This is a genomic window from Neobacillus sp. SuZ13, from assembly GCF_030123365.1.
In the GTDB taxonomy this organism is placed as follows: domain Bacteria; phylum Bacillota; class Bacilli; order Bacillales; family Cytobacillaceae; genus Neobacillus.
Window position 1 is genome coordinate 3,068,061 of record NZ_CP126107.1, and the last position, 115,343, is coordinate 3,183,403.

The 115,343-nt window shown below is 37.4% G+C and carries 118 protein-coding genes, 2 pseudogenes and 2 riboswitches (2 of these 122 cut by a window edge); of the genes and pseudogenes, 95 read left to right on the forward strand and 25 right to left on the reverse strand.

The annotated features are described in order from the left end of the window. The 4 genes from QNH17_RS15080 to QNH17_RS15095 all read left to right on the forward strand — a co-directional run. A protein-coding gene (locus QNH17_RS15080) for an MFS transporter (RefSeq protein WP_283873220.1) crosses the window boundary here: on the forward strand, positions 1-240 show its 3' portion. The gene continues 954 nt to the left of window position 1, outside the view; 240 of the gene's 1,194 nt are visible here — the last part of the coding sequence; its start codon lies off the left edge, out of view; it ends in the stop codon at positions 238-240. A 22-nt stretch (positions 241-262) separates the two neighbouring features. Then, a complete protein-coding gene (locus QNH17_RS15085) occupies positions 263-745 on the forward strand; it encodes a heme-degrading domain-containing protein (protein ID WP_283873221.1) in 483 nt (160 codons plus the stop codon). Positions 746-879: 134 nt separating this feature from the next. Continuing rightward, positions 880-1,722 (forward strand): aldo/keto reductase, encoded by an 843-nt coding sequence (locus QNH17_RS15090; RefSeq protein ID WP_283873222.1) that lies wholly within the window; start codon positions 880-882, stop codon positions 1,720-1,722. Between the two features lie 127 nt (positions 1,723-1,849). Next, complete coding sequence (locus tag QNH17_RS15095) at positions 1,850-2,887, forward strand: NADH:flavin oxidoreductase/NADH oxidase (RefSeq protein WP_283873223.1); 1,038 nt, start codon at positions 1,850-1,852, stop codon at positions 2,885-2,887. 476 nt (positions 2,888-3,363) lie between these two features. Here QNH17_RS15095 and QNH17_RS15100 read toward each other — a convergent pair. Then, a pseudogene (locus tag QNH17_RS15100) lies at positions 3,364-4,597 on the reverse strand (IS110 family RNA-guided transposase). A 248-nt stretch (positions 4,598-4,845) separates the two neighbouring features. Between QNH17_RS15100 and QNH17_RS15105 the strand changes: the two are divergent. Next, a complete protein-coding gene (locus QNH17_RS15105) occupies positions 4,846-5,376 on the forward strand; it encodes a WGR domain-containing protein (protein ID WP_283873224.1) in 531 nt (176 codons plus the stop codon). 224 nt (positions 5,377-5,600) lie between these two features. On the opposite strand, the gene QNH17_RS15110 is transcribed toward QNH17_RS15105, so the two are convergent. Continuing rightward, positions 5,601-5,804: an alpha/beta-type small acid-soluble spore protein gene (locus QNH17_RS15110; RefSeq protein ID WP_283873226.1), complete on the reverse strand. Its 204-nt coding sequence runs from the start codon at positions 5,802-5,804 to the stop codon at positions 5,601-5,603. A gap of 252 nt (positions 5,805-6,056) precedes the next feature. On the opposite strand from QNH17_RS15110, the gene QNH17_RS15115 reads away from it, so the two are divergent. The 4 genes from QNH17_RS15115 to QNH17_RS15130 all read left to right on the forward strand — a co-directional run bounded on the left by QNH17_RS15115 (position 6,057) and on the right by QNH17_RS15130 (position 10,248). Beyond that, positions 6,057-6,515 carry a 2-thiouracil desulfurase family protein gene (locus QNH17_RS15115; RefSeq protein ID WP_283873228.1) on the forward strand — a complete coding sequence of 153 codons (459 nt, stop codon included), beginning with the start codon at positions 6,057-6,059 and terminating at the stop codon, positions 6,513-6,515. A 715-nt stretch (positions 6,516-7,230) separates the two neighbouring features. Beyond that, on the forward strand, positions 7,231-7,659 hold the full coding sequence (locus tag QNH17_RS15120) for an SRPBCC family protein (protein ID WP_481858626.1): 429 nt from the start codon (positions 7,231-7,233) through the stop codon (positions 7,657-7,659). A 971-nt stretch (positions 7,660-8,630) separates the two neighbouring features. Next, entirely contained in the window at positions 8,631-9,566 is a 936-nt protein-coding gene (locus QNH17_RS15125) for a YncE family protein (protein ID WP_283873232.1), read from the forward strand. 241 nt (positions 9,567-9,807) lie between these two features. Then, positions 9,808-10,248 (forward strand): hypothetical protein, encoded by a 441-nt coding sequence (locus QNH17_RS15130; RefSeq protein WP_283873233.1) that lies wholly within the window; start codon positions 9,808-9,810, stop codon positions 10,246-10,248. 128 nt (positions 10,249-10,376) lie between these two features. Here the strand turns inward: QNH17_RS15130 and QNH17_RS15135 are convergent, their stop codons facing one another. Then, positions 10,377-11,252, reverse strand: coding sequence for a DMT family transporter (locus QNH17_RS15135; RefSeq protein WP_283873235.1), 876 nt, complete (start codon positions 11,250-11,252; stop codon positions 10,377-10,379). A 279-nt stretch (positions 11,253-11,531) separates the two neighbouring features. Between QNH17_RS15135 and QNH17_RS15140 the strand changes: the two genes are divergently transcribed. The 4 genes from QNH17_RS15140 (at position 11,532) to QNH17_RS15155 (ending at position 15,068) form a co-directional block, all read left to right on the forward strand. Continuing rightward, positions 11,532-11,906: a FixH family protein gene (locus tag QNH17_RS15140; RefSeq protein ID WP_283873237.1), complete on the forward strand. Its 375-nt coding sequence runs from the start codon at positions 11,532-11,534 to the stop codon at positions 11,904-11,906. A 249-nt stretch (positions 11,907-12,155) separates the two neighbouring features. Beyond that, positions 12,156-12,425, forward strand: coding sequence for a CD3324 family protein (locus QNH17_RS15145; protein WP_098574720.1), 270 nt, complete (start codon positions 12,156-12,158; stop codon positions 12,423-12,425). A 100-nt stretch (positions 12,426-12,525) separates the two neighbouring features. After that, positions 12,526-13,188, forward strand: coding sequence for a FusB/FusC family EF-G-binding protein (locus QNH17_RS15150; RefSeq protein WP_283873239.1), 663 nt, complete (start codon positions 12,526-12,528; stop codon positions 13,186-13,188). A 638-nt stretch (positions 13,189-13,826) separates the two neighbouring features. Next, positions 13,827-15,068, forward strand: a complete 1,242-nt coding sequence (locus QNH17_RS15155) for a Bcr/CflA family multidrug efflux MFS transporter (RefSeq protein WP_283873240.1) — start codon at positions 13,827-13,829, stop codon at positions 15,066-15,068. 143 nt (positions 15,069-15,211) lie between these two features. On the opposite strand, the gene QNH17_RS15160 is transcribed toward QNH17_RS15155, so the two are convergent. The 3 genes from QNH17_RS15160 to QNH17_RS15170 are packed head-to-tail and all read right to left on the reverse strand — an operon-like array spanning position 15,212 to position 17,591. Continuing rightward, positions 15,212-15,379, reverse strand: a complete 168-nt coding sequence (locus QNH17_RS15160; protein ID WP_283873241.1) for a twin-arginine translocase TatA/TatE family subunit — start codon at positions 15,377-15,379, stop codon at positions 15,212-15,214. 16 nt (positions 15,380-15,395) lie between these two features. Further along, on the reverse strand, positions 15,396-16,562 hold the full coding sequence (locus QNH17_RS15165; protein WP_283873242.1) for a ZIP family metal transporter: 1,167 nt from the start codon (positions 16,560-16,562) through the stop codon (positions 15,396-15,398). A 15-nt stretch (positions 16,563-16,577) separates the two neighbouring features. Next, positions 16,578-17,591, reverse strand: a complete 1,014-nt coding sequence (locus tag QNH17_RS15170) for a multicopper oxidase domain-containing protein (RefSeq protein WP_283873244.1) — start codon at positions 17,589-17,591, stop codon at positions 16,578-16,580. A gap of 184 nt (positions 17,592-17,775) precedes the next feature. On the opposite strand from QNH17_RS15170, the gene QNH17_RS15175 reads away from it, so the two are divergent. Next, a complete protein-coding gene (locus QNH17_RS15175; protein ID WP_283873246.1) occupies positions 17,776-18,144 on the forward strand; it encodes an ArsR/SmtB family transcription factor in 369 nt (122 codons plus the stop codon). After that, positions 18,137-20,272, forward strand: a complete 2,136-nt coding sequence (locus QNH17_RS15180) for a heavy metal translocating P-type ATPase (RefSeq protein ID WP_283873248.1) — start codon at positions 18,137-18,139, stop codon at positions 20,270-20,272. Before QNH17_RS15175 ends, QNH17_RS15180 begins: the two co-directional genes overlap by 8 nt. A 113-nt stretch (positions 20,273-20,385) precedes the next feature. Here QNH17_RS15180 and QNH17_RS15185 read toward each other — a convergent pair whose 3' ends face one another. Next, positions 20,386-20,559, reverse strand: a complete 174-nt coding sequence (locus tag QNH17_RS15185) for a hypothetical protein (RefSeq protein WP_155928807.1) — start codon at positions 20,557-20,559, stop codon at positions 20,386-20,388. Positions 20,560-20,964: 405 nt separating this feature from the next. Here QNH17_RS15185 and QNH17_RS15190 point away from each other — a divergent pair, with 405 nt between their 5' ends. Further along, positions 20,965-21,324: a hydrolase gene (locus QNH17_RS15190; RefSeq protein ID WP_283873254.1), complete on the forward strand. Its 360-nt coding sequence runs from the start codon at positions 20,965-20,967 to the stop codon at positions 21,322-21,324. Positions 21,325-21,369: 45 nt separating this feature from the next. Here the strand turns inward: QNH17_RS15190 and QNH17_RS15195 are convergent, their stop codons facing one another. After that, positions 21,370-21,498, reverse strand: coding sequence for a bacitracin ABC transporter ATP-binding protein (locus tag QNH17_RS15195; RefSeq protein ID WP_283873255.1), 129 nt, complete (start codon positions 21,496-21,498; stop codon positions 21,370-21,372). 143 nt (positions 21,499-21,641) lie between these two features. Further along, positions 21,642-21,786: riboswitch (cyclic di-AMP (ydaO/yuaA leader) on the forward strand. Positions 21,787-21,940: 154 nt separating this feature from the next. On the opposite strand from QNH17_RS15195, the gene QNH17_RS15200 reads away from it, so the two are divergent. Together QNH17_RS15200 and QNH17_RS15205 are read left to right on the forward strand one after the other, a co-directional pair. After that, complete coding sequence (locus tag QNH17_RS15200) at positions 21,941-23,767, forward strand: APC family permease (RefSeq protein WP_283873257.1); 1,827 nt, start codon at positions 21,941-21,943, stop codon at positions 23,765-23,767. Between the two features lie 902 nt (positions 23,768-24,669). Next, the gene (locus tag QNH17_RS15205; protein ID WP_283873258.1) at positions 24,670-25,728 is read left to right on the forward strand and encodes a DUF3231 family protein; all 1,059 of its coding nucleotides are present in this window, start codon (positions 24,670-24,672) and stop codon (positions 25,726-25,728) included. Positions 25,729-25,892: 164 nt separating this feature from the next. On the opposite strand, the gene QNH17_RS15210 is transcribed toward QNH17_RS15205, so the two are convergent. Further along, positions 25,893-26,762 (reverse strand): nuclease-related domain-containing protein, encoded by an 870-nt coding sequence (locus QNH17_RS15210; RefSeq protein ID WP_283873260.1) that lies wholly within the window; start codon positions 26,760-26,762, stop codon positions 25,893-25,895. A 36-nt stretch (positions 26,763-26,798) separates the two neighbouring features. Then, complete coding sequence (locus QNH17_RS15215; RefSeq protein ID WP_349632543.1) at positions 26,799-27,239, reverse strand: hypothetical protein; 441 nt, start codon at positions 27,237-27,239, stop codon at positions 26,799-26,801. Between the two features lie 353 nt (positions 27,240-27,592). On the opposite strand from QNH17_RS15215, the gene QNH17_RS15220 reads away from it, so the two are divergent. The 7 genes from QNH17_RS15220 to QNH17_RS15250 all read left to right on the forward strand — a co-directional run bounded on the left by QNH17_RS15220 (position 27,593) and on the right by QNH17_RS15250 (position 36,643). Beyond that, on the forward strand, positions 27,593-28,507 hold the full coding sequence (locus tag QNH17_RS15220) for a proline dehydrogenase (RefSeq protein ID WP_283873262.1): 915 nt from the start codon (positions 27,593-27,595) through the stop codon (positions 28,505-28,507). 30 nt (positions 28,508-28,537) lie between these two features. Then, entirely contained in the window at positions 28,538-30,106 is a 1,569-nt protein-coding gene (gene pruA, locus QNH17_RS15225; protein ID WP_283873264.1) for an L-glutamate gamma-semialdehyde dehydrogenase, read from the forward strand. Between the two features lie 125 nt (positions 30,107-30,231). Continuing rightward, positions 30,232-31,695 (forward strand): sodium/proline symporter PutP, encoded by a 1,464-nt coding sequence (gene putP, locus QNH17_RS15230; RefSeq protein ID WP_283873265.1) that lies wholly within the window; start codon positions 30,232-30,234, stop codon positions 31,693-31,695. Between the two features lie 200 nt (positions 31,696-31,895). Further along, positions 31,896-33,590 carry a sigma-54 interaction domain-containing protein gene (locus tag QNH17_RS15235; protein WP_283873266.1) on the forward strand — a complete coding sequence of 565 codons (1,695 nt, stop codon included), beginning with the start codon at positions 31,896-31,898 and terminating at the stop codon, positions 33,588-33,590. Positions 33,591-33,675: 85 nt separating this feature from the next. Further along, a complete protein-coding gene (locus QNH17_RS15240; protein ID WP_283873268.1) occupies positions 33,676-34,482 on the forward strand; it encodes a hypothetical protein in 807 nt (268 codons plus the stop codon). 175 nt (positions 34,483-34,657) lie between these two features. Continuing rightward, complete coding sequence (locus tag QNH17_RS15245) at positions 34,658-35,359, forward strand: YwaF family protein (protein ID WP_283873270.1); 702 nt, start codon at positions 34,658-34,660, stop codon at positions 35,357-35,359. Positions 35,360-35,524: 165 nt separating this feature from the next. Further along, complete coding sequence (locus tag QNH17_RS15250) at positions 35,525-36,643, forward strand: mechanosensitive ion channel family protein (protein WP_283873272.1); 1,119 nt, start codon at positions 35,525-35,527, stop codon at positions 36,641-36,643. A 120-nt stretch (positions 36,644-36,763) separates the two neighbouring features. Here QNH17_RS15250 and QNH17_RS15255 read toward each other — a convergent pair whose 3' ends face one another. Continuing rightward, complete coding sequence (locus tag QNH17_RS15255) at positions 36,764-38,125, reverse strand: hypothetical protein (RefSeq protein ID WP_283873274.1); 1,362 nt, start codon at positions 38,123-38,125, stop codon at positions 36,764-36,766. Between the two features lie 264 nt (positions 38,126-38,389). Here QNH17_RS15255 and QNH17_RS15260 point away from each other — a divergent pair, with 264 nt between their 5' ends. The 3 genes from QNH17_RS15260 to QNH17_RS15270 all read left to right on the forward strand — a co-directional run bounded on the left by QNH17_RS15260 (position 38,390) and on the right by QNH17_RS15270 (position 42,220). Further along, the gene (locus QNH17_RS15260; RefSeq protein WP_283873275.1) at positions 38,390-40,051 is read left to right on the forward strand and encodes a sensor histidine kinase; all 1,662 of its coding nucleotides are present in this window, start codon (positions 38,390-38,392) and stop codon (positions 40,049-40,051) included. Continuing rightward, positions 40,048-40,827, forward strand: coding sequence for a LytR/AlgR family response regulator transcription factor (locus QNH17_RS15265; RefSeq protein ID WP_283873277.1), 780 nt, complete (start codon positions 40,048-40,050; stop codon positions 40,825-40,827). Before QNH17_RS15260 ends, QNH17_RS15265 begins: the two co-directional genes overlap by 4 nt. A 145-nt stretch (positions 40,828-40,972) precedes the next feature. Beyond that, entirely contained in the window at positions 40,973-42,220 is a 1,248-nt protein-coding gene (locus tag QNH17_RS15270) for an L-lactate MFS transporter (RefSeq protein WP_283873278.1), read from the forward strand. Positions 42,221-42,337: 117 nt separating this feature from the next. Here the strand turns inward: QNH17_RS15270 and QNH17_RS15275 are convergent, their stop codons facing one another. After that, on the reverse strand, positions 42,338-43,033 hold the full coding sequence (locus QNH17_RS15275) for a hypothetical protein (protein ID WP_283873279.1): 696 nt from the start codon (positions 43,031-43,033) through the stop codon (positions 42,338-42,340). Between the two features lie 169 nt (positions 43,034-43,202). Here QNH17_RS15275 and QNH17_RS15280 point away from each other — a divergent pair, with 169 nt between their 5' ends. After that, positions 43,203-43,424 carry a DUF1540 domain-containing protein gene (locus QNH17_RS15280; protein ID WP_283873280.1) on the forward strand — a complete coding sequence of 74 codons (222 nt, stop codon included), beginning with the start codon at positions 43,203-43,205 and terminating at the stop codon, positions 43,422-43,424. 141 nt (positions 43,425-43,565) lie between these two features. After that, positions 43,566-44,033 (forward strand): Gmad2 immunoglobulin-like domain-containing protein, encoded by a 468-nt coding sequence (locus tag QNH17_RS15285; RefSeq protein ID WP_283873281.1) that lies wholly within the window; start codon positions 43,566-43,568, stop codon positions 44,031-44,033. A gap of 12 nt (positions 44,034-44,045) precedes the next feature. On the opposite strand, the gene QNH17_RS15290 is transcribed toward QNH17_RS15285, so the two are convergent. After that, positions 44,046-44,480, reverse strand: a complete 435-nt coding sequence (locus QNH17_RS15290) for a ribosomal maturation YjgA family protein (RefSeq protein WP_283873283.1) — start codon at positions 44,478-44,480, stop codon at positions 44,046-44,048. Between the two features lie 244 nt (positions 44,481-44,724). Here QNH17_RS15290 and QNH17_RS15295 point away from each other — a divergent pair, with 244 nt between their 5' ends. From QNH17_RS15295 to QNH17_RS15335, 9 genes are all read left to right on the forward strand, one after another. Then, positions 44,725-45,549, forward strand: a complete 825-nt coding sequence (locus tag QNH17_RS15295; protein ID WP_283873285.1) for a GNAT family N-acetyltransferase — start codon at positions 44,725-44,727, stop codon at positions 45,547-45,549. Between the two features lie 143 nt (positions 45,550-45,692). Continuing rightward, positions 45,693-46,685, forward strand: coding sequence for a DUF3231 family protein (locus QNH17_RS15300; RefSeq protein ID WP_283873286.1), 993 nt, complete (start codon positions 45,693-45,695; stop codon positions 46,683-46,685). A 500-nt stretch (positions 46,686-47,185) separates the two neighbouring features. Further along, the gene (locus QNH17_RS15305) at positions 47,186-47,713 is read left to right on the forward strand and encodes a DinB family protein (protein WP_481858524.1); all 528 of its coding nucleotides are present in this window, start codon (positions 47,186-47,188) and stop codon (positions 47,711-47,713) included. A gap of 83 nt (positions 47,714-47,796) precedes the next feature. Next, positions 47,797-47,997 (forward strand): hypothetical protein, encoded by a 201-nt coding sequence (locus QNH17_RS15310; protein ID WP_283873289.1) that lies wholly within the window; start codon positions 47,797-47,799, stop codon positions 47,995-47,997. A 481-nt stretch (positions 47,998-48,478) separates the two neighbouring features. Continuing rightward, a complete protein-coding gene (locus tag QNH17_RS15315) occupies positions 48,479-49,180 on the forward strand; it encodes a CoA transferase subunit A (protein ID WP_283873290.1) in 702 nt (233 codons plus the stop codon). 15 nt (positions 49,181-49,195) lie between these two features. Continuing rightward, complete coding sequence (locus tag QNH17_RS15320) at positions 49,196-49,855, forward strand: 3-oxoacid CoA-transferase subunit B (RefSeq protein ID WP_283873292.1); 660 nt, start codon at positions 49,196-49,198, stop codon at positions 49,853-49,855. Between the two features lie 166 nt (positions 49,856-50,021). Next, positions 50,022-51,419: an alpha/beta hydrolase gene (locus QNH17_RS15325; protein WP_481858627.1), complete on the forward strand. Its 1,398-nt coding sequence runs from the start codon at positions 50,022-50,024 to the stop codon at positions 51,417-51,419. 89 nt (positions 51,420-51,508) lie between these two features. Further along, positions 51,509-52,501 carry a LysM peptidoglycan-binding domain-containing protein gene (locus QNH17_RS15330; protein ID WP_283873294.1) on the forward strand — a complete coding sequence of 331 codons (993 nt, stop codon included), beginning with the start codon at positions 51,509-51,511 and terminating at the stop codon, positions 52,499-52,501. A 202-nt stretch (positions 52,502-52,703) separates the two neighbouring features. Then, positions 52,704-52,807: riboswitch (purine riboswitch) on the forward strand. 185 nt (positions 52,808-52,992) lie between these two features. Continuing rightward, positions 52,993-53,871: a 5'-methylthioadenosine/S-adenosylhomocysteine nucleosidase gene (locus QNH17_RS15335; protein ID WP_283873296.1), complete on the forward strand. Its 879-nt coding sequence runs from the start codon at positions 52,993-52,995 to the stop codon at positions 53,869-53,871. Positions 53,872-53,929: 58 nt separating this feature from the next. On the opposite strand, the gene QNH17_RS15340 is transcribed toward QNH17_RS15335, so the two are convergent. After that, positions 53,930-54,898 carry an NAD(P)-dependent alcohol dehydrogenase gene (locus QNH17_RS15340; RefSeq protein WP_283873297.1) on the reverse strand — a complete coding sequence of 323 codons (969 nt, stop codon included), beginning with the start codon at positions 54,896-54,898 and terminating at the stop codon, positions 53,930-53,932. Positions 54,899-55,072: 174 nt separating this feature from the next. Between QNH17_RS15340 and QNH17_RS15345 the strand changes: the two genes are divergently transcribed. Continuing rightward, positions 55,073-56,233 carry a DUF4317 domain-containing protein gene (locus tag QNH17_RS15345; protein ID WP_283873299.1) on the forward strand — a complete coding sequence of 387 codons (1,161 nt, stop codon included), beginning with the start codon at positions 55,073-55,075 and terminating at the stop codon, positions 56,231-56,233. 122 nt (positions 56,234-56,355) lie between these two features. On the opposite strand, the gene QNH17_RS15350 is transcribed toward QNH17_RS15345, so the two are convergent. Together QNH17_RS15350 and QNH17_RS15355 are read right to left on the reverse strand one after the other, a co-directional pair. Then, positions 56,356-57,342 (reverse strand): inorganic phosphate transporter, encoded by a 987-nt coding sequence (locus tag QNH17_RS15350; RefSeq protein WP_283873300.1) that lies wholly within the window; start codon positions 57,340-57,342, stop codon positions 56,356-56,358. Positions 57,343-57,397: 55 nt separating this feature from the next. Next, the gene (locus QNH17_RS15355; protein WP_283873302.1) at positions 57,398-58,015 is read right to left on the reverse strand and encodes a DUF47 domain-containing protein; all 618 of its coding nucleotides are present in this window, start codon (positions 58,013-58,015) and stop codon (positions 57,398-57,400) included. 134 nt (positions 58,016-58,149) lie between these two features. Here QNH17_RS15355 and QNH17_RS15360 point away from each other — a divergent pair, with 134 nt between their 5' ends. Both QNH17_RS15360 and QNH17_RS15365 read left to right on the forward strand, forming a co-directional pair. Beyond that, positions 58,150-59,559 carry a glycoside hydrolase family 1 protein gene (locus tag QNH17_RS15360; protein WP_283873304.1) on the forward strand — a complete coding sequence of 470 codons (1,410 nt, stop codon included), beginning with the start codon at positions 58,150-58,152 and terminating at the stop codon, positions 59,557-59,559. A 187-nt stretch (positions 59,560-59,746) separates the two neighbouring features. Further along, entirely contained in the window at positions 59,747-60,223 is a 477-nt protein-coding gene (locus QNH17_RS15365; RefSeq protein ID WP_283873306.1) for a hypothetical protein, read from the forward strand. 77 nt (positions 60,224-60,300) lie between these two features. Here the strand turns inward: QNH17_RS15365 and pdxR (QNH17_RS15370) are convergent, their stop codons facing one another. Next, a complete protein-coding gene (gene pdxR / locus QNH17_RS15370) occupies positions 60,301-61,779 on the reverse strand; it encodes a MocR-like pyridoxine biosynthesis transcription factor PdxR (RefSeq protein ID WP_283879515.1) in 1,479 nt (492 codons plus the stop codon). A gap of 109 nt (positions 61,780-61,888) precedes the next feature. Between pdxR (QNH17_RS15370) and QNH17_RS15375 the strand changes: the two genes are divergently transcribed. The 14 genes from QNH17_RS15375 to QNH17_RS15440 all read left to right on the forward strand — a co-directional run bounded on the left by QNH17_RS15375 (position 61,889) and on the right by QNH17_RS15440 (position 72,599). After that, a complete protein-coding gene (locus tag QNH17_RS15375) occupies positions 61,889-62,671 on the forward strand; it encodes a PhzF family phenazine biosynthesis protein (protein WP_283873307.1) in 783 nt (260 codons plus the stop codon). Positions 62,672-62,794: 123 nt separating this feature from the next. Continuing rightward, on the forward strand, positions 62,795-64,066 hold the full coding sequence (locus QNH17_RS15380; protein WP_283873309.1) for an MFS transporter: 1,272 nt from the start codon (positions 62,795-62,797) through the stop codon (positions 64,064-64,066). 287 nt (positions 64,067-64,353) lie between these two features. Next, positions 64,354-64,836, forward strand: a complete 483-nt coding sequence (locus tag QNH17_RS15385; RefSeq protein WP_283873311.1) for a DUF2975 domain-containing protein — start codon at positions 64,354-64,356, stop codon at positions 64,834-64,836. Between the two features lie 10 nt (positions 64,837-64,846). Continuing rightward, on the forward strand, positions 64,847-65,062 hold the full coding sequence (locus QNH17_RS15390; protein ID WP_283873312.1) for a helix-turn-helix domain-containing protein: 216 nt from the start codon (positions 64,847-64,849) through the stop codon (positions 65,060-65,062). Positions 65,063-65,328: 266 nt separating this feature from the next. Next, positions 65,329-65,691 carry an STAS domain-containing protein gene (locus tag QNH17_RS15395; RefSeq protein WP_283873313.1) on the forward strand — a complete coding sequence of 121 codons (363 nt, stop codon included), beginning with the start codon at positions 65,329-65,331 and terminating at the stop codon, positions 65,689-65,691. A 3-nt stretch (positions 65,692-65,694) separates the two neighbouring features. Then, positions 65,695-66,108 (forward strand): anti-sigma regulatory factor, encoded by a 414-nt coding sequence (locus QNH17_RS15400; protein ID WP_283873314.1) that lies wholly within the window; start codon positions 65,695-65,697, stop codon positions 66,106-66,108. Positions 66,109-66,111: 3 nt separating this feature from the next. Beyond that, positions 66,112-67,116 (forward strand): PP2C family protein-serine/threonine phosphatase, encoded by a 1,005-nt coding sequence (locus QNH17_RS15405; RefSeq protein WP_283873316.1) that lies wholly within the window; start codon positions 66,112-66,114, stop codon positions 67,114-67,116. 83 nt (positions 67,117-67,199) lie between these two features. After that, positions 67,200-67,799 carry a PP2C family serine/threonine-protein phosphatase gene (locus tag QNH17_RS15410; RefSeq protein WP_283873317.1) on the forward strand — a complete coding sequence of 200 codons (600 nt, stop codon included), beginning with the start codon at positions 67,200-67,202 and terminating at the stop codon, positions 67,797-67,799. Positions 67,800-67,872: 73 nt separating this feature from the next. After that, entirely contained in the window at positions 67,873-68,733 is an 861-nt protein-coding gene (locus QNH17_RS15415) for an STAS domain-containing protein (protein ID WP_283873318.1), read from the forward strand. Between the two features lie 141 nt (positions 68,734-68,874). Further along, complete coding sequence (locus QNH17_RS15420; protein ID WP_283873320.1) at positions 68,875-69,981, forward strand: glycosyl hydrolase family 18 protein; 1,107 nt, start codon at positions 68,875-68,877, stop codon at positions 69,979-69,981. Positions 69,982-70,200: 219 nt separating this feature from the next. Continuing rightward, positions 70,201-70,545, forward strand: a complete 345-nt coding sequence (locus tag QNH17_RS15425; RefSeq protein WP_283873321.1) for a PadR family transcriptional regulator — start codon at positions 70,201-70,203, stop codon at positions 70,543-70,545. Next, positions 70,542-70,883 (forward strand): DUF1048 domain-containing protein, encoded by a 342-nt coding sequence (locus QNH17_RS15430; RefSeq protein WP_283873322.1) that lies wholly within the window; start codon positions 70,542-70,544, stop codon positions 70,881-70,883. Before QNH17_RS15425 ends, QNH17_RS15430 begins: the two co-directional genes overlap by 4 nt. A gap of 204 nt (positions 70,884-71,087) precedes the next feature. Next, the gene (locus QNH17_RS15435; RefSeq protein ID WP_283873324.1) at positions 71,088-71,849 is read left to right on the forward strand and encodes an ABC transporter ATP-binding protein; all 762 of its coding nucleotides are present in this window, start codon (positions 71,088-71,090) and stop codon (positions 71,847-71,849) included. After that, positions 71,850-72,599, forward strand: coding sequence for an ABC transporter permease (locus QNH17_RS15440; RefSeq protein ID WP_283873326.1), 750 nt, complete (start codon positions 71,850-71,852; stop codon positions 72,597-72,599). It abuts the gene before it with no gap. Positions 72,600-72,716: 117 nt separating this feature from the next. Here the strand turns inward: QNH17_RS15440 and QNH17_RS15445 are convergent, their stop codons facing one another. Beyond that, the gene (locus QNH17_RS15445; RefSeq protein WP_283873328.1) at positions 72,717-74,156 is read right to left on the reverse strand and encodes a flavin monoamine oxidase family protein; all 1,440 of its coding nucleotides are present in this window, start codon (positions 74,154-74,156) and stop codon (positions 72,717-72,719) included. Between the two features lie 216 nt (positions 74,157-74,372). Between QNH17_RS15445 and QNH17_RS15450 the strand changes: the two genes are divergently transcribed. The 6 genes and pseudogenes from QNH17_RS15450 to QNH17_RS15475 all read left to right on the forward strand — a co-directional run bounded on the left by QNH17_RS15450 (position 74,373) and on the right by QNH17_RS15475 (position 78,352). After that, a complete protein-coding gene (locus QNH17_RS15450; protein WP_283873329.1) occupies positions 74,373-74,918 on the forward strand; it encodes a GNAT family N-acetyltransferase in 546 nt (181 codons plus the stop codon). 19 nt (positions 74,919-74,937) lie between these two features. Next, the gene (locus QNH17_RS15455) at positions 74,938-76,230 is read left to right on the forward strand and encodes an AAA family ATPase (protein WP_283873330.1); all 1,293 of its coding nucleotides are present in this window, start codon (positions 74,938-74,940) and stop codon (positions 76,228-76,230) included. Between the two features lie 21 nt (positions 76,231-76,251). Next, a complete protein-coding gene (locus tag QNH17_RS15460) occupies positions 76,252-76,911 on the forward strand; it encodes a DUF429 domain-containing protein (RefSeq protein WP_283873331.1) in 660 nt (219 codons plus the stop codon). Between the two features lie 217 nt (positions 76,912-77,128). Next, positions 77,129-77,416 (forward strand): annotated as a pseudogene (locus QNH17_RS15465) (LLM class flavin-dependent oxidoreductase); the annotation flags it as partial. Between the two features lie 216 nt (positions 77,417-77,632). Beyond that, a complete protein-coding gene (locus tag QNH17_RS15470; protein WP_283873332.1) occupies positions 77,633-77,995 on the forward strand; it encodes a hypothetical protein in 363 nt (120 codons plus the stop codon). A 27-nt stretch (positions 77,996-78,022) separates the two neighbouring features. Continuing rightward, positions 78,023-78,352 (forward strand): antibiotic biosynthesis monooxygenase family protein, encoded by a 330-nt coding sequence (locus QNH17_RS15475; RefSeq protein WP_283873333.1) that lies wholly within the window; start codon positions 78,023-78,025, stop codon positions 78,350-78,352. 58 nt (positions 78,353-78,410) lie between these two features. Here QNH17_RS15475 and QNH17_RS15480 read toward each other — a convergent pair whose 3' ends face one another. Then, positions 78,411-79,583, reverse strand: coding sequence for a glycoside hydrolase family 18 protein (locus QNH17_RS15480; RefSeq protein WP_283873334.1), 1,173 nt, complete (start codon positions 79,581-79,583; stop codon positions 78,411-78,413). A 205-nt stretch (positions 79,584-79,788) separates the two neighbouring features. On the opposite strand from QNH17_RS15480, the gene trhO reads away from it, so the two are divergent. The 3 genes from trhO (at position 79,789) to QNH17_RS15495 (ending at position 83,998) form a co-directional block, all read left to right on the forward strand. After that, positions 79,789-80,754 carry an oxygen-dependent tRNA uridine(34) hydroxylase TrhO gene (gene trhO, locus QNH17_RS15485; protein ID WP_481858525.1) on the forward strand — a complete coding sequence of 322 codons (966 nt, stop codon included), beginning with the start codon at positions 79,789-79,791 and terminating at the stop codon, positions 80,752-80,754. Between the two features lie 131 nt (positions 80,755-80,885). Then, positions 80,886-82,673, forward strand: a complete 1,788-nt coding sequence (pepF, locus tag QNH17_RS15490) for an oligoendopeptidase F (protein WP_283873335.1) — start codon at positions 80,886-80,888, stop codon at positions 82,671-82,673. Positions 82,674-82,807: 134 nt separating this feature from the next. Continuing rightward, positions 82,808-83,998: a CapA family protein gene (locus QNH17_RS15495; RefSeq protein WP_283873336.1), complete on the forward strand. Its 1,191-nt coding sequence runs from the start codon at positions 82,808-82,810 to the stop codon at positions 83,996-83,998. 35 nt (positions 83,999-84,033) lie between these two features. Here the strand turns inward: QNH17_RS15495 and QNH17_RS15500 are convergent, their stop codons facing one another. Next, positions 84,034-85,554, reverse strand: a complete 1,521-nt coding sequence (locus QNH17_RS15500; RefSeq protein ID WP_283873338.1) for a glycosyltransferase family 2 protein — start codon at positions 85,552-85,554, stop codon at positions 84,034-84,036. A 232-nt stretch (positions 85,555-85,786) separates the two neighbouring features. On the opposite strand from QNH17_RS15500, the gene QNH17_RS15505 reads away from it, so the two are divergent. The 5 genes from QNH17_RS15505 to QNH17_RS15525 are packed head-to-tail and all read left to right on the forward strand — an operon-like array spanning position 85,787 to position 90,720. Continuing rightward, positions 85,787-86,701: a hypothetical protein gene (locus QNH17_RS15505; RefSeq protein ID WP_283873339.1), complete on the forward strand. Its 915-nt coding sequence runs from the start codon at positions 85,787-85,789 to the stop codon at positions 86,699-86,701. Between the two features lie 27 nt (positions 86,702-86,728). After that, on the forward strand, positions 86,729-87,364 hold the full coding sequence (locus QNH17_RS15510) for a DUF4129 domain-containing protein (protein ID WP_283873341.1): 636 nt from the start codon (positions 86,729-86,731) through the stop codon (positions 87,362-87,364). Then, positions 87,364-88,485, forward strand: coding sequence for a DUF4350 domain-containing protein (locus QNH17_RS15515; RefSeq protein WP_283879517.1), 1,122 nt, complete (start codon positions 87,364-87,366; stop codon positions 88,483-88,485). The genes QNH17_RS15510 and QNH17_RS15515 overlap by 1 nt, the downstream gene beginning before the upstream one ends. Further along, positions 88,482-89,411, forward strand: a complete 930-nt coding sequence (locus tag QNH17_RS15520; RefSeq protein ID WP_283873343.1) for an AAA family ATPase — start codon at positions 88,482-88,484, stop codon at positions 89,409-89,411. Before QNH17_RS15515 ends, QNH17_RS15520 begins: the two co-directional genes overlap by 4 nt. After that, complete coding sequence (locus QNH17_RS15525) at positions 89,362-90,720, forward strand: DUF58 domain-containing protein (protein WP_283873344.1); 1,359 nt, start codon at positions 89,362-89,364, stop codon at positions 90,718-90,720. The genes QNH17_RS15520 and QNH17_RS15525 overlap by 50 nt, the downstream gene beginning before the upstream one ends. Here QNH17_RS15525 and QNH17_RS15530 read toward each other — a convergent pair. Next, positions 90,698-91,672: a stage II sporulation protein M gene (locus QNH17_RS15530; RefSeq protein WP_283873345.1), complete on the reverse strand. Its 975-nt coding sequence runs from the start codon at positions 91,670-91,672 to the stop codon at positions 90,698-90,700. The genes QNH17_RS15525 and QNH17_RS15530 overlap by 23 nt on opposite strands. Before the next feature lie 109 nt (positions 91,673-91,781). Here QNH17_RS15530 and QNH17_RS15535 point away from each other — a divergent pair, with 109 nt between their 5' ends. The 3 genes from QNH17_RS15535 (at position 91,782) to QNH17_RS15545 (ending at position 93,716) form a co-directional block, all read left to right on the forward strand. Next, positions 91,782-92,585 (forward strand): RDD family protein, encoded by an 804-nt coding sequence (locus tag QNH17_RS15535; protein ID WP_283873346.1) that lies wholly within the window; start codon positions 91,782-91,784, stop codon positions 92,583-92,585. A gap of 263 nt (positions 92,586-92,848) precedes the next feature. Beyond that, entirely contained in the window at positions 92,849-93,232 is a 384-nt protein-coding gene (locus tag QNH17_RS15540; protein ID WP_283873347.1) for a hypothetical protein, read from the forward strand. Then, positions 93,222-93,716 carry an aminodeoxychorismate lyase gene (locus QNH17_RS15545; RefSeq protein WP_283873348.1) on the forward strand — a complete coding sequence of 165 codons (495 nt, stop codon included), beginning with the start codon at positions 93,222-93,224 and terminating at the stop codon, positions 93,714-93,716. The genes QNH17_RS15540 and QNH17_RS15545 overlap by 11 nt, the downstream gene beginning before the upstream one ends. Positions 93,717-93,767: 51 nt before the next feature. Here the strand turns inward: QNH17_RS15545 and QNH17_RS15550 are convergent, their stop codons facing one another. Next, on the reverse strand, positions 93,768-94,022 hold the full coding sequence (locus tag QNH17_RS15550; protein ID WP_283873350.1) for a DUF2533 family protein: 255 nt from the start codon (positions 94,020-94,022) through the stop codon (positions 93,768-93,770). 212 nt (positions 94,023-94,234) lie between these two features. Here QNH17_RS15550 and QNH17_RS15555 point away from each other — a divergent pair, with 212 nt between their 5' ends. The 12 genes from QNH17_RS15555 to QNH17_RS15610 all read left to right on the forward strand — a co-directional run bounded on the left by QNH17_RS15555 (position 94,235) and on the right by QNH17_RS15610 (position 106,390). Next, positions 94,235-95,152: a cation diffusion facilitator family transporter gene (locus tag QNH17_RS15555; protein ID WP_283873352.1), complete on the forward strand. Its 918-nt coding sequence runs from the start codon at positions 94,235-94,237 to the stop codon at positions 95,150-95,152. Between the two features lie 601 nt (positions 95,153-95,753). Continuing rightward, positions 95,754-96,152 carry a DoxX family protein gene (locus QNH17_RS15560; RefSeq protein WP_283873353.1) on the forward strand — a complete coding sequence of 133 codons (399 nt, stop codon included), beginning with the start codon at positions 95,754-95,756 and terminating at the stop codon, positions 96,150-96,152. 129 nt (positions 96,153-96,281) lie between these two features. Beyond that, positions 96,282-97,220: a ring-cleaving dioxygenase gene (locus QNH17_RS15565; protein ID WP_283873355.1), complete on the forward strand. Its 939-nt coding sequence runs from the start codon at positions 96,282-96,284 to the stop codon at positions 97,218-97,220. A gap of 23 nt (positions 97,221-97,243) precedes the next feature. Then, entirely contained in the window at positions 97,244-97,852 is a 609-nt protein-coding gene (locus QNH17_RS15570) for a flavin reductase family protein (RefSeq protein WP_283873356.1), read from the forward strand. Positions 97,853-98,612: 760 nt separating this feature from the next. Further along, the gene (gene rpiA, locus QNH17_RS15575) at positions 98,613-99,281 is read left to right on the forward strand and encodes a ribose-5-phosphate isomerase RpiA (protein ID WP_283873358.1); all 669 of its coding nucleotides are present in this window, start codon (positions 98,613-98,615) and stop codon (positions 99,279-99,281) included. A gap of 40 nt (positions 99,282-99,321) precedes the next feature. Further along, entirely contained in the window at positions 99,322-100,824 is a 1,503-nt protein-coding gene (zwf, locus tag QNH17_RS15580; protein ID WP_283873359.1) for a glucose-6-phosphate dehydrogenase, read from the forward strand. A gap of 205 nt (positions 100,825-101,029) precedes the next feature. Then, positions 101,030-101,923 carry a phosphogluconate dehydrogenase (NAD(+)-dependent, decarboxylating) gene (gnd, locus tag QNH17_RS15585; protein ID WP_283873360.1) on the forward strand — a complete coding sequence of 298 codons (894 nt, stop codon included), beginning with the start codon at positions 101,030-101,032 and terminating at the stop codon, positions 101,921-101,923. Positions 101,924-101,958: 35 nt separating this feature from the next. Beyond that, positions 101,959-102,618 carry a fructose-6-phosphate aldolase gene (fsa, locus tag QNH17_RS15590; RefSeq protein WP_283873361.1) on the forward strand — a complete coding sequence of 220 codons (660 nt, stop codon included), beginning with the start codon at positions 101,959-101,961 and terminating at the stop codon, positions 102,616-102,618. A gap of 249 nt (positions 102,619-102,867) precedes the next feature. Further along, positions 102,868-103,305, forward strand: a complete 438-nt coding sequence (locus tag QNH17_RS15595) for a MarR family winged helix-turn-helix transcriptional regulator (protein WP_283873363.1) — start codon at positions 102,868-102,870, stop codon at positions 103,303-103,305. Positions 103,306-103,388: 83 nt separating this feature from the next. Continuing rightward, on the forward strand, positions 103,389-104,333 hold the full coding sequence (locus QNH17_RS15600; protein ID WP_283873365.1) for a ring-cleaving dioxygenase: 945 nt from the start codon (positions 103,389-103,391) through the stop codon (positions 104,331-104,333). A gap of 52 nt (positions 104,334-104,385) precedes the next feature. Further along, the gene (locus QNH17_RS15605; RefSeq protein ID WP_283873367.1) at positions 104,386-105,363 is read left to right on the forward strand and encodes a ring-cleaving dioxygenase; all 978 of its coding nucleotides are present in this window, start codon (positions 104,386-104,388) and stop codon (positions 105,361-105,363) included. A 13-nt stretch (positions 105,364-105,376) separates the two neighbouring features. Further along, on the forward strand, positions 105,377-106,390 hold the full coding sequence (locus tag QNH17_RS15610) for a pirin family protein (RefSeq protein WP_283873369.1): 1,014 nt from the start codon (positions 105,377-105,379) through the stop codon (positions 106,388-106,390). Between the two features lie 200 nt (positions 106,391-106,590). Here the strand turns inward: QNH17_RS15610 and QNH17_RS15615 are convergent, their stop codons facing one another. Further along, on the reverse strand, positions 106,591-107,085 hold the full coding sequence (locus tag QNH17_RS15615) for a hypothetical protein (protein ID WP_283873370.1): 495 nt from the start codon (positions 107,083-107,085) through the stop codon (positions 106,591-106,593). Between the two features lie 237 nt (positions 107,086-107,322). Here QNH17_RS15615 and cdaS point away from each other — a divergent pair, with 237 nt between their 5' ends. From cdaS to QNH17_RS15630, 3 genes are all read left to right on the forward strand, one after another. Beyond that, the gene (gene cdaS / locus QNH17_RS15620; RefSeq protein ID WP_283873372.1) at positions 107,323-107,952 is read left to right on the forward strand and encodes a sporulation-specific diadenylate cyclase CdaS; all 630 of its coding nucleotides are present in this window, start codon (positions 107,323-107,325) and stop codon (positions 107,950-107,952) included. Between the two features lie 297 nt (positions 107,953-108,249). Further along, a complete protein-coding gene (locus QNH17_RS15625; RefSeq protein ID WP_283873373.1) occupies positions 108,250-108,654 on the forward strand; it encodes a DoxX family protein in 405 nt (134 codons plus the stop codon). Between the two features lie 99 nt (positions 108,655-108,753). Next, on the forward strand, positions 108,754-109,173 hold the full coding sequence (locus QNH17_RS15630) for a DoxX family protein (RefSeq protein WP_283873374.1): 420 nt from the start codon (positions 108,754-108,756) through the stop codon (positions 109,171-109,173). Between the two features lie 194 nt (positions 109,174-109,367). Here the strand turns inward: QNH17_RS15630 and QNH17_RS15635 are convergent, their stop codons facing one another. Beyond that, positions 109,368-109,679 carry a winged helix-turn-helix transcriptional regulator gene (locus QNH17_RS15635; protein WP_283873375.1) on the reverse strand — a complete coding sequence of 104 codons (312 nt, stop codon included), beginning with the start codon at positions 109,677-109,679 and terminating at the stop codon, positions 109,368-109,370. Positions 109,680-110,071: 392 nt separating this feature from the next. On the opposite strand from QNH17_RS15635, the gene QNH17_RS15640 reads away from it, so the two are divergent. The 7 genes from QNH17_RS15640 (at position 110,072) to QNH17_RS15670 (ending at position 114,250) form a co-directional block, all read left to right on the forward strand. Beyond that, positions 110,072-110,335, forward strand: coding sequence for a metal-sensitive transcriptional regulator (locus tag QNH17_RS15640; RefSeq protein ID WP_283873376.1), 264 nt, complete (start codon positions 110,072-110,074; stop codon positions 110,333-110,335). Between the two features lie 143 nt (positions 110,336-110,478). Then, positions 110,479-110,958: a DsrE/DsrF/DrsH-like family protein gene (locus tag QNH17_RS15645; RefSeq protein ID WP_283873377.1), complete on the forward strand. Its 480-nt coding sequence runs from the start codon at positions 110,479-110,481 to the stop codon at positions 110,956-110,958. 50 nt (positions 110,959-111,008) lie between these two features. Continuing rightward, complete coding sequence (locus tag QNH17_RS15650; protein WP_283873378.1) at positions 111,009-111,305, forward strand: rhodanese-like domain-containing protein; 297 nt, start codon at positions 111,009-111,011, stop codon at positions 111,303-111,305. A 50-nt stretch (positions 111,306-111,355) separates the two neighbouring features. Further along, entirely contained in the window at positions 111,356-111,928 is a 573-nt protein-coding gene (locus tag QNH17_RS15655) for a sulfurtransferase TusA family protein (RefSeq protein ID WP_283873380.1), read from the forward strand. Positions 111,929-112,042: 114 nt separating this feature from the next. Continuing rightward, positions 112,043-113,170 carry an MBL fold metallo-hydrolase gene (locus QNH17_RS15660; protein ID WP_283873382.1) on the forward strand — a complete coding sequence of 376 codons (1,128 nt, stop codon included), beginning with the start codon at positions 112,043-112,045 and terminating at the stop codon, positions 113,168-113,170. Between the two features lie 26 nt (positions 113,171-113,196). After that, the gene (locus QNH17_RS15665) at positions 113,197-113,424 is read left to right on the forward strand and encodes a sulfurtransferase TusA family protein (protein WP_283873384.1); all 228 of its coding nucleotides are present in this window, start codon (positions 113,197-113,199) and stop codon (positions 113,422-113,424) included. A gap of 49 nt (positions 113,425-113,473) precedes the next feature. Then, entirely contained in the window at positions 113,474-114,250 is a 777-nt protein-coding gene (locus QNH17_RS15670) for a sulfite exporter TauE/SafE family protein (RefSeq protein WP_283873386.1), read from the forward strand. A 190-nt stretch (positions 114,251-114,440) separates the two neighbouring features. On the opposite strand, the gene pdxR (QNH17_RS15675) is transcribed toward QNH17_RS15670, so the two are convergent. After that, positions 114,441-115,343: the 3' portion of a MocR-like pyridoxine biosynthesis transcription factor PdxR gene (pdxR, locus tag QNH17_RS15675; RefSeq protein WP_283873388.1), read on the reverse strand. 510 nt of this gene lie beyond the right edge of the window; 903 of the gene's 1,413 nt are visible here — the last part of the coding sequence; the start codon falls outside the window, past its right edge; its stop codon occupies positions 114,441-114,443.

A 115,343-nucleotide genomic window follows, 5' to 3' on the forward strand; every position in this document is an offset into this window, starting at 1 on the left:
GTCGTAATATTGGCGGAACGCTTTGTTCCAAAAGCAGTTGATGTAGCATCCGCAATCAATATTGCAGCTTTCAACGCTGGAATAACACTAGGTTCATACCTTGGGGGTGTGATTACTGATTCCATTGGACTTATCCATACTGCTTGGATTGGCGCAGTAATGGTTCTTGGAGCTGTGATCCTTACTAGTTGGAGCATGGCTTTAGAGAAAAAAGATCAAAAAAATGCAAATGTAGCATGAAACGATTATGGGGGTGAAAAATATGAGTACTTCAAGTATGGGTGAAATAAGAAAAAGAATTTTAATAGAGGAGGAAACACTTCAATTTTCCTCTTTTACAAATGAAGATGCCTTTCAATTAGGTTTATTAATGGTTGAAACAGCAAAGCACGAGGGGAAATCGATTGCTGTTGATATAACAAAAAATGGAGTGCAATTATTTCATTTCAAGATGACAGGTACGACTGAGGAAAATACCAAATGGATTGAGCGGAAAAAACGGGTCGTTTCTTTGCATAATCATAGCTCGTATTATATGCAGATACAAAGTGAGTTAAGTGGAATCCCACATCATGAAGAATACCGTTTAGATGCCACGGAATACGCGGCGTTTGGTGGAGCATTTCCCATCCAAATAAAAAACGTAGGGGCTATTGGGATGATAACAGTATCAGGATTAACCCCTGAAGAAGATCATGAATTGGTTATTAGAGCAGTTAAAAATTATTTAAATAATCAGTTTTAGAAGAGGATGCTATGCCATTAATCGAGCTAAATACTTAACGGGAGCCGATAAAGACTTTCTTTCCAAAAGTCGGACATTTTAAAAACGCACGCATTCGAAAAAAATTCAAATAGATAATAATGGAGGTAATTTTAATGGTTAAAAATTTACAGGATACAACTACATTGCATAACGGGGTAAAAATGCCTTGGTTTGGAATAGGAGTATTTAAAGTAGAAGAGGGACCTGAGTTAGTTAATGCGGTAAAAGCAGCTATTAAGAATGGTTATCGTAGTGTTGATACTGCAGCTATCTATGGAAATGAAGAAGGAGTCGGACAAGGCATCCGTGAAGGAATTCAAGAAGCAGGAATTGCAAGAGAAGATTTGTTTGTGACTTCAAAAGTTTGGAATGCTGATTTAGGATATGAGTCTACAATAGCAGCATATGAAACAAGCTTAAAAAAACTTGGATTAGACTATCTAGATTTGTATCTAATCCATTGGCCAGTAGAAGGTAAATATAAAGATGCTTGGAGAGCATTAGAGACTCTTTATAAAGCAGGAAAAATAAAAGCCATTGGGGTAAGTAATTTCCAAACACATCACCTTGAAGAATTGATGAAAGATGCTGAGATTAAACCGATGGTGAATCAAGTAGAGTACCATCCACGTTTGACTCAAAAGAAAGTTCAATCTTTCTGCCAAGAACATGGTATTCAACTAGAAGCATGGTCACCATTAATGCAAGGACAATTATTAGATAATGAAGTTCTAACTGAAATTGCTAATAAGTATAACAAGTCCGTTACTCAAGTCATTTTACGTTGGGACTTACAAAACGGTGTTGTAACCATTCCAAAATCAACAAAAGAACATCGAATCATTGAAAATGCAAATGTATTTGACTTTGAGTTAACCATAGAAGATATGAAACGAATTGATGGCTTGAATCAGAATCATCGAGTCGGTCCTGACCCGGATAATTTTGATTTTTAGTGAAACTACTTAAATAAACTTATCAAATTAAATATTAGCAACATATCTTTGGGGGACCACCAGCAAAACAAAAGGGACAGGCAAAAGCTGACCTAGAACACGAAAAATTATTTGGAGTTGATAAGGAATGAGCAATAAGTTATTTTCACCTTTTGAACTGAAATCTTTAAAATTGAAGAACCGAGCTGTTATGGCTCCAATGTGCCAATACTCAGTAACTGAAAAGGACGGGAAGCCTAACGAGTGGCATTATGTTCATTACGTCAGCCGAGCTATCGGGGGGACTGGTCTAATCATAATGGAAATGACTGATATAGATCCTGATGGAAGAATTACGGATTATGACCTTGGTTTATGGTCAGATGACCAAATTCCAGCCTTCTCAAGAATTATTGACCAGGTCCATGCCTATGGTACAAAAATAGGCATACAGATTGCCCATGCCGGACGAAAAGCAGAGGATGCTGCCAATCCTGTTGCCCCCTCTGCGATAAAATTTCCGGATGAAGGCTATAAAACTCCACGTGCTTTATCAACTAAGGAAGTAAAGGATATGGTTCAGCTGTTTGCTGATACGGCAAGAAGGGCAGTGAAAGCGGGAGTGGACATGATTGAAATTCATGCTGCTCACGGGTATTTGATCCATCAGTTCCAATCACCGCTTACGAATAAACGTGATGATCAATACGGGCAGGATCTTTCCCTTTTTGGGAAGGAGGTTATCCAAGCTGTAAAAAAAGAAATGCCATCTGACATGCTCTTATCTGTCCGTATCACAGCAGTAGAATACGCTGATGGAGGCTATGATTTAGATCATGCAGTTATGCTAAGTAAAGCCTATAAAGAAGCAGGTGCTGATATTCTCCATGTTAGTAGCGGTGGTGAAGGTATTCCAGGTGAAAGAAAGCCAGGAAACTACCCAGGCTACCAGGTTCCATTTGCCCGTAAGATTCGTGAGGAGGTTAGCATTCCGGTAATTGCAGTAGGAATGCTCGAGAAACCTTCTGTAGCGGAGGCAGTGATTGGGAATGGAGATGCAGACTTGGTTGCAATTGCCCGCGGAATGCTAGTGGATCCATACTGGTCTACCCATGCAGCTATTGAATTACGGAGCAAGCAGTTAAATGTACCGAAACAATATGAACGTGGTTATCATATAAAATAACGCTGTTTATTGCGTGGTCAACTTTTTCATAAAGTCTTGGATCATTAAATATGTGAGTTTTGAATAATAACAATAAGAAGGCTATAGCTTTGTAATCTATAGCCTTTTTTATTTGGCCCAATTTAATTAACCAATCAAGGGACGAGTTGACACGGTTTGTGAGGATAAATGGTCAGTCAATTTGTACCTAATGTCAGGAAACGCACAGTCTATAGTATATAGTGGTTTCCCATATCCATTAGCTATTTTATAACTATAAGGAATGCCACCAATACTTAAAGTAACGGGTGCAAGAGTTAAAGATTGGGAAGGCTGTGGCGATCCCCTTTTTTATTGCACTAAACCAGCTAATAGTTTGTCAATATTTTTCAATAAAAACTTAAAATATCTCATGTTATACTAAAAATGTGCATGCTAAATAACCTTCCGTTATTCTGATTTTGGAAGGTTTTGTTTTATTTAGTTAGATTTAGGCTCTAAGCTATATCTTGGAAAGTTGTTCTGTTCTTTAAAAGGGCAAATATCCAATGTAAGAGTTTATTTACACTAGCGATTACAGCTACTTTAAAAGGTTTTCCTTCGTCACGTTTCTTATCATAGAACTCTCGTAATTTCTTATTACGAGGAATGATTTCGTCGCTCGTTTTGCTCTTACGACAGTCACGTATTGCACAACGAACTGCCATATATAAGGCGTGACGAAGCCTGCTTGACCCTCTTTTAGTGATTCGGTTTTTGGTGGCTGTAAATTTACCAGATTCAAATACACTGGGGTCAACCCCAGCGAAAGCTACCAGCTTTTTAGGATCGGTAAATCGATCTATCTCCCCAATTTCTGAAATGATCGTTGCAGCGATCTTTTCTCCGATACCAGGGATAGATTTGATAAGATTATATTCTTCAACTTCTTTAGCCAGTGCATCTATCTCAGATTCTAACTTGGATAGGTGCTCTTTGTATTGAAGAATGATGTTTATATACATCCCAAGACTTAAAATATGACTCTGATAAACCGTCTTTTCAAACGGATTTCGGTTTGCAGCAGCTTTGAGTTGGATAGCTTTTTCATTAGCCCATCTGTATGAACGACTTTTACATAATTGAGCGATTTTGTCAGCTATGGTTTCAACACTTGCCTCTAATATATCTTCAGTTGAGGGAAACTCTGAAAGAGTTAACAGTGATACTACTGAATATAAGTCGCCAAAAACCCCTCTATATTCAGGAAAGACCTGGTCTAGAATGGCTTGAAATTGTAGCTTTGTTTGGATCAATACCCCAGTAATATTCTCGTGCTGTCTGGTGAGATCTCGAAGGTTTAAAAGCTGCACACCACGCTTCTTATACGGCTCTAAATCCTCTTTATAAAACAGCTCGCAGAGATGGTAAGCATACTGCATCTGTCTTTACTTTTCGAAGACTTGAACTTTTAGCTTTATAAGAGATTAATGGATTAACGATTATTAATAAAAATCCACGGTCCTCCAAGTATTGAACAACTGGGGAATGGTAATGTTCCGTTGCTTCTAGGACGATAGGTGGTTTCTTACCGGTCTCTCTCTTTACGATCTCCAGAAACTCTACAAGTAAATCTAGACCTTCTATAGTATGAGAAACTTTAAAACCCTTACGATATGGTTTGCCTTTATCTAAAAATGCCTGAACCTGACTTTCTCCTTTTGAAACATCCAGACCAATGACTGGATTCATTTTAAAATCCTCCTCCTAAACTAGTAATTTGCCAGTACCCCTAATTCCTCCATGCAGTGTCATAGCTTCGCTTGTTATACAAGATCGAGGTCCCAACCAGCCTCAATCATGTTTCTACAAGTAGTGGGCGAACCGCTTAGCTGACGGGGTCAAAGCCCCACGGGAAGGTTAGTGAAAGAAGGAATACTTCATTCGATGTTGAATTTTTAATATTACAGAAAAAATTAGTCAGTTATGGTGGTGTTTGTTTGATTAAATTAATTAAGCAAGAAGAAAACGAAACTATTTATTGGGAGGTTTGGCAAGACGGTAGAACCTTAACCATCCATTACGGAACTGTCGGGGATACTGGAGAAACAGAAGATTTGAAATTGCCGATGTTTCAAAGGGCAGAAAAAGTAATGGATGAACTAGCAGAAGAAAAAGTTAACGAAGGTTTTGAGTATCTAGAAGAGGACGAATTAATTGAGATAGTGGTTCAATATAGCTATAAAGATGATGAAATGCAAACAGCACTGAAACTTAGGCACTCTGTTGAAGACCTTATGAATGAATGTCTAGGTTGGACAGGTAATGGTTCGTGTGATGGCGGTGATATTGGCAGCGGTACAGCTAATATTTTCAACTATGTTGTAGATGTAGGAAAGGCTACAAGAACAATAATAGAGGAACTTAAAAATAACAATTTACTACAGGGTGCAAAAATTGCTTATTTAAATCCTGATGATGAAATATATATTGTTTTATATCCTGATGGAGAAGAGTTTGACCTTATTTAATAGGCGTTGAGAAATCTTTACGCTCTTTTTGGTGCTAATTATAGTGTAAATCGAATCCTAAAGCCTGTAGCCGAGTGGAGTGTAGGGGCTATTGAAGCTCCCTACCCCCATTAAAACATAATTGGAGATTGTGAAGGATTGTTCTTACGATAACGGGTGCAATAGTTCAAGATCGAAGAATGAATTACATAAAAACCCGCTAGATTCTAGCGGGCATTTTTGTATTAACGGAAAGATCCACCGAATTGTTGTTCAGCCATTCTTACTAATCGTTTTGTTATTTCGCCACCAACAGAACCATTAGCTCTTGAAGATGTATCGGCTCCAAGCTGCACACCAAATTCTTGTGCAATTTCATACTTCATTTGTTCAAGTGCTTGCTCTACTCCTGAAACTAAAAGCTGATTGTTATTGTTGCTTCGTGCCATAATATATCATCTCCTATTTTGTAATTGTTTTACATTATTAGTTTGGAAATAGATAGTTTTAATTATTCCTATCATAAAGTTGGTAAGTTTTGGGTTCAGTAAGAAGAATTTTCTTAAATTATAAAACATTTTCATAACAATCCAACAGTTGCTGGGACGATTTCCTTTGTTATTGAGCTAACGAAGCAGGTTAGTTCAACAAAGAAATTTTTGATAAAATTTACTAAGGAGGATTTATTGGGGGGTATATTTATGATATTGGTAAGTTCTTGCTTAGCGGGGCTGAAGGTGAGATATAACAGTACACACAGTTTAAATAATGGAATAGCTAAACTTGTAGAAGAAAATAAAGCTATTACAATATGTCCAGAATTACTCGGAGGATTTTCAACTCCCAGAGAACCTGCTGAAATAATAGGTGGAAACGGAGAAGATGTACTTGATGGAAAGGCTAAAGTAATTGAAAAGTCAGGAAAAGATGTCACGGACATTTACATAAAAGGTGCTTACGCTACTCTAAATAAAGCTAAAGAAATAAATGCGACCGTAGTAGTTCTAAAGGAATATAGCCCATCCTGTGGCAGTTCAATGATTTATAACGGTGAATTCATTGGTAAAAAACTTCAGGGGATGGGGGTTACTTCTGCTTTATTAAAAAGAAATGGATTAAAGGTAATTTCAGAAGAAAAATTTGCTGAAACCTTTCTTTAACTAAAATTAGCATAGATTGTTTGTCCACACCTAAATAAGAAAATGTTACTTCTATTTTCAAAAGAAAGTTTGTGAAACAATGTACTTAAAGTAACGGGGCTTGAATTCAAAAGGGAGCATTAAGTTAATGGAAAAGCAACCAAAGGAAGGGTTCGTATAATTATTTATGCTGTTGAATAAAAATTCATTATATGTTAATATAACAATAGTTTAAATTCTTCTGAGTTTAGACCTCCTAAATGGACTTAGCCTAGACCACTAAGTTCAACTTTGACCTTTGATTTTATAGATCAAAGGTATTTTTTTGTTTGGATATTGTTGTAAATTGGACTCTTTCTACATAATTTTAATTTAAATTGAATATAGTTTTGTGAAATTTTGTACTTAAACTAACAGGCAGGTTACTTGAAGAAGGAAATGTTTAATTTGTTAATGAAATTATAATAATGAAAGATTTATTGATGAAGGAGTTTAAATTCTTGGAAAATCAATCACAATCAGTCCCATTTTAAACAAATAATGTTCTTCAGCACCCATGTATGAACGGTAGAACTTCCATCATCTGTGATGCTGTGTCAGTAGCGAGGGTGCTAACGGAGACGATAGTGAAATGGGCAGTCAGGAGTTGTTGAGCAAGATCGAACTTATTATGTACCTAATCATTAGTGAACGACTAGGTTGAGGAGTGTGGCTATTGCCAATTATAAAATTATCCATGTTTATTAAAGCACCTATTCAAGTGTGTTTTGATTTGTCGCGCAGCATTGATATTCATATGGAATCGACTGCTTATACAAACGAAAGAGCAGTTAAAGGTCGTACAAGCGGGTTGATCGAACTAGGAGAAACCGTGACTTGGGAGGCTACACATTTTGGGATTCGCCAGCAGTTAACATCAATTATTACTGAGTTTGATCCGCCTAATAGTTTCGTAGACGAGATGGTTAGCGGTGTTTTTAAAAGGTTTAGGCATGAACATACATTTGAATTAGTAGACGATGGGACGTTGATGAAGGATAAATTCGATTATACCTCACCTTTTGGACCACTTGGCAGGTTGGCAGACGTGATGTTTTTACGATCATATATGGAACGTTTACTTTTGCGAAGGAACGAATATATAAAAAGTAATGCCGAAAAATGAAAAGTGATACCGAATATAGGGTATTACGCTCCATTGAAGAACGATAGAACTTCCATCATCTTGTTGCTGCGTCAGCAGCATTGGTGGCTAAAGGGGACTAGAACTCAAGAATGATCACCTGTCGGTATTTTTTTCTTATTCGACTAAAGGGGCAGGTTAGTCTAAGTACAGGGTTTCACAATTTTACCCTTTTTTCAAAGGTAACTGTCAACTTATATATGGTAAAATAAAGAAAAAACAGGTGGGAGGAATTGAATAAATGGAGTAATTCCTGCAATAGTTACTCTTTTACCGTTATTAATCCTAGCATTTGTTTTAAGGTGGGTTCGTCAAATCAAAATTAATAGCGATATTCAATTTGAACAAATTAAACAAATTATCTCTATTTTGCGAAAAAATGAAAAGATAAGTTAATTATTTAAAGCTATCGGGTTGCGTTTCTACAATTGGTGGAGACGCATTTTCTTATTGAAGTAACGGGGCAGAATAATTGAATTAAGATTTGGTGACCCAGCAAAACCAGTTTTTAAAAAAAGGCTGAGCCTCTTGAAGGATCGTATATAGATTGTCTGGTAAATCGACTTGTGAAACATTTCTACTTAAAATGGATAAGTTAAAGCTGGCGCAACAACCAGAAAAAGGATTAATCTCCCATGAGTGCTACCCCTAAAGGGTGCGCAAGTCGGTGGTACACCGTGGTCGTTGGAGTCAGACTAACGGATGGGCTCAAAGGCACCATAGTTCAAAGACCTTCTTCGCCAGCATTAAAACAGTATAGACTGCATGATCTATTTTCATTCTCTGTGGTGCAGCGACGATTTTGCGCTGCATGGATGGCTAACGGGTAGCGATTGTTCAATAAGAACAGTCGCTTTTCTTGTTCCGCTAAAGAAGCAGGTTAGTGCAAGAAGGGATAAGAGGTGAAAGAGGAGAATATGCTATGTAGGAATAGTTATTAAGGAGCTGTTTGTATGCTTCATATGAATGTATTCAAAAAATTTAAAACCTCTTATCAAATTAAATTTTCGAATGACTATCGTTTTTTATGCCATACAATGGGCAGTAAAACAATAATTTATGATACAAGTTCTTGGAAAAAAATAAAGGAGCTTAGTAAACCTAATAATCCTGGATATATTCATTTCTCAGATAATGATGATTATTTATATATAAAAAACACAATCGGTACTGTAAGTGTGTATGAAACGGTTGGATTTCAGTTAATCAAAACCATTAAATCGAATAAAAAATATCAACTTGTTGAAGCTGACTTTGCTTTAACCAATACTTCATTCATTATCCTTGATACACTGAAAACGAAAGACGGACATCAACTGGCATTAATCAACATTGAGAAGGGTGAGTTTAGAGTACTAACTCAATTTAAAGATTCAATTACTCTTATTTATTTTAATCACTTTATCCAGGCTGAAAGTGCCTATTTATTTACTCTGAGTTATGAAAATAACGATGATTATAGAGTTCATAAAATTGTAAAAGTGAAAGAACCAATAAAAAATGAGTCAATAGAGGTGATAGAGAACTCAGAAATTTGGTATTGGGATTCCATCATTTTTAACACTATTCATAACGTATATATTGTGGTTCAAAGTTATGACATAGTTATACTTGATAGAAAGTTTAAGGGAATTATAAAGAAAGTTAACTTGTCAGATAAAGATTCTCCTGACTTTGGTTATTTTCAACACATTCACCTGTCAAATAATGGGGAGTATATTATCATTACTTATAGCGATACAGTTTTAATTTTACGATACTCTGACTTACAAATCATTTTAGTTGAAAAAATCCAATATGCTTGTTTCGCAGAATTTAGCACCGATAACCGATCTATTCTTATAGGAACGTGGGAGAATGGTTACATTCTTGAAAACACCTTATGTTAGTGTCTTCGGAGAGATGAAGGTCACCGTTCTTCTCTTTCTAATAAGTATTGTGAAATTATTCACTTAAAGTAACGGGTGCTTTACTAAAAAATAAGGACCATTATTGAAGTGATTTCGTATTTTTCAATATTCTGCAATCGGGTGCCTTCTTGAATAAAAAATTGTTTTCTTTTATTACGTATAAAATTATATATAATTTGTAAACTAAATTTATCCACATTAAGATTAAGGAATCGATGATATGATCCAAGATAAGGTGTTAGTAGTTGGTTTATTAGGTGTTCTGTCAACAATACCAGGAGAGATTATTTCGAGGATATTTGTTTATTTTGGCATTGGTAAGTATGGTATTTATGAATTAGCAAGTCTTATTATTACATTTAACAGACCTGTATTTACCATAGGAATAATTGTAGATTTTTTAGTTGGCAGTGTTTTTGCAATCTTACTTTACTTTATATTTGAAAAGTTGGGTTCATGCCATTTAATTATTAAAACTACTTTGTGCAGTTTACTGTCCTGGTTAGTATGTGAACTTTTATTCACATCGACAGTAGAAGGTAAGTATATCCCTATTAGACCCATAAATGATTATTATTCCCATATTTTGAGTGCCATGATTTTTGGTATTACATTAGGACTGTTGCTAAAAAAATTTGTTTTCACGAAATTAAATTCCTGATAAGTTTAATCCTTTTAAAATCTCCTCAAGTATTACTTTAAGAAGTCGTCTTTTTGATATGTACCGGTATCTAAAATAACCTGTTTTAACTAGTAAACCCCTTCAACAGTTGAAGGGGTATTTACATACTATTTTTTTTCGATGATAACGAATAAAACACCTATGAAAATTAGGGAAGAGCCAATCCAAAATGTTACACCTATGTTCTCTCCTAATATGAGCCATCCAAGTAATGTTCCTACCACAGGTTGAAAGAAGAAAAAGATTCCTCCACTGGAGGCGTTAAGCATCTGTAAACCACGATTCCAAAGTAGGAATCCACATGCAGTTGAGATAATGCCTAAATACAAGACTCCTCCCCATATAGTTGGGTGAGTTAGTTGAGAGATATTAATTGCTTGTAACCGTGGCAAAACAAATGGCGTTAATACGATTAAGGCTACCAAAATGGAATAGGTGGTTACCACAATTTGTGAATAATCACTTGGCAGCCGCTTTACGAGGACAGACATGAGTGCCCATGTTAAAGCAGCAATAACTAGTGCAATACCTCCAAGTTTACTGGACATATTCACATCACCAATGCCAACTATGAGAAGCACTCCAATTGTCGCTAAACAAACAGAGATACTCTTTTTTAACGTAAACCGTTCATTAAGGATTAAGCGTGCAAAAATCACCATAAATGCCGGTGTTGAAGAAGTGATTATGGCACCCATTTGTGCAGTAGATAGCATGGTCCCCGTTTCCTGAGCGACAATTGAAATGGCATTACCAATGATTCCAATGGCGATGATGATCAAGACATAACGTTTCTCAATTCGCCATTTTTGTCTTGTAATAAACCCGATTATTAGAAGTGCGACAATCGCTACTAAATATCGCATCCACACAAGTTCCAATGGAGGTATGACCGATACGACCACTTTCACAACAACGTACATTCCGCCCCAAATACTTGAAGCTAGGATTAAATATAATGAACCTAAAAAGGTGTTTTTCATTTTTTGTTCCCTCCGTATTATGATTAGGTTGAGAATGCCCCTAACGGAGAGAGGTAGTCACCTTCACTCTATTAAGAGCAGAAGTGTGCTACTGGTACATCATTTTCAAATAATGGAGTCCAATACATGTTGATTCACCTCAAGTCAAATTAATCTACAATGATCTTTTTTAAATTATAGCAAAAAATAGTAAACTTTTGAGTTAAATAATGGTATGTTTTTGTCGTATAGATTGTATGTATGTCTCAATAAGATGAAATATAGAAAGGATAGAGCGTTTTGAACAAGTTTACGAGTTTACTTATTAGTTTCATATTAATTCTAATTACAGGCTGCAGTGCAAATAATTTTGAAATCAAGCTATCTACTCCCAAATCATTTACACCCGATCAAGCTACTCCCATTCAAATGAAGATTTTAGATCGGGAAGGTAACCCCGTCGAAGGTGCGAAGGTAAGCGCAGATTTGGATATGCAAGGGATGAGTCATGGAGATATTTCGATGAAAATGAAGGAAACAAGAAAGGGTGTGTATGTTGGACAAGCTGAATTCGAAATGGAAGGGGATTATACGGCTACCATAAAAATAGACCACAAAGGTGAAAAGTGGCTGGGTGAAAAAAGATTTTCAATTGTCTACAAGAAGGTCCAATAGTTTTTGCAAAACTTTTAACAAAATTAATCCCCATCACCCCAATGGTATTGTTATAATGATTTCAAGAAGGGGGTGCTACACGTTGGAGAATCCTTCGAGATTGTCTGGTACTTCTGCCACTCATGCAAAGCCTACTATGGAAACGGCGATACTTTGCGTGGGGCAAAACTAAATTAATATCATATCGCCTATTTCATCACCTGGCTTTGCACCTTATTTAATCGATTCATAAATAAGGAGCTGGCAGTCTTGAAATATGTAAATGCAAGCAACATTTTACCTGATAATCTTATTAAAGAAATTCAAAAATATGTACAAGGGGAAACGATTTATATCCCGAAACCTGAAACGACTTTTCGTAAATGGGGTACCCTTAGCGGTGGTCGAAAGATCCTTGATCAGCGCAATTCTAATATAAAAAGCGCCTTTATGAGCGGAACAAGTATTCAGGATTTAGCAGATGAATATTTCCTTTCAATTGAAACCATCAAAAAAATAGTCTACACAAAGCACGGGTGATTTTGTCCGTGCTTTTTTATGTAAAGAATATTTCTAAGTTGAATTTTACATATTCCCATTCAGCATTATTCTTTAAAATAAATGGAAGGAGGGGAAACATATGTCCGAAAAGTATATTAAAAATGCGGAATTTAATTTCATTCAAAATCAGGTAGCCCTGATTAAAGATAGCTATAAAAAGAATGCGGCCCCAAATGTAATCCAGGCTGTAAAGGATTTAGCGAACATGAAAATCATCGAACTATTTCCAAATGCATCGAACGAGCAAAAGGTGATGTTAGATCTATCTGCGCTTAAAACCGACCAGGAATATGACAAATACATGAAGAAGCTTCAGGACTATCTGTTACCATTTCCAAAGATTTCCGAGGCACAATTGAAAAAAATGTTTCCCAAAAATAAAAAATTAAAGCTTCCTGACTTAGACAAAATGAATCTAGATCTGCTGTCTTATTTAAGTTGGGTAGATATCAGCACAAATAAGAAGTTTATTGTGTTTGAGGTAGAGGAGAAGCTGGTTGGAATAGAATGCAAATACACCTTGTTTCCTAAGGATAATATCTGTTCCTTCTGTAATCGATTTGGCCAGGTTGCCTTTATCTCCACCGTTACTAAAGCGAAAAAGGCAAAAAACCCTGATTACTATAAAGCGATCGGAAATTATATCTGCTTTGAAAGCTCAGAATGTAACAAGAAAATAACCAATGTCGATTATTTAACCACTTTCTTGAAAGAATCGTTGGGAGAAAAAACTGTCCAGTAAGGTAAAACCTTCCTTTATATTTAAGGGGCTGCACATATCTGTTCTGGGATCAGGTGAAGCAGCCGAGCTGATAAATAGACGGAGAAATTCCGCCTATTTTCTTGAAAAATTCAAAAATGGAGGATTTTGCTTTGCAAAAGCGGAAATCCTCCCCTTATTTTCCCCGAAACGAGCTCCAATCTGAATTTAACCGGAAAATCTCCGCTTAATATACTTTTGCTGGTTATTCGTTTAAGGACGAGATAAATCTGCACTTCAAGTTTTCAAAAAGAAGTTACAATTAATCAGAAAAAATTGTTTCATTTACTTGGCGGTCACAACTCTACACAAATTTGAGAAACCGACCTCAGTTAAGCATGATTTTTAAGGAAAGTTACGAGTTACGTAATTTGAACATAAGGCTGGCTAGAATGGTTGTTGTACGAAACAACTCATTCAGCCAGCCTTTTTAGATTGTAAATTTGCAAATCCGTTGCTTTCTTAGAACACTTTCCCCACGATTACCCAGAAAATTGTAACCGCTTCCCCTAATTTTATTTGTTTACCATTAAGCAAGGTTCAGGGTATAATAAAATTTATTAATTTAGGATACCGAAATAAATGTAAAAAATACGATTTATATAGAAAGGCGATGGAAATTGAATAAACCTACTGGAAAGAAACGAATACAGCTTGCCATCCTCTTAGGATCACTTGGACTGTTAGGGCCTTTTACAATTGATACGTATTTACCGTCTTTTCCAACGATTGTAAAAGATTTTGATACGACGGCTTCACTTGTACAAATTAGTTTAACCTCCTGTTTATTAGGCCTCGGACTAGGGCAATTAGTAATTGGTCCGATGAGTGATGTGAAAGGGCGCAGGCAACCCTTGCTCATCTTTATCACCCTGTACTTACTGGCGTCTATCACATGTGCGTTAGCGCCAAATATCTATTTCCTTATCATTGCTCGTCTAGTCCAGGGCTTTGCTGCTGCTGGAGGACTTGTGATTTCAAAAGCGATTGTCAGAGATCTTTTTAGTGGAAAGGAACTGACCAAGTTCTTTACGCTGATGGTGTTAGTGGGGAACCTCGGGCCAATCGCAGCCCCGATTGTTGGAGGCGGAATTCTCACGTTTACCAATTGGCATGGGGTTTTTGTTGCTTTGGCCTGTATTGGTGCGGTGCTGCTCTTCACTGTTACACTCAAATTAGAAGAAACTCTCCCAGAAGAAAACCGTGTTCCAAGTAATTTGCCACAAATCATGAGCAATTTTGGTTCATTATTCAGAGATCGAACATTTATGGGATACGCACTCACTCAAGCCTTTACTACCGCAGGTATCTTTGCCTATGTATCTGGGATTCCGTTTGTTTATCAGAATATTTATCATGTCACACCGCAGCAATTTAGTTTATTATTCGGGACCAATGGAATAGCATTAATTATAGGAAGTCAGCTGGTTGGCCGCTTAGCAGACATCATTTCGGAGCGGACCTTCTTAAAAATAGGGTTAGTCATCGCTAATATAGCAGGTGCCGTTTTACTCATCGCTTTACTTTTAAACGCACCACTTTTCGCCGTTGTCATTCCGATTTTCTTTTTTATATCTTCCATTAGTATGATTGGCACCACGTCATTTACTTTAGCGATTGAAACGCAAGGTCATATTGCGGGAAGTGCCTCTGCATTATTAGGTGTATTGCCATTTGTACTTGGCTCGTTAAGTGCTCCACTAGTTGGAATAGCAGGGGCGTATACAGGTGTTCCTATGGGTGTCATCATCTTGGGCTCAAGTATTCTGGCTTTCCTTTCTTACTTTGTGTTGGTACGAAAATCTTCGCTAGGGATCCAATTATCCGAAGACCAATACTCAGTCAAGAAACCAAGTATCTAAAGATATAAATTAAAAAGAGAACACATTTCGTTAATGAGCGAATGTGTTCTCTTTTATTGATTCACTATTAATCTTAATAGAACATTTAGTATTATTCTAATGATTTTTGTGCTCCACATTTTCTTTACCGCTTACATTTATTATTATTTTTCTTTATCGTGCTCATCATCCATTATCCCTTTTGTTGATTGTTTAAATTCTTTAAGAGTAGAACCCAAAGCACGACCTAGCTCTGGCAGTTTTTTTGGGCCAAAAACAATTAATGCAATCACAAATATTAATACTCCACCACTGAACCCTATATTTCCCATTCGTTATTCCTCCCAGTTATTTTACGAAAAAAGCCGTAAAATACATGATTAATATCCCAAGTGTAAACCCAGTAAAATTCATCCAAGATACAACTGGTTCATTATTAATTTTGTGCTCATCGAACAGCATTTTGGAAATAACGAATATTACCTGTAAAATGGCACCTGCACCAATTCCTAAAAATACTGCACCCCAGATTGGTGAAAATATAAAGCCTCCGAACCAGGTTCCTAATATAGCAGGTGCACCAGCAATCGCTCCTAATAAAACAAATGTACGAATTTTTGGTGTACTCTTTAATAATGGAGCAGCAATTCCAATCCCCTCCGTAATATTATGCAGAGTAAATCCAATCACTAAAAATGTACCCAATGCAGCTTCGCCAAGTGCAAAAGAGGAGCCAATAGCCAACCCTTCACCAAAATTATGAAGGCCGATCCCTGATGCCATCAATAATGAAATTCCTAATGGTGAGTAACCTGATCGTTTTTGTCTTTGATGTTGATATTGATCAAATCCAACCAGTAAAAGAAATGAAATAACTGTACAAATAATTACCACCATGTTGCCCTGGAATACAGACGGAGCTTCAGCTCCAATTTCGAATCCATCCAATAACGTACCAAAAAATAAGAATAAGAGAAGTCCTACTGTAAGAGCTAGAACTGCATTAATCCATCTTTTTTTCAATCGTTTCATAAATGGATACCACAATAATCCGAGAGTAATGGGTACAATCCCAACATAAAAACCAATAAATCCGTAATTCAACACATTATCCCATGAAAATTCTGGAGTTAACGTTGCTGCCTCAATAGTAGCTTCTGTTATGATTCCATTTTCAGATATTAATAGAATTGTATGAGGATCACCTTCAACCCATGGATAATTGATCGTTACCTTACCATCCTCAAACCTTTTAAGTGTTGTATCAGGAGTGATTGAGAAATTCCAAACCGAATCATCCACAATCACTTGGGAAATCTTCAATGCTTTTGGGCCAGTATTGCTTACATCGAGCTCGAATCCTGATGGTACAATTTTAATTTGTTCAACATTTAGCACTTCAATTGGTGCAGCAGGATCTCGTTCTACTCCAGCTCCATTTCTAAATACCCATCCCAAAACAAGTATTAAAAGAACAAGTGGGATGAGACCAGTAATCAACCATTTAGATTTCATCATTTTCACTCCTTTCTATTCAGCCTCAAAGAATCCCATCCAGCCAAGCTCGGCAAATTCACTAACATGAGCGTGAAACATATATTTTCCCTTATAAGGAAACCGAACCTCAATGATTCCACGTTCCCCTTGACACTGAATGATGGTATCTGTAAATTGTGAAGGGTTGTCGTTTCGACCTGTTGGGATATAGGTGAAATAGTTGGCATGTAAATGAAAGGAGTTTAGTAAGTCAAACTCGGTAAAATTGCTTAAATAGATGCGGACAAGCTCATCCTTCTTGATTTTTATAGGATGATTCATAAAGGCAAAAGCGTACCCATTAACCGTATAAAATTCGTTTGCACCATCTAAATCTAAATCAAACGCATTCATGACCATATTTAATTCTAATGCTGGGTTTCTTGGGGTTTTTGGATCAATAATAAAATTTCCATATAACCCTTTATGAATATGTCGGGCTAAGGGTAGGACATGGCAATGATAAAGTTGTAAGCCATAGGGCTTGGCTTCAAATTCATACGTAAATGATTGACCTGGAGCAATAGGGGCTAATCCATCCATTTCAGGTGGGTGAATGCCATGAAAATGAATCGAGTGCGGGTGACTTCCTTGGTTAATAAAATGAAATCGTAGGAGATCCCCCTCCGTACAACGGAATGTTGGTCCTGGAATCGTTCCATTATAGGTCCAGCCAGGGAACTTAATCCCCTTTGCGATTTCTATTTCTTTATCAACTGCAACTATTTGGTACTCACGTAGAGTACGACCGTCTAATTGTTTGGTAGTTTTTCCATAATCAAACTCGGTTAAGAGACGTTCCGCCATCATATATCCTTCTGTTTTTGAAGAATCATACATATGGGTGTGATTTGCAGAATGACTATTGTGACTTGTTTTATGATCTTCTGCATGTGCCACACTGGAATATGGTGTAACTTTATTTAAAAAAATACTTCCTGCTATCCCTAATGCTCCGGTCGTTCCCATTTTTAAAATATCTCTTCGAGAAATATTATTTTTCGACATGTTTTTACCCCCTCCTAAAAAGTTTCCTCAAAGCAACTTTATTGTCCTTGTCAATACTGTAGGTTACGGACATTCATCTTGTCAATACAGAATTTGAAAACATTCAAATAATTATTTGACCATTTAAACCTAATTACATATACTGATAATCAAATAGGCGTTTGAATAAGGAGGCATGGAACTTTTGAAGCACGATGATCTATGTGAAGTAACCTGCGTGGATGGAGAAAAAGTAAAACGGGTAAAAGAATCTGTTTCCCAACAAAATACAATGGCTGTTTCCCAAATATTTAAAGCATTATCCGATGACACTAGAATTAAGATTGCATATGCCTTAAGTGAGGAAAATGAGTTGTGCGTTTGTGATGTAGCCAATATTGTGGGTAGTACAACCGCAACTGCTTCCCATCATTTACGACTTCTTCGAAATTTAGGTTTAGCGAAATATCGCAAAGAAGGGAAATTAGTCTTCTATTCCTTAGATGATGACCATGTAAGACAGTTGATCCAAATTGCCTTTGAACATCAAAAGGAGGTGGAAAACCATGAGTGAAGCTTTGGAACAATCAAGTGAAAAGACCGTTTACCGAGTGCAGGGATTCAGCTGAGCAGGCTGTGCCACAAAGTTCGAAAAGAACGTACAACACCTGGATGGTGTTGTTAATGCAAATGTAAATTTCGGTGCCTCAAAATTAACGGTTTATGGAGAAACAACAATTGAAGAGCTAGAAAAAGCAGGAGCTTTTGAAAATATAAAAGTGATTCCTGAAAAGCAAAGATTTGAAGAAAAGAAAGAGCCTTTCCTACAAAAACATTCAATAGTAATCGCCTCATTTGTTTTCTTGCTTATTGGATGGATTTCAGCAGAAATGAATAGTGAGGAAAGTATTTCTTCGATCCTAGCCTATGGAGCTTCCATCCTAATAGGTGGTTATCGCCTTTTCACGACGGGATTAAAAAATTTATTTCGCCTAGAATTTGATATGAGAACCTTGATGACGATAGCCGTTATCGGGGCAGCGATAATCGGAGAGTGGGGAGAAGGGGCGACAGTTGTTATTCTGTTTGCCGTCAGTGAGGTTCTAGAGTCTTATTCGATGGATAAGGCGAGACAATCCATTCGATCCTTAATGGATATTGCTCCAAAAGAAGCCTTGATTCGTAGGGGAAACAAAGAGTTCACTGTAGAAGTGGACGATATCCGAATTGGAGATATTTTGATTGTAAAGCCAGGTCAAAAAATCGCCATGGATGGAACGGTGGTAAAGGGACTATCGTCTGTTAATCAAGCCGCTATTACTGGGGAATCTGTTCCAGTTTCCAAAACAATTGATGATGAAGTATTCGCTGGAACTCTTAACGAAGAGGGACTTCTAGAAGTTAAAGTTACCAAACATGTGGACGAGACAACGATCGCTAAGATTATTCATTTAGTCGAGGAAGCTCAAGCTGAAAGAGCTCCATCTCAAGCTTTTGTGGATCGGTTTGCCAAGTATTATACACCTGTTATCATGTTCATTTCGCTATTAGTGGCTGTACTCCCACCACTATTATTTGATGCAGATTGGAGTAAATGGATTTATCAGGGTCTGGCTGTATTAGTGGTTGGGTGTCCTTGTGCACTTGTTATTTCTACACCTGTATCCATTGTTACTGCAATTGGTAATGCGGCACGAAATGGAGTTCTTATCAAAGGTGGGATTCATTTAGAGGAAATGGGAGCAATTAAAGCAATTGCTTTTGATAAAACTGGAACTTTAACGGAAGGAATTCCAGTTGTAACGGATTACCTTCCACAGCCAAATATCGACTCAAATGAACTACTTACCATTATTGCTGCATTAGAAAATGGTTCTCAACATCCATTGGCTTCAGCAATCATGAAAAAAGCGGAGCAGGAAAACTTACTATTTCATGAACTTGCTATTGAAGATTTCTCTTCTATTACAGGAAAAGGAATCCAAGGCAGAGTCAACAAACAGATGTATTATGTAGGAAGTCCTATTTTGTATGATGAACTCTTAACAAATGGAATACCGGCGAATCTTAAGGTGACTATAACTGATCTCCAAAATAAAGGAAAAACTGTGATGGTGGTTGGGACTGATTCAGACATATTAGCCCTGCTCGCTGTGGCGGACGAAGTGAGAGGGAACAGCAGATCAGTTATCCAGAAACTTCACTCATTAGGTATTCAAAAAACAATCATGTTAACGGGTGATAATAAGGGGACAGCAAATGCAATTGGCCAGCAGGTAGGAGTTTCTGATATTCAGGCTGACCTATTACCTCAAGATAAACTTACCTTCATTAAAGAATTAAGAAATAAATACGACCGTGTGGCTATGGTTGGAGACGGTGTAAACGATGCACCAGCATTAGCTGCTTCGACTGTCGGAATTGCTATGGGTGGTGCTGGAACGGATACGGCACTTGAGACAGCTGATATTGCTTTAATGGCGGATGATTTAGGTAAACTCCCATTTACGGTTAAACTAAGTAGAAAAGCCTTATTTATTATTAAACAAAATATGATCTTTTCTCTAGGGATAAAACTTATTGCATTATTATTAGTTATTCCTGGGTGGTTGACTCTTTGGATTGCCATTTTTGCAGACATGGGAGCAACTCTTATCGTGACGTTAAACAGCTTGAGACTTCTTCGTGTGAAGGATAAATAAAAAGGAGAACACATTTCGTTAATGAGCGAATGTGTTCTCCTTTATTTGTCTACTATTAATCTTAATAAGAACATATAGTTTAGGATTTTTCCTTTCAATATATTTTTATAAGGTTAATCCGTATATCTAACACCTTTTAGCATCATATTGACCTTTGATTTAGTATCTTGAACAATATTTTTTCGAAATTCTTTTGCCTTTTTGAAGGCATCCATCATTCCTGATGCTAAAATTTTAATTTCTCTCGTACCAACAGGTTCTTCAAGAAGAAAAATATATTCTTTCATGCGGTTTCACCTCACTAGTTGTAATTTTAATATAATTATATATTATTTTGTAAGCGATTACCACAATTATTTGTGAACGTTTTCACTTAATTTTTAGGTTTTTTAGGTTTGCTTAAAGGGAGGAACGGGTAAATTTACTTCATACTAAACGGTTGTTATTTTCTACTTATTCAACTTCTAAAAATAAAAAAGCGTCTGCAAAAATGCAAACGCTGTAGGAGGTACTTCTTAATGTTTGGTACTAATAATATATGTACTCAGAATAAAAACCGAATGGGACAAGTGCTGATTACAAGGAAAATAGGCTGTAAATGTAGAAAAATAAATTTCTACTAATAAAATACTCCTTAACGGTTTGGACTTTCAGAGTTGTGGTATTTATAAAAAGGGATAGGAGATGGTCTTATGACTGAACTTAAACATAGCTATTATATTAACATACAATCTCACGAGATTTTTAGTGAACCTGATGGATCGGAATGGGATTTTAGGATTGAAGCAACGGATAGAGAAGTTGCTGTTCTTGAACGGATGTTTGATAAAACCGAGGAAACAGATTGGGAAAGTTATTTCCGAGCCCACATTCCATATCTTGAATACCATCATCAGCCCCAAAATAAAGAATATGATCTACGTATTCTGCTAATCTATTCCTTACTACATTATTTGGGGGATGAAAAAACTCGCGCACATATTCGCGAGATGAGAATATTAAATGAGGAATTTGTAAACGAACAGGCCATACTGGGTTACCGAGAATTTTGATTGATTAATACCTAAAAACCGCCAAAAAAGCGGTCTAAAGTGTAGTTACTCTAAATCATTTTCTATGGGATCCGTCATTTGATCTTTTATAGGAGCCCCATATTGGAGATTGATTTCTTTCGCTAACTCCTCTAAGTATTCATCAGAAAAAAAGGGATTCTTGTCTTTAAACATGTTAATCCTCCTATGCAAAAAGCAATAATATTTTCCATAACATATTTACGTTTTTAATATTTCCATTTTTATGGAATTTAATCTCTTGGAAAAAAATTCATTTACAACTACTGAACTTAGGAGTAATATAAACACAGTTTCAAATTTCTAAATCGCTGAATCCAGTAGGTACGGGGGAACCATTTTTGCGGGATATTACTTATCCCAAGGGGTGAATCCTTTTAAGGTAGGGCTACTCAAAGGTCCGAATCCGACAGCTAACCTCGTAAGCGTTATATGAGAAGGAAGGTGGAGCTTGTGACACGAGAAAAATGATGTGTCTACAGGTCTATTTACTATGACTTGTAGGCACTTTTTTATTTTTGAAAAATATTGCTTTTAGGAAATTACGTTTTTTAGGGCAATATAAAACTAATTAAAACAATTGGGTGGTGAGTATTTAATGTTTTCAGCATTAAAAAGGTTTTTAATTGGACGTCCTTTGAAATCCCATGAATTGGGAGAACAGAAACTTAACAAAACCAAAGCATTAGCAATCCTTTCATCTGATGCTCTATCTTCAGTGGCATACGGACCGGAACAAATTTTGATCGTTTTAATTACGGTAAGTTCAGCTGCATTTTGGTATTCAATTCCTATTGCAGTTGGTGTATTAATTCTTTTAACAGCCCTCATATTGTCTTATCGGCAAATCATCTTTGCTTATCCTCATGGGGGTGGAGCATATGTGGTTTCCAAAAGCAATCTAGGGGTAAATTCAGGTTTAATAGCTGGAGGTTCCCTATTGGTGGATTACATACTAACTGTTGCTGTAAGTGTGTCTGCTGGGACTGATGCTATAACATCTGCCTTCCCTACATTACATCAATATAATGTCGGAATTGCCATTGTATTTGTCATTTTTATAACCCTTTTAAATTTACGAGGAGTAACTGAGTCTGCTTCCATATTAGCCTACCCCGTTTACTTATTCGTTGTAGCATTGTTTATATTAATTGGAGTGGGTTTGTATAATATTGTAACTGGAGGGGTTTCACCTCAATTACATACACCTATCGGTACACCTGTAGCGGGAATTAGTCTATTTATACTTTTAAGAGCGTTCGCTTCAGGAAGTTCCGCCCTAACAGGGGTTGAAGCCATTTCTAATGCAATCCCTAATTTTAAAGACCCTGCACCAAAAAATGCTGCTAAAACATTAATGGCAATGGGAGCCTTGCTTGCCGTATTATTTTCAGGAATAGTATTTTTAGCTTACTATTATGGGATTTCACCAAACGCAGAAGTAACCGTTGTTTCTCAAATTGCTGAAGAAACTTTCGGGCGGAATTTCATTTATTTCTTTATTCAAGGAACTACAGCATTGATACTAATTCTCGCAGCGAACACTGGATATTCGGCTTTCCCGTTGTTGGCAGTTAATCTGGCTAAGGATAAGTTTATTCCAAGAATGTTTCTTATTAGAGGGGACAGATTAGGATATTCAAATGGGATCATCATACTTGGAGTTGCTTCTATTATTCTCATCCTTGCTTTTCAAGCTGAAACAGAGTCACTTATCCCGCTTTATGCAGTTGGAGTGTTTCTTCCATTTACTTTGTCTCAGTCAGGCATGATGGTTAAATGGCTGCGAGAGAAGCCACAAGGATGGGTTTCAAAATTCATTATCAATACAACAGGTGCCCTCATTAGTCTTGTCGTCACATTAATGTTCTTGATCACAAAATTCTCACAGGTTTGGTCAATTTTAATTTTTCTACCGATTATTGTCTACCTCTTTCATCGAATAAGAAAGCATTATGATGCCGTTGGTGACCAACTTAGGCTCACTACTTGTGAACCTCTGATGCCTATTGAAGGAAATGTACTAATCGTTCCTGTTGCTGGCATGACCAATGTAGTAGCGAATTCGATAAACTATGCTAAATCACTTTCTCAAGATCAAATTATTGCCGTATATGTCTCATTTGAAAGAGACGACGAAAAAAACTTTGAAGAAAAGTGGAAGAAGTGGCAGCCGGATGTAAGACTGGTGACGCTCCACTCGCATTATAGAAGTATCATTAATCCACTTACCAAATTTGTTGATACGATTGAACATAAAGCGAGTGAAGCGAACTATCGAGTCACCGTCATCATTCCGCAATTTATCCCAAAGAAGGGATGGCACAACATTCTTCATAATCAATCGAGTTTACTGATTCGTGCCTTCTTGCTGTTTCGGAGAAACGTGATTATCACTACTGTTCCTTACCATTTAAAGAAATAAGAATACATCGTTTTTAAAGGCAGCTCTATCTAGTGTAGTGCTGCCTTTTATTTTAGTCATGGGGGCAATCATAAAGGTCTGGTTGAAAAATTATTAGGAAAATTTACACCTAAACTTTGTAACAGCGAAATGGAGCCCAATAGGGAAAAAAAGGTATTGATCCTGGACTTATATAATATTTGGTATGTCCAATTAAATAGTAATTATGAGGGGGACTTCCCATAATTGGCAGACCCCAGTTTCCAAAAAGGGGAGGAGGAAAGCCTTGATAGATGACACCATCCAATCCAGTTATAACAACAGGCATTCAATCACTACTTTCTGCAGATTTATAGATATTTTATGTCTATAAAATATCTCAGGTGTTGTTTTTTTGAATTCCTACATAGGAATAAATATAAGGGACTTTACGGTAACTCCATTCTTTTGAATATATGAAAAAAAACCATATCAAACAAATTTCAGAGATGCTTTCATTATGAACATGATAAATAATTATGTTCAATAATTTATCCCTAAGAAAGGTTGGCACAATATTGTTCATAATCAATCGAGTTGCTACTTGCTGTTTCGGAAAAACGTGATTATCACAACTGTTCCTTACCATTTAAAGAAATAAGAATACATCGTTTTAACAGGCAGCTCTATCTAAAGTAGAGCTGCCTGTTATTTATATTTTTAACCCTGGCTTTTTTGCAATACGGCTTGTTTAGGTTTACTTTCTTGAATAACTGCTTTCTTAGGCATAAAGCATGCAACAATGATCGCCGCGAATCAAATTCATTTAATGTACAGAGGGCAATGATTCTCAGAAAATGTTTGATTTGAGGGGGGATGTTTGTTGGAATTAAATTCTATTTCAATGGAAAAGATAAGCAAAATGCGGGAAAAGGAGATTAGTTATGACCACCGATAAAGACTTAAATCCCATGAATGTGATGAAACCATTGAATAGAAATCCAAAAACAGGATATGAGACCCAGCCTCTTACGTCATTTGAAATAGGTAAGCTCTGGGCTACCTATATGGGAAACAGCATGTCCATTCAAATTTTAAGTTATTTTCTTCAACATTGTGAGGAAGAAGATATTAGGATGCTTTTAGAAAATGGCTTAGCTTTATCCAAGGATTTCATTCAGAGGACTGAAGAGTTTTTTAAAAAGGAGAATTTTCCTATCCCAATTGGGTTTACAAAAGATGATGTCAATCTTGGAGCCCCTCGTTTATACAAGGATGAATTTTATGTTCACTATATAAAATATGCTGCAAAGGCAGGAATGAGCCTATACGCCGTAGCAGTTCCATTGATCATGAGGGAGGACGTACGAGAATTCTTAATTTATTGTAATGAATGCACGACTGTCCTGTTAGGACAAATAAATACTGTTTTAATGGACAATAAATTTATTGCTAAACCTCCCACCATTCCAATACCAGATGGAATTGAAAAAATTGATAAACAAAGTTTCTTAAATGGTTTTTTGGGAGATGTCCGACCGTTACATGCATTAGAAATCATTCATCTTTGGGATAATATAGAGAATAACACGACGAGTATGGCTTTATTATTGGGCTTTCATCAAACCGTTCAAGATGACAAGATAAGGGCTTTGTTTAAAAGAGGTTTAGAGATGACCGATAAAGCTGTAAAACAGTATAAGGAAAAACTTCACGTTGAAAGTATACATTCACCTGACTACCTAGACCATTTGGTTGTTACAACATCTACCTATCCACCTTTCTCCGATAAAATCATGTTGTTTCATAAAGTGGACATGTTTGCTATGAAGGTAAGGGCATTTGGAAACTCATTGGCGGTAACGGCAAGAAGAGATATCGATATGTTGTATATAAGAACTCTTATCAACATCGGGGCATTTGTTGATGATGGTATGAATATCTTGATTCAAAAAGTTTGGTTGGAATCACCGCCAAAAGCATATGATCGGACTTTGGAGTAAAAAATACATGAAAAAACACTTACTTACGATTTGATGAAGAAAGGGAATCCTGATAAAAACTAAATCTCAATTTCATCAATATTTGAATTTAAATGAGAACACTCTTCGTTAAGCAATGAAGGTGTTCTCATTTTTTATTTACTTGTAATCTTATTTTGGGATTCTCAATGATAATTCGCGTTTTCAATCAGATGCTTGATTGTATTCAGCTGAAAAGCACCATATATTCTATTTTTGGAGGTAAGCTCATTGATAAAGAACTGGTGTAACTGTTCTTTGTTGGCCACACGCTTCACCATGCTGTTTTCCGACCAATCATGAAGCTCTTTTACATCGTAATTAAAGAATACCAAAGTGTTAATCCACGAGGGTATATCTTGACTTTGTAAATAATTGGATAGGATGACGGCAGTCTGTTGAACCTCGCATATTGGATTTTCATACGTCTTTACCGTTAATTCTCCGGACTCTGATTTACCGAAGATCAGCGTTTCCTCTTTCTCACTATCTACTATATCTGCTAAAAAAGAAAACCTCTGGCTGTTATTTCTTGTTAATCCCAGAACGATGTGACCTTTCCAGTATTTAGTTTCTATGACATAGATACCAGTTGCTAAAAGGATAATATGATCAATCTGCCGGGTATTACCGTTTCCATCTGGTATAAAAATGTTCGGCATAATAATCATTTCATCTGGTGGAATGATTTTTTTTCGTATTAAATCAGATTTGAAATTTTCTAGTATCTGGTGGGTGACGATTTCCCCTTGGTTTTTATAATTTTTCCGTATCTCTTCCTTTTCGATCACTAGCTTTTCAATTTCTCGTTGGTAAGATTCGCTCAAACCCATAATCTTCTCATCATACTTCGTTGCTGCTGTTTCAATTGCTGCCTTTTGTATTTCTTTGAGCGCTTCTAGCTCTTGGTAATGATCGTTTCTCATTTCTTTTTGTTTAGCCTTTTCCTTTTTTACGCTATATGTTAACCAAGCGACAGATGCAGTTAGTAATGTGGAAACAATTAACCAAATCATTGATTTTCTCCTTATCTATCAGAAAATATATATTTATTAATAGCCTTTTATCAGCATTTTATCTAATTGACGAACTTTATCATAAGAATTTAATAGTTTCTCAGGGACCAAGGTCCTTCCATATTCCCAAGCATTCGTTTCTATTTTTGTAAGAAGTTGTGCTTTTTCATCATCCTCGCCATACTTGATGATCCTTAAATCATGTTTGTTTTTCTTAAAATCTAAGTAATAACCGAGTTGATGATATAGGATAATTTTAACACAGTCTTCATCTGTTTCTTTAATTTTAAAGTTAATATTTGCTATGTATCCATTAATTTTTAAATAGTTAAATTTAATAGTATTTGTTGAGACGTTAAAACTCATAGGTGCGAGGAGGTTATTGCTAATCTCATAATCAATAGTTAATTTGTGCTCTTGTAAGGTATGTACAATGATTTTCTCAATATCCCGTATATAAAACATCTTTTCGAACACGACCTTTCAAAATCTTTTATTTTATATTTTTAAGAAATGCAAGTGGAAAGTAAATCCAACAATATTCCTTTAGACTTTGTTCCTATCGCATTCTTCAAAGAATTCTCCCAGCAGGGCCTTATATTTCCATAAATTGTTCTGTTCTTATTAGAGAATAGATAAAAACCATGTCTGATTTTCTTACAAGGTTGTTCAATAATTATTGAACAACTAGTATATTTAGGTTAACAAGTTAACAAATGTGTTTAAATTATAAAAATATATAGACACTTATGTATAATGTGTTATAAGATTGGTTCAAGGAATTACATATTCAACAATACTGTTTATTCGATTAAGGAGGTTTGTAGACAATGGAAATATTAATGAGAAATATGTTTCAGTCGCTTGGGAAGAATACCTCAGCTAACAAACTAGCAAAAAAATACGGCTTGCGTTTTGGAGCCGGGCGATTTGTGGCGGGGGAAACGATTCAAACAGCGATTGATTCCGTCAAGAAGTTGAATGGTGACGGGAAATTGGTCACATTAGATCACCTGGGCGAATTTGTTTACACGGAAGAAGAGGCACAGGAATCTACTGCCATGTGCATTCAAACCCTCGATGCGATTGCCGAAGCAGGGGTCAAGTCCAATCTTTCTCTTAAAATGACCTCGCTTGGTCTTGATATTAGTAAAGAGTTATGTATGAAGAATATGCGTAAAATCCTTAATCGGGCTTTACTTCATCAAAATTTTGTCAGAATTGATATGGAAGATTATGATCACTGTCAAATATCATTGGATATATATAAAGAGCTCCGTAAGGAATATGACAATGTCGGACTTGTTATTCAGGCCTACCTATTCAGAACAGAACAGGATATTGCCGACTTAAATCATCTGAACGCAAACCTGCGTCTCGTAAAAGGGGCATATAAAGAGTCTCCAACGGTTGCATTTCCGGAGAAAAAAGATGTCGATGAAAATTTTAAAAAGATTATTAAGCAGCATCTATTAAATGGGAACTATACAGCGGTAGCAACCCATGATGCAGCGATGATTGAATATACAAAAACGTTAGTAAATGAAAACAAAATAGGAAAAGACAAATTTGAGTTCCAAATGCTTTATGGCATTTGTGAGGACATTCAAGCTAGTCTTGTAAAAGAAGGGTTCAGAGTCCGAGTTTATGTGCCTTACGGGGTAGACTGGTTTGGATATTTTATGAGACGGTTAGCAGAAAGACCTGCCAATGTATGGTTTGTTCTAAAAAATCTATTAAAATAAAAATTTTATATAAAAAGGAGTCGCAATATTATGACAACCGTAACACAACTTGCACCATTTAAAAATGAGCCTTTTACTAATTTTTCTCAGGAAGAAAATAAGAAATCTATGGCTGCAGCGCTTGCGAAAGTGAAAATGGAGTTAGGGAGGAAGTACCCGCTAGTAATTGGCGAGGAAAAGCTATTTACCGAAGAGCAAACTATTTCTATTAATCCTGGAAATGTGGATGAAGTCATCGGGTCCGTTAGTAAAGGGAATAAAGAATTAGCTGAAAAAGCAATGCAGGAAGCGATGAAATCCTTTGAAACTTGGAAAAAGGTTTCTCCAGCTGAGCGCGCGGAATATCTATTCAAAGCAGCAGATTTAATGAGGCAGCGCAAACATGAGTTTTCTTCCTACCTTGTCTATGAATCAGGGAAAAACTGGGCTGAAGCGGACGCTGATACAGCAGAAGCCATCGATTTTCTAGAATTCTATGCGAGAGAAATGATTCGCCTTAGTGAGACAAGCATTCACCAGCCGCTTGTAAACATTGAAGGAGAAGACAATCAAATTTCGTATATTCCTCTTGGTGTTGGGATTGTCATCTCTCCGTTTAACTTCCCATTGGCGATCATGGCAGGAACGACTGTCGCAGCGATTGTGTCAGGGAATACGGTGATTTTGAAACCAGCCGATGCTACTCCAGTGATTGCCGCCAAATTTGTGGAATTAATGGAAGAGGTGGGTCTTCCTTCAGGCGTCCTCAACTATTTGCCAGGCGATGGAATTGATGTAGGGGAGTATTTGGTTGAGCATCCAAGCACTCGGTTTATCTCTTTTACAGGATCACGGGCTGTGGGCTGTCGTATATATGAACGGGCTTCAAAGGTTCAGCCAGGCCAATTATGGTTAAAACGTGTCATTGCTGAAATGGGCGGCAAAGACGGAGTTGTTGTTGATGAAACAGCCGACTTAGATGCAGCGGCATCAGCGATTGTCGCTTCCGCTTTTGGCTTTCAAGGACAAAAATGTTCTGCGGGCTCTCGAGCGATTATTGTTGAATCGGTATATGATGAAGTTGTTGAAAAAGTTACGGAGTTAACGAAAAATCTAACTGTTGGCCTTCCCGAAGAGAATTATGCGGTTGGACCAGTGATCGATCAAAAATCAGTGGATAAAATTATGGGCTATATCGAAATTGGTAAAACAGAAGGCCGATTGCTTACAGGCGGCTCTATAGCAGAGGGGAACGGCTTCTACATCCAACCTACCGTTATTGCGGATGTTCAACCAAAAGCGCGGATTATGCAAGAGGAAATCTTTGGCCCTGTCCTTGCCCTTGCGAAAGCAGCTAACTGGCAGGAAGCAATTGAAATCTATAATGATACCGACTATGGATTGACGGGTGCATATCATTCCCAGAATGAGGAACGAATTCACTATGCCCTAGAAAATATGCATTGCGGGAATCTTTATATTAATAAAAAGTGTACGGGTGCATTAGTTGGTGCCCATCCATTTGGCGGATTCAACATGTCCGGTACTGATTCTAAAGCTGGCGGATACGATTACCTGCTGTTGTTTACTCAAGCTAAACTGAAATCTAGAAAACTTTAATAATAGTAGAAAAGGGGAACCCTTCTCATCAAGAGGGGGGATTCCCCCAAAACCATCGTGTTTAAAATTTTATTGTAAGCGCTTCATATGATTTTGTGAGTTAAAAACAGAATGGGGGATGGGCTTTGAATATACAGATTCTTATTTCTATCGGTATTTATATGGTAGGTATGCTGATCATTGGTTATTTTGCGTACAAGCGTACGTCCAATCTTGAAGATTATATGTTAGGCGGAAGAGGGCTGGGGCCTGCTGTCACTGCACTAAGTGCAGGGGCATCTGATATGAGCGGCTGGCTGCTTATGGGCCTTCCAGGGGCGATGTTTTCTCAAGGGTTGAGTGCTTCATGGATTGCTATTGGCTTAACAATAGGGGCCTATATCAACTGGCTTTATGTAGCACCTCAGTTAAGAACTTATACAGAAAAGGCCAACAATTCGATGACCATTCCTGCGTTCCTGGAGAATCGTTTTGCTGATGGTTCGAATTTGCTGCGCTTGACCTCTGGACTCATCATCATTGTCTTTTTCACTTTCTATGTATCGTCGGGAATGGTTTCAGGCGGAGTTCTATTTGAATCAACTTTTAATATGCATTACCAGGCAGGACTTTGGATTATCGCTGCTGTCGTGATTGCCTATACGTTATTTGGCGGATTTTTGGCGGTGAGTTGGACCGATTTTGTACAAGGTTTAATCATGGTAACCGCTCTTATTTTAGTCCCAGTTGTGACCATCATGGAAGTAGGTGGGTTTGGTCCAGCATTTCAGGAAATAAAGGGGATTGATCCGAAGTTATTCGATATTTTTAAGGGTACCACCGTGTTAGGAATTGTTTCCTTGATGGCATGGGGCTTGGGGTACTTTGGGCAGCCACATATTATTGTCCGCTTTATGGCGATTTCGTCCGTGAAAGAAATTAAAAAAGCAAGACAAATTGGTATGGGCTGGATGATCTTTTCAGTTGGTGGTGCGATGTTTACCGGTTTCATCGGTTTGGCCTTTTATTCTAAACAAGGACTCACACTAGCAGATCCTGAAACCGTCTTTATTGAATTAAGTAGAATTTTATTTCATCCATTGATTACTGGATTTTTACTGGCCGCATTATTAGCAGCCGTTATGAGCACGATTTCTTCCCAGCTTCTTGTAACTGCAAGCTCGCTGACCGAGGATGTGTATAAGACGTTCTTCCGCCGCTCAGCAACAGATAAAGAACTCATGTTGATCAGCAGACTATCAGTGCTTGCCGTTTCAATTATTGCTGTAGTACTTGCGTTTGACAAGAATGGAACCATTTTATCGCTGGTCGGATATGCTTGGGCTGGCTTTGGAGCTTCGTTTGGACCTGTCATTCTTATGAGCCTTTACTGGAAACGGATGAACAGATGGGGCGCTCTTGCCGGAATGATTGGCGGTGCCGTAACGGTTATCATTTGGGCAAGTATCCCAGTCCTAAAAAATAGTTTATACGAAATTATCCCAGGTTTTATCGTAGGCTTGGCAGCCATCTGGATTGTCAGTTTGATGACTCCTGAACCGAGTGAGAAATTACAAAGAGAGTTTGACCAATATAAACACTCGGCCTAACCTTTTACCCCATTTGATAGGGCTAAGAGAATATGTTTAGTATAATGAATGCTGATACCCGAATTAACATAAGGGTTCAGCTTTTTTCATTCTTATTAGGAGAGTCCTAATATATTGCACTTAAAAGGGCTTGTTCGCTAGAATAGAGGTTCAAATTATGATAATGTTAAAGGATAATAAAAGCCTGAAAGGATTTTAGTATGTTCAAAAATGCTCAATTGATATTGGATGACTCCTTTACAATTGTTAATAAACATATACCATTACTAGAAATAAAAAAGAAACTAAACGAGTACCGCTTTGTTATAGTGTCAGATGGAACATACTTGATTATTGCTAATTATGAAAAAAGCTTGATGAACTTAGGTGACGACTCCATACCCATTATTGATTGGCTTGAACAGCTTCAATGGCTGCCATCATCTGTGGTTTTGGATGTCAATGGAGCCGATGTGGCTGTTGATTGGCGCCGACCGGTTCTTGTTAAAGACGAAAAAGGAATTGTTGGGGTTCTTTCAGCTGAAAAGCGGCTCGAAATGCTTGAAGTAGAAAACCGCCAGATTTCTGCTTATTTTCAGACATTAGCAGAGACGATTAATGAATCAGTCACAGCAGTTGATCAAGCGGGGCATGTCGTCTATTGGAATACTACAGCGGAAGAAACTTATAAGATTAAGAAAGAATTCATTCTTGGAAAAAAAATAGGGGAGCACTTTCGTGATGATTCGATTGTCCTGCACCGAATTTTAAATGAAGGACGGCCCGTAAGAGGTCAATATCATCGACCGGATAAGGATACACACGTTCTCATTAACGCATCACCGATACTGATAGAAAATAAGATCATTGGCGGAGTTGCGACCGAACAAAATATTACGAATATCATCCGACTTAATGAGGAATTGGATTCCAACTCATCCGTGCTTGTTCAAAAGTCCAATCCCTTTTCAACTATGGTAAGCGGGAGTCCTAAATTTCAGGAAGCCTTGAAGATTGCACAAAAGGTAGCCCATGCGGACATTCCGATTCATTTAACGGGGGAACCTGGGGCGGGAAAGGAAATGCTGGCACAAGCGATACATTATGGGGGCTCTAAAGCCGAAGGTCCTTTTATCACCCTAAACTGTTCTGTCATTCCTCCTGCCTTGTTGGAAATGGAACTTTTCGGTTTTCAAAAGGATACCTTTACAGCGGAACAGCAAACCTTAGAAATCGGGCGGATCGAGCAAGCTTTAGGCGGTACATTATTTATAGAAGATATTGATAAGATGCCGTTACAGGTTCAAGGAAAACTAGTAAATTATATGGTCGATCAACGGTTTTGCCGGGTAGGAGGCGTAGAGAATATCACCTCGCCAACCCGAATTATCACATCAACCTCAGAATCGATTGAAATGCTCGTGAAACAAGGCCATTTTAACGAGCAGCTTTATTTTCATTTATCCGTGATTACCATCGATATCCCGCCCTTGAGAACTAGAAAAGAGGATATCGTTGCCCATGCCCAGAATTTTGTTCAAGAATTCAACTCTAAGTATAAAAAGCCGGTACTGGAAATCTCATCTGAAACCATGAATCAGTTGGTGAACTATGACTGGCCAGGTAATATCCGTGAGCTTAGGAACACTATCGAACGGTTGGTTCTCCTAACTGATAAATCCGTAATTACCGAGGAACATTTGCCAGATAGTATTAAAAGCAAGTTAATTGTGAAACAAACTACCAGCCAAAAAGGGGAAATCGTTCAACAGAAAGATGTTCTAATAAATCCTGAAGCCCAAGAGATTGAAGAAGCATTAAGAAAAACCTATGGAAATAAAAGTGCAGCGGCCAACCTTTTAGGTATTTCACGAGGGACATTGTATAACAAGATAAAAGAATATGGATTACATTAAACGGAAAATACACCAACAATGGTGTATTTTTTCTTAAATCTAACGCTAAAGGTCATCAAGAAGAGCATAATAGGAGGAGATTTATTTGACATTCATGCCAACAAAACAACGTGATAAAGTGAGTTCGTATAAAAATCTTCGGTCGTTGTATGAGCAAAACATCACGGTGAACAGTATTTCAGAAACAATGGATACGTGTCATCTTACTGACGATGCCAAAAGTATTAAAAACATGATGCTGATGAAAGACTATGATGTTATGGGTGTGGAGGATCATGGAATTGTTATCGGTTATGTTGTCAGAAATGAATTAAAGGATGGAATTTGTCATGAGTATTATCGGAGTTTTAGTCCGACCGAGCTTGTCTCGGAATCCACACCACTTATAGATACGCTGTTTATTCTTAAAGAGAGTAACAGAATCTTTATCCTTGAAGGAAACAGAATAACCAAGGTTGTGACGTTAGCAGATCTTCAGAAACCTCCTGTTAGAATGCTACTATTTGGGCTGATTTCCTTATTAGAGATGCACCTTTATCGGATTATATATGATTTTTTCCCTGAGGAAACCTGGAAAAAACATTTAAATCCCCATCGAATACAATTAGCTGAAGAATTATTTTCACTAAGAAAATCACGGAACGAAGCCATTCAATTATGTGATTGTCTGCAGATTTGCGATAAAAGAGACATCGTCCTTAACGAGAGTCCATTACGAGAACTTTTGGGGATTGAATCAAAGAGCAAAGGGAAAACATATTTTAAACAATTAGAAGGTTTACGAAACAACTTGGCACATTCCCAGAACTTGACTACACAAAATTCTTGGGATGACCTGTTCTTAGTACTTGAACAGACTGAGAAATTATTAGGAGCTTGTGAAAAGGTATAAGGCAGAAATTGCTAGAAAAGGGTTGGTGCCTGGTTCTATAGGTACCAACTTTTTTCTTTATCGAGGCACTTGATCCGATCGGTCCGAACTAATAATATCGTGTCAGTTTTTTGGGTAAATGAATACAATTAAGAATAACAGCATTTCAATGTACAGCGAGAGGTGTGACGGCATCATGTTTTCTGTTACAGGAATGCAGGGATTCAAATTGTTTTCTACAGTCCACATTGTTACGTTAGGACTATTCTTTGCTGCATGTGGTGCTTTGGTGTATTTCAGAAATCAACAGAAGAAATACCAACAGATCATTAAATGGACTCTGTTCTTACTTTTGCCAACATGTGAGATTTCATTGCAATTATGGTTAATACTCACTAAACAATGGAATGTGAGTAACCTTCCTTTGCAACTTTGTTCCATAAGTTCGTTCTTGGCGATGTTTTTATTCATGAAAAAGAATAGCAAAGTGTTTTATTTGTTGTATTTCTTTGGCACATTACCTCCCATTTTAGCAATGGTTACACCTGAAATGCCCTACACATTTCCTCATTTCCGCTATATCGAATATTTCCTTCACCATTCTGTCATTCCGTTAGCTGCGTTTTATTTTATCCTATATGAAGGGTACAGAGTTCCGAAGAATGCAATTTTATTTAGTTTCCTAACCGTGAACCTGATCGCCGTTCCTATCTTTTTCTTAAATCTACAGCTTGGCACGAACTTTTTTTACTTATCGAGTCCCACCGATGCAAAAACAATCCTTACATTTTTCGGCTCTGGGATCATGTATTATATTTACCTTGAGGTTGCAGCATTGATTGTTTTTTTTATTACGTATCTACCAATGGGTATTTTACAAAGGATAAAACAAAATTAACATTAGGCAAAAAGGATGAAGGCACCGGACTTCATCCTTTTATTGATGCAATTTTTCTTCTAATCTAAGACTATAGTTGTATTTAAAAATTTGGTTTAAGCAGTTATTATATGAAAATGTAATTCTGCAAAAAATTTAACGTAAAAAGAGAGAAGGTATTTTAGAATGTCTTTTGATTCATTTGTCATGGCTTTTTCAATGGCGGGATTAGACTATGATTTGTTAAAAAATTTAGGAATTTCTATTGGTATTTTGGTATTATTTATCCTTTTTAGAAACCTATTTACAAAGTATGTATTTCAGTTGGTTTTAAAATTGTCTAGGAAGACACCAACAGATGTTTTTACAAAAATTTGTTTAGGATTTGAACGTCCTTTGGGATGGTTCTTTATCATTGTCGGTTTGTATTTAGCCATGGATTATTTCCCATTTATCGAACAGCATAATACGTTATTTTTAAAATTTCTCCGTTCCATGGTCATTGTATTAATTACATGGGGATTGTTTAATTTGTCCTCTCCAACTGAGGGGATCTTAATAAGTGTTAATCAAAAGATCAACAATAAGATTGATTTAATTCTATTACCATTCATTTCAAGAACGATCCGTGTCATCATCATCGCCATCAGTATTAGTATCATTGGTCAGGAATTTGATTACGATGTAAATGGACTGGTCGCTGGTCTTGGGTTAGGGGGTCTAGCCTTTGCTTTAGCTGCTAAGGAAGCGGTAGGGAACCTAATTGGCGGAATCGTCATTGTCACCGAAAAACCTTTTTCGATTGGAGATTGGATCTTAACACCCAGCGTAGAGGGGATAGTCGAAGATATTAATTTCAGAAGTACTAAAATTCGTACGTTCAGTCAAGCCTTAGTTACCGTTCCTAATGCAACACTTGCCAACGAAGCGATTACCAACTGGAGTCGAATGGGGAAGAGAAAAATATCTTTTCACTTAGGACTTAACTATCGAACCACCAAAGAACAAATTCAAAGAGTGGTTAAGCGGATTGAACATTTATTGACTACTCATGAAGAAATCCATCCTGATACGATCATGGTCGCATTTGATCATTATAATGAGAGTAGTCTCGATATTCTTATCTATTTCTTCACGAATTCTACTGTCTGGGCAGAGCACGTTAGAATTAAACATGAAATCAATTTAGCAATTATGGCGATATTAGAGGAAGAGGGAGTAGAAGTTGCTTTTCCAAGCCGAACCATATACGTAACTCCGCAATCAAGTGAAGAATTATTTCAACCAATGGGTTCTTACGATTGAAAATCGATTTATTGTAACATAGAAAAAGAAAGACCAACAATTGACGGTCTTTCTTTTTCTATGTTAAGAGTGATAATGATATATTTCATAAATTTGCAATACCAAAGGATGAATAAATGCTTATTTTTGATTATTAGTATATTTTCGTATAAACTTTTCCATTAGGGCAAAGAGTTCTACCAGATCACTTTGAGCATCTTCCTTAGCTGATTTTTGTGAAGTTTCCATAGTTGATAAAGGAATGGATGGATTACTTTCGGACTCTTCACCAGCAGTTTCTTGATGAGCTTCCATTATGGATAATGGAATTTCCAGATCACTTTCAGCCTCTTCACCAGTAGTTTCTTGCAAAGTTTCCATCGCGGATAAAGAAAAAATTTTTAAATCAATTTCATCCTCTACAGAAGGTATTACTTGCGAAGTTTCCATAGTGGATAAAGGAATTGATAGATCAATATCATCCTCTACAAAAGGTATTACTTGCGAAGTTTCATTTGTGAATTTAAGGTTTAATAGATTAATTTCATCCTCTTCAAAAGGTGTTACATGCGAAGTTACATCTGTGAATTTAGGGATGGATAGATTACTATCATCCTCTTCAACAGATGTTACATGCGAAGTTACATCTGTGAATTTAGGGATGGATAGATTACTATCATCCTCTTCTACAGTTGTTACTTGCGATGTTTCATCTGTGAATTTAGGGATGGATAGATTACTATCATCCTCTTCAACAGATGTTTCAAGTGAAATCCCCCTTATGATTAATGGGTATGCTGTATTCATTTCATCATCATTTTCGGTTGATTGTTTTGAAGTTCTCTTATTGGTACTATTCTTATTTTTACTGCTACTCTTACTGCTATTCTTACTGCTATTCCTATTGCTATTCTTACTGCTATTCTTATTGCTATTCTTACTGCTATTCTTATTGCTATTCTTACTGCTACTCTTACTGCTACTCTTACTGCTATTTTTATTAGTTTGACTGTTATTATTTGATTTTTCGTCTTTATCTTGTGATTGTTGGTAATCAGAGTTTTCTTCATTGGCCTTTTCAATTTTTAAACCATAACTAATACTTTTAATGTGAAACATGGAAAGGTGAATGATTTCCTGACCATTGATCAAAAAAAACGAATCATTATTTGCCATTGTTAGTATTCCCTCTATGGACTCAGGGCCGCCACGGTTAATTTTAATCCATTTGTATTTCATTGAGCCAAGCAATTCTTGGATATTAGCACCTTTTATAAATGTAAAATTTTCAGGTACCTCAATGTCGAATTGCATACTCTCTTTTATGTTATCTGTAAAACTTTTAATATGATTCGTATTGTAGTAAACAAGTCCATCATCTTCCGTGAGAATGGCGATATGATCGTCGCCCGCATCCATTAACATCCCAATTTTGGATTCTGGTCCTCCTCTATCAATCTTAATTACTTTACCAATGAAATTTTTCATGATGTCTCTATCCATAAAAATTCTCCCCTTACATTCCATAATGATATTTATACTGCATGTATATGTATCACGGGAAGACGTTGTCCTAATAAAAAAGCCTGTTTATATTATTCAACAGAAAAATAGGCAAGCCTTAATTAATTTCCCTTAAGCCCTTGTCAACAATGTCACTTGCACAACTAGTTAATTGCGATTTTTTTTAATTTCTAAACCAGCTAGTAGTATAATATTGAAGTTATGATGAAGTTTTAGATTACATACAGAAGAAAGGAACATTAGATGAACACATCGTTAGAAATGCTTATCGATTTATTCGAACGTGCGGCATTACTCTTGATTTGCCTATTTTTTATGATCCGGATCCCGAGATTTAAGGAATCTCTTCAAAAAGATCAGCATTCTCCCACAGAGCGTGTTGTCATTACACTTGTGTTTTGCTTATTTGCCATTTTCGGAACGTATTCAGGGATCAATGTGGAAGGATCACTTGTGAATGTCAGGATTATTGCTGTCGTTTCGGGTGGAATATTATTCGGGCCCTGGGTAGGAATTATTACCGGTATTGTATCAGGAGTCCATCGATATTTAATTGATATTGGTGGGATCACATCCATCCCATGCCTCATTACGAGCATTTTTGCAGGGATTGTTTCGGGGTATATTAATCGAAGAGTGAAGCGGTCTTTGCGCTGGATCTATGGAATAGCAGCCGGAATGTTATCGGAAATTTTGACCATGGTGTTAATTCTTGTGATGGCAAATCCGTTTGAACTAGGTTTGGACATTGTATCAAAAATCGCTTTCCCGATGATTATTGGAGAGGTTAATATTGGTTTAATTGTGTTGCTTGTGATGAGCGTCGAAGGTGAAAAGGAAAAGATTGCAGCAAAACAGGCGAAGTTAGCCCTGGATATCGCGAACAAGACTCTCCCTTACTTTCGGTCTATTAATTCGGATTCCTTGATGGAGATTTGTCGTATTATAAAAGACGATATCAAGGCAGATGCTGTAGCGATTACAGATACCCATAATGTGCTTGCTTATGTGGGTTTTGGAGAAGAACGATATGTCATTGGGCAGGAAATCATTAGTGATTTGACCAAAGAGGCCATTAACAGCGGGAAATTTATTATTCGGAACCAGGTTCAGGATCACCATACACCACAAATTCACTCCCTGCTCATTGTTCCTTTTGAGGAGCATGGAGAGGTCACAGGAACACTTAAAATCTATTACCGGAAAGCCTATAAAATGACCTATTCACTGCAGACAATGGCGATCGGGTTATCGCAAATCATCTCGACACTAATGGAGGTTTCCCGAATTTCACAGATTAGGGAAGCAGCGAACAAGGCGGAATGGAAGGCACTGCAAACGAAAATTAATCCACATTTTTTATTTAATGCTTTAAATGCGATTGCCTCTACCACACGCAAAAATCCGGACAGGGCGCGTGAGCTGATTATCAATCTTTCTGGCTATATGCGTTACAATTTAGAAGTTAGTGATGAATTGATTGATATTCATAAAGAATTGGCGCAAGTCCGTGATTATGTGGAAATTGAGAAGGCGCGTTTTGGCAGTCGATTAAAGGTGGAATACGATATAGACGAAGTATATATCACCATCCCGAGTCTGCTCATTCAGCCTTTAGTCGAAAATGCAATTATCCATGGAATCTTAAAGATAAAAGGACCCGGAGTGGTGTCCATTTCGGTCAAAAATTTGGAAAACAAAGTAAGAATTAGTGTCAAGGATACCGGGGCCGGAATTAGCGAAGATGTCATTCATCAGTTGCTGAATGATAATGTACCAGCCAACAAAATCGGCTTGTATAATGTTCACCAGCGTGTGAAACTCATTTATGGACATGGACTGGTCATTCACCGTCTGTCACCTGGAACAGAAGTCTTTTTTGATATCGTAAAGGAGAACCTATGAGAGCAATTATTGTAGAGGATGAAATACCTGCTCGTGAAGAACTGGAGTATTTAGTTGAAGCTTACAGTGAAATTGACGTGACCCATTTCTTTGATGATGGCTTAGATGTTTTAAAATTTTTGCAGGAGCATGATACAGATGTAATCTTTCTAGATATTAATATTCCGTCCCTTAATGGCATGTTGTTAGCGAGTACCATAAGTAAGTTTTCCAAAAGACCATATATTGTCTTTACCACAGCTTACAAAGAGCATGCAGCACAAGCCTTTGAACTAGAAGCTTTTGACTATATTTTAAAGCCCTACGACGAAAAGCGGATTGCCGCGATGTTAAGCAGGCTGGAATCTGCTTTTAAACGAGATCACGCCGAAACAACGCTCCTGGATAGAAAACTTGAATCACATCTGAAACCCCAAGTACAGCAAAGGGAAATCCCTTCGCAGGCGTCTAATCGAATCAATTTGAAAAAGAACGATAAAATTATCGTCACAGATGCAAATGATATCTATTACGCAATCGCAAGCGAAAAAGTTACTTTGGTTTATACGCAAGGGGAGGAGTACACCATGCCAATGAGCATCACGGAATTTGACGCACTTTTACCAGAGAACCTTTTCTTTCGATGTCACCGTTCTTATACGGTTAACTTGACCAAAATCCGTGAAATTGTTCCATGGTTTAATCAAACCTACATTTTGCGTTTGAAAGATCGTACGGAAGAAATTCCTGTAAGTAGAAGTAAGGTGAAAGCGTTTCGACAAATTATGCATTTATAACCGCCATTCATTCCGAATAATAGGCATCTCATTCTGAAACCGATTTCTATCTATTTTTCGATGCTATGATGATGATGTAAACAAAATCAATTAAAGGTTTTTATGTTGAACATGATCATTTTTACATGGAAAAGAGGAGATCGCAATGAAATCAAAAACAGATCGTCGATGGCTGATCGTGTTAGGAACGATTATTGTACAGATGGGCTTAGGTACCATTTATACGTGGAGTCTTTTTAACCAGCCGTTAGTAGAACTCTTTGATTGGAAGTTAAATTCGGTTGCTATTACATTTTCAATTACCAGCTTCGCCTTGGCATTTTCTACGTTGTTTGCTGGGAAGCTGCAGGATAAATGGGGACTTCGCCGTTTAATAGGTGTTGCAGGCCTTGTCCTGGGAGCAGGGTTAATCCTTAGTTCCCAGGTATCATCTTTGTGGATGCTTTATATTTTAGTGGGTGTTGTCGTTGGTGCAGCAGACGGTACTGCATATATTACGTCATTATCTAATTTAATAAAGTGGTTCCCTGAGAGAAAAGGACTTATTTCTGGAATTTCTGTTGGCGCATATGGGACAGGAAGTTTGTTATTCAAATTCATTAACGGTTCACTGATCCAAACAGTGGGAGTGACACAAGCCTTTTTTTACTGGGGTGTAATTGTCCTGATTATGGTTGTGGGTGGTTCATTCCTTGTACGGGAAGCAAAAATGGGTCATGCGGCGCAAACCCTTAGTGCCAGCGCCCAAAAAGATTTTACTGTTAAAGAAATGCTTAAAACCAAGCAAGCCTATCTATTATTTATCATTTTCTTCACCGCGTGCATGAGTGGCTTATTCTTAATTGGAATTGTGAAGGATATTGGAGTGAGAATGGCTGGACTTGATGTTGAAGCGGCTAGTAATGCAGTTGCATTAGTTGCCATCTTTAATACAAGCGGCCGCATCATTCTGGGGGCCTTATCAGATAAAGTCGGTCGTTTAAGAGTGGTATCATTTGCACTCCTTGTTACTGCAGCAGCGGTGACGGTATTAAGTTTTGTCCAACTTAATTATGCATTGTTCTTTGCCTGTGTGGCAGGGATTGCCTTCTGTTTTGGCGGTAATATTACGATCTTTCCTGCCATTGTCGCTGATTTCTTTGGTTTGAAAAATCAAAGCAAAAACTACGGCATCATTTATCAAGGTTTCGGAATTGGAGCCATTTCTGGATCATTTATTGCTTCTGCCTTGGGTGGTTTCATTCCTACCTTTAAGCTTATTGCCGTTCTGAGCGTTGTATCATTACTCATCGCCATGACCATTAAGGCACCGAATGTTGGAAATCCAAAAACGAAGGAAAAAAGGAATCATGGGAAGGTTCACAATCTTTCACCGGAGACACGAGCAAGTTAATAGTGTGATTTCTAAAAAAGGCAGCGGACCCTATTGGGCCCGCTGCCTGTCGTGATAGACCTGTCACTTGACCAGTTTTGTCTGTAAGAACATAAATTAATTCCACTTGCGAGATAATCATCTCGGGATATATCCCTGAATTTCATCGGATAAAATCGATGTCTCTGATGGAAACCAAAAGTAGTTATGCCCATCGAATTGGAGGGGAAACATATAAGCCACAGGGTCACCTGTATATAGGACGATTTGAAACATATCAGGATCCCCATTTTTCATATTCGGTTGATAGGATGGAGAATCCTTACTTGTTTTTAATATTTGCAGAAGATGGTTTATTTGGTTTATATTTTTTATTTCCGTGATTCGTTTCGTGCCATTTGCTGTATTCTCTTGATAAATCTCAATTCGGATAACTTTTTCGGCAGGCATGTCTTTAAATTGCCAACGGTTCTTTTCCTCATCTCTTGAATAGTAAAGGTTGTATCCATTAATGGCTCGGGAGGACTTTACCGCCAGCAGATTTGGTTCTCCTTTAATCGTAAAAATATCTGTTCCTTTTTCATGGAAGGCAGCATCGCCATTTTTTGTTTTATATTCAGGATCAGAGACATTGTCTGCTACTTTAAACTTTACCTCGCCGAGTTTTTTATCAATGTGCTTTTCATCCGCAATCACACATGTATTGATTCCTTCATACATTTTACCGTCCCACTTAATAAAATCCACCCAATCAATGATTGTATTCTGGCTAAGTGACTGACAGCCTGATAAGATGAACACTAAAAAAATAAACAAACTAATTAATTTTCTCATCATCCCACCTCATTAATAGAGACGAGAGGACAGATCATTTGGTTTCAATCTGCTTCGAGGTGGTTTTCGAGAATTACGGTTTGATTTATTCCACACCAATTCCCTTGAATGAAAAAATTGTTTTTACAAAATATAATAAAGCAACAGTTCATAACTAGGAGGTTCGACCATGCCTAAAGTTGAAGTATCTTGTTCAATCGCCAACTGTTCGTTTTATGGAGAAGGAAATGTTTGTACAGCAGATAAAATTATGGTTGAAATAGATAACCATGCACGCTATGATACAGAATTTTCTTCCGAATTAGGTGAAAAGAATCATGTGGATACGGCAGGTACCTCAGCTGAAACCTGTTGTAAAACCTTCAAACCTAAACAAAGGAAAAATAGTTAAACGGATTCTGTTGTAAAAAGGACGGACTTGAGCTTCCCAAAAGGAGAAGCCAGTTCCGTCTTTTTTTTATTTTCTCAGCATACAGGATAATTGAAAGTTTAATAAAATATAATAAAGAAAAAGAAAACTAGGCGGGATCACATGATGAAGAAGATGACTTATTTGTTCTCTTTATGGTTAGTTACAATGGGTTTAGCTGCTTGTACTCCAAAACAGGAAATGATAAATGAAAAACCACCGGTAACAGAACCAGACGGAGAAAATCCCTCAAATCCCAATGGGCCAGTTTCAGAAGAACCAGAGGAAGAAGTATATCACAATGAAGTCTTTAAAGATGTTGTCGTTACAAAAAAAGCAGATGCTATCATTGTAACAGGGAAAGCCCAAGTTTTTGAAGGGGTCTTTCAATATGCTCTTTATAATGGAGAAAATGTCGTTAAAGAAGGGAACTACCAGACAGAGGGTGCACCAGCTTGGGGAGAATTTGAAATCACTTTTGACAAAGGGTTAGTATCTACAAATACCAGTAAATTGGAATTATTTGTATATTCCGCAAAAGATGGCTCTAAAATAAATACGTTAGAAATTCCATTAGTCTTAGATAACTAAGGAACTGTTTTATTAAGATTTAAGCTTCCTTGCACTAAGCGCCATTTTATCCATAACAGTAGCGACAATAATCCCAATTGCATACCGAATCAAATCCACTATAAGAAATCCTTTACCAAGTATTAAGGATCCGAGTTGTGTACCGCGAAGTTGATTGATCCATTCTGCTTGATACATCTGACTGAATTCGATTCCATAACTGAATAAAAAACTAAGAAAAATTGCTGTTAGGAGGCTCTTTCGCACCAGCAAGAAACGGAATCCAAAATAAACCATCATTGCCCAAAGCGCGTCTCCGGCATTCTCCGCAACAAAAATTGGAAGAAGTGGAGAGAATTTTCTCGAGGCCAGGCCAAAGATGATCGTGAGAATAACAGCGAACAAATAACCAATCTTCATGATTGGTGGATTAATCGATTCCTTCATTTGATGTTGGCCAGTATTCATTCCAATCACTCATTTCTCCTCATACCTATAATTTTGAATATACTAGTATTTTTCGATAGAAGCAATGAAAGAAGACTAGTGCACTTTTATAATAAATAGAACAAATGTAGAAAGGGAACAAATAGAGTTATCTAATTAAGCTGCCATCAAGGTGGCTTTTTTTTTATATAAATTTTAAAAAAAGAAGGAATGACAACTTATCATAAAGAATAGGATTAGGTGAATATGAACAGGGGTGAAATGCATGCTAACAAAAGAAAATATATTGGAAATAAAAGCGCTTCAAGAAGTCTGCGAAAAAGAAGGCGGATTCGACTTGAAGCTTAATTTTGATATGCTAGAAAATCGGATTGGAAAGCAAAAGGAAGACTTATTCCATTATAAAGATGGCAAGCTTGTCGGCTTTCTCGGCATCTATGGTTTTGGAGATAAAGTAGAACTATGTGGAATGGTGCACCCGAATTACCGAAGACGAGGGATCTTTTCTGAGTTGCTGGAAAGGGGATTAATCGAGTCGAAGAAACGATATACAACGATTTTATTAAATGCCCCTACAGAATCTCAATCTGCCAAGCATTTTTTGAAAAATATTCCTTGTTCTTTTTCGATTGCGGAGTATCAAATGAAATGGCAGGACACGGAATTGGTTGAGGATCCTACTGTTACCTTGCGCCCGTCTATTTCTGAAGAAGATTGGGAAGCCGAAATCCAACTCGACGTATTGGGGTTTGGTATCAACGAAGAGGCAGCTCGGGAGTTTAACCAAACGATCAGGGAAACCAGCAGTGACGAACGTTTCATTATTGAATCAGAAGGAAAAACAGCTGGGAAAATGCGCGTTTCCGAATCAAATGGAGAAGCCTGGATCTATGGTTTTGCGGTTTTTCCTGAACTGCAGGGAAGAGGAATCGGGAGAAAAGCGTTATCAAATGTGGTAATTATGGAACATCACAAAGGATTGCCTATTTTTCTCGAGGTAGAGGCTAAAAATGCCCATGCCCTAAGATTGTACGAATCTTGTGGATTTAGAAGCTACCATTCCCAGGATTACTATCTATATGAAGAGTAATTTCATATTGTAAATAATTTCTAATTTAATTCTACACATTTGTTTTATTTATATTCTTTTACTATTGATTTATTGGTGAATAACACATAATGTCTTGCTAATAGGTAAAAATAAACATATATCCCAAAATCATAGGTGAAAAAATGAATAAAAACAACGAAAGATTAACCGCACCAGAGATATCGAATTTATGGACCCATTATATACGTGAAACAATGGGGCTTTGTGTAATCAAGTACATGTTAAATACCGTTCAAGACCCTGAAATACATAAAGTTTTTCGGACAGCACAAGGACTTTGCGACAAGCATATTAGCAAACTGAAGGAGCTGTTTCTTCAAGAGCATTTTCCTGTTCCTAAAGGGTTTAATGATAAAGATGTTAATTTGGATACACCTCCATTATTTACGGATTTCTTTTGCTTAAATTATATTCACACCATGACAATGCATGGGAGTCAGTCATACAGTCTGGCATTTACCGTTTCGATTCGTCAAGACATAAGAGATTTTTATTACCAATGTAATCTAGACACTATGGAATTATATAACCAATCACTTGAAGTCCTTATTTCATTGAAACTTCTCAATCCTCCACCATATTATTCAACTCCTGATAAGGTTCATTTTATCAAGAGCCTTGATTATGTAACTGATTTGGTTGGCAGTAAAAGAACCATGAATGCTGTTGAATGTGGTAATATCTATTTTAATTTAGAAAAAAGCATGATGACAAAAGGGTGCCTTATTGCTTTTAAACAAGTTTGTAAAGATAAACCCATTATTAAGTTTTTAGAGAAAGCTATTAATGCAGCAAATAAACATATTGGGATATTTACAACGTTATTACTTAAAGAAGACCTTCATTTACCCCATACATTTGATTCAGAAATAACAAATTCAAATGATGCACCATTTTCTGAAAAACTTATGCTGTTTCATTCAGGCTTTTTATTTGCAGCAGCATTATCCTATTACGGTACTGCTGCGATGTATAGTATGAGAGCAGATATTGTATTACAATGCGAAAAATCTATTTTTGATGATTTACTGATCTACAGTAGTTTCGGTAAATTAATCATTAAAAAGAACTGGATGGAGCAGCCTCCTTTTGCGGATGACAGGAAAATGATTTAGAACTGAATATTGTTTTACTAAAAAATACAGGAAATTACAGCATTCCTATCATAGAAACGGGGTGCTTGTATTGAAAATTTAGCTGCCAAAATTGGCGGCCTTTTTTATGTGTGCCAGGCATGGCAACTCTCTGAGATAGGATGTTGTTAGTGGGGCAAAAATAAATTAAGTTATTTTCCCTCTCCTAAATCTTAAAAAAAGAAGGAATGACACCTTATCATCAAGAATAGGAATAGGTGAAAATGAACATGGCGATATGCATGCTAACAAAAGATAATGTATTAGAAATAAAGCACTTCAGGAAGTCTGCGAAAAAGAGGGTGGATTCGACTTGAAGCTTTGAAGTTAAACATTTGGAATTCATAGAAAGATGCGCTGTAAATCAGCTTTTTTTATGGAGTTATTGATCAAAGATAGGATTCAACAGATTGTTATTTTCAAATTCGCTAATAAGTCTCACAAATTCGTCGATGAATGAAACGACAAAAATATAGAAGAGGATGATCTTATTGGATAGAAGAAGTTTACTGGTATCTCCATTACCAGGATATAATGAAGAAATCGGCCGATGGCTATGGTGCTTAGAGGATGTTCGCCGTACTCTTTTAACAGAATTAACTGGTATTAGCCAAACGATCCTCGATACCAAAATGGATGAAAGACAAACAATAGGCTCGTTGTTGTATCACATCGCCTTAATCGAGGCAGATTGGTTATATGAAGAGGTACTAGTTACCGATTGGGATCCCGAAATACGTTCACTATTTCCGTTAGAACATCGGTCCGAAGATGGCTCTTTAGCCCACATGGAGGGGCAAAGTTTAGAAGATCATTTTTACCGCCTTAAAAAGGTTCGTGAAGTATTTCTTTCCCATTTTCGTTCAATGGACCTAACAGATTGGCGTAAACCTAGAATTCTGGAACAATATGATGTCACACCTGAGTGGGTTGTATATCATTTGATTGAACATGAATCCCATCATCGAGGTCAGATTTTCCAGTTGCTTAGAAACTTACGGAATGTTTAATAATTGGTGGTTTTGCTTTCTAGCTTTCATTCATTTTTACCTAATTCTAAACGTAGGAACTATTAAGGAAGGAAGTGGGGAGAATGAAACGACAAAAAACCTATTTTATTTTTAAAGATTTGATATTCGACCTCAAAAAGCCAGAAATTACACTAAAACAAATTAGAGTTTCTGAGATTAAAATTGAAAATGAGGAATATAAAGCACTTCGCAAAAAATTTAGTGAAGATATTTTCACTATAGAAAAAAAACCAGAGGGTTGGTTTATAACGGAGAAAGAGTAAGCCCTTCTCGTTTGAGGAGGTTTTTTTATGTAAAGAAATCGCAATTCCTCTAAGCACGATTAAGTTTAAACAAAAATATTGGGGTCAGTCTTTCATTATTTTGAGGGACTAACCCTTTTTTGATTTCTTCTAAACAATTACTAGCCAAGGTGATTTCCGAAAAACCGGAAGTTTCCCGATTTCCGGAAAAGCAGTATAGCTTAAATTCCGAAAAAACGGAAATTATTCACCTAAGAGCTATAGATGAATGTTTGATACTATCGATATCTACCTATTTTATTAATTCTGAATAATAAAATATATTTGGCATAAAACTTGCTACTAAATGATTATCATGGACTTTCTAGAATAGGAGGTTAGATTGTTGTAACCGTTTACTGTTATAAAAGTGTACCGTTTATACATGTCAATCAATGAATCCGTTTTCGGAATAAATGTTGCATGTTTCGGACCATGATTCTATTAAAAAGGAGATAAAAGCATGAAGAATGGAAAAATAATTGATTCGTTTGAAAAAGCCATCGAGGATATCCATGATGGAGCTACGATTATTGTAGGGGGATTCGGCCTTTGCGGGATACCAGAAAAGGCTATCCTAGCTCTAAGAGATAAAGGAGTAAAAGACTTAACAATTGTCAGCAATAATTGTGGTGTCGATGATTGGGGTCTCGGACTATTACTTGCGAATAAACAAATTAAAAAAATGGTTTCCTCCTATGTTGGGGAGAACAAGATTTTTGAACGACAATTTTTAAGCGGGGAATTAGAAGTGGAACTCGTGCCACAAGGTACCCTTGCAGAACGAATCCGTGCAGGCGGGGCTGGCATTCCAGGATTTTATACAGCAACTGGTGTTGGAACACCGATTGCCGAAGGAAAGGAACATAAAGATTTTGACGGAAAAACTTATATCCTTGAAAAAGCCATTGTTGGCGATTTTTCATTAGTAAAGGCTTGGAGAGCGGATTCGTTAGGAAATTTAGTTTACCACAAAACAGCCAGAAATTTTAATCCTTTGGCAGCAATGGCTGGAAAAATAACAATTGCAGAAGTAGAAGAAATTGTCGAAGCTGGTGAATTAAATCCCGACCACATTCATACACCAAGCGTATATGTTCAGCGTCTTTTAGCCGGGGAAGGTTATGAAAAGAGAATTGAGAGACGGACTGTTATTCAAGCATAGGGAGGAGAAATTTCAATGGATGTACGTCAAAAAATTATCAAGCGGGCAGTGCAAGAAATACAAGATGGGATGAATGTCAATTTGGGGATTGGAATACCGACGCTTTTAGCAAATGAAATACCTGCTGAATACAGTGTTTTGCTCCAATCAGAAAATGGACTGTTGGGAATCGGGCCCTATCCGGATGAGAAACAAGTCGATCCTGATTTAATCAACGCAGGGAAAGAAACGGTCACAGCAGTGAATGGCGCCTCTTATTTTGATAGTGCTGAGTCCTTTGCCATGATCCGCGGCGGTCATATTGATTTAGCCATTCTTGGCGGGATGGAGGTTTCAGAAAATGGAGATCTTGCCAACTGGATGATCCCGGGGAAAATGGTAAAGGGTATGGGCGGTGCGATGGACCTTGTAAATGGTGCTAAGCGCATTGTTGTAATTATGGAACATGTCAATAAGTATGGTGAGTCTAAAATTAAAGAAGAATGCACACTTCCTTTAACTGGAAAAGGGGTTGTCCATCGTTTAATCACTGATTTAGCAGTATTTGATTTTACCCCTGAGGGAATGGTCTTAGTGGAAACACAAGAAGGGGTTACACTTGAGGAAGTTAAGGGGAAAACAGAAGCTTCTTTTACAATTTGTCCGGAATTGCTCGTTAACTCTGTATCTGTGTAAAATCAAAATCAGTATTAAGAATCGGAGGGATTTTTTGGTGAAAGGTAAACTCTTAGCGATAGCTGCTGCCTCTGCTTTATTGTTTCCGCTTGTTCCTCAGAATTTCTTGCAAAAGAGTGTTTCCGCTTCCTATTCTCCAGAAGTATCGGGGGCACAAGATGTTACGGTGAGGAAGTTTGATGGGACAAACGGAAATTGGTTAACAACAAAAAATCCGTCTCAATATGCAGAAGCAACTGTCTTTGGGAATATTGGATTGGCTCCTTATAATTGGGGAAATAAGGAAGAAGGATCGGGTTGGTATAACATGTACAACCCTGCGTCAGTAAGCGGTGTTCAAGTCAACGGTATGTTTGACGATGCAAAATTTGTCATTCGTGTACCAGACAACTGGAATGGAAAATTAGTTGTAGGGGGAATACCCGCGACTCGAAATGAAACGGCGACTGATTTACTGTTTAGTGATTATGTTTTAGCAAAAGGTTATGCGTTTGCTGCTACGGATAAAGGGACACAAGGGGAAATTGACCCTTCCGATCCATTCGCTAAAGCAAAGAACGCCTTAGTTGCAGAGGATGACAGCATCACTGAATGGAATCAGCGCTTTCGCCAATTGACGATAGCAGCACAAAAATACTTAACTGAAAATTATCGTGATAAGCTGATTAAAGAGAGTGATAGAAAAAATCCAGCCAGTAAGTTGATTACAAAAAAACACAAAGTGCCTACCTATGCAATGGGGATTTCCAATGGCGGTTATGTCGTCCGTTATGCGCTTGAACACGACGGCCCAGATAAGACAGGGAAACCAGCTCTATATGATGGCGGAGTGGATTGGGAAGGCGTGTTATGGAGAGCGAATGAACCGAATTTAATTAGTTCGTTAACTCCAGTTGTCAATCATGCGGAAAAAGCCATTTACGGCACAGGTGAAGAAAAGAATGCGGCAATGAAAAAAATGTATAAAGCTGGTTTACCGAAAGGGTCTGAAAAACTGTGGAGCTATCATGATCAGGTCTACTGGTTCCTCACCTTAAATATTTATCGGGATGAACTTGATCCAAACGCTCCTAACCAAATCGATTGGAGAAACTATTTGAACTATAACGGTAGTATTCGTGATCGTACATACGATTACATCTTTAAAGATTACAATTATATGGTACGGCCAAGTGCAGTCAAACAAAACGTAAAAGCCATTGAAAATACCGGCGATATTGATGTGCCGCTGATCAGTATAACTGGTTCCTGGGACTCGTTAATTTTTCCGTCCATCCATGCGGATGCATACGACAAGCTTGTAAACCAAGCAGGAAAAGGCAAATTACACCGACTTTATACCATTGAAAAGGGAAACCATGTCGATAGCTTGGTTTGGAACACTTCAACAGATCCGAATAAAGAGCTGCAGCCTTTGCTTCCGTATGCACATCAAGCTTTTGACTTACTCGTGGATTGGGTTGAACATCATAAAAAAGCACCTAAGAGTAAATTCATTTCCACCCCGCAGGATCCTGCAAAAGTGTTAGATATTAAGACAGGAAAAGAAGTGGATCCTAAGTAGAAAAGGAACACCTTTCAAATCAGCCAAGAATAATCCCAACGCTATTCTGCAAACTATGAATGCAGAAATATAGTGAAGGGATTTAGAACATGAGAAAACATTTGGTGATTATATGCAGTTTGATTTTTAGCACCCTATTAAATAATATTCCTGCCCATGCCACTGAGTATAAGCAGAGTAATACTTATGGTGTTAAACATGGCGATTCGCTGCCGCAAATTGCCATTAAATTTGGAACTTCCGTCAATGACTTAAAAATGACCAATGGATTGCAGTCGAATACATTATTAGTTGGCCAAAAATTGTGGGTACCTACTACGTATGAAGTGGTTCCTGGGGATACTTTGAGGGGTATCGCGTTAGCATTCCATTCAACAGTCGATGCAATTAAAACAAAGAATAAGCTTTCAACTGATCAACTCTATATCGGGCAAGTGCTCAAGATTCCTCCTAAAAAAATGAAGATGCAAGGTCAGCATATCTTGATGACACGGGAGGAATTTAGGGATTGGTTATTTAACGCTCGAATTAATAGGAGAGTTACGCTCATCCAAGAGCATCACACCTGGTTGCCGTCATACAAGCAATTTAATGGCACCAATCATTTTCGGATGTTGCAAGGGATGGAAAATTTCCATAAACGAAAAATGGGCTGGAGTACTATCGCTCAAAATATAACCACTTTTCCGGATGGAAAAATTGCCGTATCGAGGCCCTTTAACATAGCCCCCGAAGGTACCATTGGGCCAAGGGCAAACGCAACTGGGATTGCAATCGAAAATGTAGGCAACTTCGATAAAGGTCATGATGTGATGACAGCCCAACAGAAAGAAACAATTGTGTATATTACTGCGGTCCTTTCAATTAAATTCGGGCTAACGCCTTCCATTGACACTATTACCTATCATCATTGGTGGAATCTAAGAACGAAGGAAAGGGTGCTGGATAAAGGTCCAGATTATAATGTAAAAACATGCCCCGGTACTGCGTTTTTCGGAGGAAATTCCACCACTGATGCCATTAACAATTTTTATCCGCTTGTAACACGGAAAATTAAAGAAATTTTAGCTTCAAGGAATTAGAGATAGTATTCACGAAGACAAATTAGCTTTTAGGATTTTGTCTTCGTGAAAAAACCACTGGCTAATTCCTGCTCTTCTTTAGATATTTCGCCTCATTTTTTTGCTAAAAATCCCCTAAACACGAACATTATTAAACTTTTCAATAAAAACATTCACCTTTTCCGTTGTAAATTTATATTAAGTTTGTTATATTAAAAAAGTAATAATTATATATTTCATTGCTCGTATATACTCGGTAATATGGTCTGAGTGTTTCTACCTGGTTCCCACTAAAAGAACTAGACTACGAGTTAAAGTATTTGGCTTCTATAAGGCGATTTTTGTGCCTTGGCCATTCATTAATTTAGCAAAGAATTTTTCTTTTTGCTAGAATATCAATACTTTGACTTTCGTAGGTCTAGAAGGTAGAAATTATTCTACATTTCTAGACCTTTTTCATTGGACACGACTACCCGAGTAGATCAAACATCAAAAGAACTGGGAGAGGTTTTATGAAAAACAAAATGTTAAAGAAATTCGCTCCAGTAGCAGCTATTCTTGTACTATTCTTATCGTTGCTTGCGTTTCAGCATTCCACTTTACTAGTAGAAGAAAAAGTAGAAGGGGCTGCGAGACCAATTCTTATTCAAGGCCCTATGCCTATTGAAGCCGAAAAATTTGCACAAAGATTAGAAAAAGTGAAAGTGGAAAAGTCAGGAACTTTTGTCTTTTACAAAGGAAAGTTGAACAATTATCCTGTCATCGTTGCTAAAACAGGTAAAGGTATGGAAAATACAGCGGCAGCAACAGCATTAGCGATTGAAAAATATAAACCGATCGCGATTATCAATCAAGGGACTTCAGGCGGACATGACCCAAGTTTACATGTATTTGATATTGTATTAGGAAAGAGAACAACAAACATAGGTTCGTTAAAAACAGGAAATATAGCACAAGACCAAGGAATGGATCCAACTATTTGGAAACCGATGGACTTAATGGCTTCAGAAGGTAGCGGGTCTGATCCGAATGCTGAAAAAGTCCGTTACTACGAGGGTGATAAAGATCTTCTTGCAGCTGCGAATGCAGTAAAAGATAAGTACACCAAAGGTAAAGTGGTTGAGGGGACCATCGGTTCAGCAGACGTTTGGAACAATGAAGTGGATCGGATTAAGTGGTTCCATACAAATTACGGTACATCTGTAGAGGAAATGGAAGGTGCGGCTGCAGCACAAATTGCCGATGCTTATGATGTCGCATTCTTGGGTATTCGTGTTCTTTCTAACAATAAAACAAATGGCGGCACATACAACCCGAATACAGCTTCAGCCAATCAAGACTATGTTTATGAAGTAGTTAAAAAATATATTGCAACTTTGCAAAACAAATAATTTAGTAAATAGGTGTCACGATTTTAGAGCTGTTTCCACAGCTCTATTTTTTATGTGTTCACACCGTAATCACAATTTTCCCCTGTGCGTGGCCTTCTTGAAAATACCGGAATGCTTCAGGGATTTCGCTTAATATGTAACAGCGATCAATCACTGGTTTTACATTTCCGGCTTCAATTAGTTCTTTCAGATAAATCAAATCATCCTGTTTAGGCCGTTGTAAAAAGGTGCCCATTTTCTTTTTGCTGGTCATAGATATCCAAGGCCCGAGGACCATGGCTTGGAACATTTGTGCCTCGGAACCTCCGACGTGAACAAAGATTCCATTGGAATTTAGTACTCGCTTATAAGCAGAGATTGGTTTATGACCATTTACGCCCAGAATCAGGTCATAAACTTGAGGTTTTTGGGTAAAATCTTCTTGGGTATAGTCAATCGCATGATCGGCTCCAATTGATCGCAAAATATCTAAATTTCTTGTACTACATACACCTGTTACCTCAGCCCCAAAGGATTTGGCGATCTGTACAGCGAATGTGCCGACACCGCCTGAGGCTCCATTAATTAAAATTCTTTGTCCTGGCTGGATCTTGCCTTTATCCCTAAGACCCTGCAAGGCTGTGACTCCGGCCATTGGCACCGCGGCTGCTTCCTCATAGGATAGATTGGCCGGTTTTAGTGCTAGTGCATTTACTGGAACAGCTACATATTCGGCAAAACCACCCCAGCCAAAACCTGATAGGTCTCCGAACACATCATCACCTAGTTGAAACTGTGTAACATCTTTTCCAACTGCTTCCACCCGGCCGGCAATGTCACCACCAGGTATGGGGTATTTGGGTTTCCGAAGGCCGAAAGCAAAACGAGCTAGGAACGGTTCACCTTTTAAAAGGACCAAGTTACCAAAATTCACCGAGGATGCACGTACTTTTACAAGGACTTGATCATCGTTTGGTATCGGGTTTTCCACCTCCGTTAATTCAAGTACATCAGGTGGTCCATATTTTTTAGTTACAATTGCTTTCATTTTGAAACCTCCTAGGATTTAATTTTGTAAAAATCGCTAATGATCCTTAAATTAAAGATATTCAAGACTCTCAACGATTTAATACATTAATTTTCCAAAATGCTAACCTAGGAAGTTGTATGTATTTCTATTTTTGTGTCTGCACAGTATAATCAGGGATGGGAGTTGAGAAGGATGAATAAAAACGACGTCGCTAATATACGGAAGCAATTTAAATTAAATAATGATCTCATGGCCATTCGTGAAATTTACAATGTCTATGTGCAGAAAGAATCAGGTGAGATTTATCATCATGTTTGTCAACCATTTCAAATGTTAGAACTGGAAACACAAGAATTGTTTTTAGGAAATTTTAAAAAGGTTTTGACCGGTCAACTAGATTCCAAACTGTTTGAGCTAAAATTCCAGCGTGATGCGGAAGACAGCACTCAAACGATCCTCTTTGATGGTTTACAGGCAGACACCACTGAAGATTGGTTAGAATATATGTTTGCTATGGTTGGAAAAATGTTTGCTCATACGGTGTACGATTTTGATACGGTCGTGACGTTTATCCGCGGAGAATATCGTAAAGCAACTAGGAAGCGGGATCTGGAATCGGAAGAAGGCGGGGATGACGAAGTCTATTCCAACCATTTTATTCTTTGCAGTCTTAATAGAACGGATCAGCCAAAAAAGGCCTTGCTGTTTGATTATGTCGAGAAGGAATTTAAATCGAATACGGTCTTTGATCCAATCATTAATTTGCAATCCCCAATGTCTGGCTTTCTTTTCCCTGCTTTTAATGACAATTCTTCAGACGTAAACCATATTCTTTATTGTGCAGGGAAAGCCAATGAACCGGATTTTACGTTTATTGAACAGGTCCTTAATTGTGAAGATATCATCACCGCCGACGAAGATAAAGATGGTTTTGAACTAATTTTAAAAAAAGTCATTGGAGATCAAGTGGATTCCAAAATCATTTCCAATGTCTATGAGGAAATTGATAAAGTGATTCAAGAGAATGAAGAAAACGAAGAAAGTGAAGCCCCGATGTTGGATTATAAAGACATTGGACGCATCTTAGAAGTAAGCGGGGTCGAAAACGTAGATACCGCCAAGGTGGAACATGCCTTTAAAGATGTCCTAGCAGACGAAACCCATGAGTTTAAAGCAAGCAATTTAATTCCTAAAAAGATAAAAATTGATACCAATGTGGCAAATTTATCTATCGATCCGAAAGACCTTAAAAACATAAAATATATTATGTACCAAGGAAAACGATGCCTATTATTAGAGATTGATGAAGATGTCATTGTGGAAGGATTTCGACTAGAAACAGAAACACTATAGCTTTTTTAGGGACAGGTTCCTTAAGCCTTTATAATTTGGATTAAAAAAGAGAGGTCAAAAACAAGTGATTTTCATTTGTTTTTGACCTCTCTTCTTATGTTTACCAAATGAATATATTCATTTTACATAAAAAGTTTCAATACCATCATGACCAATCCAGCTATCAATGCAGATATAGGCAGTGTAATTACCCAAGTCGTAACAATTCGAATCGCAACTCCCCAATTCACACCCTTAAACCGCTTTGATGATCCGACCCCTAATATCGCAGATGAAGACACATGTGTCGTTGATACGGGGAGTCCAAACATGGTTGCCCCTTGCAAAACAGCAAACGAGGTTAGGTCTGCTGCAAATCCATTGATTGGTTTTACTTTGAAGATTTTTTTTGCAACAGTTTTAATAATCCGCATTCCACCAATCATGGTACCTAGACCAATAGTACCTGCACAGAGGACTTGTACCCAAAATGGTACGTCCAATGTTGATTGGAAACCACCTGCCACCAAGGCAAATACAATGATCCCCATCGTTTTTTGGCCATCATTTCCTCCGTGAGAAAAAGCCGCTAACCCAGAGGCAATGATTTGGAAGCTCCGAAACCCGCGCGTTGCCCGGTATGGATTTGCATTCTTAAAGATTATCGCTAATATTTTCATGATAATAAATCCGACACCAAATGCTAAAAAGGGCGAAATGATTAGGGCTTTAATAATATCGGTGAATCCTTCCCAGTTTATAGAATCAAAGCCGGATCCAAATATAACCGCACCAGCCACTGAACCGATTAAGGTATGGGAGGATGAAGAAGGAATCCCATAGTACCAGGTTAAAAGGTTCCAAAAGATCGCGGCAATCAGTGCTGCAATGACGATTAACAATCCATTATCAATTTGAAAAGGATCGGCAATCTTTCCGCCTATTGATTTCGCAACCGCTTGTGAAGTTAAAGCCCCGACAAAGTTTAAGGCGCCTGCATAAAAAACAGCAAATCGCGGTGATAAAGCCTTAGTAGAAACTGACATCGCAATCGCGTTAGCGGTATCATGGAAACCATTGATGAATTCGAATATTAACGCAAGAATAAGGATGATAACGATAATCGTCATTTATACCTCCAAAATGTACTGACTTGAAGTGATCTAAGTTTTATCAAGAAAGTGGTTAAGCATTTTTCATGATAATACTTTCCAATGTATTGGCGACGACTTGACAGAAGTCCGCAATGTTTTCAAGTTCTTCATAGATTTCTTTATATTGAATAATACGAATAGGGTCTTTTTCGTTCGCAAACAGATGTGTAATGGATTCACGTAATATAGCATCACATTTAGATTCTAAATCTTTTATCTTAATGGCATGCTCCCTCATGTTTAGTAATTTTTTTGATGCAAGCATTTCAACCGCTGTTTCAATTTCAACTGTACAGCTTCGGATGGCTTCCACAAACCTAAGCATATAATCATCCGCATTAATAATCGAATACATTTCAAACAAGGCCGCAGTATGTTCTAATCCATCTAAAACATCATCCATGCTCATCGTCAGTGTTAAAATATCCTCACGTTCAATATAAGTGATAAAGGCATTATGTAAATCCTTGGTCACATCATGAACTAACGAATCTCCTTTGTTTTCATATTCCTTCATTTTTTCGGAAAAAATCTTCAAGTCGCTCACATTTTTTAGTTTATAATCTGCGAAATAGTTCGCACTTTCTTTTAAATTAGTTGCAATATTACCCAAATAAACGGCAAACTTATCTTTTTTTCTAGTAGCCATTCTATAACCTCCACTTTTTCAAAAGTTAATTATCACATTAAATATACATATTTAATATTTCCCAATAGCACAATACGATTCATAGGTGTATTCAAAATAAGAGCATTTGGTGATCCAAATATGGAGGGCATAAGATGAAGTTTCCACATGATTTTTTATTCGGAGCCGCGTCTGCTTCGTATCAAATAGAGGGTGCATGGAATGAAGATGGGAAGGGGGTCACCAATTGGGATGTCTTTTCCAAGATTCCAGGGAAAACGTATGAGGGGACGAACGGTGATGTAGCTATTGATCATTATCATCGTTATAAAGAGGATATAAAATTAATGGCAGAGATGGGTCTGGAATCCTACCGGTTTTCGATTTCTTGGGCCCGTATTTTGCCAACAGGGGATGGGGAAGTAAATGAAAAAGGTTTGGAATTTTATAACCGTGTCATTAACGAATGTTTAAAGTATGGGATTGTTCCGTTTGTAACGCTGTATCATTGGGACTTGCCACTGACACTTGAAGATGATGGGGGATGGACCAATAAGAGAACTGCTGAAGCCTTTGTTAAATATGCAGAAGTTTGTTTTCGGGCATTCGGAGACCGAGTCAAACATTGGATCACGTTTAATGAAACAGTTATGTTTACGGGATTAGGCTATTTAAAAGGAGCACATCCACCTGGAATCCAAAATGATGAAAAGAAATACTTCCAAGCGACACATTATGTGTTTTATGCCCATGCAAAAGCGGTTGAAGTCTATAAGGAATTGAATCAGTACGGCGAAATTGGGATTACCCATGTGTTCTTACCTGCATACAGTGTAGATGATAAGCAAGAGAATGTAGTAGCTGCTCGTCATGCGAATGAATATGAAACCTTTTGGTACTATGACCCGATTTTAAAAGGAGAATATCCAACATATGTAGTGGAGCAGTTAAAGGAGAAAGACTGGACGCCAACATGGACAGAAGAAGAACTCGATACGTTAAAAAGAAATGCAAGTAAAAATGATTTTATTGGACTAAATTATTATCAGCCGATTAGAGTGGAAAAGAATCACGAGTCTGCATCATCGATGGAACATTCAAGAGAAACATCTACATTAGCACCTGGTAACCCGTCTTTTGATTATTTTTATCGGACCGTGAAGATGGAGGATAAAACCTATACAAAATGGGGCTGGGAAATCTCGCCGCAAGGATTTTTAGATGGGCTGCATATGTTAAAAGAGCGTTATGGTGATATAAAAATGTATGTAACTGAAAACGGCCTAGGTGATGTAGATCCGATTATCGAGGGTGAAATTGTTGATGTGCCTCGCATTAAATATATTGAAGAACATTTAAAAGTGGTTAAGCGTGCAATTAGTGAAGGCATCCATTTAAAAGGGTATTATGCCTGGTCTGTGATAGATTTATTAAGCTGGTTAAACGGTTATAAAAAACAATACGGATTTATCTATGTGGATCATAAGGATCACTTAAACCGAAAGAAAAAGCTTTCTTTTCACTGGTATAAGCATATTATTGAGACTCGGGGAGAAGAGTTGTAGAGAAAAGAAACTCTTGATTTTTTATTAAGAGTTTCTTTTTCTGGGCTGGAATTGTTTTTAACTTACTTCGTATGTGACATGCGCTAAATATCATACATATTTTAAGAGGGAATGGAATTTCACCAGAATAACGCACCTGCTGCAAGAAACTGAGAAAAGGAAAATGAAAACACAGGAGGGGCTAAGTATGAAATTCACGATCCAGTATATTCCTCTAAACAAAATCAAGCCTGATTTATCGACGAAAATTACAGAGCACCTTAAGAGATTGCAGAGAGTCATGTGGGATTGCATGTTTGTGTTGGTTGTTAAAAAAAATCGCAAGGATGGCAACTATATTATTGTTAGCGGGCAAGATCGATTCGAATCCCTTAAAAAACACACGAAAAATATTTATGCTCCCTGTATAGTCGATAAAAGCAGCAGTTCCACTGGAATGTTCTCGTGGTTTCATCGATTCCGGAACAAGCAACCCCTTGATGACTTTCCATTGATGCCGGCAAGCTGGTCAATCGTCCGCTCTTTTTTAAAACAAGAACCCCGTTTTAAACAACTATCCCGGTCCGACCAAATCAAAGTCCTCCTCATTGCAGCAAAATACAAGAAAACCGTAGTTTACACCATGAAAACGACAGTGAATGAAATTCTAAGAAGTAAAAATTAATTCCCAATAAAAAAGAAGCCCGATTTTACTTCCAGGATTGAAGTGAAATCGGGCCATTCATTTCCTCAGCTTTCTACTTAAAAAAATGGTGCACTGTCATGGACTTGTTTTGATGACAATTGTGAATGAAGGATGTTACATAATGTCGTGATTCCCTGTTGTATTAAAGACTCGTTCATATAAGAGTAACTTATACGTAAGTGACGGTTTTCTTGCTCGACTGGATAACATGCAGACCCAGGCAAGAAAGTTAGTTGCTGTTTCTTCGCTTCTAAAAGGACATGATTACTATCTAGCCAAGGAGGAAGACTGATCCACACATTTAATCCACCCTCCGGGATTACCCAAGAAACGCCATCGGGCATATGTTGTGAGAGTAAATCAAGGACCAAATCGCGGCGAATTCTTAATGCCGTTCTCAATTTTTTATAGTGATCGATCATTTGTTTAGAGTTAACAAAAGGCAGCACGGATTTTTGTGTGAGTAAAGGACTCCCCAGGTCAGAATTGGCCTTGGCAGCCAATAGACGATTAAATACAGTGCCAGAAGCAGCCAAAATACCAATTCGACAACCCGGTGCAAGTGTTTTGCTTAACCCTTTCAAGTAAATCACATGACCGTTATGGTCTAAACTTTTAATGGGTGACGGCGGCTTTTTATCAAAGTAAATTTCTCCCCACGGGTCGTCTTCGATAATAAGACACTGGATACTTTGTGCGATTTCAAGCATTTGTCTGCGGCGTTTAGATGTCATCACCGCTCCTGTCGGATTATGAAAGGTTGGTATGGTATAAATAATTTTGGGTTTATGTTTGTCACATAAATTTTGAAGGATATCTACACGCATACCGTCCTTATCAACAGGGACGGTGAGTATAATAGCGCCTCTCCCTCGAAAAACATCAATTGCTCCCGGGTAGGTGGGGGCCTCCATAACGACGACATCTCCAGGTCCAACAAATGTCCGGGCAACAAGGTCAATCCCTTGCTGAGAACCGCTTGTCACTAAGATGTTCTCGGGAGTAGAAGGAACTCCAATTCTCTTCAAATACTCATCCATTGCCTTTCTAAGATGAGTGTCGCCTTGAATTTCTCCGTATTGAGACAATATTCTAGGATTATCGGAAAGTATTTGGTGAATCTCACGTTCTAAATAGCGATTCGGAAGAAGTCCGGGATCAATCATAGAGGAGGAAAGATTAATCTTTTCAGGGACTAGATGAAATCGGCCAAATTGCGATCTAGGTAAATAATCTTGAACAGATAACTGCCAATCATATGAAAACAACTCATCATTGCTTTCCTCAGCTGCTTTTCTATTCATCTTTACATACGTTCCTTTTCCTTGGACAGAAGTGATAAATCCTTCTTGTTCCAATTGCTGGTACGCCTTTACTGCAGTAACCAAACTTACTCCTAATTGTTTTGATAGATCGCGAACGGAGGGTAATTGTAAACCCTCTTGAAGGAGTCCTGAACGAATGCGATCCACAATAGACTGATAGATTTGTTTTGATAATGAAACTTCAGCATTTCGTTGAATTTCGATTTGCATCATAATTATCCCCTTAGTGTTATACTTCCGCATTGAGTGTTATATAGTGTTCCATATAAACTACACGTAAATAATTATTTTACATTATAACACTTGGAGGGAATAGTGGATGAAATATTATGTTGTTGATGCCTTTGCAGAAAAAGTATTTGAAGGAAATCCAGCTGGGGTATGTATTATGAATGATTGGATATCAGACGAGATTATGCAGAAAATTGCAATAGAAAATAATTTATCTGAAACCGCATTTGCTGTAAAAGAGGAAAAAATATATAGGCTTCGCTGGTTTACTCCAGGAGGAGAGATCAACCTTTGTGGTCATGCAACATTAGCAACCGCATATGTGATTTTGAATTTTGTAGAAAATCAAGTGGAATCCGTTCAATTTGATACGTTGAGTGGAGTGCTTACTGTAAATAAAATAGGGGACTTGTACGAATTGGATTTCCCAGTTGTATCATCAGAAAAGTTACCTGTGACGGAACAAATGATTGAAGCCCTAGGAGTTGTGCCAACAGAAGCCTATTTAAATAGAGACTTAGTTTTGGTATTAGAATCAGAAAAAGCCGTGAAAAATGCTGATCCTGACTTTTCAAAATTAGAAAAACTACCAGAAGGTCTTGGTGTCTGTATTACTGCTAAAGGAAATGATTGTGATTTTGTTTCCAGAGGGTTCTTCCCAAAACTAAAGGTTAATGAAGATCCTGTGACTGGTTCTTTACACTGCTGCTTGATTCCATTTTGGTCTGAGAGGCTAGAAAAAAGAGAAATGGTGGCTAAACAGTTATCCAATAGAGGCGGCACTCTGTATTGTAAACTTGAAGGGACGCGAGTGAGGATGGCCGGTAAAGCAGCCCTTTATTCGATTGCGGATTTACATATCGGGTATTAAGATATGAAATGCGCAAATCTGAAGAGCGACATTTATGCCGCTTTTCCACATTCGATTCCTGTGTTGACAGGTATGTTAATATAATATTATTCTGAAAATTCACAACAACCGGAGGATAAAGACTTGAGACGGATTCATTATAGTTGGGTTATTTTATTGATCACATTCTTTTCTATTATTGTAGCAGGCATTGTTCGATCCTCATCCGGAGTGTTGATTGTCCCCTTGGAAAATGCATTCGGATGGGATCGGTCATTAATTTCGATGGCATTTGCGATAAACCTTTTACTTTACGGCATTTCTGGTCCTTTTATGGCAGCGCTGGTGGAGGAAATCGGTTTAAAGAAAATGATGGTATTAGCCATGACTACACTGCTTATCGGTGTTTTGCTCACTCTTTTAATGACGGAACCGTGGCAATTAATGATCATTTGGGGAGTAATCATTGGCCTAGGATCAGGGTTGTTCTTAACGATATTAAGCCCCTATGTTGCGAATCATTGGTTTGAAAAAAGAAGGGGACTTGCAGTTGGCATTTTGACTGCCAGTACAGCGACTGGACAGTTGATTCTATTACCACTGTTAGCCATAATCATAGAAGAGTCTTCCTGGAAGTGGGCAATTGGTTTTATTCTTATCCTGAGCTTCATTATGTTGGTTATCATCCTATTATTTATGAAGAATTCACCAAAAGAAATGGGGCTTCTTCGATATGGCTTGGAAGTAGAACCACCTGTACAGCAAGTTGTCGAAAAGAATAATCCGATCATTATCGCTTTTCGTACATTGTTTGAAGCTGTAAAAGTGAAGGAATTTTGGTTACTTGCAGGCAGCTTCTTTATTTGCGGCCTTTCGACAAGTGGATTAATTGGTACTCATTTTATTTCCTATTGTATCGGCTTTGGATTTACAGCAGTCACAGCGGCTTCGATGCTTTCGTTTATGGGGATTTTTGATTTAATTGGTACCACTCTTTCAGGTTGGTTATCAGACAGATTCGATAACCGTTGGCTGTTGTTTTGGTATTACGGCCTAAGAGGGGCTTCACTCGTTTTACTGCCCTTTGCACTTTCTGAAGGTTCTATTACTCTACTTGTTATTTTTTCCGTTTTTTATGGATTAGATTGGATCGCAACCGTACCGCCAACGATTAACATTTCACGGCAAATTTTTGGAATAGAAAAAAGTGTCGTGGTCTATGGCTGGATCTTTGCGGCTCACCAATTAGGTTCTGCTGTGGCGGCAGGTGGAGCAGGGATTATCTATAATATCTTCACATCCTATACATGGGCATTTGTACTGGCAGGAATGTTTTGTTTGTTAGCCAGTCTATTTGTAATTGTGATTAAAAAACAAAATGTAAATGTTGAAGTGAAACAAACGTATAAAGCATAAATTAAAAAAGGCCGTATTAACCTGATACATAGAGCGATAGAGGGGACACTCATGATCCCATAAGCTGTTCATGTGGCCAGTTCGTATCGGATTCTTTTTTCGAGTATAATTAAATCGTTAAAGTTATAAAGCATTTCTTTACAAAAAAAGGAATGCTTTTTTTTATTAAATAAAATTAAAGATATACATATAACAACAAGAATATAATCAAAACCAATAAGTTTTTATTGATAAACGATAAATAATATTTTAAAATGAAATTAATATTAATTTAGTGAGGTGCTTTTATGAAACAAGTTACGACACTCTTTTTAAAGGTAGCCGTTATTTTTATAGGAATCCCAGTTCTTGCTTTGTGCATCTTTTTGGTACCTGAGCTAGGGAATCTTGCAGCAAAATTACTTCCACAGTTTGCTTATATAAAATATTTCGTTTTCATCATTTTTTATGCGTCGGCGATTCCTTTTTACTTTGCTTTATATCAGGCTTTCAAACTTTTACGCTATATTGACAAAAATGAAGCTTTCTCCGATCTCTCTGTTAATGCATTAAAGAAAATCAAAAACTGTGCGATCACAATCAGCACCTTGCATGTGCTTGCCTTACCGCTATTCTATCTCTTTGCGGAGAAAGACGATGCACCAGGTGTCATCTTTGTTGGGTTGGTTGTTCCCTTTGCTTCTTTGGTTATCGCAGTCTTTGCTGCTGTTCTCCAAAAGCTTTTAAAGGAAGCTATTGATATAAAATCGGAAAATGATTTAACAGTGTGAGGTGGATAACTTGGCGATTATCATTAATATTGATGTGATGCTGGCTAAAAGAAAAATGAGCGTAACTGAACTTTCGGAGCGGGTTGGAATTACGATGGCGAATCTATCTATTTTGAAAAATGGGAAAGCAAAAGCGGTTCGTTTTTCAACATTAGAAGCGATATGTAAGGCTTTGGATTGTCAACCTGGAGATATTTTAGAGTACCAAAACGAGGAACATACTTAAAATACTTGGAAAATAAGATTTGATTTATGGCTTTGCCCTTTAAAGGAGCAGGGCTTTTTTCTTTTTCATGTATCGGAGCATTAGTATAAAAAAATTTGAACTTACTAAAAAGAGAAAAAGAACATTTTATAGGTTTAAGATATAAATATTCGGGTATGTAATCAATAGATACTTTCCCCCCTATCATCTTTTCTATTAATTTAGACTATCTAATTGATAGTCATTTTTTTTGACTTGTTGTGAGATTGAATAAATGGAGGAAAAAAATGAATACAAGAATACCAATTTTAAAATTATATAATTATCTATTTGTTTCCATTCAGTGGGAACTTGATGATCAAACAGCATTACAATTTCAAGAATTATTGCTCCAAAGAATACATGAAACTAGTGCTAGGGGTGTGGTAATTGATTTAACGTCTGTTGATATGATTGATTCGTTTATTGCTAAGGTTCTAGGCGATGTGATTAGTATGTCCAAAATGATGGGTGTAAAAGTTGTATTAACTGGCATACAACCCGCTGTAGCGATCACGTTAGTTGAACTAGGGATTCATCTCCAAGATGTCGATACAGCATTAGATTTAGAAAAGGGTTTAGAAATATTACAAAGGGAGTTGGGGGATTAGATCATGGGATACGAATCCTCTGTGGAAATATTATCAGAATGGGATATCGTTACAGCTAGGCAGCAAGGGAGAAACATTGCTAAAGAGCTTGGATTTGGAACAGTTGACCAGACAAGAATCACCACTGCAATTTCTGAGTTGGCACGAAATATTTATCTATATGCAGGCAAGGGAGAGATACATTTTGAGTCTGTCAGTGCTCTTGAAAAAAGAGGTTTAAAAGTAATCGCTCTTGATCATGGCCCAGGAATTCAGAATATTAGAAGAGCGATGGAAGATGGATATTCCACGTCTGGTGGTTTAGGGGCGGGGTTATCCGGGGTAAAACGTTTAATGGATGAATTTGATTTGACCTCAACACTTGGGAAAGGGACAACCATCCAGGTAGTAAAATGGCTTCGAGGGAGGTTTGGGTAAAAAATGGATTTCAAATCGATTTTAGAATCCAGTTATCGGGAAATACTTCGCAGATATATAGAAGAATCTTCTGAAGCAGCATTGTATCAAGGACAAATGTTCAGCAGGAAATCCATTATACAGCAAATATCCCCTGAAGAAATTATTAGTATCCATTGTAAAGTCTTAAAGGATTTATTTCCTGATATTAGAGAGGAAATTTTAGCTTCGTTTGATTTTCTTATTGAATTTATGATGAACTATGGCTTAGCCTATCAAGAGTATCAAAGCTTGAGGGACAAGCAGTTTGAAATTAAATCGGAAATTGAAATGGCTGCAAGCATACAAGAAAACTTTTTTGAAACGTCCATTCCGAAGCTGGATGAAATTGATATTGGTGCCATTAGTGTGCCGGCGAAGAAAATAAATGGAGACTTTTATTGCTTTGTTGAGGACGAAAAAAGTATTAGTATTGCCATTGCAGATGTAATAGGCAAAGGAATTCCTGCAGCACTTTGTATGTCTATGATTAAGTATGGAATGGATAGTTTACCAAAGTCCATAAATAATCCAAATGATGTGTTATCAAATTTAAATAGAGTCGTAGAAAATAATCTTGATTCAAGTATGTTTATTACCATGTTTTACGGAGTATATGATTTCAGTAATCATACATTTATATATGCGGCTGCAGGGCATGAACAAGGGTTCTATTATCATGCGTCTTCTCAATCCTTTGAAGACCTTACAACAAGAGGTATGGTGTTAGGTGTACAAAAGGATATTACATATGAGCAATTTGAAAAGAAGGTTAAACCCGGAGATTTAATCGTTATGCTTTCTGATGGTGTGACTGAATCAAGGACAGCAAAGGGATTTATTGAACGATCGATAATAACTGATTTAATTCAAACCTATATGCATTTGTCCGCACAAGAAATGGTGGAGAACATTTATCGTGATCTCGAGAGATTACAAAATTTCGAGATAAGAGATGATTTTACGCTCATTATTTTTAAAAAGATTTAAAGGATGTTGAATTTATCATATTAAAAACAACGAAAGTAACCAAATATCTATGAAAGGCACTGGTAAAGATGCAGGGTAAAAAAATGCTTGAAAATGGCATTAATCAACATATTCAGGCAATTGCCTATCAAATTCCTAAGGAAGGTAATGAATTTAACGGGGATAGCATTTATATGAAGGTAACAGAAGATTACTTTATTTGTGCGGTTGCTGACGGTTTAGGCAGTGGGGAACATGCCTTTCATTCATCGGATGCTGTTCGCAAGGAAGTTGAAAAAAACCATGATAAAGAGGTAGAGGTATTAATCGAATATTGCAATCAGGTCCTTAAGGATAAAAGAGGTGTCACTCTATCCATTTTAAAGGCACATTTTTTACAGAAGACTTTCACCTATAGTTCAGTGGGAAACATTCAGTTTGTTCTTTCTTGCCCCTCAGGAAAGTTTATCTATCCACTGCCTATCCTGGGATATTTATCTGGAAGGCCCCAAAAATACCGATGCGAAACATATTCTTATGAAAAGGGATCAAAATTTATTATTCATACGGATGGTCTTTCGATAACCGATTTAAAGTCATTAGCAAGTTCCTCAAGTTCGATTGAAGAGATTTCTAACTATTTAGATAACCATGTGAAAACAAGGAAAGACGACCTGACTTATATTGTAGGACAACTTTTTTAACAAAGGCTATTTCCAATTAGCCAAAAAAATGTTTAATTACTCAAAATTCGGGTATTAAGGTGGAGTTACCTCTGTGAAGGGTAGAAGAGGCTTAACTAAGGAGGATGAAAAATTGCAAACATTCTATGATACTAAAAATATATCCCAATATATTAACAATAATAAGCAGGAATTTCAGGAGAAACTATTATCGGAGGCTGTCAATGTTGCCACTAATATTGAGAGTATATTAAAAGAGGGAAATATTGATTTATTAAAAAATGCTCAAAAGCTTGTTCTTTATGTCGTGCAAGATAGAAACGAGGAACTCATTGCCTTCGCTAATGAAGAAGGCATTGCTTGGGCGAAATATTCATTAACTGTTGCGTTCAAATTAGAATGGGTACATGCAATTAGACGTACTTTATGGTATTTTATCAAACAATTTGATCAAATAAATAAGAATGTTAATTTTGCAGACAATTTTTTCGAATTGGAGCAAAAAGTTAATGATGGGATTGATGAGTTTTTAAACTCGTTCTTTATTAGTTATTCACACTATAAAGATGAATTGATCCTTTCTCAAAGGAAATTAGTGGAACATCTTTCAGTACCTATCATACCAGTCAGCCAAACGGTAGCTGTATTGCCGTTGATTGGTACATTTGATGCTTATCGTATGGATATTATTCAAGAAAAAGTGCTAACAGATATTGCAAAGTTAAGGATTCTGACATTAATTATTGACTTGTCAGGAATATCTGAAATGGACGAAGTAACCATAGCTCATTTTCAAAATGTGTTGATTGGTATTACGCTGATGGGGGCTAAATCCGTCATAACTGGATTACGCCCAGAACTTGTAAGACAAATGGTTCATTTAGGGATCAATCTTACTAGGTATACAGAAACAAAGGCAACCTTACAGCAAACATTAAATGATTATCTTAGTTAACTAAATAAATATGTATAAATACCCGGGAAGGTTCACTTCCCGGTTTTTTTTCAAAGTCTTTTTGGGGGAAAGGCAATTCGTGAATAAGTTCTCACTTTTCAAATCAACTTAAGAAATATACATATGAAAAGAAGGTGTATTATGAAAAATTATTGGTACCGGACATTCACCATCGTATCTTTAAGCATGGCATTATTACAAATGTCATCCTGTAGTCAGTCACAAGCAAAAGAAGAATCCAATAGAAATAAACCTCCTCGTGAGGTTCTAGGTTTCTACACAGAAAAGGAAGGAACGTATCCAGGATCACAACCTACAGTTAATTCGCAATTCAACAGTTTAAGTATCATTGCTCCCTTTTGGTATAAGCTTGATGATAAACGCCCAGGCAGTCTTATAGATTCCGTTACAGCAGATCATAAGAGAAAGGTTATACAGAGTGCACATGAAAAACATTTAAAGGTATATATGGTTGTACATAATCTCTTTTATGAAACCGTCGAGAAGGGCAAGCAAGTAGCAAGTAATGTACTCGATAACAATAACAATCGCAATGTTTTCATTCAGAACTTACGCAATGAAATGAATCAGTTTAAATATGACGGTATTAATATTGACATGGAAAATTTGTATTTGACTGACCGAGATTCCTTTAGTCTGCTAATAAAAAAATTGTCTGATGAACTAAATCGTGATGGAAAAGTAGTTACAGTTTCAGTCCCGGCAAATACAGGTGATTCTCGTGCTAATCCCTGGTCTCCGTGGTTTGATTACGAAAAGCTTGGCCAATTTTCAGATGGGTTAATGATTATGACATACGATGAACACAACACAAGAACAAAACCCGGCTCAACTGCATCAGTCGATTGGACAGAAGCAACGATACGGTATGCTTTGAAACATGAAGTAGCACCATCAAAAATTTTTCTGGGTATCGCTGGTTATGGATGGGACTGGGATACAACCGCAGGCAAAGCCAGATATAGCTCTTATGAGGAGTTAATGGATCATAAAGTAAAATATAAAGCGAAAGTTCTATGGGACTCCCATTCGAAAACACCTCATTTCAGTTACGTGGATGAAGAACATCATAGCCACCAGGCTTGGTTTGAGAATAGCCATAGTCTGCGGTTTAAGCTAAACCTTGTAGAGAAATATAACTTACGGGGAATCGGTGTTTGGCGGCTCGGTTTGGAAGACCCTATGTACTGGAAGACTATACCCGAGAAAATAAAAGTTAAAAAGTGATGGAATGATCCTCCAAATCCTTTTGCGATTGTTAAATTTGATAAAAACACCATTTAAGCCATAAAAAGGGGCTTGTTTGGAGAAAAGTTTAATTGACAAGTGAAGCTATTCAGTAATACTATATACTAGTAGTCAGTAATATTGAATATCAGTAACACAAAATACCCGTGTTACAGAGTACTGAAAAAAATATACGTAAAATATAATGGAGGTAAAAAATTGGAAAATATCACGGAAATGCTGAAAGGGGTGCTTGAGGGGTGTGTGCTTGAAATCATCAGCCGTGGCGAAACTTACGGCTATGAAATCACCCAACAGCTGCGCGAACTTGGCTTCAATGATGTAGTTGAAGGGACAGTTTATACGATTACCATGCGGCTTGAGAAGAACAATTTGGTGGACATCGAGAAAAAGCCATCCACTATGGGACCGCCGAGAAAATTTTACACACTCAACGCAGCAGGTCAAGAGCAGCTTAAAATTTTTTGGAAAAAATGGGATTTCGTCTCAAGTAAACTTAACGAACTTAAATCTAAAATTAAATTAAAAGGAGAAGTCATATGAGTATTTTTGAAAAAATTATCGGAAGTTTGGAAGACAAGCGGGAATGGAAGGCGATGGAGGCGCGTTCGAAGGCACTTCCAAATGAGTATCGCAATGCTTACAAAGCTATCCAAAAATATATGTGGACTGCTGGTGGTGGTCCTACCAACTGGAAGGACACCAGCCGTATCTTTTTCGGCATTCTAGAACTCTTCGAGGAAGGTGCAGCGGAAGGCAAGAAAGTCACAGACCTCACGGGCAAGGACGTGGCTGCTTTCTGCGACGACCTAGTGAAGGATGAGGATACTTGGAAGGATAAGTATCGCAAGAAGTTGAACGATACCATTGGTCGTGGCTAACGGCGAATGCCTAGTGGATTTCGCCAAAAGTAAATTCAATCAAATCATACCTACTGAATAGTTGGTTACAAATGTAATGTGTCACCTTCACTATTCAGTTATATTTTTAATTCAGTAGTAAGTAATACAGAATATCAGTCATACTGAGTAGGGAGAATAGGTAATCTAGCGCCTTGCTGCGCTTTTTATAAGGAGGAAAAAAGTATGAACAATGCAGCGATTTCTGTCAAAGGGCTAAAAAAATCCTTTGAAAACAAGGAAGTCTTAAATGGGGTGGATTTTGAGGTGCGGCGTGGCGAAATTTTCGCACTGCTGGGCTCAAATGGAGCGGGCAAGACGACGACGGTCAACATCCTCTCGACACTAATGAAGCCCGATGGCGGCGAAGTAGGTATTTGTGGCTTTGACGTCCAGCGTCAACCGGATCATGTTCGCCAGAGCATAAGCCTGACAGGGCAGTTTTCAGCTTTAGACGGCATGCTCACAGGAAGGGAAAACCTGATGATGATCGCCAAGTTGCGGGGAGTTTCCAATCCCGCTCAAGTCGCTGACAATATGCTAAAGAGATTCAGCCTGCGTGACGCGGCCAACCGCAGGGCAGACCAATATTCCGGCGGGATGAAGCGCCGGCTTGACATCGCCATGAGCCTTATTGGGACGCCAGCAGTCATATTTCTCGACGAACCGACGACAGGGCTTGACCCCGAAGCACGGATTGAAGTCTGGGATACCGTCAAGGAGCTTGCTGGCGGCGGCACGACCATTTTGCTGACGACTCAGTACCTGGAGGAAGCCGAACAACTGGCGGACCGTATCGCCATCCTCCATGGCGGAAAAATCATCACCACCGGTACTCTTACCGAACTCAAAGAGATGTTCCCGCCGGCGAAAGTGGAGTACATCGAGAAGCAGCCGACATTAGAGGAAATATTTCTTACGATCATCGCCAAAAAGGAGGAGCTGTAAATGAAAAGCAAAACAGGGGTTTTACTAGGGCGTTTAATGCGCAACATCATGCGTAGTCCGGATACGATTATTACGGTGGCGATTACGCCGATTATGATGATGCTGCTGTTTGTCTACGTATTTGGCGGCGCCATAAAGACAGGCACGGACAACTACGTTAATTATTTATTGCCGGGAATCTTGCTGATGGCTATTGCATCCGGCGTCGCTTATACTTCCGTGCGGCTGTTTACGGATGTAAAGAGCGGGCTGATGGCGCGTTTCATTACCATGCCCATCAAGCGCTCGTCTGTATTGTGGGCTCACGTGTTGACCTCTCTTGTTTCTAATGCGCTTACTGTCGTGGTGGTAATACTCGTCGCGCTCTTGATGGGCTTTCGTTCTAGCGCTGATATCCTGGATTGGCTTGCGGTAGCAGGGATACTCGGGCTGTTTACGCTGGCGCTGACATGGCTGGCGGTCATTCCTGGATTAACAGCGGGGTCTATGGAAGGGGCAACAGCCTACTCGTATCCACTGATATTCCTGCCGTTTATCAGTTCGGCCTTTGTCCCCACCGAAACCATGCCTAAAATTGTTCGTGCGTTCGCTGAGAACCAGCCCGTAACTTCAATCGTGAATGCAATTCGTGCCCTCTTGTATGAAGGGGCTGTTGGCAACGGTATCTGGATCGCGCTTGCCTGGTGCGTCGGTATCATGGTCATCGCTTACATCTTCGCAAGTAATGCATTTAAACGCCAGTTAGGGTAAATTAGGGCAACTTGCTATGCTTCATTATATAAAAAAATAATTTTTCTGTAGGTCAAATTTATAAAACCTAAATGTTAAATAGTAAAGGCTGCTACACGCAGCCTATTTTTTAGATCACTAATGCATGTCATTCACTTCATTTGCTACCCGGATTCCTGATTCAATTGCCCCTTGGATCCATCCATGGGTAAGGCCTGTATGCTCACCAGCAAAGTGTACTTTTCCCTCAGGTATAGAAATATGCGGATATAACTCCAAATCCTGACCTGGTTCAAAAGAGGTAAAACCTCCGCAAGAATAAGGGTTTTTACTCCAGCTAAAAGCAGCTCCCGTTACGAATTCAGAATAAACCTGATTTCCAAAAATTTCGGCCAAGTTCATTAATGCAAATTGGATCATCTCTCTTTCAGATAGACTCTCCAACGTTAAGGCCTCATCTGCCCACGTATAACTCGCAATTACAACGGCAGGTCCTTTTGTACCAATACCATAACTTGGGTAATAGGAAAAGCGGATGGGCAGATCGGTTATCGATTTACCACCTAATTGTCCTGCTTTTTCCCAAAACCTACTTTTAAACTCGATGGCAATCTTAGAGGAGGCCATATAATTGAGTTCACGAATCGCTGTCCTTTTAAAATAGGAGAAAGATTCATAAGGTTCGACTTGCACAAACCGGAGCGTTGAAAAAGGAATAGTCACAATGGCTAGGTCACCAGTCATGCTGAAGCTCTGATCGGTTTTCTGGTGCTTGCAATGAATGGTTACACTGTTTTGATATTGAGATATTTTTATCATCTTTTGGTTGAACAAAATGTTTTCGTATAATTGTGATTGAAATGCTTTAGGCAATCGATCCATGCCACCCGTTATTTCATAAAATTTCTTCGTTCCGTTTAAGATGATGAGTTCTCGTAATATCTCTACAAAGGTCATCCCCATATACGCTTCCAAGTCAATAAGCACACCAATCATATCATTTGCACCGACAGAAAAATAATAGTTTAAGAAAGAACCTAACGAAAGATTTCTAAATTGCTTTTCAATAAGAGGCCAATTCTTTTTAGGATCTTGTTTGATAAAATCGATGATTGGCTGGATGACAGAAAACAAAAGTTCTTCCGACGATTTCCCTTTCTCATTTGGTTCAACAGGGAATTTTAATATACTTGGATCCTTTTCAAACAAGTGAAGCCGCGTTTTAATGCCATTTGCGTAGATGATGTCATTTGGGGTTCGGTTGATAAATAGATTGGTAGGCAACTTAAATTTTTTAATATATTCAAAGGTTAATTGATGTTTTTCGGGAATTCGCATCGGTCCGGCATTGAAAAATAAATTCTCGCTAAAAGGCGTTCTTATTGTATATACACGTCCGCCAACTCTATCATTTGCTTCCAAAATGGTGACATTATGACCAGCATCCTTCAATAAAGAGGCGGAGACGAGTCCAGCCATGCCTGCACCTATGATAATCATATGTTTAGGGTTTTCAGTCTTCTTCAAACCATTTCTAATGATGGTCAGCATTTGTTGCTCCGTTAATGGGGAATTCATTTGTTGGGGCTACCTCCTTTACATTTCCCAAAAAATACCTTATTGCATTATATACAGTTAAAAGAGGGGTTATGTTCTATTTGTAATTTCGAGTACATGAATCTTAGAAATTATGGAAAATCAACCTTTTCTTTTACTATACGTATGTGCTATAACATAGGAGAGAAGGACCCTCCAATTATGAGAATATGGTCCTATTAAAAGGGGGGCATGGGTATGAGAGTGGAACCGACTGAATATTTTGTGAATAATTTACGTTATATCATTAGGTCTGCACAAGAGACGGATGCTAAGAACTTGTCTGAAGTTAGATTGCAGATCGATGGTGAAACAGAGAATTTAGATAGGGAAAAGGGCGAAGCCTTTATAGATGACTCGGGTTTCAAACAGATTATTAAAGAAGATACAGAAAGTAATAGTAATTTATTTTTAGTTGTTGAGGTCAATGATAGAATTGTAGGTTTTTCAAGATGTGAAGGGAGCAAATTGAAAAGATTTGCTCATAAAGTAGAATTTGGCGTCTGTGTTTTAAAGGAATTCTGGGGATATGCGATTGGAAAAAATTTATTACAAAAATCTGTTCAATGGGCGGACTCAAATAGAATTAAGAAAATATCGTTAGCAGTTCTTGAGACTAATGATAAAGCCATGAAACTGTATGAAAAGCTCGGTTTTGAAGTGGAAGGAACCTTAATAAATGACAAGATCCTATCAGATGGGAATTACTATAATACGATTTTGATGGGAAGGCTCCATGAATAATAATCCAAAGGAGAAATAGATGAAAAATAATATTTTGTTTGACACAAATAAAATCGACCGGGAATCACTGCCTTATTATTACGACTACGGTAAAATCGTTTCTACCATTCAAGAAAAACTTGTGAATGAAGTGGGGATCGACTTTCAAATGTATTCTGATGAAGACACCTCTAATGAGATTTGGGACATTCTTGAGGAAGACTTGAAAGAGGAATCGCCGGAAGTACAATTAATTTGCCATATTTATAAAGAAGGCGAGACCAAGACTATTTCATCCAATCATACCGATAAGGCGATGGAATTGATTATTAAACCACGGATTATCAACGGTCTCTTTTATTACCCAAAATATCAGGTTGCGCTGGCAAGATTAGTCATTTACCAAAGTGATGGGGAAATGACGCATGATTTTATTTTTGCCGAAAATGATGCTTGCTTAGTAGCTTTTTTGAAGTATGTGCTTAAAAGAAAAAGAGATTATATTAAAAACTATGTCACTGTTTTTACCGATACGGAAGATGGTGTGGAAACAGAGATAGATAGTATTACTACTTTGGTAAGAAGAGAAGATGTATTTTTAGAAGATTCGTTAAAGCGTGAAATTTATCGCTCGATTGATGAATTTTTCTCGGAAAGCGGTCAGTTTTTCAAAACTTATGATATTCCCTACAAACGCGGAATCCTGCTCTACGGGAAGCCAGGGAATGGAAAGACCACCCTCGTGAAATCAATCGCTAGCAGCATTAATGCTCCGGTTGCTTATTGGCAGATCACTGAATTTACTTCGAGTTATACGATAAAGGAAGTTTTTACGTCGGTATTGAAGTTAACCCCATTGGTACTTGTAATCGAGGATATTGATTCCATGCCTGCGAGTGTCCGGTCTGTCTTCTTGAATATTTTAGACGGCGCTACTTCGAAGGAAGGAATTTTCATCATTGGGACAACGAATTATCCTGAAAAAATTGATCCTGCACTCATGAACCGCTCTGGCCGGTTTGACAGAGCGTATGAGATTCACGTACCAACCAAAGAGCTCCGTTATCAGTATCTTTTAAATAAGAATATTGCTCGGATTCTTTCAGAGGAAGAGATCCAGCAGGTTATTGATTCGACGAAGGATTTCTCTTATGCGCAGCTCAATGAGTTGTATACATCGATTGCCCTTGAATGGCATTACGAACAAAAAGTGGATGTGAAACGACTTTGTGCGGATTTAAAATCACTACAGCAAAAACAACAAAAACAAGAATGGGATCATGCTCTTTCCTCAGCATCGATTGGGTTTTCAGGGTTTAGTGATGATTATTAATTTTTATAAAGTAGTTCGCTTATGAGAGTGATAGGTATTGATTTATCGGGTCCAAGTAATCACAAAGATACAGTATTGACTGTATTTGACCTACAAAATGGTCAATTAAATTTTTTAAAATTAATTCGGAATATCGGGGATTTGGACATTTTAAAAGTAATAGAGGCTCAAAGTCAATTAGATGAAGTCGTTATCGGGATCGATGCCCCCTTATCGTATGAAGATGGTGGAGGTGATCGGCAAGGAGATAAACTGCTTCGTCAGTATATTGTCTCAATTGGGATGAGACCCGGATCCATCATGCCGCCAACCTTAAATCGAATGGTATATCTTACTCTAAGAGGAATTAAGCTTAGTAGAGAAATAGGGAATCTGGCTACAAGATATCCAATTTCGATTGTGGAAGTGCATCCAGGTGCAGTGATTGGATCAAGACTTCCTGAAAAGGACCTGGAGTATGTCTTGAGCTACAAACAAATTCTCTCAGCAAGAACCTGGATTCGAGACTGGTTTGCGGAGCAAAAATTAACCAAGCTTCCTGTTTTTATAGATGAGGAAAGTCATTTAATTGATGCCTGTGCGGCTGCATTAGGAGCTTGGCATTGGAAGGATCCATCATTACAGCCCAATTGGTCATTTCCTGCAAATCCTCCATTGCATCCTTTTGGTTATTGTTGTTAGTCGTTTTTTCTACCACAGTGTTGATACTGTGGTCTTTTTCATTCAAGTAAAAGCTCTGATTGTCCGATATTAAAATAGGGGGTACCAATTACAATTACTTTATTTTGTGGGCAGAACAGAATCACATAAATGAAATAAGCTCATCCATAATCTTTTTTAAGTAGACTCCAATTCTTATATTATTGTAAAATGCCAAAAAGCCGGAAATGTATTCCGGGCTCAAGCGACTGAAACATATGGTTATACGCGTTATTGGATAGCTGAACATCATGATTTAGTAGGATTAGCTTGCTCTGTACCAGAAGTGATGTTAACTTATATCGGAGCAAACACTAGTAAAATTCGGATCGGGTCGGGGGCAGTCTTATTACCACACTATAAACCATATAAAGTGGCAGAAGTATACAATATGTTAGCCACTCTATTCCCAGGAAGAATAGATCTTGGAATAGGCCGTGCACCAGACGGCTCAGCTGAAGCAACAAATGCCTTATCAGATAATTTCCAAGTGATCATATATAACGCAGATCAATAGTAAGTAAATTCAAAAATAATTGGCCAAATCGAATACGATTTGGTCTTTTTATTGCTCTTATAAGATGCACTTTGATTACATACAGAAAAGTTTTCAGAAAATTCATTGACTTCATGTATACATTCGTATACATTATAAATATAATTAGCCGTGTATACATTTGTATACGCAGAAAGGAGTTATAAAATGAAAAACGAAGAATATAGGGATCATGAAAAAAGGAGACGTCATCACGGTGAAGGTTATAAACGAAAAGACAAGGATTCTCACCACCGTGGTGCAAAAACATTCCGTAGAGGTAGAGCACTTGCATTTCTAGAAATGATGAATGTTAAACGTTCCACCATAATGAAACAGTTAGAAGCACCTGAGTTTCAATCTATTAATCAAGTCTTAGTCGGTGAATTAAAAGCAATGGATATGATTATCAATGAATATACTCAATTATTTGAACTTCACGAATTTGATGCTATGGATTCAGATCGTAAAAAGACTGATGGAGAGGAAACTTCGCTATTAACTACTAAAGATGAGAAAGAAATGGATTGACCAAAATATAAGATTGGAGATGTTTAAATGTTCGTTCAGTTAAGAAAAATGACAGTAAAAGAGGGAAATGCAGAGCAAGTCGTAAAACGATTTAGCGGGGAAGGTTTGATTGAAAAGCAGGAAGGATTCATTGATTCAACTGTTATGGTGAAAAAAGTTAGGCGAGGGGATGAAGAAGTCATCGTAATGATTCGGTGGGAGTCAGAGGAATACTGGAAGCAGTGGGAAAAGAGTGAAGCCCATATAGCGAACCATAAAGCAAACTTAGGAAAGCCGAAGCCGGAATATATTGTTAGTTCTGAAGGTGGATTATACCAAGTAAAAGCTGTTAAAACTGCAGCTAAGCAGTTATTATAATAAAACAACGCTCAGAGTAAGTAGTTCTCAGAGCGTTGTTTGGTGATTTTTTAAGCGCCTAATAGCCTTTTGCCGTATAGTATTTCACTGGTTCTTTACTTGAAGCTTTTAGTTCGGAAAAGATTGTCCCTGTCAAACTATGTGACCCTAGGGAATCTAGACCCACTTCCCACATCATCATCCCGCCAAAACCGTGATCAAGCGCAAGTCTTGTTTTCTTCTTCATTGTCGCACCGCCGTTGTAATGGTAGGTAGTCCCATTCATTTTCACGGTGTCCTTGACTGCATTTGCTGGATTTTTGTTAATAATCGTCGCAAATGAGACTTGTTTGATTTTAGGATCTTCTGGTTGGGCATACGAAGGGACGCCCAATACTAATTTCTCTTTTGAAAGTTTATGAGTATCAAAGAGATTTGTCCAATAGTTTACGATTTTCTCAGTAAACGGATAGGGCGATAGATTAGCGGCATGGTATCCGCCATCCCACTGACCATCATAGGCCATAATATTAACATGGTCGACATATTGGAACATGGTTGGTTCATATTGAATAAAGCCAGCCTCCGTTAACGTGACCGCATGAATTTTTGAATGAACAGCGATAGACAGTTCTTTCTTTTTCGGATGAAGCTGGGCACTTAATTCTTTTGTAAAGGAAGCAAGATTTTTTGCATCCGCTGCAGTGCGTGGGTGTTCAAAATCGATATCAATTCCATCCAGTTTCTCGCGGACTGCAAGATTAGTTAGCTCTTTCACTAGCTTTGTTCTAGATTTAGAATGAGAGATTGCTGGTTGAAAATAATTATAGGATTCTCCACCCTTGATATGGTACCATCCACCGATTGCAAGGATTACCTTGGTATCATGGCTGTCAGCTTTTTTAACAACCGTTCTTAGGTTTTTTAAAGCTTGGTCGCCATTAAATAAGACCATTCCATCCTTGGTGGGATGGACAAACGAGAAAATGACATGTGTTAATTTCGAATAATCTACAATGTTCGGATCACGATAATCCTGAACATAACCGATTAGTACCTTTGAAGGTACTTTTTTTAATGGTGGTAACTCTTTTGCATTTGGCTTTATTGCCGATTTCGGTGCATCCTCTATAATTAGCGTACTAGGACGCTCTTGGTTTTCATTATTTTTGGTAAAAATAACTCCAGTTAGGATTCCTCCGATGAAGGTAACCGCAATTACCAAGCCTAGGAGGAGATGACGTTTCTTCATTGTTTATGTCCTCCTTATTATTGCTTACTTAAAAAATTGTAACAGAAAAAGCGATGTTAGAAGGTTGGTAATATCCACCTATGCAGGAATTGCCGCCATTGGAAAGTGAAAAAATTTGAATTCAAATGTTTCTTTTTGCTATAATCATAAGGTTAATGTTAAAAACTTAGTGTTTTTTATATATAAAATGTGTAAGGTGGTAACCATGAATCAAGAATATCGAGTGTTATTGTACTATAAATATGTAACCATTGAGAACCCTGAAGAAGTCACCCAGGAACATCTTCATTTCTGTAATGAACATGGCTTAAAGGGACGAATTATCATTGCTGCTGAAGGAATTAATGGTACGGTGTCAGGCACCATAGAACAAACTGACGCCTATATGAAATATATGAACGAACATCCGTTGTTCGCGGGTACTATTTTTAAAATTGATGAAGCGTCTGAGCATGCCTTCAAAAAGATGAAAGTTCGGTTCAGACCAGAGTTAGTTACTTTGCGTTTGGAAGATGACGTCGATCCGAATGTGCAAACAGGCAAGCATTTGAAGCCAAAGGAATTTTTTGAGGCGATGCAAGATGAAGATACGGTTGTCATTGATGCCCGAAATGATTATGAGTTTGATCTAGGTCATTTTCGTGGAGCTGTCCGCCCGGATATTCTTAACTTCCGTGATCTACCACAATGGATCCGGGAAAATAAGCAGGAGTTTGAAGGCAAGAAGATTCTTACTTATTGTACTGGTGGAATTCGCTGTGAAAAATTCTCCGGTTGGCTGCTTCAAGAAGGTTTTGAAGATGTATCACAGCTTGAGGGCGGTATCGTCACCTATGGTAAAGATCCTGAAGTTCAGGGAGACTTATGGGATGGTCAACTCTATGTGTTTGATGAGCGCATAAGTGTTCCTGTTAACCGTAAAGAGCATGTCGTTGTCGGGAAGGATTTTTACAGTGGTGAGCCATGTGAACGCTACGTGAATTGTGCCAACCCAGAATGTAATCGTAAAATCCTTTGCTCTGAGGAGAACGAACATAAGCACTTACGAAGCTGTTCACACGAATGCCGTGTTCATCCACGGAACCGCTACGTGGCACAGCACGGGTTAAGTGAAGAAGAGGTAGCGGCAAGATTGGCTGTTATTGAGAAAGAGAAAGAGTTAACCAAATAATTTTTAAAAAGAAAGCAGGTCATTACGGTGACCTGTTTTTCTTATGTTTTTAGGATTGCCAATAGGAATTTCGGAATATATTGTTTATGATAGATATAATACGATTCACATAGAGAGGAGCGGATGAATGAATGGTGACCTATACCAATAGAAATGATGTACCCGTCCATGAAAAGTGGAATTTAGACGATATTTACGCTGATATCAGTAAATGGGAAGGGGATCTTCTGAAAATAGAAGAAATGGCAAAAAACCTGAAGCAATTTGATGGAACGATTCAAGATGGCCACTCATTGTATCAGTACCTTAATCAACGAGAAGAGTTATCTTTCCTATTCAATAAGGTTTATGCTTATGCGATGCTGAATGTGGATCAAAATACACGGGATACCCAGGCACAATCTCATTTAGACCGAGCAAAACAACTAAGTGTAAAAGTAAGTGCGTCGACCTCCTTCTTTATGCCTTATTTATTAAGCCTAGACGAAGAAACATTATCAGGATACATAAAATCTGAAAAGAAGCTAGATTACTTTGCAGAGGATTTATGGGAGTCGTTTCGTTATAAACAACATGTTTTATCTAAAGAACAGGAAGCGGTTCTTTCCCAATTAGGGGAAGCCCTCTCAGCTCCAGGGAACATTTTTGGCATGATGAATAACGCAGATATTAAATTCGGGGAAGTAACCAGTGACGACGGGGAACGTGTGGAATTAACAAGAGGAATGTACTCTAAATTAATTGAAGATACGGACCGTGAAAAACGAAGAGAAGCCTATAAGGCATATTATCAGCCTTACCTGCAATTAAAAAATTCCATTGCCGCTACACTTTCATCTGCCATTAAAAATAATGTAACCACGGCTAAAATACGTCACTACCCTTCCGCGTTGGAAAAAGCCCTGTTTGGGGATAATGTACCAAAAGAGGTCTATGAGAATTTAATCAAAACGACAAAACAAAATATTCAGCCGCTTCATCGATATTCACGGATTCGGAAGGAAAAATTGATTCTGGATGAACTTCGTCAATATGATATGAGTGTCCCGCTGGTTAGTGGTGTGAAGCAAGTCATTCCGTATGAGGAAGCTTATAACACAATGTGCAAGGCGTTATCACCACTAGGTGAGGACTATGTCAATATCCTGAAGGAGTTTAAAGAAGCACGTTACCTCGATGTCAGAGAAACACCCGGGAAGAGGTCAGGTGCCTACAATTTGGGAGTATACGGCGTCCATCCCTATATCCTTCTCAATCATCAAGATGATTTGGATAGTTTATTCACGTTGGTCCATGAATGCGGACACGGTGTCCACAGCCGATTAAGTTCCCAGTATCAACCACAAATCACTGCCAGGTATAGCATTTTTGTGGCAGAAGTGGCATCAACAGTCAATGAAGTATTGTTAATTAACTACTTATTAAATAATGAGAAAAACCCTGATGTTCGGAAACATTTAGTGAACCATTTCATCGATCAATTTAAGGGGACGTTTTTTACCCAAGTGATGTTTGCTGAGTTTGAAATGAAGACCCATGAAATGGCTGAAAAAGGAATGCCGCTTACTGTCGAAGTATTTAACCAAACCTATGAGCAATTATTCCGCGAATATAATGGTGATGAGGTAGTCTTCGATGAGGAAGTAAAATTTGGCTGGTCAAGAATCCCACATTTTTACCGTCCATTCTATGTTTATAAGTATGCAACGGGATTTGCGTCAGCAATTCACTTGGCTACCAAGATTCTTGAAGGGGACCAAGAAACATTAACTTCCTATTTAGAATTCTTAAAGAGCGGCAGTTCGGACTATCCGCTTGAATTGTTAAAAAAGACGGGGGTCGATCTTACGACATCCTCCCCAATTGAAAACTCATTAAAACGATTTGGTGAACTAGTAGAGGAGTTCTCACGTTTATAAAAAACAATCCACCCTTTAAGACCCATGACTTTCGTTCCTTCTCGGGAGAGTCAAATGGGTTTTTTTTATAGAGTATTAGATGAACATAATGTAGAATGAGGAAAGTTAAGTAAATTAAAGGGGTCATTTGGATTATGAATAGTAGAAGAGATAAATACCGAGGAAGGAAGAAATCTTTTCTCCCCTTCCTCATTCTTGTTGTCGTCTTGCTGATTGCGGGTGGTTTTTATTTGAACAGCAGTATAAAGGAAGAGAAGGCTGATTCGAAAATCTCCAAGCTGAAGGAAAAAGCGGATGAGAAGGTAAAAAAAGAGGAGCCAAAACAAGAAGTTATCCCAGAAACAAAACCTGAACCTGTGAAAGAAACAACGATTAAAATTAGTGCAGCTGGGGATTTTACACTTGGGTCAGATGAATCGTTTAACTATAGCAGTTCTTTTATCAAGGCAGCTGATGACAATGGATTGCCTTATTTTGTCAAAGGCTTGGATAATATTTTTAAAAATGATGATTTTACAACGGTCAATTTAGAAACCACACTTACAAATGCAACCCAAAAAGCGGTGAAGACATTTCGTTTTAAAGGAGATCCGTCCTATGCGAAAATTTTAGAATTAGGTGGGATTGATGCTGTTAATTTAGCCAATAATCATATCCATGATTACCTGGATAAAGGCTATAAGGACACCATAACATCTCTGGAAAAACAGAACATTGGTTACTTTGGGTATGATCATAAATATATTACAACGGTAAATGATACAAAAATCGGCGCTCTAGGATATGAGGGTTGGTCGGATACACAAGAAATACGCAGTCAAGTGGAGAATGATATTAAAGAGCTGCGAGCGCAAGGAGCGCAGATCATTCTCGTTCATTATCATTGGGGCAGTGAACGCCATTATGTTCCTGACAGCTCTCAACAGTCATTGGCCCGATTTACCATCGACAGTGGTGCAGACCTTATACTTGGTCACCATCCACATGTCGTTCAAGGGATCGAAGAATATAAGGGGAAATTCATTGTATATAGTCTCGGGAACTTTATGTTTGGCGGAAATCGAAACCCAAGTGACAAGGATACGTTTGTTTTTCAGCAAACCTTTCATTTAAAAAATGGAGTTCTTTCTGATACGAAAGAGATCAATGTCGTTCCATTTTCAATTTCTTCGGTCTCCTCTAGAAATGATTATCAACCGACATTATTGACCGGCTCTGAAAAGAAAAGAGTTAAACAAAAAATTATTGATGGCTCTAACAAAATCAAAGGCTCTGAGTGGCTAGTCTATGAAAATAATGATCAGGTCGTGAAATCGGAAAATTGAATATTCAATAAAAAGGGACAGTTCGCACTGTCCCTTTATTTTATAGATGAAATTTTTAAGCCGATATTGGAGTAGATGGTATCGTAAAAAGTAAACTGACGGTCTTCATAGTGATAATTGTTTTTGCCTGGTGTTGGTTTGCGAATGTTAATTTTTAAATAATCATTAAAGCGTAAAAAAATGGAGTAGTTCGCTGCAGGCAGCTGGCTTAATACTTTTAAGTCCAGTTCTAATGTTCCATTTCCGCTATCGTCTACGCTTACCGGAAGGGGTGATTCAAGCAATGCGTTTTTTGAATCCCGAACCAGCCCATGCGAGAGCGTATCGAGATGATCGCCAAACACCTTAAATTTTAAGATATATTTATTTTTATCGATATATTCCTCCTCTAGTATTGAATGCATGGGTATGCGGATATATTTATATTTTTCCTCTAAGAAAGGAACAGCCACAAAGGGTTGATTATCTTTGATGATGACATCTTTTATTTTCTCTTGTTTTTCCCAGGCAAAAAGAGTCTCAAGGTCTTTAAATTTCCTATCGCGAAATAAGTGATAAACCACCTTATTCATCGGTTGGAAAAATTCATCGGAAAACTCATAATTTAATTTCTTTGTTGTTTTTAACACTTGGTTGAACTTATAGTAATAAACACGTTTCAGCCTCGTTTTTTGAAAATGTGGTGTATGAAAGAATCTCGTAATCGAATCAAATTCATAGAGACGGTTTAAAACCATTTTCTGTTTTTCAATATCTAAATCTTTCTTAATAATATGATTAATCACTTTGAGATTACAATTGGTTTTTTGAATAATATTAGTTTGATTGGTTAAACGCGAATCCTGGTTATCCATCCGATTTAAATAGTAGATAGGTTGTACTGTTGTCGAAATTGTCCGGCAGTGGGTTAACACATCTATAAAAAATTGCTTGTCTTCCGCAAATTTCATTTCAGGAAATAAAATTTGATTGTCTTTTATAACGCTCGTTTTAATCATGCGTGCACGTGGACCTAAATGATGGAAAATATGCGGAATCGAATAGGGTGATTCACTTCGTCTTTCTTTACAAGATTCATGTTCACCAACTATGGACATTCCTTTTGATGTGACCTGTATAGTTTTCCCTACTGCATAATCATCGCCACTTTCTGATAAAATGGACGATAATACTTCCAAGCCGTTAGGTTCTAACCAATCATCAGCATCTAGGAAAGTAATATAGTTAGAGCGTGCCAATTGTATACCGATATTACGAGGATAGCCTGGAGTACCAGAATTTTTTTTCAGGAAAACAACAATAATGTTCGCGTATTTCGCAGAGTATTCTAAGAGGATTTCTCTTGAGGAGTCCGTGGAACAATCATCGATTAATATATATTCAATTTGATCCATGCCGAGTGTTTGATTAAGCACAGAATCGATGGTTTTTCTTAGCGATTTTTCTGCGTTATAAACGGGGGTAACGACAGAGACCATAGTAGGATTCTGTTCTGTGGTTAATTTTTGATCAACGATATAGTATCCTTTTGCGTTTTTATTCCATTTCCAACCCATGTTTTTTCACCTCAACTTTCTGTCCATTCTAGTGTTTGAATTCATTTTTATGTAAAAAACTCCAAACCATTATTTATTTTTGGACAAAATATCGAATCTTATTCGAAAAATAATTCTCATCCAATGCTAGTCATCCAGATTCTACGTTCATTGACAACTTTTTACACTACATATATCTGAATAATGATAAAATAGGTCATATTCATAATTTATATCTAGGAGGATTTAAACGTTGGAAAATAAGTTTTCTACCCCAAAAGGATTTGGCGAAATACTCGACCATACCTTTCAACTAACTAAAAATCGCTTTAAGGACTTTTTCATGATTTTACTGATTTTTATGGGTCCGGTCTACTTGGTCCAAGCAATCCTGCAACTAAGTTCTGGAACCAGCTTTTTTAGAGAGGTTGGCAGTGAAGGGGAATGGTTTGAACAAATACTTACCAGTTTTGAAGAGTCAGGCACATTCGATTCAAGCAGTTTGAGTGCTGACATAGGTTTAATCATCATTGGAATAGTTAGTGCTATCTTGGCACCTGTTGCAGAGGCAGCTATTCTATTTACTATCAACCATGTACGAAGAAGTGAGGAATATACCGTTGGTTCGGTCATTAAAGAAGCCTTTTCGCGATTTTGGCCAATTATCGGAAGTAGTATTTTATTTGGATTGATTAGTTTGGGGATTATCATTCTTCCCGTCGCACTTATCGCATTCACAGGTGTGGTTGTTGCAACCACCGTACATCCGATTGGAGGGATTCTTTTAGGAATCGTCATGTTTCTAGGCTTTGCTGTTCTCGTGGGATTACTATTAACCCGCTGGAGCTTTTATTTTGGCTCTGTTGTCCTCGATAAAGTTTCCCCTGGGTTAGGAAGAAGTTGGAGATTAACAAGAAAGCGTACATGGGTATTGCTGGGACTATATATCGTCTTTTATCTAATTATTTCTTGTATTACTTTTGGCGTGCAAATGACTTTTGGCATCGTTTTGGGGAACAGTGTGCTGCTAACACTGATTACAAACCTCGTCACCTTAGTCACGACTATGATTTTTTCTGTAGGCTATGGGGTTATGTATCTGGATGCCAAAACTCGACATGATGCAGACGATTTAAAAGAGATGCTAGATGAATTCAAAACGGTTTAAAAAAACCTATTATGTTAGGTGATGAATATGTTCAATGCTGACAAGGCACGTGGTGACCTTGAAGATATATTAAAAGGAAAAGAATATCGAGTGTATTACGATTCAAAAGGATTATTTGCCACATGGTGGGATAAAGCAAAAGAATGGATTGCCACGCAACTGGAAAAATTGTTTCCAGCCATCGATTCCGCGAGCAGGGTGTCAGGCACCATTCTCATTACGATCATAGTACTAATTGTTTTCTTACTTGTTTTAGTTGCTTTTTTGGTGATTCGGAATACGAGACGCAATCGAATCCTCCGTAAACAAAAACCGATCCAATCGACGAAAGAAATGAATTGGACGTCGCATAGACATCTTGAAGAAGCAAATAAGCTTGAGAGTTTGGAAGAATATACATCTTCCACCCGCCATCTGTTTTTAGCATTGCTTCTTTCCTTTCATGAAAAAGGATTGCTTGAGGCTAGAATTTGGAAAACCAATTGGGACTATTATGATGAACTTAGGAAAGTTGATCAGTTCAAGGCAGAACAATTCTTTCAGTTTGCACAACTTTTTGAAGAAGTGACCTACGGGGAGCGCACCGTGGGGAAAGCGGAATATTTGCAGTTCCATCATGAGATACGGAAGGTACATGGCGATTTGAGGGAGGAGAATAGTTGATGAAATCTCTTTCCAACATGCGTACCTGGATTGGCCTGCTTATTCTGCTTGGTTTATTTTTGCTCTTTAGTTATTTAAGTTCTACACCGAAGCCGAAGAATTATCCAAATTACGTAACTGAGTCACCTGCTCCTAGTGGAGTGAAAGCATTTTATACATATGTTAAGAACGAAAATGAAGGAAAGGTATGGAGACATTCGCCAGATTTACTGTCTGTTGCATCAGATTCCCAATTGCTAATTATGGTCGAGCCAGCTATTAGCTTTGAAACGGAAGAGATGAGGGCGTACATTAATTATATGAAAGCCGGCAATACCATTTTATTGTTGCAAACCAATCCACAAGGGATGTTTGATATCAAAACAAGTGGAACGAATTCAGGTGAGTCGCAGAAGGTTTCTACGCAAGACCGGACATCCTATCGTGCTCAAATTAATTCAACTATCCGTTTGCAGACGAAAAAAGGAGATCACGTACTGCTTTCTGACCAGACCGGTCCGATTTCAGTTAAACGGTCTTTTGGAAAAGGCCAATTAATTGTTGGTATTACCCCAGAGTGGATGACGAATGGGAATCTATTAAAGAGGGATCATTTATCCCTGCTACTGTATCTACTAAATGAAGCAAAAGCAAACACCATTCTGTTTGACGAATACATTCATAGCGGTGAAAATGCACCTACAGTTTGGAATGTATATCCGATGTGGTTTTTAGTTCTTGTTATCCAGACGATTCTTTTAATGATGTTATGGCTTTGGATGAAAGGAAAGCGATTCGGCTCTATATACGTCCCAAGGGAAGAGTCCGTTCGATTTAGTGATGAAGGATTGCAGGCATTAGCTGCCTGGTACCTACGAGGTAAACGATACCATGAATCAATCATCATCCAAGCAGATTATGTCAAACTTCTTCTCCAAGAACGATGGCAGATTCCGTATCATAGCGAGTGGCAGGATTTGTCGAGTTATATGGAGAAAAAACGGACTCGAATGTCTACTAATGAAATCAACTCCTTTTTAACAGGTTTGGTTCACATTCTTGAAAAAGAAACCATCACAAAACAGGAATACTTATTATGGTCGAAAAGGCTCGAGCAATTAAGGAAAGAGGTTGAAGAATGAAGACAGAATTAACATCTTTATTAAATAAATATGAAGAGCGGATTTTGGGACAAAGTCTAAATCTTAAACTAATGCTATCAGCTATTCTAGCTGGTGGCCATGTCCTATTAGAAGGGGTGCCTGGCACTGGAAAAACACAAATGGTGCGTACACTTGCCAATCTCTTAGGGGGCACCTTTAACCGAATCCAGTTTACCCCAGACTTATTGCCAAGTGATATCACTGGAAGCACAATTTACAATATGAAGGAAAGCACCTTTCAAACGCTGAAGGGGCCGATTTTTACCAATATCTTGTTAGCGGATGAAATTAACCGGACCCCTGCAAAGACACAAGCTGCCCTGCTCGAAGCCATGGAAGAAAAACAGGTAACGATTCAAGGTGAAACATATCCTTTACCCGAGATGTTTTTTGTGGTTGCCACCCAAAACCCAATTGAATTTGAAGGGACCTACCCACTTCCCGAAGCACAGCAGGATCGTTTCCTCTTCAAGCTTAAAATTGAATTTCCAAGCTTCGAGGAAGAAAAAAATATCCTAAAACGCATGATTGAAAACAGCTTTGAGGAAAAGCTTGCGTCAGCGATCTTAGATAGGGAAGAGTTTTTACGTATTAGAAGAGACATTGAAAAAGTCACGGTGAGCGAGAATGTATTAGATTACATCATGAAGATTGTCAGGAAAACACGTGAAGCAGAATCCATCCGATTTGGGGCTAGTACGAGAGCTGGAATTTCGACTGGCAAGGCAGCACAAGCGTGGGCCTACCTTTCAGGCAGGGATTACGTCACACCCGACGATATCAAAATGGTCGCCAAGCCAGCCTTACGACATCGCATTCAGTTATCGCCGCATGTAGAATTGGAGGGAGCAACCGTTGACCAAATTATTGAAGAGCTGGTGGGCTCGGTTCCTGTTCCAAGATAGAGGAGTTTTACCAACTAAACGATTATTAATGGGGTACCTCATACTATCAATTTTTTTAGGGATTAATACTATTTGGGGATTATCATGGAGCCTGGTCATTGCAGCCAATCTCATATTATTTATGGCCAGTTTGTTTGACCTGTTTTTTTCTCCTTCCAAAAAACACCTTTCCTTTCAACGGACCATTTCAGCGGAACTTGAAAGAGGAATCTCTTACCCGGTAACGATTGAGGTTCAGAATGCTTCTACTTATTCTTTTTCATACAGAATAGTGGATGATCTGCCACAGTCCTTCGCAAGACCGTTTCCTATTGTGGGCTCGATTCCAAAGGATGCTGTAGTGGAGATTTCCTATGATACTACTGCGATGGTGAGAGGAAAGTACGAGTTGAATAAGTTTTATTTTCGTTTCACGAGTTTGCTGGGATTGTGGGAAAAACAGGTGACCGTTGAATTAAGGGATGAAGTAAAAGTTATTCCAGATTTAACTGAAACTAAACAGTATTTAGAAAATGCCCAGAAATATTTAGTGCACGAAGGTGTAAAGATCCGGAGGCAGCGAAGCGGGGTTGGTGATTTTTCCAAGATTAGAAGTTATGTGGTGGGAGACGATCCACGGAAAATCAACTGGCGTCAAACTGCCAAACTCCGCGAAGTGATGACAAATGAGTATGAACCAGAGCATGGAAAGTATATTACCATTTTAATTGATTGTGGAAGAATGATGGGGGCAGAATTGTTACAGGGAAATCGCTTAGAAAAAGCATTAGAAGCAGCCTTGACGGTGACAGCTGCGGCCCTCCAAAAGGGGGATTATGTGTCGGTTCTCGCCTTTTCAAAGGATATAAAAGTCTTTGTACCGCCTGCCAAAGGAATGGCGCACCTGCAGACCATTCTCCAAGCAATCTATTCAGTTGACGTAGATGCAGCTGAGACAAATTATGCAGCTGTGTTGCAGTACTTAGAAACTGTGCAAAAGAAACGAAGTCTGCTGTTATTATTTAGTGATGTACGGACCTTCCTTCACGAGGAAAGTGGTCTAATCCTCTTAAAACGACTTCGACAGCGGCATTTATTTTTAATGATTGGAATTGAAGATCAGACACTTTTAAAAAGAGTGAAAGAGGAGCCGAATACGGTCCAAGCAGCGATGCAAAAAAGTATTGCGCAGCAGCAATTTTTGTTTAAGAAAAGGGAAAAGAAAAAATGGGAAAAGCAAGGCCTCGTTATGATCGAGGCCCGTGAGGAGAAATTAGCGATTACTGCCGTTTCTCAGTATATCGATATTATGAATCAGAATCTTTTATAGCTTTCCTGAGTTGCAGCTTGCCTATAACTACATAAAGGAAGAGTCCAATCACGGTTAAAAAAGCAACGATGTACTTTGCTTCTAATGAAATCGCAGCCGGGGTAATGAAGCCTTCGATGATACCCGCAATAACAAATAGAGGAATCGTACCGAGCAATAGTTGAACGGATCTTAGTGCATGCTGCTTTAATTGGAAACTTCGAGAATATTGTCCAGGCACAAACAGCTTATAGCCCATCAATAGCCCAGCGCCGCCAGCAATAAAAATGGCTGTGAGTTCGATCATTCCATGGGGAACGATGTACGCCCAAAAATCATACGATTTTCCGTGATGCCAAAATAGGGCAGCAAGCGCACCAATAATGATGCCATTGTAGACCATTAAGTAAGTCGTAACAAGCCCAAAGGTGATCCCCCCAGCAAAAGCAAAGATGGCGACTTTAATATTATTTGTCATGATGCTCGCCGACATGAGGGCGGAGTCTACCGCTTCATGGCCCTTCCCGAGTTGATCCGGGTCCACACCTTTGGCAATTTCCGCAGGGAGAATCGAATAGATATGTAAGGGATCATTCATGACGGATATAAAGCTCCCCAAACCGCCAATGAGGAATAAAATCATCGCAGCTATGATAAATTTCCATTGTTCAAGCAATAGACCAATAAATTTTTGGCTAAAAAAATAACGAATTTGCTTGAAGCTAGAGACTTGGTCCTTGTACAAAAGATTATGTGATTTAGCCACAAGTCCGTTCAAATAATTGGTGACTTCATCATGAGGAAAATAGGTTTGACTGTAAGAAAGATTCTGGGCTGCTTTTTGATAGAGTCGATGGTATTGAGTAATATGTTCTCCTGTAATGGGTAGTCTGCGCTTACTCATGGTTGTCACTAACTGTTCTAGCTGTTTCCATTCTTCTCGATGCATTTTGACAAATTGTTTAACTTTCATTCTGACACCTACTTTTAGGGGCTAGGAAAATAAGACTTTATTCTCCTTATTATAGTAATATTGTAGAAAAATAGAAATAGTAATTATCATCTTGTGATGGAGGAAACTTATGAATGAAGATCATTTAGATATAAAAACACCTGAATTTGTTTCCATTCAGTTTCAGATTGCTGGTTTAGGCAGCAGGTCGGCTGCCTTTATTATCGACCAGTTGCTTTTAATGGCGTTTAATATTTTGTCATTGATTGTCCTTTTTTTCGTTTTAGATGGCATGTCTAAAATGGAATTTATTTTTATCGGGAATTCACTGCCTATTGCGATAACAATTATTGTACTGTTTCTTGTTAATGGGGGTTACTTTTTTGCGTATGAGTTTTTCTCGGGCGGAAGAACGCTTGGGAAAAAGCTAATGGGAATCCGGGTCATTCAAGAGAATGGTCACAGCATCACCTTGCTGTCTAGCTTTATTCGGAATTTGATTCGTATCATAGATTCCTTGCCAACAGCTTACTTTCTCGGTATTATCATGATTTTTTTTCATTCGAAACATAAACGGCTTGGCGATCTTGTGGCTGGAACGATTGTCGTCCATGAGCGGAAGGCAAAACGGAAAAAGAAACTGTCACCTTTAGAAAATGAACTCAATAACAGAGGACTTTCAAAGGATGATCTTATTCTTGATGAATGGACGCTGAAATCATTAGGAATGAAGGATTGGAAACTTGTCAAAACATATGCAAGTCGTTTTCTGCAAATCCCATTGGACGAAAGAAATCAACTAACGGAACAAATCGCTGTGATATTATTTCCGAAAGTCGGACTGGACCCATCAGGGAAAGCGACTGATGAGTTAGAAAACAATCTTCTTGTGCTTTATTTAGTACTTCTTGAAGAATGGGAGTTTGAACTGTGAGGACGAATAATACATTCGTAAGTTTTATTCGAAGTTAAAAATAATAGTAATAAAAAAGCAATGCATTAGTATTGCTTTTTTATTTTTTTTATAAATATCTCTATAATTCCAAGGACCCATTAGTAATTAAATAGAATTAGAGGTTCGATTTGTAAAATCCATCCGACTTGTGTCTCATTTAGTCGGTTTTAGTCGAAAAATTTATCTTTACGATGTATAATAGGTAATTGTGTATTGCTGTGTGTTAATAAGGAGGAAATAATATGATGGAATGGATAATAATTCTGTTGATTGCAATTTCTGCTGTGTTGCTAATCGTTTCAATGGCATCGAATCGTAAAGCAGAAAAACAAAAACAAAAAGAAATTGACTTGGTTCATGTTGCTGTAATGAAAGATATCAATAACGTTCAGGAGCAAATTCGAAATCTTGAACTTGATATTGAAGTGGTCACAAAGGAAGCAGGCATTCAAATGACTCCAGAAGAAATTATTTTCAAACGTGAAGTACTAGATTTATATAAACGAAAATATTCAATTGAGACCATTGCACAGAAAAAACAAGTTTCAGAGAGTGAAATTCAACAATTTCTTGCTCCGTATCTGGCAGCAAAGGATGAAAGGAGCAAATTAGCCCATGAGATTTAATGTAGTGAGCAGCTTTGCGGCCGGAATTCTTTTAGCTTCGTCCATTTGTGGTGCTGTTTACTTTACTGAAGATCCTGTAGTCTCAAAAGCAGCTGCCAAACCAACCAAAACCGAGCAGAAAACAGTTGCTCAACCAACTGAAACTGAAATGAAAGACCAACTTTTAGCTGCTGGTTATGTTGTTCAACCAAAGGCAGAATATGATAAGACGCTAGAAGCAGCAAAAAAAGCCGCTTCCACCGCATCTACGGCTACTAATGGTTCCCAAAAGATTGCCTACAGATCAGTTATTTCCGTTACACAAGGGATGACGAGCATCGATGTCGGCAAAATGCTTGTAAAAGCGAAAATTGTACCTGATGCCTTTAAATTCTCAAAAGATGTAGAGAGGAAGGGTGTCGAAAAAAACTTACGCCCAGGTACATTCGTGGTTGATACACAAATGACTTATGATCAAATTATCGCAACCATTTTTAAAAAGTAACTGATATAACAAAGACGGACAGTATGATTAGATACTGTCCGTTTTGTTATATCAGTTACTTTTTTTCACAAATTCTTGAACCATTTCGCCGGTAACGAATTCTCGTGTCGGGATAAAGCGCAGGTTGATTTTATTTATACTATTTGTTACTGCGTTTATTTTATCAGTTGAAAAAGGTAGGCCTTGTTTACATAACTCAATCGCTTCTTCGATATATTGCTCGCGTTGTTGATCGAGTGCTAAGAATTGTTGATAGGTTTCATGCTGATTTGCCGCATGTTTAATTAGATCTTTATGTACACTCATGATATCACTCCTTAAATATATTTATACAATCATACCATAATTAATTGGGGAAGTGGCGGATGTAAAATTATAGTGTACGTATCTTGAGATTAATAGGAATAATACTAGATTCAGTCGAATATATTTTCTTATTAGCTTGAATGATAGATTAGAAATAAGTTTTATCACCAAAAGTCTTAAAATTTAAATTTTTTTATGGCAAAGGAGGTCCTATGGGTCACAATCACTCTCATCACACCAAAAATAAAAAAGCATTGATGATCGCGTTTCTCATTATTACCGTTTTTATGGTTTTAGAGTACATTGGAGGGACTTTGACAAATAGTCTAGCTCTTCTTTCTGATGCTGGACATATGTTAAGTGATTCTATTTCCTTGGGAGTGGGATTACTAGCTCTTATTTTAGGAAGACGGGCAGTGAGTGAGAGTAAAACCTTTGGTTATCAGCGGTTGGAAATTTTATCAGCTTTATTTAATGGGGTTCTATTAATTGTAATTTCTATATTAATCATGTGGGAATCGTTTCACCGTTTTAGTGAACCTCAAGTAATTTCTGGTACGGGTATGCTTTTGATATCTAGTATGGGTGCGTTGGTAAATATAATTGTTGCATGGATTATACATCAATCAGAAACTAGTGAAAACATTAATATGAGAGCTGCATTTTTACATGTAATTGGAGATTTACTTGGGTCTGTTAGTGCTATTATTGCTTCCTTACTAATTATGTATTTTGGCTGGACCATTGCCGATCCAATAACTAGTTTAATTGTTTCTTTATTAATTTTAAAAAGTGGAATTGGGATAACCAACGATGCCATTCACATGCTGATGGAAGGTAGACCAGCAAACTTAGATGTTGAAAAAGTGAGAGAAACATTACTTAAAATTCCAGGTGTAGTAAGTATGCATGATTTTCATGTATGGAGTATCACATCAAATTTCCCCTCGATTAGTTGTCACTTGGTGATTTCAGAACATAATCACGACTCGATTTTAAAGAATGCATTAAGAGAATTACATGATACTTTTGATTTGGAACATGCAACTATTCAAGTGGAAAATGTTAATGCCGATTTGGATAAATATGAACATAATCGTTGTAATCATTTTGTAGCGAAAGACTTTTGACAAAGTTAAAGCAATAAATTTTACAAGGGTATCAAACATTTATAAAGATAATAAACAAATTTCGTTAATTTGTTTAATAATGAACAAATCGTGTTCATTTAACAATTGTAAGCATCCAATTTCTATATATAATTATAAATAGAAGAGAAATAACGACTTTTGATACAGGATTGTTACTGGTATGCAGGCAAAACCTAAATGGATTGTTACTGTTTACTCAGGCAAAACCTAAATCGCTAAAATTTGACTTTTTTAAGTCTTAAATTTTAGTGTTTTAGGTTTTTCTTTTTTCAATATAGATAGTTATGCTAATTTTTTGCAGAGGAGAGATTTTCTCATGAAACTAATTGCACAGTTTAGACTGTCCAGTTGGCGGGAGCGGCGTAGTGGTAAACTCGCTTGCTAAACGTTCGGATAACGGGCTAGACCGAAGATGGATTATTTAATGTTCTAAAAATAAAATTTAAAAAGGTTATTGACAAAAGTTTTTATAAGTATTATTATTATCTCAGATTCAAGATATTTAAATTCAATATAGATTCAAATTTTTTTATAACAATATCTCGAATTCGAGATAAAATATTTTTAGGAGGATTTAAAGATGATAAATATTGGTTTATTAATAATTCGTTTGGTTATTGGTGTTTTATTCATTGGTCACGGTGCTCAGAAATTGTTTGGTTGGTTTGGTGGTTATGGTTTAAAAGGTACAGGAGGCTGGTTTGAATCCATTGGTATGAAACCAGGGGTTACCATGGCTCTTTTCGCAGGATTAGCAGAACTTATTGGAGGAATTTTGTTTACTTTAGGACTTCTTACCCCGCTTGCAGGAATTATGATTGCAGGGACGATGGTAATGGCGATCGTAAAAGTGCATGCTCCAAACGGATTATGGTCAACGTCTAATGGATATGAATATAACCTAACTCTACTTGCAGTAGCTATTGGTATAGCTTTAATCGGTCCGGGTCAATATGCACTGGATGCATTTTTATTCTAAAATACCTTGAAATAGAGATTCTTTAATTTTAATAAATTTTGTGAGACTTTAAAATCTTAAGGAAGAACAAAATAAGGTATCAATGTCCTTGATTTAACTATAATTAATATGAAGAAGGAGAGATGAAAAATGAGCAAAAAGACAATGGGTATTCACCACATCACTGCAATTGTCGGTCATCCGCAAGAGAACGTAGATTTCTATGCAGGAATATTGGGTTTGCGTTTAGTGAAGCAAACGGTCAATTTTGATGATCCAGGTACGTATCACCTTTATTTCGGGAATGAAGGTGGGAAGCCAGGAACAATTATCACCTTCTTTCCATGGGCTGGAGCGCGTCAAGGAATCATCGGTGATGGTCAAGTAGGAGTCACATCCTATGTTGTTCCTAAAGGTGCCATGGGATTTTGGGAACAAAGATTAGAAAAATTCAATGTTCCTTTTACTAAAATGGAACGCTTCGGAGAGCAATATTTGGAATTTGATGACCCGCATGGACTTCATTTGGAACTTGTTGAAAGAGAAGAAGGGGAAGTCAATTCATGGACCTTCGGAGGGGTGTCACCGGATGTTGCCATAAAAGGATTTGGTGGAGCAACGCTATTATCTACACAACCGGACAAAACAGCAGAATTGTTAGAAAATGTAATGGGTCTTGATTTAATCGGAAAAGAAGGAGATTTCGCTCGTTACCGTTCCACTGCTGATATCGGAAACGTTATTGACCTTAAATTAACTACGATTGGACGCGGGCAAATGGGTGTAGGCACAGTTCACCACATTGCATGGCGAGCTATTGATGATCAAGACCAATTGGATTGGCAAAAGTATGTGGCGGCAAATGGATATGGTGTCACTCCTGTAAAAGACAGAAATTATTTTAATGCTATTTACTTCAGGGAACATGGGGAAATTTTATTTGAAATTGCAACTGATCCCCCAGGATTTGCTCATGATGAATCACAAGAGACAATGGGTGAAAAATTGATGTTGCCATCACAGTATGAAACGCGTAGAGCACAAATAGAACGAGTGTTACTACCGTTTGAAGTAAGAGAAGTAGACTGATTTTACGAAAGGGACTGATATCTTTGCTTTCGATTGATCCAGCCACCATGTCTGAAAGAGAAAATTATAAATTTCTAATAGGAAGCATTATACCTAGGCCAATTGCTTTCGTCACAACGATTTCAAAAGACGGTGTTTTGAATGGTGCGCCATTTAGTTATTTTAATATTGTCTCATCCAATCCCCCGATGATTTCATTATCTATTCAGCGCTCAGCGGGGAGACAGAAGGATACAGCAAGAAACATCATCGAATCTAAGGAATTTGTCATTCATATTGTTGATGAACTTAATGTTGAAAAAATTAATAAAACAGCTGCAAATCTTCCTCCTGATCAAAGTGAAATAGATTTAGCTAAATTAACTCCAATAGACAGTGTTAAGATTTCTGTTCCTGGTGTAAAAGAAGCGAAAATTCGAATGGAATGCATATTAGAGCATTCCTTAGAATTAGGAGGTTTGGATACACCAGGCTGTGAATTTATTATTGGAAAAGTTGTTCAATTTCATGTTGAAAATGATATTTATGAAAATGGAAGGATAGATCCAAGGGGCTTAGCAGCAGTAAGCAGGCTGGCTGGAAATAATTATGCGAAAATCGGTGAAATTTTCGAAATAGAAAGACCTAAATAACGCCTCTATAAAATTTCATTATTCATGTTCGTAATTACCAACACAATCAAAATGATATTTCAAGTGTGAGTTTACTCACCTAAATTCGGTTGTGTATTAAAAGAATCCATAAAAAAGCGTGTGAATTCTACACACGCTTTTTCCACAATATAAATTAACTCCCTAAAATTTCTTTTAAAAACTGAATCCAAGTCCGTGCAGCATAGGGAAAATAGTTATCCTTTTTCCAGGCTATTTCTAAAGAGAGCGACTGTTGTTTTCCTTAGCTTCAGATGGTACAGCTGCGATTACTGGTAAAGGAATTGGTGTAACAGGTGGAATGTAATTCATATAAGAGTTGAAAATATTTAGACTAGAAATTTAGCCAATCGACAATGATCGATTGGTTTTTTATATTTATTTTTTGAGGTAAGCTAAGAAAAATATAGGTTTGGCAGAGTGGTATTTATAGTTATCTTTAATTTGAGATACTTTACTTGACGAAATTAGAAATTAAGATTTATTATGGTTACATAAAGTTACCGAGATTAATAAAGATAACCTCAATAATTCATAAATAATAAAATGATTAGGAAGTGAACACTATGAACGAAGTATCTGTGACACTATATTTTAAGGGAAGGAATTATCAAACGAATGTATATGCAAGAAAGGACACTTCTGAAACATAAATCTTTCAGAAGGAATGGGAACAAGTTGCAAAACAATGGACAAATTATTAATGGAGAAATCCCAACTTTAGATGAAGGGAGATAAAGCCTTGAATGAAAAGAAAGAAGTTGGAGAAAAAGCTCTTGAATATGTGAAAGACGGCATGGTTGTAGGTCTCGGTACAGGTTCTACTGTATTTTATACCATCACTAAGCTTGGTCAGTTAGTCAAGCAGGGACTTTCTATTAAAGGAGTTCCTACTTCTGAACAAACGAAACAATTAGCGATAAAACTTGGCATACCACTTGTGTCATTCAATGAAATTGAGCAAATTGATGTCACGATTGATGGAGCAGATGAGGTAGATCTTGAGTTAAATCTCATTAAAGGCGGCGGAGGTGCTCTTTTAAGAGAGAAAATAATCGCGAATGCAGCTAATAATTTCATTGTCGTTGCTGACTCTGATAAAAATGTAGATACATTAGGAACTTTTCCATTGCCGATAGAAGTGGTTCCATTTGGTTACGAAATGACAGTAAAACATATCAGGGAACTCGGAGGCAGTCCGAAGCTGAGACAAATGGATGGGACCCCTTATCTAACAGATAACGGTAATTATATAATAGACAGCAGTTTTCAAGAAATTACACATCCAGGAGAGTTAGAGAAAAACTTGAACCACATACCAGGTGTAGTTGATAACGGATTATTTGTAGGAATGGCAGATATTGTTATTACTATTATAGATAAAAAGCTTGAAACGAAAGTCCGAAGCTAGAAAATGGGAGAAATCAGAATACGAACATGGGGGATTAATAATGGAGTCAATGACGTTTGTCTTATTTGGAGCAACTGGGGATTTAGCAAAGAGAAAGATTTTCCCAGCTTTATACAACTTGTATGTTGATCAAAAGTTACCGCAGTCCATCTCTATTATTGGGCTCGGTAGAGGAGACCTTTCTCATTCAGATTTTCAAGAAAAAGTGAAAGACTCCATATTAGATTTTTCACGCCGCTTAGAACATGAGGCAGCAAATCTTGGGGGATTTTTAGAATACTTCCGTTACAGTAGATTGGATGTAAACCGTAAAGATGATTATCAACAACTGCTTCAATTAGTGAAGCAGCGGGAAGCAGAACTTGATATAGAAGAAAATCGTATGTTTTATCTTTCAGTGGCACCAGAATTTTTTGACATGATTGCCTTAAACATAAAAAATAGCGGTCTTGGTCAGACAACTGGCTGGAAACGATTAATCATTGAAAAGCCCTTTGGTCATGACCTCCAATCTGCACGGGAACTCAATAAAAAACTTAGCCGATCTTTTGAGGAAGAGGAAATTTACCGAATCGACCATTACTTAGGCAAACAAATGGTTCAGAACCTGGAAGCCTTGGCTTTTGCAAACCCCCTGCTTCAGTCGGTTTGGAATAATGAGCATATTGCAAATGTCCAAATAACTGCGAGTGAAACCGTTGGGGTTGAGAAGAGGGCGGGTTATTACGACCAAGCAGGAGCAATCCGTGATATGGTTCAAAACCATATGCTGCAAATTTTGATGATGACAGCCATGGATAAGCCTGAAAAAATTAACGCAACGGAAATTAGACATAAGAAGCGGAAGGTCATGGAGTCTCTTCGTTCTGTAAAAGAAGAAGATGTCCAGTATGAGATTGTCCGCGGCCAATACATTTCAGGAGAGGTAAATAATCAAAAAGTTCTAAGCTATAGAGAAGAGCCTGGAGTAAATCCTTCTTCTACGACTGATACATTTGTAGCTGTCCGTTTATGGATTGACAACCCAACCTGGACCGGGGTTCCCTTTTACATTCGGACAGGAAAAAGAATGAAGGAAAAATCAACACGGATTGTCTTCGAATTTAAAAATAAGGAAAACAAGGAATTTAAAAATAATCAAATCGATTCTAACTTATTGATTATCGAAATCAATCCGAATGAAAATATCTCCTTACAATTAAACAGCAAAAACCCATTGAATAATGGAAAGATAATGCCTATAAGGATTAATTTTTCAAATGATCAAATAGGATTGGGTGTACCTGAAGCGTATGAAAGACTAATCTATGACGCGGTTAACGGTGACACTACTTTCTTTGCCCATTGGAAAGAAGTTGAATTGTCGTGGGAATGGGTTCAACCCATTCTGAATGCATTTGAGAAAAATTTAGTACCGCTCCATGAATATCAGTCAGGTTCATATGGGCCACAAGCTTCTGATTCCTTGCTAGTGGAAAATGGCTTTAAATGGTGGCTTGATGAAAAACAGCAAGAAACAAAGGAAACTTTACTACACATCTAAGCTTCCAGTGATCTATGTAATTACACATGCTTGTGGGCTTTGAAGGGGAAATTCTTTTCATTATTTGGTGCCTCGGGTGATGGACCTTCAGTTATGAAGCAGTTTGGAGTTACAGTTGATCATGTTGTCCGTATTGCGAAAAGTATCTTATAAGATTTATTAAATAAACAGAAAAAATTATTTTACAACATTGGAGGACAACATAATGAAGGTAGGACTTATTGGTTTAGGAAAAATGGGGTTAAACTTAGGACAAAATTTAATGGATCACCAGCACGAAGTGGTTGCATTTGATGTGAATCCAAGTGCAGTAGAAAATATGAAACAATTTGGAGCAACTGGTGTCTCCAGTTATAAAGAACTCATTCAGTCTTTAGAACATCCAAGAATTGTCTGGATCATGGTTCCTCATGCAGTAGTTGATTCAGTTATAAGTGAAATCTTACCTTATTTGGATAAAGGTGATATTGTCGTTGAAGCAGGAAATTCCCACTATAAAGAATCGATTCAACGATACAATGAATTAAAAGAAATTGGCGTGAGATTTATGGATGCAGGTACTTCAGGCGGTATGGAGGGTGCTCGAAATGGAGCTTGCTATATGATTGGCGGTGATCCAGAAGCCTGGGATGTGGTTGAGCCCCTTTTCAAAGATACAGCTGTGGAAAATGGCTTCTTATATGCGGGAAAAGCAGGAAGTGGGCACTTCTTAAAAATGGTTCATAATGGAATTGAGTATGCTATGATGGCTGCTATTGGTGAAGGTTTTGAAGTGCTTGAGAAAAGTGAATTCGATTTTGATTATGAAAAGGTCGCACGTGTTTGGAATAATGGATCCGTTATTCGTTCATGGCTGATGGAATTAACAGAAAATGCATTCTCAAAATATCCAAATTTGGAAGAAATTAAAGGGATTATGCACTCCTCAGGTGAAGGAAAATGGACTGTAGAGGCAGCCTTAGACCTCAAAACAGCAACACCAGTCATTGCCATGTCATTACTAATGCGTTATCGCTCGCTTGAGGATGATACCTTTACAGGTAAGGTGGTAGCAGCACTTAGAAATGAATTTGGCGGCCATACTGTCGAAAAGAACTAATAAATACTTTATAAAAAAATTGGAGGAAAACGATTATGAAATTTTTTATCGATACTGCAAATCTAGAAGAAATCAAAAAGGCTTATAAAATTGGTGTGTTATCTGGTGTTACAACTAACCCTTCATTAGTTGCTAAAGAAGGAGTGAAATTCGAAGATCGTATTGCAGAAATCTTAAATGCCGTTCCGGAAGTAGAGTCAGTTTCAGCCGAGGTAACACCTAATGCGTTAACTGCTGACCAAATGATTGCAGAAGCAGATGAGCTTATTAAAATTAACGGCGGCGATAAGAATATTACCATCAAGCTTCCAATGACACTTGATGGTCTAGAGGCTTGCCGCTATTTAACTAAAAAAGGTGTAAAAACCAACGTTACCCTGATTTTTAGTGTGAATCAGGCATTGTTGGCAGCACGGGCTGGAGCAACTTATGTTTCACCATTCTTAGGACGTTTAGATGATATTAATGAAGATGGTGTAGAACTGGTTGCAAAAATTGCCGAGATGTTCCGAGTTCAAAATCTAGATTCACAAATTATTGCCGCATCTGTACGTCATCCTGATCATGTAACTCGTGTAGCGTTGGCTGGAGCTCATATTGCAACCATTCCTTTCAAGGTTATTGAGCAATTATCAAAACATCCGTTAACAGACCAAGGACTTGAAAAATTTGCAGCTGATTGGAAAACTGTTTAAAAAATGCTGAATGGGCGTTATCTCAAAAAACGCCCTTACACATAACTTATATGAGATGCTCCATAAGAAAAAAGGTCCAGGATCTTCACTTTTTTGCTAAAATGCAAAAAAAGATAAAGTACCTGAAGATTAGAGTGTTAAACACTGTTAAAAATTAGATTAAGAAAAATATCTTGAATTCAAGATATTTTTCTTGCGTTTTATTCACTTGAGGTGTAAAGTGATAGTAACGAAAGGAGATGAGTCAGGTTGAGAAAAAATACACTTGGTTCATTAATTTGGTTGCGGATTGCTCGATTTACACATCAGAGTAATTTATTATCAAATGATTTCTTAAAACAATATGGGATCACAGCTTCACAGTTTGATGTATTAAACCAGGTTTCGACTTATCAGCCGATTACACAAAGTCAACTTGCCACCAAAGTAACGGTGTCGGAGGGTGGAATTTCTCGTATGCTTACTCGACTTGAGCAAGAGGGATATATACAGCGTAAGCAAGACTGGAAAACCAAATGGATTACCTTGACGAATAAAGGGGAAGGTAAAATGAATGAAGTTTTTGAACACCAACTTACCTTCCAAACGTCCATTTTTAATGAGTGCTTAGCAGAGGAAGAGCAAAAAACACTATATAAACTGATGAGGAAGCTACAAAAACATACTGAGAATAAATTAGAAAAATAAGGATTCTTTTACTTGTGGTAATTAGATGTTATTATTTTTTAATTATCACTTAACTAGTTAACTGAATGAGGAGGAATAATTTTATGTATAAAATTCCAGGGCATCATCACATTTCAATGATTACAAAAAATGCAAGTAAAAATAATCACTTTTACCGTCATGTGCTTGGTTTACGCCGTGTGAAAGTAACGGTGAACCAAGATGATCCATCGATGTATCATCTATTTTTCGGGGATAAAACAGGTAGCCCGGGTACTGAACTATCATTTTTTGAAATTCCGCTAGTTGGTCATACACAACGTGGTACAAATGCTATCACAAAAATTGGTTTACTCGTACCATCAGAAGCAAGTTTAGCCTATTGGAAAGCACGTTTTGAGGAACATGGTGTAACCAATAGTGGCATTACAACGTATGCCAATCATCCTGCTTTACACTTTGAAGACTCTGAAGGTTTACGTATGGTACTTCTAGTCTCTAACGGTGCAAAAGTACAACACTGGGAAACGTGGGAAAAATCTGATGTACCCAACGAGCACCAAATTCAAGGAATGGGCTCTGTGGAAATAACGGTACGAAGACTTGATAAACTAGCAAGCACTCTTACAGACATGTTTGGCTATACAGAGATAAGCCGAACAAATGACGAAGCGATTTTTCAATCCATCAAAGGAGAGGTTTTTGGAGAAATCATCGTGAAATATTTAGACGGTTCTTCTGAAAAACCAGGTCGTGGCAGTATTCATCATTTAGCAATTCGTGTAAAAAACGATGAGGAGCTCGAATTTTGGGACAAGCAAGTACGAGCACGTGGCTTCCATTCTTCTGGCATCGTAGATCGCTTCTACTTTAAGAGCCTGTATTTCCGAGAATCAAACGGGATTCTATTTGAAATTGCTACCGATGGGCCAGGTTTCACGATTGATGGAGACATTGAAACACTTGGAGAAAAATTAGATTTACCGCCATTTTTAGAAGACCGCAGAGATGAAATTGAAAAAAATCTAACACCCATTGAGGAGTATTAATAAACAAACCAAACTTATCATAAAAATTCGAATTTTCTAGGAGGAAAATTAAATGAACGAATTAAAAGGAATACACCACGTAACAGCTATAACAAGTAGTGCAGAAAAGAACTATGAATTTTTCACCTATGTTTTAGGTATGCGGTTAGTTAAAAAAACAGTTAATCAAGATGATATTCAAACCTATCATTTATTCTTTGCCGATGATAAGGGCAGCGCAGGCACTGACATGACGTTCTTTGACTTTCCAGGCATTCCGAAAGGTGTACATGGCACAAACGAGATTTCAAAAACCTCTTTCCGTGTACCAAGTGATGCAGCATTAGACTATTGGGTAAAACGTTTTGATCGTTTAGAAGTCAAACATACTGGAATCAAAGAGCAATTTGGCAAGAAAACTCTCTCTTTCGTTGATTTTGATGATCAACAGTATCAATTAATTTCAGATGAATTCAATAAAGGCGTGGAATCTGGTACACCTTGGCAAAAGGGTCCGATACCACTGGAATATGCTATTACTGGTTTAGGTCCCGTTTTCGTGCGAATTTCGATGTTTGATTACTTTAAAGAAATGCTGGAAAAAGTCTTGTTATTTAAAGAGACTGCGGCAGATGGGTCATTCCATTTATTTGAAGTAGGGGAAGGCGGCAATGGTGCTTCTGTCATTGTAGAATACAATACCGTTCTTCCTCAATCCCGACAAGGTTATGGCGCAGTACACCATGCGGCATTCCGAGTAGAGGATCGTTCCGTATTAGAAGAATGGATTGAAAGAATGAGTAGTTTTGGATTACCTTCCTCTGGTTATGTAAATCGTCACTTTTTTGAGTCTTTATATGCTAGAGTTACACCACATATTTTATTTGAGTTTGCGACAGATGGTCCTGGTTTTATGGGTGACGAACCTTATGAAACACTTGGCGAAAAATTATCGCTGCCTCCATTCTTAGAAATTAAACGTGAAGAAATAGAAGAATTAGTTCGTCCAATTGATACTGTGAGAAGTACAAAGGAATTCGTCAAAGAATAGGGAGGAAATAGAAGTGAATAAAAAAATTATGAAAATACAAAAATTAGGATTTCCATGGGAGACAGAAGATCCGTTCCTTATGACAGTTCATCATAAGGATGCGTATCCCGCAGGAAATGAACAGCAGGGTCCTAACATTTCATTGGAAGGTAGAAATCTTGGCGAGGATTTTACGTTGCGTGATGGTTTTAGAATGTATCATGGCAAAACGGTTCCGGGATTTCCTGTACATCCCCACAGAGGTTTTGAAACGGTAACAGTCGTTTTGGAAGGTTTAATTGATCATTTTGATTCATATGGGTCTGTAGGACGATTTGGGAATGGAGATGTTCAGTGGATGACAGCAGGAAAGGGCGCCCAGCATACTGAAATGTTTCCTCTCGTCCATCAGGACAAAGGCAATCCACTTGAATTCTTTCAGATATGGCTGAATCTACCTGCAAAAGATAAATTCGCAGATCCTGAATATAAAATGTTATGGGCTGAGGATATACCGGAAGTACAAGCAGCGGCTGCGAATGGACAGAAAACGACCGTAAGATTGATTGCCGGTAGTATGATGGGCAAGTCTAGTTTAGAAGCAAACACTGCTTCATGGGCAAACAATAAAAATCATCATGTGGGAATCTATTGTATTCATATGGAGCCGGAAGCAGTCTTCACTCTGCCGTCAGTTTCAACGACAATGACGAGAAATCTATACTATTATCAGGGAGATAAACTAAACATAGACGAGACTATGATTGAAACGTACCATCGTGTAAAGCTTGTTGGTGATCAGGAAATCACGATTACAAATGGATCATCTGAGAGTTATATGCTACTCCTAGAGGGTGAGCCAATACAAGAAACTGTAGTATCCTATGGACCGTTTGTAATGAATACTGAGAAGGAAATTCGTGATGCGTTCAAGGATTATCAAACTACTCAATTTGGTGGCTGGCCATGGGACCGTCCAGATCCTGTTAATGATCGTGAGTCAGGAAGATTCGCCCGCCATGCGGATGGAAGAGTTGAAAAAAGGTAAATACTATGTACTGCTTCTATAAACCCATACAGTTTCAACAAAAGTATTTTCGTTGTACATTGACTTATTCCATAATTTTAAATAGCAATTAAAAATGTATTATATAGAAAGCCTCTTTTCCGGAGGCTTTTTTGTCATTTAATAAACGGTTTAAAAAAAGGGAGAAAAGCCGCGTGATAGGCTTCTCTCCCTTTTTAATTCTAAGCTATATTTTCCATTCTAATCATGAATTCTATATCTTCATTACGAATGTTTAACAATCTTTCTAGTACTGCCAGCTTGGTGGTTGCTTCCTTGACTTCATATACATTTACAACATTATCACTCTTTAGGTTACGAATCATATCTGAGACAACTTCTTTAAAAGTTTGTGAATCAATCAATAAATAATGAATTAATTCTATTGCTGCTTCTTTTTCTTGTTTGTTTTTGATGGCAAAAATGCTTTGAACATCAGGCTCTATTACAAAAAGAGATTGTAAATCATCTGAAATTCTTATAGTAACATAACTTGTTTTATTTCCATAATACTCATTATCCCTAATTCGAATTAGATTAAGTCCAACCATAAATTCATAAAAAGGATTGTTCTTATCAAGGGTACGAAACATGTTAATTTCAATGTTTGATTTTTCTGCTATAAAGATTTCTTTTTCAAATTGAGTTTGAATTACTTTTGATTCTAACATTGTCATTTTCCTTACCTCGCTTCTAAAAAAAATTTATATAAAAAGTAACATGTATACTTTTAGTAACCTAAATTCATTATAGTAAACATAAGATAATAAATCAACTATACTTGCTTAAGATTATGATGGTATGCTCTCATAAATAAAATTTAATCGCCGAACTTATACTATTTCTAACAAGTATCGTAAACAATAGAAAAGTGGAATTAAAGGCTTTTAGCTAATAGTTGGAGGAATATTTAAATGGAGAGTAATTGTGATTTTTCACCGTTAAAGCAAAATTTGGAGGATGGTATTAAACATATAATTAATTTACTCGAAGCCAATTTAGATGTCCTAGCTAACGAAAACCACTGTGTATTAGGGAGTTTAGAGGATGTAAAAGAGCATCTACTAAAAATTGAATCCATGGCGGCTTCTTTTTATTTAAATTGCTATTTATCATCCTTTACTGATACATATAATGACTTATCTATCGCTGCTCAAATCCTATCGCAACAAAATCATGGTGCACTTATTATAGTTGAACGTAGTGATTCTGTTGATAATATTATCCAAAAAGGAACAACAATAGGAGCTATGGTGACACCAAAATTATTGGAAGCCATTTTTTATCCTGGAAATCCATTACATGATGGTGCAGTTTTAATACGGGGAAATACAGTCGTCTCAGCAGCAAATGTACTTCCGCTAACAACTGTGTTAACTGGAGATAAGAAAATTGGAACACGGCACCGTGCAGCCCTAGGAATATCCGAAAAAAGCGATGCACTTGCTCTTGTTGTTTCTGAAGAAACGGGTAAAATTTCATTCGCGTTTGAGGGAAAGTTATATCCAATAAATACTAGAAACCCTATCTTGTTTAATGCATAAGAATAATTTTAAGATTAAGGATATAAATTTATGGTAAAAAAACTAAAATGGTTATTAATTTCAGTTTGTATGATTTTGTTGACCCCAAGTTGTAAAGTTGTTATTGACTATGATGTAAATTTGTAATAAAATTATCTCGAATTAGAGATTTATTAATTTGAGATATTTAACCAGGAGGTGTAATTATGGAAAGGAAATGTACAAACCAGCCATTTTTGCTGCTAATGCAAACCTCAAAAGCCATATTTTTTTAATTAATATCTTGAAATCAAGGTAAAAAATAGGAGGATAAGTATAATGATAAATATTGGATTATTAATTATTAGATTAGTGATTGGTTTGTCATTTATGGCTCATGGTGCACAGAAATTATTTGGCTGGTTTGGCGGCTATGGCTTGAAGGGTACAGGAGGCTGGATGGAATCACTTGGTTTGAAACCAGGTGTGATGATGGCCCTCATGGCAGGATTAGCAGAATTAATTGGGGGATTATTGTTTACTTTGGGGCTTCTTACTCCTCTTGCAGCGACCATGATTGCTGCTACAATGGTAATGGCAATTGTAAAGGTTCATGCTGCTAATGGATATTGGGCCACACAAAACGGATACGAATTAAATTTGACAATAATAGCAGTGGTAATTGGTCTAGCATTAATTGGACCTGGACAATATGCATTGGATGCTTTTTTATTCTTATTCTAAAATATCCTTAATTAGAGAATCTCAATTTTAAAATTACTGCAACATGGTAACGACCACATTTTATTACTAAATAATATAAATTAAAGGGGAATTACGAAAATGTTAAAGAATGAAATTGGAGCGCTTATTTTACGAATTACATTAGGAGCAATATTTTTTATTCATGGAGTTGTAAAGTTTCAAGGCGGAATAGAGAATATAGTTGGCTGGTTTGAAAGTCTTGGCTTACCAGGAGCTACCGCATATGGAGTTGCATTACTCGAAATTATTGGGGGTATTCTTCTAATCATTGGCTTGGCAACAAGACTAGTTGCAGCTTTGTTTGCATTATTAATGATAGGAGCAACAGTAAAAGTAAAATTAGCAATTAGGTTTTTAGGAAATGGTCAAATGGCTGGCTATGAATTAGATTTAGCATTCTTAGCTATTGCGGTATATCTAGTCATTAGTGGAAGCAAGTTATTCTCATTAAGTAAACTAATATTTCATAGGGATTCATCAAACGCAAAAGCTATTTAATATAAATAGGAATTTTGAATTAGAAGTAGCAAAAAAATTAGCTCCAATAACAGTATAATAATGAAGTAAACAAAGAGAAAGGCGCTTGGAATTGAATCCCAGCGCCTTTCTCTTTTATTCGAAGTGTCGATTAATATTTTGACATTTTTTGATAAGGGCAGTAACGAGCTTTTCCTCATTTCGGGTCTTTTAATTTACAACCATTTATCTGCCCATTCTTCCAAAGCTTTGAGTGATCGTCCGAGTTCTGTCCCTTTTTTGGTTAATGAATATTCAGTCCGTACAGGACGGTCTGCAATAACATTTCTAAGCACAATTCCATTTTCCTCGAGCTCTTTCATCCGTTCATTTAAAACTCTTTTACTTAAGTCGGGAATGAAGGCATGAATTTCACTGAATCTTTTTGGCTCCTTTATTAATGTATGAATAATTAGGCCAATCCATTTCTTCCCCATAATATGGTAGCATTCTTCAACTTTATTACATAATTTATTTTCTGTATCCATTTATCAACACCTCAAATAGTATCTTGGTTATTTTTAATAACTATATGATAATAATAACAAAGTCAGTTGTTAAAATAAAGTATTTACTGGAACAAAATTACCAAATGAATAGAATTTATACTATTTGTTCAATTTGACACAGATAAATTGATTGCTAATTTTATAAAAGTTAATATGGTGATTTTCTTAATATTAGTGTTTTTAATTCTTAAAAAGAGAACCCTAAAATGAGTCTATTGACTTTATACCTATAGGGGTATAATATAGAGCTTGTCAATGACATCGTTTCATTGAAGGAGGCTTAAATGACATGTTTAATTTTAACAGTTATCATTTTACCCCCTAACTTACAGATATTTAATAGAAAATAATTTTTTAAGGAGGTAAAAAACATGGAGTATACTGATCAAATGAAAAATAGGGTAAAACGCATTGAAGGACAGTTAAGAGGAATCTTAAAAATGATGGATGAAAACAAGGACTGCAAAGAAGTTATCACCCAGTTATCTGCAACTAGAAGTGCCATTGATCGGACCATCGGTGTAATTGTTAGTTCCAATTTGGTGGATTGTGTCCAAAAAGCAGAAACTCAAGGGGAAAAAAGCATGGAAGAATTAGTAAAGGAAGCTGTTAATCTGCTAGTAAAAAGCCGATAAAAAAGGGTTGACACCCTCTTTTATTTTTACTAATATTAATACCCATGGGGGTAAAATCAATACTTTGGATTAAGAAATATTTTTTTGATTTAATAAATACCTATACGGGTATAGGTAGATAATTACACCTAGGAGGACATAACATGACAGAAAAGAAAAAAACTACAATTGTATTATTTAGTGGAGATTATGATAAAGCGATGGCTGCTTATATTATCGCAAATGGAGCAGCTGCTTACGATCATGAAGTAACGATTTTCCATACATTTTGGGGATTAAATGCACTTCGTAAAGATGAACATATTCACGTAAGAAAAGGCTTCATGGAAAAGATTTTTGGAAAAATGATGCCTAGAGGAGCTGATAAAATGGGTCTATCGAAAATGAACTTTGCAGGAATTGGTCCTAAAATGATTAAAGATATTATGAAAAAGCATAATGCATTGCCATTAACACAATTAATCGAAATGGCTCAAGAGCAGGATGTAAAACTTGTAGCATGTACCATGACCATGGATTTGTTAGGTCTTAAACAAGAAGAACTATTAGATAAAATTGAGTATGCAGGGGTTGCTGCGTATTTAGGAGATGCAGAAGAAGGTAATGTTAATCTGTTTATTTAAAACAGGGAGGAGTGCATGGCACTGAACAAAAATAACAGGAGGAACGATAGATGAGACAAATGACTGCAAAAGAGGTTGAAACATTACTAAACGAAGGAAAGAAATTAAATATCATTGATGTTCGTGAGGTGGCTGAGGTTGCTTCTGGCAGAATACCAGGTGCTGTAAACATTCCATTAGGATTAGTTGAATTTCGGATGCCTGATTTAGATAAATCCAAAGAATATATTATGGTATGCCAGTCAGGGGGCAGAAGTGGTCGAGCTACACAATTCCTTGAAAGCTATGGATTTAAGGTGATTAACATGGTTGGTGGGATGCTTGCATGGGAAAGTAAAGTTGAATAAATTTTATAAAAAAATAATACCCTTGTAGGTATATAAACAGGAGGTCTATCATGAATCACATAAAAGCAAACGTAATGTTAGATGCGATAGGATTAGCATGTCCAATGCCGATTGTTAAAACAAAAAAGGCGATGAATAACTTGGTAGAAGGGCAAGTATTAGAAGTCCAAGCAACGGATAAAGGCTCCAAAGCCGATATGAAAGCATGGGCTGAGAGTTCTGGGCATCAATATTTGGGAACCATCGAAGAAGGCGAAGTATTAAAGCACTACCTTCGCAAATCTTCTAATGATGAATCCAATGAAAGAAATCATCCAAATGTAATAAATAATGAAGAACTTGAAAAAAAGCTGGATTCAAATGAAAACATCGTCGTAATCGATGTAAGAGAAGCTGTAGAATATGCTTTCCATCATATTCCTAACGCGATCTCCATTCCATTAGGTGAATTGGAAGAGAGAATAAATGAATTAAACAAACAAGATCAAATTATTGTCATCTGCCGAACAGGAAACCGCAGTGATCTTGCTGCACAAAAATTAGTCGATAAAGGTTTTACAAGCGTAATTAATGTTGTTCCAGGAATGAGCCAGTGGACAGGTGACACAACAGGTATCAGTTAATCATGGTATTCGGTTTGATCCTGATAGCATAATGTTGACACTTAAGAATTTGATAGCAGATTTATGGATCAGATATTTTTTTAAATTAAATAATACCATGGGGGGTAAATAGAGATGGCCGTAAATGAAATGACTTCTAAAGAGGTAACGAAAAAGGTTTTTAATAAAGAAGAGTTATTTATCTTTGATGTGCGTAATGAAAGTGATTTTATAGATTGGAAAATTGAAGGCGAAAATTTTGAGTATTTAAATATTCCTTATTTCGAATTACTAGATGGTGTTGAAGAAATCATTGATAAAATTCCTACTGATAAAGAGGTATTAGTGGTGTGTGCAAAAGAAGGATCATCTGTTATGGTAGCAGAACTGCTTTCAGATGAAGGGTTAAACGTGTCATACCTAAAGAATGGAATGAAAGCATGGAGTGAACATTTAGAACCAGTAAAAGTGGGAGATCTAAATGATGGTGGCGAAATTTATCAATTTGTTCGAATAGGTAAAGGCTGTTTATCTTACATGGTTGTTTCAAACGGTGAAGCAGCACTGATCGATGCAACCCGTATGACCGATACCTATCTTGATTTTGCGAAAAGGATCGGTGCAAAAATTACTCATGTATTTGATACGCACCTTCATGCTGACCATATTTCTGGTGGGCGAACAATTGCAGAGAAAACTGGAGCAACCTACTGGCTTCCACCAAAGGATGCAACAGACGTAACCTTTGATTATCAAGCATTAGAAGACGGAAATGACATTACAATCGGCAATACGACAATTAATATTCAAGCATTATATTCTCCTGGTCACACGATTGGCTCTACTTCCTTTGTTGTGGATGAAAAGTTCCTGTTATCAGGTGATATTTTATTCATTGATTCAATTGGAAGACCTGACCTAGCAGGTAAAGCAGAGGATTGGGTAAGTGATTTAAGAGAATCTCTATATAAACGTTACAGAGAATTATCAGAAGAACTTATCGTTCTGCCAGCCCACTTTATGATTGTTGATGAGTTAAATGATGATGGAAGTATCTCAGAAAAATTGGGGACACTTTTTGCCAAAAATCACGGGCTCAATATTGAAGATGAAAATGAATTTAGAAAACTGGTGACTGAAAACTTACCAGCACAACCAAATGCGTACCAAGAAATTCGTCAAACGAATATGGGGAAAATTAATCCAGATATTGATCACCAGCGAGAAATGGAAATTGGACCAAACCGCTGTGCCGTTCGTTAAGCTTAAAAATAGGAGGGAATATTGAAATGGAAGCAACAAAAGTATTAGATGCAAAAGGATTAGCATGCCCAATGCCAATTATAAAAACAAAAAAAGCCATTGGGGAACTAGAACCCGGTCAAGTTTTAGAAGTCCACACAACTGATAAAGGAGCAAAAAATGACCTAACCGCCTGGGCTAAATCGGGTGGACACGAGTTATTAAAACATGAAGAAGAAAATGAAGTGTTAAAATTCTGGATTAAAAAAGGTTAAAAATAATGGGGAACCAATCAAGGTTCCCTTTTCTAAAGAGGAGGACATCATGGATAGTAGCTTAATGATTACGATCTTCCTAGTTGGGTTTGTAGGCTCTTTTATTTCTGGGATGTTAGGGATAGGTGGAGCTATCATCAACTATCCGATGTTGTTATATATTCCAGTCATGCTTGGTATGGGGCAGTTTACAGCACATGAAGTTACAGGTATTACAGCCATCCAAGTGTTTTTTGCAACAATTGGTGGTGTTTTGGCTTACCGTAAGGGTGGTTATATAAATAAAACACTGATTGCTTACATGGGAATTAGTATTCTGATTGGAAGTTTAATTGGGGGATTCGGCTCTACGCACATGTCGGAAAGCGGAATTAATATCGTGTATGGAATTTTAGCGTTAATTGCCGTTATCATGATGTTTGTACCGAAAAAAGGAATTGATGACAATCCTCTGGAACAATTTAAATTTAATAAGTGGAATGCAGCACTATTCGCCTTTGTCGTGGGGATTGGAGCTGGCATTGTAGGGGCAGGGGGTGCTTTTCTGTTAGTGCCTATTATGCTTGTTGTGTTAAAGATTCCAACAAGGATGACCATTGCCAGTTCCTTAGCTATTACACTTATTTCATCGATTGGGGCTGTTTCCGGTAAAATAGCGACAGGACAAGTGCCAATTTTACCTTCACTTATTATGGTTGTTGCTAGTTTAATTGCTTCACCAATAGGAGCAAATGCTGGAAAAAGAATGAATACCAAAGTGTTGCAAATCATTTTGGGGAGTTTAATTTTGGCTACTGCAGTGAAGACATGGATAGGAATTTTATAACCTTTGAGTCTATTTAAACTATTTTCTCTAATGATTAAAGGAGCTTCCAGTGTTGGTAGCTCCTAATTGTTGAATTAACGAACCAATGAATAATCATTGCATTAATCTAATTCCTATTTAACCATGACCCCGTTTGTTCAGCGATTACACAGCAGGCAATGGCATTCCATTTTTAAATAGCCATAGAGCATTATAGTTGTCCGCCTGGCACTTTGTAGTTCCAACATTGCATTAATAGGTGTATGCCTTGTTCAATTTGATCAAATGGAATGCCGCCGAAGCCTAATAAAAATGTTGGATATGGATAGTCTATGGGACTTAACAAATAATCGCTTACTGGATAGATGGCAATTTGGGCCTTAGCGGCTATTTGTTTTAACTGATCTTCCCTTTTGGCCAGGGGGACGGAAATTAAGATGTGCATTCCTGCTAGGTCTCCTGTGATCATGACATCTGGATAGTACGTTTCTAATATCTGGGTTAATTTTTCATGTTTTTTACGATAAATTTTCCTCATCCTGTTTAAGTGTTTGGAAAAATAGCCATCTCTCATAAAGTCAGCTAAAATATGCTGATCGAATCTCGGTACGGTTGATGAGTAAAAACTGAATGTCTCCTTATATTTTTGCAGTAAGGTTGATGGTAAGACAAAATAAGCAACACGTAAAGAAGGCATTAATGATTTGGTAAACGTGCTCATATAAATAACTTTTTTGCTTTGGTCTAACCCTTGTAAGGCGGGAATAGGTTTTCCGATATAACGAAACTCGCTATCATAATCGTCTTCAATGATGTAGCGGCTTTTATCCTTTGCTGCCCAGTTTAATAGCTGTGTTCTTCTTGTTGCGGATAGGACGGCACCCGTAGGGAATTGGTGGGAAGGGGTAATGTAAACAATATTGGCCTTTGTTTTTTCCAGTTCATCTACGATTAAACCATTTTCATCCACCGGAATAGGGATAGCTCTATTTTGCATTTGTATTTTAGGTATTGCAGAATAGCCAGGATTTTCAAGTGCAAATTTTAAATCATTTCCAAGTAACCTTAGAATCATTGGAAGCAGCTGTTCCGTCCCCGAACCAATGACAATCTG

Excerpts from the sequence above, each read along its gene's own strand:
- QNH17_RS15470 (WP_283873332.1), top strand. The coding sequence starts at position 77,633 with ATGAAAAACGAAGAATATAGGGATCATGAAAAAAGGAGACGTCATCAC.
- QNH17_RS15520 (WP_283873343.1), top strand. The coding sequence starts at position 88,482 with ATGAAGACAGAATTAACATCTTTATTAAATAAATATGAAGAGCGGATT.
- QNH17_RS15130 (WP_283873233.1), top strand. The coding sequence starts at position 9,808 with ATGATCCAAGATAAGGTGTTAGTAGTTGGTTTATTAGGTGTTCTGTCA.
- QNH17_RS15310 (WP_283873289.1), top strand. The coding sequence starts at position 47,797 with ATGAAACGACAAAAAACCTATTTTATTTTTAAAGATTTGATATTCGAC.
- QNH17_RS15600 (WP_283873365.1), top strand. The coding sequence starts at position 103,389 with ATGTATAAAATTCCAGGGCATCATCACATTTCAATGATTACAAAAAAT.
- QNH17_RS15165 (WP_283873242.1), bottom strand. The coding sequence starts at position 16,562 with ATGAAATCTAAATGGTTGATTACTGGTCTCATCCCACTTGTTCTTTTA.
- QNH17_RS15430 (WP_283873322.1), top strand. The coding sequence starts at position 70,542 with ATGAGTATTTTTGAAAAAATTATCGGAAGTTTGGAAGACAAGCGGGAA.
- gnd (WP_283873360.1), top strand. The coding sequence starts at position 101,030 with ATGAAGGTAGGACTTATTGGTTTAGGAAAAATGGGGTTAAACTTAGGA.
- pdxR (WP_283879515.1), bottom strand. The coding sequence starts at position 61,779 with ATGCAAATCGAAATTCAACGAAATGCTGAAGTTTCATTATCAAAACAA.
- QNH17_RS15635 (WP_283873375.1), bottom strand. The coding sequence starts at position 109,679 with ATGGATACAGAAAATAAATTATGTAATAAAGTTGAAGAATGCTACCAT.
- QNH17_RS15450 (WP_283873329.1), top strand. The coding sequence starts at position 74,373 with ATGAGAGTGGAACCGACTGAATATTTTGTGAATAATTTACGTTATATC.
- QNH17_RS15475 (WP_283873333.1), top strand. The coding sequence starts at position 78,023 with ATGTTCGTTCAGTTAAGAAAAATGACAGTAAAAGAGGGAAATGCAGAG.
- QNH17_RS15125 (WP_283873232.1), top strand. The coding sequence starts at position 8,631 with ATGCTTCATATGAATGTATTCAAAAAATTTAAAACCTCTTATCAAATT.
- QNH17_RS15625 (WP_283873373.1), top strand. The coding sequence starts at position 108,250 with ATGATAAATATTGGATTATTAATTATTAGATTAGTGATTGGTTTGTCA.
- QNH17_RS15540 (WP_283873347.1), top strand. The coding sequence starts at position 92,849 with ATGATGGAATGGATAATAATTCTGTTGATTGCAATTTCTGCTGTGTTG.
- QNH17_RS15385 (WP_283873311.1), top strand. The coding sequence starts at position 64,354 with ATGAAACAAGTTACGACACTCTTTTTAAAGGTAGCCGTTATTTTTATA.
- QNH17_RS15400 (WP_283873314.1), top strand. The coding sequence starts at position 65,695 with ATGGGATACGAATCCTCTGTGGAAATATTATCAGAATGGGATATCGTT.
- pepF (WP_283873335.1), top strand. The coding sequence starts at position 80,886 with ATGGTGACCTATACCAATAGAAATGATGTACCCGTCCATGAAAAGTGG.
- QNH17_RS15110 (WP_283873226.1), bottom strand. The coding sequence starts at position 5,804 with ATGGCACGAAGCAACAATAACAATCAGCTTTTAGTTTCAGGAGTAGAG.
- QNH17_RS15395 (WP_283873313.1), top strand. The coding sequence starts at position 65,329 with ATGAATACAAGAATACCAATTTTAAAATTATATAATTATCTATTTGTT.
- QNH17_RS15440 (WP_283873326.1), top strand. The coding sequence starts at position 71,850 with ATGAAAAGCAAAACAGGGGTTTTACTAGGGCGTTTAATGCGCAACATC.
- QNH17_RS15640 (WP_283873376.1), top strand. The coding sequence starts at position 110,072 with ATGGAGTATACTGATCAAATGAAAAATAGGGTAAAACGCATTGAAGGA.
- QNH17_RS15460 (WP_283873331.1), top strand. The coding sequence starts at position 76,252 with ATGAGAGTGATAGGTATTGATTTATCGGGTCCAAGTAATCACAAAGAT.
- QNH17_RS15365 (WP_283873306.1), top strand. The coding sequence starts at position 59,747 with ATGAAATTCACGATCCAGTATATTCCTCTAAACAAAATCAAGCCTGAT.
- QNH17_RS15435 (WP_283873324.1), top strand. The coding sequence starts at position 71,088 with ATGAACAATGCAGCGATTTCTGTCAAAGGGCTAAAAAAATCCTTTGAA.
- QNH17_RS15315 (WP_283873290.1), top strand. The coding sequence starts at position 48,479 with ATGAAGAATGGAAAAATAATTGATTCGTTTGAAAAAGCCATCGAGGAT.
- QNH17_RS15185 (WP_155928807.1), bottom strand. The coding sequence starts at position 20,559 with ATGAAAGAATATATTTTTCTTCTTGAAGAACCTGTTGGTACGAGAGAA.
- QNH17_RS15090 (WP_283873222.1), top strand. The coding sequence starts at position 880 with ATGGTTAAAAATTTACAGGATACAACTACATTGCATAACGGGGTAAAA.
- QNH17_RS15660 (WP_283873382.1), top strand. The coding sequence starts at position 112,043 with ATGGCCGTAAATGAAATGACTTCTAAAGAGGTAACGAAAAAGGTTTTT.
- QNH17_RS15605 (WP_283873367.1), top strand. The coding sequence starts at position 104,386 with ATGAACGAATTAAAAGGAATACACCACGTAACAGCTATAACAAGTAGT.
- QNH17_RS15615 (WP_283873370.1), bottom strand. The coding sequence starts at position 107,085 with ATGACAATGTTAGAATCAAAAGTAATTCAAACTCAATTTGAAAAAGAA.
- QNH17_RS15305 (WP_481858524.1), top strand. The coding sequence starts at position 47,186 with ATGATCTTATTGGATAGAAGAAGTTTACTGGTATCTCCATTACCAGGA.
- QNH17_RS15445 (WP_283873328.1), bottom strand. The coding sequence starts at position 74,156 with ATGAATTCCCCATTAACGGAGCAACAAATGCTGACCATCATTAGAAAT.
- QNH17_RS15375 (WP_283873307.1), top strand. The coding sequence starts at position 61,889 with ATGAAATATTATGTTGTTGATGCCTTTGCAGAAAAAGTATTTGAAGGA.
- QNH17_RS15455 (WP_283873330.1), top strand. The coding sequence starts at position 74,938 with ATGAAAAATAATATTTTGTTTGACACAAATAAAATCGACCGGGAATCA.
- QNH17_RS15290 (WP_283873283.1), bottom strand. The coding sequence starts at position 44,480 with ATGAATACTGGCCAACATCAAATGAAGGAATCGATTAATCCACCAATC.
- QNH17_RS15480 (WP_283873334.1), bottom strand. The coding sequence starts at position 79,583 with ATGAAGAAACGTCATCTCCTCCTAGGCTTGGTAATTGCGGTTACCTTC.
- QNH17_RS15275 (WP_283873279.1), bottom strand. The coding sequence starts at position 43,033 with ATGAGAAAATTAATTAGTTTGTTTATTTTTTTAGTGTTCATCTTATCA.
- QNH17_RS15340 (WP_283873297.1), bottom strand. The coding sequence starts at position 54,898 with ATGAAAGCAATTGTAACTAAAAAATATGGACCACCTGATGTACTTGAA.
- QNH17_RS15295 (WP_283873285.1), top strand. The coding sequence starts at position 44,725 with ATGCTAACAAAAGAAAATATATTGGAAATAAAAGCGCTTCAAGAAGTC.
- QNH17_RS15280 (WP_283873280.1), top strand. The coding sequence starts at position 43,203 with ATGCCTAAAGTTGAAGTATCTTGTTCAATCGCCAACTGTTCGTTTTAT.
- QNH17_RS15350 (WP_283873300.1), bottom strand. The coding sequence starts at position 57,342 with ATGACGATTATCGTTATCATCCTTATTCTTGCGTTAATATTCGAATTC.
- QNH17_RS15255 (WP_283873274.1), bottom strand. The coding sequence starts at position 38,125 with ATGGATAGAGACATCATGAAAAATTTCATTGGTAAAGTAATTAAGATT.
- pruA (WP_283873264.1), top strand. The coding sequence starts at position 28,538 with ATGACAACCGTAACACAACTTGCACCATTTAAAAATGAGCCTTTTACT.
- QNH17_RS15550 (WP_283873350.1), bottom strand. The coding sequence starts at position 94,022 with ATGAGTGTACATAAAGATCTAATTAAACATGCGGCAAATCAGCATGAA.
- QNH17_RS15300 (WP_283873286.1), top strand. The coding sequence starts at position 45,693 with ATGAATAAAAACAACGAAAGATTAACCGCACCAGAGATATCGAATTTA.
- QNH17_RS15645 (WP_283873377.1), top strand. The coding sequence starts at position 110,479 with ATGACAGAAAAGAAAAAAACTACAATTGTATTATTTAGTGGAGATTAT.
- QNH17_RS15345 (WP_283873299.1), top strand. The coding sequence starts at position 55,073 with ATGAATAAAAACGACGTCGCTAATATACGGAAGCAATTTAAATTAAAT.
- QNH17_RS15205 (WP_283873258.1), top strand. The coding sequence starts at position 24,670 with ATGACCACCGATAAAGACTTAAATCCCATGAATGTGATGAAACCATTG.
- QNH17_RS15665 (WP_283873384.1), top strand. The coding sequence starts at position 113,197 with ATGGAAGCAACAAAAGTATTAGATGCAAAAGGATTAGCATGCCCAATG.
- QNH17_RS15235 (WP_283873266.1), top strand. The coding sequence starts at position 31,896 with ATGTTCAAAAATGCTCAATTGATATTGGATGACTCCTTTACAATTGTT.
- QNH17_RS15420 (WP_283873320.1), top strand. The coding sequence starts at position 68,875 with ATGAAAAATTATTGGTACCGGACATTCACCATCGTATCTTTAAGCATG.
- QNH17_RS15560 (WP_283873353.1), top strand. The coding sequence starts at position 95,754 with ATGATAAATATTGGTTTATTAATAATTCGTTTGGTTATTGGTGTTTTA.
- QNH17_RS15630 (WP_283873374.1), top strand. The coding sequence starts at position 108,754 with ATGTTAAAGAATGAAATTGGAGCGCTTATTTTACGAATTACATTAGGA.
- QNH17_RS15555 (WP_283873352.1), top strand. The coding sequence starts at position 94,235 with ATGGGTCACAATCACTCTCATCACACCAAAAATAAAAAAGCATTGATG.
- QNH17_RS15135 (WP_283873235.1), bottom strand. The coding sequence starts at position 11,252 with ATGAAAAACACCTTTTTAGGTTCATTATATTTAATCCTAGCTTCAAGT.
- QNH17_RS15405 (WP_283873316.1), top strand. The coding sequence starts at position 66,112 with ATGGATTTCAAATCGATTTTAGAATCCAGTTATCGGGAAATACTTCGC.
- QNH17_RS15120 (WP_481858626.1), top strand. The coding sequence starts at position 7,231 with ATGTTTATTAAAGCACCTATTCAAGTGTGTTTTGATTTGTCGCGCAGC.
- QNH17_RS15210 (WP_283873260.1), bottom strand. The coding sequence starts at position 26,762 with ATGATTTGGTTAATTGTTTCCACATTACTAACTGCATCTGTCGCTTGG.
- QNH17_RS15330 (WP_283873294.1), top strand. The coding sequence starts at position 51,509 with ATGAGAAAACATTTGGTGATTATATGCAGTTTGATTTTTAGCACCCTA.
- QNH17_RS15360 (WP_283873304.1), top strand. The coding sequence starts at position 58,150 with ATGAAGTTTCCACATGATTTTTTATTCGGAGCCGCGTCTGCTTCGTAT.
- cdaS (WP_283873372.1), top strand. The coding sequence starts at position 107,323 with ATGGAGAGTAATTGTGATTTTTCACCGTTAAAGCAAAATTTGGAGGAT.
- QNH17_RS15655 (WP_283873380.1), top strand. The coding sequence starts at position 111,356 with ATGAATCACATAAAAGCAAACGTAATGTTAGATGCGATAGGATTAGCA.
- QNH17_RS15260 (WP_283873275.1), top strand. The coding sequence starts at position 38,390 with ATGAACACATCGTTAGAAATGCTTATCGATTTATTCGAACGTGCGGCA.
- QNH17_RS15285 (WP_283873281.1), top strand. The coding sequence starts at position 43,566 with ATGATGAAGAAGATGACTTATTTGTTCTCTTTATGGTTAGTTACAATG.
- QNH17_RS15270 (WP_283873278.1), top strand. The coding sequence starts at position 40,973 with ATGAAATCAAAAACAGATCGTCGATGGCTGATCGTGTTAGGAACGATT.
- QNH17_RS15160 (WP_283873241.1), bottom strand. The coding sequence starts at position 15,379 with ATGGGAAATATAGGGTTCAGTGGTGGAGTATTAATATTTGTGATTGCA.
- zwf (WP_283873359.1), top strand. The coding sequence starts at position 99,322 with ATGGAGTCAATGACGTTTGTCTTATTTGGAGCAACTGGGGATTTAGCA.
- QNH17_RS15535 (WP_283873346.1), top strand. The coding sequence starts at position 91,782 with ATGAATGAAGATCATTTAGATATAAAAACACCTGAATTTGTTTCCATT.
- QNH17_RS15565 (WP_283873355.1), top strand. The coding sequence starts at position 96,282 with ATGAGCAAAAAGACAATGGGTATTCACCACATCACTGCAATTGTCGGT.
- QNH17_RS15170 (WP_283873244.1), bottom strand. The coding sequence starts at position 17,591 with ATGTCGAAAAATAATATTTCTCGAAGAGATATTTTAAAAATGGGAACG.
- QNH17_RS15495 (WP_283873336.1), top strand. The coding sequence starts at position 82,808 with ATGAATAGTAGAAGAGATAAATACCGAGGAAGGAAGAAATCTTTTCTC.
- QNH17_RS15245 (WP_283873270.1), top strand. The coding sequence starts at position 34,658 with ATGTTTTCTGTTACAGGAATGCAGGGATTCAAATTGTTTTCTACAGTC.
- QNH17_RS15500 (WP_283873338.1), bottom strand. The coding sequence starts at position 85,554 with ATGGGTTGGAAATGGAATAAAAACGCAAAAGGATACTATATCGTTGAT.
- QNH17_RS15095 (WP_283873223.1), top strand. The coding sequence starts at position 1,850 with ATGAGCAATAAGTTATTTTCACCTTTTGAACTGAAATCTTTAAAATTG.
- QNH17_RS15150 (WP_283873239.1), top strand. The coding sequence starts at position 12,526 with ATGTCCGAAAAGTATATTAAAAATGCGGAATTTAATTTCATTCAAAAT.
- QNH17_RS15515 (WP_283879517.1), top strand. The coding sequence starts at position 87,364 with ATGAAATCTCTTTCCAACATGCGTACCTGGATTGGCCTGCTTATTCTG.
- QNH17_RS15355 (WP_283873302.1), bottom strand. The coding sequence starts at position 58,015 with ATGGCTACTAGAAAAAAAGATAAGTTTGCCGTTTATTTGGGTAATATT.
- QNH17_RS15530 (WP_283873345.1), bottom strand. The coding sequence starts at position 91,672 with ATGAAAGTTAAACAATTTGTCAAAATGCATCGAGAAGAATGGAAACAG.
- QNH17_RS15335 (WP_283873296.1), top strand. The coding sequence starts at position 52,993 with ATGAAAAACAAAATGTTAAAGAAATTCGCTCCAGTAGCAGCTATTCTT.
- QNH17_RS15265 (WP_283873277.1), top strand. The coding sequence starts at position 40,048 with ATGAGAGCAATTATTGTAGAGGATGAAATACCTGCTCGTGAAGAACTG.
- QNH17_RS15200 (WP_283873257.1), top strand. The coding sequence starts at position 21,941 with ATGTTTTCAGCATTAAAAAGGTTTTTAATTGGACGTCCTTTGAAATCC.
- QNH17_RS15545 (WP_283873348.1), top strand. The coding sequence starts at position 93,222 with ATGAGATTTAATGTAGTGAGCAGCTTTGCGGCCGGAATTCTTTTAGCT.
- fsa (WP_283873361.1), top strand. The coding sequence starts at position 101,959 with ATGAAATTTTTTATCGATACTGCAAATCTAGAAGAAATCAAAAAGGCT.
- QNH17_RS15190 (WP_283873254.1), top strand. The coding sequence starts at position 20,965 with ATGACTGAACTTAAACATAGCTATTATATTAACATACAATCTCACGAG.
- QNH17_RS15320 (WP_283873292.1), top strand. The coding sequence starts at position 49,196 with ATGGATGTACGTCAAAAAATTATCAAGCGGGCAGTGCAAGAAATACAA.
- QNH17_RS15510 (WP_283873341.1), top strand. The coding sequence starts at position 86,729 with ATGTTCAATGCTGACAAGGCACGTGGTGACCTTGAAGATATATTAAAA.
- trhO (WP_481858525.1), top strand. The coding sequence starts at position 79,789 with ATGAATCAAGAATATCGAGTGTTATTGTACTATAAATATGTAACCATT.
- QNH17_RS15220 (WP_283873262.1), top strand. The coding sequence starts at position 27,593 with ATGGAAATATTAATGAGAAATATGTTTCAGTCGCTTGGGAAGAATACC.
- QNH17_RS15250 (WP_283873272.1), top strand. The coding sequence starts at position 35,525 with ATGTCTTTTGATTCATTTGTCATGGCTTTTTCAATGGCGGGATTAGAC.
- QNH17_RS15085 (WP_283873221.1), top strand. The coding sequence starts at position 263 with ATGAGTACTTCAAGTATGGGTGAAATAAGAAAAAGAATTTTAATAGAG.
- QNH17_RS15115 (WP_283873228.1), top strand. The coding sequence starts at position 6,057 with ATGATATTGGTAAGTTCTTGCTTAGCGGGGCTGAAGGTGAGATATAAC.
- QNH17_RS15650 (WP_283873378.1), top strand. The coding sequence starts at position 111,009 with ATGAGACAAATGACTGCAAAAGAGGTTGAAACATTACTAAACGAAGGA.
- QNH17_RS15195 (WP_283873255.1), bottom strand. The coding sequence starts at position 21,498 with ATGTTTAAAGACAAGAATCCCTTTTTTTCTGATGAATACTTAGAGGAG.
- QNH17_RS15670 (WP_283873386.1), top strand. The coding sequence starts at position 113,474 with ATGGATAGTAGCTTAATGATTACGATCTTCCTAGTTGGGTTTGTAGGC.
- QNH17_RS15410 (WP_283873317.1), top strand. The coding sequence starts at position 67,200 with ATGCTTGAAAATGGCATTAATCAACATATTCAGGCAATTGCCTATCAA.